Below are 110,014 nucleotides of genomic sequence, written 5' to 3'. Positions count from 1 at the left end.
CACGTCCTGCGTGGCGATCTCGCCGCGCACCTCGACGTCGAGCTTCGTGGCGACCTCGCCCGCCAGCGCGGTGAAGACGCGGCCCAGCTTCTCGGCCAGCGGCAGGCCCGGCTTGACGTCCTCGGCGACCGCGCCGCCCTGGACGTTGACCGCGTCGGGTACGAACTCGCCGGCGAGGGCGAGCTTGACGCTCCGCGCGACCTGGGTGCCGGCCTTCTCCTGGGCCTCGTGGGTGGAGGCGCCCAGGTGCGGCGTGACGACGACCTGGTCGAGCTCGAACAGCGGGCTGTCGGTGCAGGGCTCCTTGGAGAACACGTCGATGCCGGCACCGGCGACGCGCCCCTCCTTGATCGCCGAGTAGAGCGCGCCCTCGTCCACGATGCCGCCGCGGGCCACGTTGACGATCCGCACCGACGGCTTGACCTGGTGCAGCTCCTTGTCACCGATGAGCCCGAGCGTCTCCTTGGACTTGGGCAGGTGCACGGTGATGAAGTCGGCCTGCTTGATGACCTCTTCGAGGCTGAGCAGCTTGACGCCCATCTGGTCGGCGCGGGCCGGCGGCAGGTAGGGGTCGTAGGCGATCAGCTCGACGCCGAACGGCTGCAGGCGCTGCGCCACGAGCTGGCCGATCTTGCCGAGGCCGAGGATGCCGACGACCTTCTCGTCGAGCTCGACACCGGTGTACTTGGACCGCTTCCACTCGCCGTTCTTCAGCGCGGCGTGCGCCTGAGCCGTGTTGCGGGCGCTGGCCAGGATGAGCGCGATGGTCTGCTCGGCGGCACTGGTGATGTTGGAGGTCGGGGCGTTGACCACCATCACACCGGCCTTGGTGGCAGCCTCGACGTCGACGTTGTCGAGACCGACACCGGCCCGGGCGACCACGCGCAGCTTGGGCGCCGCGGCGATGGCCTCGGCGTCGACCTGCGTGGCGGAGCGGACGATGAGCGCGTCCACGTCGGCGAGCGCGGGCAGGAGTTGCGAGCGGTCGGCGCCGTCGGTGTGGCGGACCTCGAAATCGTTGGCGAGTACGGCGAGGCCTGCCTCTGACAGCTCCTCTGCGACCAGTACGACGGGCTTGCTCATGGAAGTGGATCCTTAGGGGCAGGCGGGCGGGTGTTGAGGGACACGTCTCCGGGCCCCTCGGATCGCTCCGAGTCTATCCGCGCTTGTGAATGTGTTCACGAGGGACCCAGGATCTGAGACAGCCGCCGCCATACCCCGCGCCCCGCAAAGTCATCCACACTGCTCTCATCTTTGTCTTGATCGGGGGATTTCTTGGCTATTAGCCTGATAAGCCGTGACCGACTACCTATGGTTCGTCATATGAGCATCGGGAATCCTGCGCTTGCCGACGTGCTCGCCCAGCATGGCAGTCCACATCGCCTGCTGGCGGCGCTCGCTGACGGTGGGGTTCTGGTGGCAGTGCGACCAGACCGTTCAGTCGTCCTGGGTACGACCCAGGCCGGCGACAGAGTGCTGCTCGGATACACGGGCGCGGCTACGTACGCCCGGCACCGCGGCAGTCACTCCCTCTCCGTCTGCGATCCGGACACGATCCTCGATATCCAGCGCGTCACCGGCGTGCGGGAGATCGTGATCGACGCGGCGGGGCCCGCCGCGGCGGCCGTGCCCATCGACGATCTGCAGCGCTTCCTCTCCTCGACACGTTCGGGACCCCATCCAGTGCTGTCGGGAGCCGTCCCCGCCGCGTACGCGACGGGCGCGATGGCCACGGTGTCACGGGGGTCCGCGCTCGCGCAGGTGGCACCGCCTTCGGCGGACGCGCCCGCGCTGCCGTGGATCCCGGCGCCGCGACCGCACCTGTCGGGGCCCATGCAGCAGGTCGACCCCGGCTACCGGCGGTGCACGCACCCGATCCTGCCCGCCCTGCGGCTGGCGATCGGGAACCTGCTGATGGACTACCCGCTCGTGCACCACGTCTGGATCTCCGAGGCGCGCACCGCCTCGGGGGCGCTGGGGATCATGCTGCACGTGAAAGTGCACATGTCAGCCGCCGAGGACGTGGTCCGCGACCTGCACCGCGGGACCCGTGCCCGGCTGCCGCAGTTCGCGGCGAGCGGGGCGCCCATCCTCATGGCCCGGGTGGCGGACTCGCGCAGCGAACGCCGGATGATCGAGATCGGCGCCCACGTGGTCTGCGCGGACGTGGTCGACTAGCGCCACCCGGCACACCCGGACGCGAGCGACCGCGGCCGGCCTCGGGCGGACCGCGGTCGTCGTCGGCTGGGAGACCGGGAGGTACGCCCTCCCGCGGGCCCTACGTCAGGCGGCGGGCCAGTACGAGCCGCGTCCTGGCGGACAGCCCGGCCACCAGCGCGGCCAGCAGCGGCAATCCCACCGCGAACGCGACGAGGAACAGCCAGGGGATGGAGATCGTCGTGGGCCCGGGATCGAACCAGTCCGTCCCCTGGACCCCGTTATGGCGGCTCATCGGCCACGACAACGCGATTCCGCCCACAATCCCGGCCACGACACCGACCAGCGCGCCCAGCCCGGCGATGTAACCCGCCTGACCGGCCACCACCAGCCGCCGGATGCGCCGCGGCGCGCCGACTGCCGACATGGTGTTCAGGTCGTGGCGCATGTCGGCCGCGGCGAGCCCGGTGGCTGCGAACGTGCCGCCGAGCACCAGCACCATGGCGACGCCCAGCAGGATCCAGAACACCTGCGTGAACGCGCCTTCCCTGGGGTTCTCGACATAGAGGTCGACCTGGTTCCCGACCACCGAGAGGTACTGCCTCAGGCGGACCTGATCCGCCGGCTGGTGCATGGCGTACAACCGTCGCTCCTTCATCTGCAGTCCGACGGACCGCAGCACGACCGGTGGAACGACCCCGCCGCTGACCCGCTGGTCGGCGGCGCTCGCCAGCACGGCGGGAACTCTCTTGTCGCTGATCACACCCTCGCTATCCATGGTGTTGACCTTCAGGGTGGCCAGGCCGTCCTTGATCAGCGCCGGATCGAACACCACGATCTTGCCCGCGGCCAGGGCCGCGGCGGCCTGCGGATCCTGACGTCCCTGGATGAAGGCGAGCAACCGCGCGTCGCCGACCGGAAGCTCACCTCCGTAATAGGCGTCCTCGCACTGCCCATCGCAGTTGCGGCCGAGGTCGATCCACGCCTGACGGCCCTGGGAGTCCACCGGACTCGAAGCTGGAAGCAGCTGGGTCTTCGGCAGCTCGCGCTCGGCCGCCGTCCGCAGCCTGGTCCAGCCGCTGTCGTCCAGCTTGACGGCTTCGATCTTGATACTGCCCGTCGGGGCGTAGGGATGGTAGGCGGCGTCGTAGGCCGCGTCGGAGCTGGCGAGTCCGATGCCGAACGCGACCGCCGCCGTGGTGGCCGCCATGACGGCGGCCGTCGCGGAGGCCGTACGGGACCGGTGGCGCGAGGCGTCGCGGACCGACAGGCGCAGCGGGAGCGGCAGCCTGGCGGCGAACCGGCTCGTCCGGCGCACCAGCCACGGCATCAACGCGACCAGCCCCAGCACGACCAGCCCCAGGGCCGCGACGAGCGGCAACTCGTCGCCGCGCGTGCTCAGCCTGACCAGGACCAGCCAGACGAGGACCAGCCCGGCCACCACGAGCAGAAGACCGAGCACCGGACGGCCCGCGCGGTCACGGAGCTCGCCTTCACGGCCCGCCAGCACCTGGGCAGGGCTCTGCCGTGCGGCCTGCACGGCGGGCACCAGGGCGGCGATCAGCCCGCTGACCACGCCGAGCACGGCAACGCCCGCGACACTCGCCCATGGCACCTCCAACGGGCCGAGCGACCTGAACAGGTGCCCGGCCAACGGCACCGCCGCGAAAGCGCCTCCGACGCCGAGAACCGTCCCGGCCAGCGCCGCCGCGCCGCCGAGCACCAGCCCGTCGGCGAGCACGATGGCCCGCAGATGCGCCCCCGAGCCGCCCTGCGCCGCGATCACGGCCAGCTCCCGGCGCCGCCGCCGCAGTCCCACGGCGAACGCGGGTCCGGCCAGCAGCACCGTCTCCATGACGATGAAGACGACGGCGAGCGCGATCGCGATCAGCTGGTCCCCGTTCGGGGCGGCTCGGGAGACCCCGGCGGGCGGATTCTCGATGACGGCTCTCGACTGGACCTGCAGCCCGTGGGCGTTCAGCGCCCGCACCCGCGACCAGTCGAACGGCGCGGCGGTGTCGGCGAGCCAGCCAGTGCCGTTGCCGTCTTTCTTGTCCGCCAGGAGCGCGCCTTGGAGTCCGACGAACTCCGGTACACCCGGCCGGTTCGGAAACTCGATCTCGCCGACCACACGCACCCGCTTGTTCGTCCGGATCACCGCGACTGTGTCGCCGATCTTGACTCCCAGTTCCACAACCGCAGGTGTCACCACAGCCTCGCCGGGAGCGGCCGGGAGCCTGCCCTCCGTCAGGCGCCGCATCCCCCGCGTCATCGGGTCCCGCAGGTCCACCTCACTGGCGTCCGCTATCTGGTAGCCGTCCTTGCCCGTGAACAGCACGGTGCCCTCGTCGCACGGGATGAGCCGGCCGTCGACCAGTGCGGCCACCCTTGCGGTCGTCCACGGCGGGGCATTGAACGGCTTTCCATCGCCAGACCAGCCCCCGCCCGGGCCTTCCTGCTTGATCCAGCGCTGGCCCGTCGTGGAGATCCGCGCGTCAGCGACGCCCAGCTCGGCGGTCAGCCCCTCCCGCATGTCCACGTCGATCGTGGCGGCGCCCGTGAGCACGCCCGTGATGAGCAGCACCGGCAGGCCGATCATCACCATGATCAGCGCCGTCCGCCCCTTGAACCGCAGCGCGTCCCTGCGGGAGATCCGCAGCGCGGCGGCGAACGCGCTCATCGGGCGCTCTCCAGCGGCACGGCCGTCGAGTCGGCGATCTCCCCGTCGCGCAGGAACACCACGCGGTCGGCCCACCCGGCGTAGCGGGGCTCGTGGGTGACCAGCAGCACCGCCGCGCCCTCGTCGCAGCGTTCGCGCAGCAGCCGCAGGATCTCGTCGCCGCTCGCCGTGTCCAGCGCGCCCGTCGGCTCGTCGGCCAGCACCAGGCGCCGCTCGCCGACCAGCGCCCTGGCGATCGCCACGCGCTGCCGCTGCCCGCCGGACAGCTCCTCGGGAAAGCGGTCGGCCATGTGGTCCACCCCCACCGAGGCCAGTACGGCCAGCGCCTCCTCACGGGCCTGCCGGGAGCGGACGCCGTCGAGCTCTCTCGGTAACATCACGTTCTCGGCGGCCGTGAGCGACGGGATCAGGTTCAGGTCCTGGAAGACGTACCCGACGCTGCCGCGCCTGAGCGCCGCCAGGTCCTTCACGCCGGCCAGGTCGGTGCCCTCGATCGTCACGCTGCCCGAGGTCGGCCGGTCGAGGCCGCCCGCGAGGTTGAGCAGGGTCGACTTGCCGGAGCCTGACGGGCCCATGACGGCGACCAGCTCGCCGCTGGAGACCTCGAGGCTCACCCCTTTGAGCGCGTGCACCTGACCATGCACGCGCGTCACCTCGTCCAGTCTCACCACAGTCATGTGTTCTTCTCCTTGAGTACGGCCTCGCAGTGGTCCAGCCAGCGCTGTTCCGCCTCGGCCTGAAAGATCAATGAATCGAGGACGAGCCGCTGCCCGAGCCCCTCGGTGTTCGCCCGTTTCGCCCTGGTCAGCTCCTGCAGCGCACGCATGGTGGCGGTGCGCTGGGCCAGGATCACCGCCGAGACGTCGACGTCCCCTGCGGCGACGGCCATGGCGAGCTTGATGACCAGTTCGTCCCGAGGCCGGTCGGTCTGGTCGACGGGGGTGCTGAACCATCGCTCCAGCTCGGCCCGACCGGCCTCGGTGACCGTGTAGACGGCCCTCCCCTGTTCGTCGGCCCCGCCGGGCTCGACGAGGCCGTCACGTTCCATCCGGGAGAGCGTCGTGTAGACCTGGCCGATGTTGAGCGGCCAGGTCGCCCCCGTCGACGCCTCGAATTCCACCCGGAGTTGGTAGCCGTAACGCGGCCCCCTGCTCAGCAACGCGAGCAGTCCGTGTCTGATCGACATGGATACTGAGTATGCATACTGAGTATGCTCAACGCAAGAGATCCGCATATTCTGGACAGGGGACGCGGTTCAGGCCGATACTCAGGGCATGAGCTCGACGCATCCACCGTTCCGCGCGTCCGACGGGGAACGCGATCGCGCGATCGACGAGCTCCGCGACCGTGCCGTCGAAGGGCGGATCTCCCACGACACCTTCGTCGGCCGGGTGGATCAAGCGCTGCGGGCGCGCAACCGGCACGAGCTCGACGACCTGGTCGCCGACCTGCCCCGCCGCCGGACGTTCCGCCAGCGGCTGACCGACGCGGTGTCGAGCGCCTCCGACTTCACCACCCGCCTCCAGGCGGCCTGGCGCAAGCCGCGCCTGCCCCGGCTGGCCCTGCCCGACGACCACCGCGTCCGTTACGTGGTCGGCCGCGGGTCGGCCTGCGACCTGGTGCTGTCCGACCTGACGGTCTCACGGGTGCACGCCGAGCTGCGGCGCGAGGACGACGGCGGATGGATGCTGGTCGATCTGGGCTCGCTCAACGGCACGCGGCTGAACGGCTGGCGGCTGGTGGGGCCCGCCAAGATCAAGTCGGGTGACGAGATCTCCTTCGGCGACTGCGGCTTCCTGGTGAACGCGGGCCAGCTCACGTAAGCGCGCCGTCTTTTCGTGAGCGGGGCCGCCTGCCAGGCTGACCGTGGGCGGCGCCCGCCGTACAGCTGACCCGAAATATACGGATATTTGCGGATTACAGGGTGCGTGCGCTGCCCCATGATCCCAGGCGAGACCCCCAGTCCTCATTGGAGACCCCATGCGGCGCACCTCAGCATCCCTCGTCGCGGGCGCGCTCGTCGCGGCCCTCGCGTGGGCGTCCAGCCCCTCCTCACCCGCCGTCGCGCTCGACCCCTCGGCGGGCGTCGCGGACCTGACCCAGGACATCAACCAGATACTCGCCGACTCGCGGCTCACCGTCGGCCGGGCCGGCGTGGTCGTCAAGAGCGCGGCCAAGGGCGACGAGCTGTACGCCACCGACGCCGGCAAGGTGATGATGCCGGCGTCCAACACCAAGCTGTTCACCTCCGCCGCCGCCGCCGACACGCTCGGCCTCGACTACCGCTTCCCCACCACCGTGCTGGGCGGCGGGCGCAAGCTCGGCTCCGTACTGACGGGTGACCTGGTCCTGCGCGGCACCGGCGACCCGACGATGCTGGCCGAGGACTACGACGCGCTGGCCGCCAAGGTCGCCGCCGCGGGCATCAAGGTGGTCGCGGGCAAGCTGGTCGCCGACGACACGTGGTTCGACTCCGTACGGCTCGGCAACGACTGGACCTGGGACGACGAGACGGCCTACTACGCGGCGCAGATCTCCGCGCTGACCGCCTCCCCGGACCGGGACTACGACGCCGGTTCGGTGATCGTCTCGGTGGCGGCCTCCGGCAGCGAGGTCAAGGTGTCGACCACGCCGGAGACCGACTACCTGAAGATCGTCAACAAGGCCACCGTGGGCACCACGACCGACGTCCTCATCGAACGGCAGCACTCCACGAACACCGTGGTCATCACCGGCACCGTGGCCGACCCGTACCAGGAGTGGGTGGCCGTCGACGACCCCACCCGCTATGTGGCCTCGCTGTTCCGCAAGGCGCTGGCCAAGCACGGCGTCCGCGTGGCGGGCCCCACCGTCACCGGCGCGGCCCCGTCCGGCGCCGCCACGCTGGCCGAGCACCAGTCGATGCCGCTGAGCGAGTTGCTGGTGCCCTTCCTCAAGCTGAGCAACAACATCCACGCCGAGATCCTGACCAAGGCGATGGGCCGCAAGGTCTCCGGCCAGGGCACCTGGGCGGCCGGGCTCAAGGTGAGCACCGACTTCGCCAAGGCCAACGGCGTGCAGGTGCTCAACATGCGTGACGGCTCCGGCCTCTCGCGCCGCGACGGCTTCACGCCGACCTCGATCGCCCAGTTGCTGAGCGCCGTACGCGCCAAGCCGTGGTTCAAGACCTGGTACGACGCGCTGCCCATCGCGGGCAACGCCGACCGGTTCACCGGCGGCACGCTGCGCAGCCGGATGCGCAACACCGCCGCGGCGAACAACGTGCACGCCAAGACCGGTTCGCTGACCGGTGTCACGGCGCTGTCGGGCTACGTGAACAGCGCGGAGGGCGAGCCGCTGGTGTTCTCCATCATGCTCAACCAGTTCCTGTCGAGCTCGCCGAAGGACATCGAGGACAAGATCGCCATCCGGCTCGCCCAGTTCTCGCGGACCGCGCCGGTGGACGCGGTGTCGCAGCTCCGCTCGACGGGTGAGACCGCGACGGCCGACCTCGAGTGCTCCTGGCTCAAGCCCGCCGAGTGCTGACCGCCCGGGCGACGCCCGGCGAGTGCTGAACCGGCGAGGTCCGTCCATGGCCGTGCGGCTTCACGCCGCACGGCCATATTTTTCGGCATCCGACGCCTATATGGCACGGGAGGTTTACCGAGGTGGGTGGGGCGATCGTTACGATTGGGTCACCTGGTACTCCAGATATAGCGGCGTTTTTCGTGACATGAGCGTTGCGGGCCTACCAGAATGCGGGATCGACGCAGGATCTAGCAGGACCGGAGGGACAGGATGCGCGGGCAACTCCAGGCACTCGTCTGCCTCGGAAGTCTGGCGGCATTGAGCTTCCCCGCGCCCGCCACCGCCCAGGCGGCGAGCACGAAGGCCCCGTGCCGGATCGTGGCCGTCAAACCGTCCCTGTCCAGGGGCATGGTCACCGGCACGGCCGGCCGGATCGGCTGTGACACCAAGGCCACGCTCAGAGTCCGGATCGTCCGAGCCATGGCCGGTCCCGACCGTACGGTGAAGAGCGGATCCAAACTCATGCTGAACGGCCGGATCGCCGCCCGCGTCCGCTGTACCGCCCCCGGCCGCTACTACGTCGTGGCCATGGACTACCAGAGCAAGCCGATCCAGTCGCCGTCCGTGGCGCTGTCCTGCGCGGCACGGACAACGCCGAAGACCGGCACCGCCTCGACCGCCGAGGAACAGGTCGTCAAGCTCACCAACCAGGCGCGCGCCAAGAAGGGCTGCCGCCCCCTCACCCACGACCCCAAGCTCCACGCGGCGGCCGAGCGGCACTCCGCCGACATGGCCGCCCAGGGCTACTTCGACCACGACTCCAAGAACGGCCGGACCCCGGGCAACCGCATCTCGGCGGCCGGCTTCGCGCCGATCAGCACCTGGGGCGAGAACATCGCCATGGGTCAGCCGACGGCCGCCTCGGTCGTACAGGCCTGGCTCGACAGTCCCGGGCACCGCGCCAACATCATGAACTGCTCCTTCACCCATATCGGCGTCGGCCAGTCCACCAATGGCCCCTACTGGACTCAGGACTTCGCCGCGCACTAGACCACAGAACCCCACCCAGCCAGGGAGCGTCGGGCCTCCACCAGGCGCGCCACCGCGCCGATTCCCACCGCAACGCCACGGCGCTCCCATCCGGCGGGCCCGGTCGCGCCTCCCCCCGCACAGCGGACCGCGACCGGGCCCGCACCCCTTTCCAGCGGGTACAAGCCCAGTCGGTGATCGACGGTCCGCCCGCGAAGCACCACAGCGCCAGCACCGGGTCGCAGATGGCACAGCCGAAGGAGGAGTACTCGGCGAAGGGGATGATGGGGCTCCCCTGCAGGTGGTGCCCTATGTCCCAGGCGGTGTGGAGCAGCCAGCCGATGCCGATGAAGGTCCAGTTGTCGAGCCCCTTGTAGGCGACATAGGTCATGACGACCGGCAGGACGAACTCCCAGGGGCCGAATCCGCCGCCACTGAGGTAGGCGGCACCCGCTCCCGCGACCGTCAGGGCGTTGATGCGGCGTCGATGCGGCTCGCGGATCAGGGACATGCCGCAAATGGCGATCAGGCCGATCAGGATCGGCATGAAGACGGACATGGGGCGTGACGACCCTTCGGTTGACGAGATCACCACGCTAGGTCGACCGCGGTGCCCCTGGAGCGGGAGGGCGGGCAGGCGCAGTTCATCGTGACCGCCCAGCCGCCGGTGCCCCAGGGTTCGCTGCTGGAGCCGGTGCTGTCGTGGGTCGAGGACAACCTCGCAGAGGAGGTGACCCTGACGGCGATGGCCGGGCGCAGCGGGCTGAGCGAGCGGACCTTCAGCCGCCGCTTCCGGGAGCGGTTCAAACGCGTGGTCGGCGTCACCCCGCGGTCCTACCGCGCCTCCTTCCGGACCGCCGCCTCCTGACGGCCCAGGCCGCCCCGGTCAGTCGCGGGTGTCCGAGAAGCGGGCCAGGACCAGTGACTCGACGACGCCCACGACCGCGTACGCCAGGATCGACACGGCCGTGACCACCACGATGTCCGCCCACACCTCGTCGTACCGGAACCCGCCGATCGCCCGCAGGATCCCGGCCCCGATCCCCTGCCCGGTCGCCAGCCACTCCGCGATGAGCGCCCCGATGATCGAGGCGGGCACGGAGATCCGCGCCGAGGCGAACACCGAGGGCATCGCCGTCGGCACGGCCACCTTGCGCAGCACGGTCAGCCGCCCGCCCCCGTACGCCATCACCAGGTCAGTGGCCTGCGGCGAGGCCGAGCGCAGCCCGAAGGCGATGTTGACCAGGGCGGGGAAGAACACCACGATGCCGCCGATGACGGCGACGCCGACGAGTTCGCGGCCGAAGACGAGCGTGATCAGCGGCGTCATCACCACGAGCGGCACCGAGCGCAACAGCATCGCGACCGGCATGAACGTCTGCTCGACGGTCCTGAACAGCACGAACGCCATCGCCACGACGACCGCCGCGACCATCCCGGTGGCGAAGCCGATGGCCGCGTCCCTGATCGTGATGCCCAGGGCGGCGAAGACCGCGTCGCGGTGGGCCGCCGACGAGCCGAACAGGTACTCCCAGACCTGCGGGGGACGCTTGCCCACCAGCGGGCTGATGCCGAACGCCTCCAGGGACAGCCACCAGATCGCCACCACGATGACCACGGAGGGCAGCAGCGGGCCGACGACCCGCAGCACGATGCGGCCGATCATCGGGAGGACCTCGCTCTGCCGTACGACCAGGGTGTGACCACGCGCGCGACCAGCGCGACGACCGCGTAGCCGAGGCCCGCGACCAGACCGGCCACGAGTGCCAGCCCCCACGTGCGCGGGACCTGGAACTGCTGCTGGGAGATCATCAAGGAGACGCCGAGTCCCTGGTCATTGCTGCCGAGGTATTCACCGATGATGGCGCCGAGCAGCGCGGAGGGGGCCGAGATCTTCAGCCCGGCGAACGTGCTCGGCAGCGCCGCGATGATCTGGACGTGGCGGAGCTTGGCCAGGCGGCCGCCGCCGTACACCGCGATGAGGTCGAGGCTGGTCCGGTCGGCGGAGCGGAGCCCGAGCAGGGCGCCGATGAGGGTGGTGAAGAAGACGGAGACGGCGGCCAGGAACACCACGGCGGCCTCACCGCCGAAGACAACCAGGATGATCGGGCCGATGGCCAGCAGCGGGATGCAGTAGCTGATCACCGCGAGCTGCGTCGCCACGGCCTCCAGGCGCGGGACGAGCAGGACGAGCAGCGCGACCCCGATGGCCAGGCCGTTGCCCCAGAGGAAGCCCTGGAGCGCGGCGCTGACGGTGGCGGTCGTGTTGGGGCCGTAGAAGCCCCAGCCGTCGTGGCCCATCCCGGCCAGGACCGCCCACGGCGTCGGCACCGCGCCGCCGTCCGCGAAGACCGTCACGGCGAGCAGCCACCACAGGGCGATCAGGACGGCGACGCCGAGCAGGCCGTGGATCCGCTTCACGAGCCGTCCCCCTTCACGAGCCCTGCCCGAAGAGCAGGTCGCTGAGGTGGTCGTGGATGGCGTGGAACTCCGGTGTCCGCATCATCTCCGGCACACGGGGGCGCGGCAGGTCGATCTCCACCAGCTCCACGATCCGGCCCGGGCGCGGGCTCATGACGGCCACCACGTCCGACAGGAAGATCGCCTCACCGATGCCGTGGGTGACCATCAACGTGGTGGCGGGCTTCTCGGTCCAGATGCGCAGCAGCTCCAGGTTGAGCCGCTGGCGGGTCATGTCGTCCAGGGCGCCGAACGGCTCGTCCAGCAGCAGCACGCTGGGCTTGACCACCAGCGCGCGGGCGATCGACACGCGCTGCCGCATGCCGCCCGACAGCTCGGCGGGCCGCGCCTTCTCGAAGCCCTGCAGGCCGACCAGCTTGATCAGGTCGTCGATCACGCCGGGCTCCGGCTTGAGCCCGGCGACCTCCAGCGGCAGCCGGATGTTGGCCGCGACACTGCGCCAGGCCAGCAGCGCCGAGTCCTGGAAGGCGATGCCGAGGTGGTGGCTCCTGCGGAGTTCCTCGGGGGTCTCGCCGTTGACCCGGATCTCGCCGGTGGTGGGCTGTTCGAGCCCGGCCAGGATGCGCAGCACGGTCGACTTGCCGCAGCCCGAGGGGCCGAGCAGCGACAGGAAGGAGCCCTTCGGCGTCTCCAGGTCGATGTGCTCGATCGCGGTCAGCCCTCTGCTGAACGTCTTGCTCAGCCCCGTGATGCCGATGCCGGTCATGAGAGCTTGAGGCTCGCGTCGGCCTTGTAGATCTCGTCCAGGATCGTCAGGTCGAAGAGGCTCTCGGCCTTGACGGTCAGCCCGGCCTTGGCGAGGGAGGCGATGTTCTGCTCGATCAGCTCGGCGGTCATCGTGAACAGGCCGTTGGCCTTGGCGTCGGGGGTGACGACGAGTTCGTTCTGCATCTTGGCCTCCTCGGTCTGCTCGGCGACGTCGAGGTTCTGGTCCTTGCCGTACGTCTTGGCGGCCAGCTCCGCCGCCTTGGCCGGGTCGGCGACGGCGTCCTTCCAGCCCTTGATCTCGGCCGTGAGGAACGCCTTGAGCTTGTCGCGCTCCTTGTCGATCGTCTCCTGCGTCACCGTGAACGTCTCGGCGACCAGCGGCAGCCCGTGGTCGGCGAACAGCATGTGCGCCGCGTCCACGCCCTGCATCTTCAGCCGCACCGGGCCGCTGGTGACGAAGCCGACATAGCCATCGAGCTGGCCGGAGGTCAGCATCGACGGGTCGGACTGGAACGGCACCCGCGTCACGCTCGACGGGTCGAGGTTGTTGGCCTTGAGCAGCGCGTTCCAGACCAGCTCGTTGGAGTCCTGGACGCCGATCTTCTTGCCGGCCAGGTCCTTGGGGTCCTTGATCGGGTTCTTGCCGAGGGAGACGATGGCGAAGGGGTTCTTCTGGAAGGTCGCGCCGACGATCTTCAGGGGCGCGCCCTGGAGCACGGCGGGCGCGGTGATGGTCGGCGTCGACAGGCCGATCCAGCAGCGGCCGGTGGTCAGGCCCGACTCGACCGAGGTGCCGGAGCCACCGCCCGACAGCAGCTCCACCTGCGAGAACCCGGCGGCTTTGTAGTAGCCCTTGCTGTCGGCGAAGTACTCGCCGGCGAACTCGACGTTCTTCTTCCAGGAGAGCTGGATCTTGACCGCGCCGAACCCGCTCCCACTTCCACCGGACGTTCCGCTGTCGCCACAGGCGGCCAGGCCGAGCGCCAGTCCGGCCAGACCTGTCGTCCGCAGGAACGCGCGACGGTCGAGGGTAGCCATAATTCTCCTTGGAACGGCGATGAACATGCAGGTCAGGAAGCTATCCAGTGATTATTACCATCGTGTGACGGAAAACCGGTCACGGCATGGGGTGGGATGATCGGGTGGGGAAAAGCCCAGCCCCGGCGCTTCGGACCCTGTAGGTCCCTACGAGAGCGCCCGGTGAGGTCCGTAGATCCCTCCAGCGGCCGGGGGCGTCCGGTAGCGTCCTTTACGAGATGAGACTTGACGGAATCCCGCTTTGGGACGGTACCGAATACAGGGGCCCGGTCGAGCTGAGCTGGGAACCGGACCGGATCGGCGAAGTACGGCCCGCCACGCAGCGGCACGACGATCTGTGCGCGCTTCCCGGCCTGGTCGACACGCACGTACACCTGATCGGCTACGCCGGCGAGGGCCCGCCGCCGGACTTCGCCACCTGGCCGCTCGTCACCACCCGCGACGAGCAGGTGCTGCACGGCGTCGCCCACGCCCAGCGGGCCATGCGCCACGGCGTGACGACCCTGCGCGACCTGGCCGGGGACGAGGCGCAGATCGCGCTGCGCCGGGCCTTCGACGCCGGCGTGCTGCCCGGCCCACGGGTCCAGGTCCACGGCGTGGTCGGCATGACGGCCGGGCACAACGACCTATTCGTGCCGCCCGCGATCCCGCAGCGCAAGCCCACCGCCGACGGCCCCGACGAGTGCCGCAAGCTCGTACGCACCTGGGCCCGCGCCGGGATGGACGGCATCAAGCTCACCACCAGCGGCGGCGTGCTGTCGATCGGCGACAAGAACGGCTGGCGCAACTACACGCGCGAGGAGATCAGGGCCGTCGTCGACGAGGCGCACGCGCTCGGCATGCTGGTCGCCTCCCACGCCCACTCCGAGGACGGCATCCGCGTCGCCGTCGAGGAGCACGTCGACTCGATCGAGCACGGCACGCTGCTGAGCCGGGACCTGGCCGAGGTGCTCGCGGCCCGCCGCACGCCCGTCGCGCCGACCCTGCTGATCAACGAGGCCATCGCCGAAGGCCGGGTCCCGGTCACCGCGGAGTCCATGGCCAAGGCCGCCGAGCTGGTGGCCACGCGCAACGTGCTGCTCGCCGAGGCGGCGCGGCTGGGCGTCCGTTTCGTGCTGGGCACCGATGCCAACGGGCACCACGTGCAGTTCGGCGATCAGCTCGCCGAGGTGGTCCATATGACCGAGATTCTGGGCATGTCCGCCCCGGAGGCGCTGCGCGCGGCCACCTCCGACGCCGCCGACTCGATCGGCATGCCGGTGGGCCGCATCGCGCCGGGCCTCGGGGCCGACTTCATCGTGCTGCGCGGCCGCCCTTGGGAGCGGATCGCGGACCTGGCCGTGGCGAACATCGTCGCCGTGGTCTCACGTGGCCGGCTCGTCGCGGGCCGGCTGCCCTGACCTGAGCGCGAGGTACAGGTCCGTACGGTCGCGCATCGACGACATCCGCCGCCCGGTCAGCTCCTCGATCCGCTGCATGCGGTAGCGCAACGTGTTGACGTGCACATACAGCTCGTCGGCCGTCCGCTGCCAGGAGCCGCACGTCTCCAGGAAGACGTCCAGCGTGCGCAACAGCTCGGAGCCGTGCCGGGCGTCGTACTCGATGATCGGCCCGAGCAGGTGCTCCCTGAACGAGCGGCGCACGCTCACGGGCAGCTGGGCCAGCAGGAGTTCGTGGCTGTCGACGTCGGCGACCGACATGACGGACACCGGCCCCTCGCCGTAGCGGGCCGACTCCATCCCGCGCCGCGCCGTCTCCAACGCCTCGCCGAGCTGCGACACGCTGGCGGTCGCGTCGCTGATCCCGGCCGCCACCCGCATCCCCGGCCGGTTGGTCACGAGCAGGCGCAGCTCCTCGGTCAGCGCCTGGCGCGACACCTTGCCATTCACCAGCACCATGGCCTCGTCGGGCCGTCCGCCGACGACCAGATGCCGGCCTCTGCGCTCCAGCGCGTACATGATGGCGGGCACGTCGTCCTCGTCGGTGCCGCCCGTCCTGGCCACCACCATGGCCGTGGTCGGCAGCCCCGGATCGGCCCCGAGCAGCCGCAGGTGGGCCGAGACTTCACCGGGCGCGATCCGCTGCGTGCCCAGGAGGTCGAGCAGCGTCTGCGCCCTGGCCTGCTCGTCCTTGCGCCGCTCGGCCGCGAACGCCTCCTCGGTCACCACCTCGGTGATCGCGCCGAACGACTGGTCGGGCGCGGCCAGGAGCAACGGCAACCGGCGGCGTTCGCACGCCTTGACCAGCGCGTCCGGCAGCTCCCCCAGCACGACCAGCCCGACGATCAAGCCGGCGACGTCGCTTGTCCACAGCGCGTCGGCGAACGTCTCGCAGTCGGACGGCTGGTTGTACCAGACCCCGCTGGTCAGCACGAGGTCGCCGGAACGCAGGTAGCGCCGAGGGTCGGGCAGATCCGTCGGATAGGCCCGTTTCACTTCCCTGCCGAGCCCTTCGTGACCGGTGACCGGCACGAGGCCCAGGTCGTCGCGCCCCAGCAGATCCCCCAGCCTCATGAATCTGATGTTATGCCAGGTCAACGAGTGACAGTTCGGAGGTTCGCACGATACCGTGGCCGGCGCGTTGTCGGGTTTACTCGATCACATGCGGCCCAAAGCTGAACTCCACCTGCACATCGAAGGCACCCTCGAACCCGAGCTCGTCGTCGAGCTGGCCAGGCGTAACGGGATCGACCTGCCGACCTTCGACGCGGAGGCCATCAGGGCCCGGTACGACTTCGCCGATCTCCAGTCGTTCCTGGACATCTACTACGAGAACATGGCCGTGCTCCGCACCGACCGGGACTTCTACGATCTCGCCACCGCCTACCTGAGGCGGGCGCGGGCGCAGGGTGTACGGCATGCCGAGATCTTCTTCGACCCGCAGGCGCATCTGAGCAGGGGTGTGTCGCTGGAGGCGGTGTTCGGCGGGCTGTCGGCCGCCCTCAAGGACAGCGACGTGTCGGCGGCCCTGATCATGTGCTTCCTGCGTGACCGGGGTGCCGCGGAGGCCGAGGAGGTGCTGCGGGCCGCGCTGCCGTACCGGGAGCACTTCATCGGCGTCGGGCTGGACTCGGCCGAGGTCGGGCATCCGCCGGCGTTGTTCCGCCGGGTGTTCGACATGGCGGCCGCGGAGGGCCTGCGCCGGGTCGCGCACGCCGGCGAGGAGGGCGGACCCGACTACGTGTGGGAGGCCCTGGACGTCCTCAAGGTGGAGCGGGTGGACCACGGCATCCGCGCCATGGAGGACCCGTCGCTGGTCGCCCGCCTGCGGGAGGAGCGGATCCCGCTGACGGTGTGCCCGCTGTCGAACGTCCGGCTGCGCACGGTGCCGTCGCTGCGGGACCACATCCTGCCCGCGATGCTGGACGAGGGCCTGCTGGTCACGGTCAACTCCGATGATCCGGCGTACTTCGGCGGTTACGTCGAGGACAACTACCAGGCGCTCAGCGACGAGCTGGGCATGACGGAGGCGCAACTGGACCAGATCGCCCGCAACTCCTTCGCGGCGTCGTTCGTCGAGGTTCCTCTGGAGGGACGTCAGTAGGGTGATCGCCCTGCGCGGCATGGACCCGCGCCGGCCGCCGGCCTCATAGGGCGGTGGACGCGGGCAGGGATCGGCGTTCCTCGCGCGCCAATGTCGTCACGAGCAAGAGCACGAGCACCGCGGCGATGACGCTCAGTCCCGCGGCGACGCCGATGCTCGGCGCGACGAACGCGGCGAGCAGCACGAGCACCACCGCGACACCGATCGCCCCCGGCCGCACGACCGTACGGCTCACCAGGGGTGCATGCAGCACCCACAACAGGACGAGCATGATGACGACCGGGATGGCGACCGAGGCGACCACGACCTCCGCCCCCGCCACGATGTGGTGCTCCCCCTCCCCTACCGAAGCCACCGCGACCTCAAGACCGGCGCCGAGCGCGGCAAGCGCCGCGAATATCACATAGTGCCCATAGCCCCAGAAGAACGACCTTTCCCGACGTTCCTTGAGCCCGTCGCCGGCGGGCTCGGAGAAGTAGATCCACCACAGCGCGAAAAGGATGACGAGACCGGCGATCGCGATGACGACGAGGCCGGCGCTCAGCCCGTGCGCGACCGCGCCCTGCACCGCGTTCGTGGCCGCGAGCACGCTCTCGCCCAGCAGGATGATGGTGAACAGCCCGTACCGCTCGGCGATGTGGTGCGGGTGCCAGCTCGTCGATCCCGTACGCTCCGCGATCGGCGGCACCGCGAGGTCGAGGACGGCGCACACGACGAACAGCCAGACCGGCCCGCCGCCCGGCAGCGCGAGCTTGGACACCCAGAGCACCTGGACGAGCGAGATGCCGATCGCGTAGCGGAGCGCCGTCGCGCGTCCTTCGGGGTGCGCGACCGCCGCGCGCAACCACAGGCTCACCAGCCCGGCCCGCATGACCAGGTAGCCGATCGTCACGATGGTGAAGTCACCGTCGAACGCCGTGGGCACCCCGGCCGCGAGCACGAGCACGCCGGCCATCTGCAGGAGCGTCATGACGCGGTACGGCACGTCGTCGGTGTCGTACGCGGAGGCGAACCAGGTGAAGTTCATCCACGCCCACCAGATGGCGAAGAAGACCATGAGAAACGGCCCGATCGCCGCCACGCCATGGCCTTCCTCGGTCGCATGGGCGAGCCGGCTCACGATCTGCGACGCTGCGGCGACGAAGGTGAGATCGAAGAGCAGCTCGAGCGGGCTCGAGACGCGGTGTGGTTCGGCGAGGTCGCGGGCAGCCATACGAGTGCGGAGCGGCGACATATGCCCACCTTATTGGCGCATATGGCCCGACCTGGCCTCGCCGGAGCGGGCCGACCTCGCCATCAGAGAGAACCTGCCCGGCCTTTCTGGACGTGCTCGACGCCTCGGCGCGGGCGGCCGTCCGCGCCGGCGAGTTCACCCCGTACGCCAACGTCCTGCTCAGCGCGGGCGTCGTGTTCTGATCGAATGACCGGTCCCCGGCGAGCCGGGGACCGGCGGCGAGGCTACTTGAGCCAGAGGATCCAGCCGTCGGGATATTCGGTGCACTTGTACGCGTTGAAGTTCTCGCGCACATACTGCTGGCCCGCGTCGACGCACTTCTTCTTAGTTGGGAAATGCCCGTAGGACACCCAGTCGGCCGCCTGAGCGGGCAGACCGAGTCCGACGACGGCCAGAACGGCGATTCCCGCGCCCGCGAGCGCAGTCCGTACACGCATCTTTGACTCACCTTCACCACTTGGGACAATGCACGAAGATCATCGCAGGGCGGGGCGAGCCGGGGACCGGAGAGATTTATCAAGTGATCTGATCAATATCGTCAGCTCTCGCCCTTGCGGACGACCTCTCCCGCATGACAAAAAGGGAGGTCCGACGCGCTCATGCTGGCGGATCGTTCCAATGATCGAAGAGAGCGAGCTCCTCCCGGCCGGGAGCCTCAAAGTCCTCGGCCCATCGCTCGATCATGTTCCTCGTGATGACAGCCGCGTCCGGCGCGCCTGTCCCATTACGGGCCTCCAGGCGCCGCAGCAGCTCGTCGCGCGTCACATCCAGATAGCGCAGTTCGACTGCAGCACCGAGCAGGCGAGCACGCAACCGCAGCTCATCGCGTTCAGCCCGAGCCCAGAAACCGAACTCCAAGATCACAGTCTGGCCGAGACCCAGAAGGCTGTACGCGTGTTGCCGGAAGAGACCCTCCAGCCGGTCACGCGCGTCCGCCTCGTGGAGATCGATGCCCAGCCCAGCCAGCCACTCATCAGGGCACAGGCGAACGGCGGGCAGCTCGTCGGCCAGACGCTTGGACAGCGTCGTCTTTCCCGACCCCGGCAACCCGCACAACAAGATCAATCGCCCTGGCCCGTTCCTTTTCACCCCACAAGTTTCGGCGGGCGCGCGACCGGCCGGAACTAGTCCTGGCTCAATGAGGAGTACGAGGAGTACGCGGCGACGTTTCGGTTCGTATCCGGCAGGGTGCCCAGCTTGTTGACCTCGTTCGCCAGTCCTTCGAGAACCGCGCGCAACTGGACCTGGGTGACCTCCGCGAAAGTACGCAGGTAGGCGATACGGCGTTCCAGTTCCTCGGCTTCGACCGAATGGACCTCACCGCTGGAGCGGTAGACGTTGACCGCCTGGCTGGCGGCCTCCTCCGCGCGCTGCTGCGCCTCCTGGAGCAGCTGCTCGTACTGCTGACGCGCTTGGCCCACCAGTCGGCGGGCGTAGTCCTCCGCCTCGGCTATCTGGGCGTCCGCCGTCTGCTGAGCGCGGGAGAGGAGGTTGACCGCGTCGACGTTGAGCCTGGCCTGCTGAGCGCCGCCCGGGTTGGTGGTGTCGGTGCCGTGGTCCTTGTACCAGTTCTTCAGACGGTCGACTTCCGCGCGCAGTTCGGCCTTCTCCATGTCGCTGGCCGTAATGTCCTCGGCCATGCGATACAGGAAGTTACGTACCTCATCTACGTTGTAGCCGCGGCTTCCGAGCTTGGCGCGTGAGAAGTCCTTGTTCCGCACCCGATCCGGTGTGAGTGGCTGGCGGGCGTTCGACGGGCTCTGTGCCCAGGGCGTCTCTCCCATCACTGCTCCCTACCTACGGCACTGGTGAACTCGTCGAAGCGGATTTGCTGGGGCGGCACGCCGGCGTCCAGCAGCCGGGCGACCGAGCTCTGAACCATCTCTTCGGAGCCGCATACGAAGACATCCTGACCGCGCCAGGCCTTCAACGCGACGTCCACCACATAGCCGTTCTCACCGCTGTAGAAGCTGTCATGGGACACGACGGGCACCACGCTCAGCCATGGGTTCTCGGCGTCCATCTTGGAGAGGGTCTCGAGGTCGTACAACTCGCGGGATGTCCGCGCACCCATGAAGAGCCGGACGTTGCAGCGCGACCCTTCGTAGGCCACCTGCTCCACGAGTGCCTTGAGGGGAGCGAGGCCCGTGCCACCGGCGATCAGGAGGAGGTCTCTGGGCTGGCTCGTGTCGAGCGTCAGCTGATCGCCCATCGGCGCGCCGACCCGCAGGATGTCGCCGCGTTGCGAGCCGTGCACCAGAGCCGTGCTGACCGCGCCCGCGTCGACCACGCGTACGTGCAGGTCGATGGTGTTGTCCCGGCGCGGCGCGTTGCCGAAGGAGTAGAACCGCCACATTCTCTGCCGCTGCGCGAGCGAGATCGACGCGGACTGCCCCGCGCGGAAGGGGTAGGGGTAGTTCAGGCGGGCCCGGATCACCGCGATGCCAGGGGCGCGCACCTCGTGCAGGATGATCTCGCCTTCCCACCAGGGCGGCGACGTGGCTGCCGACTCTTCGGCCGCCTCGATCATCACCTTCGAGACCAGGCCGTACGCCTGCGTCCAGTCATGGGCCAGGGCGGGAGTCCAGCGATCGCCGAGAAAGTGCTGCAGGGTGGCGAGCAGCGCCTGCCCGACAGCGGGATAGTGCTGCGCGACCACGGAGAACTTCCGGTGGTCGCGGCCGAGTTGCTGGAGGAACGGAACCAGGTCGTCCACCTGGTCGACATTGCTGACGACGCGTCCCAACGCGGTGACGAGCCGGTCGCGCTGAGTGGCCATGGACACCGGGAACAGGCCGCGCGTCTCGGGATACATCAGGAAAAGGGCTGAGTAGAAGAACAGCGGCACTTGATCACCCGACCGGGCGACCAGGTGCCAGCTGTCCTTTAAAGCTTGCGTGTCCACTTACTCGGCTGCCTCTGCGGGCTGCTCCACGATGGACCCGCGCACCTGGCCCAGGACCGTGACGACGTGCTGCACGATCTCCTCATCGGCGCCGTACTCGTCCCGGAGCACCGTGACGAGCAGGCCGCCGACCTTCTCGTAGTGCTCCCCGGTGACGCCCATACCCCGGTGCGCGTCGGCTAAGTCATGACCTTCGTACACCTCCGGGCCACCGAGGACGGAGCACAGGAGCATGACCATGTGCCGCTTGAGCCGCGGCATGTCGATGCCGTCGAAATACGGCTTGAGCTCGGGCTCGTCCAGCACGAGCATGTAGAAGCGGTCGACCAGGTCGCGAACGGTCAGAGCGCCACCGACCTTCTCATAGTGCGAAACCATAGGTACTACAAATCCTCCTAAATCGGACACGCAGGAGTGCGCGCACTTCCGGGGCAACAGCTTGTGTCGCGGGGAGTCAATTTTTTGGTTCTACGCGGGTTACGGCGAGCCCGATCCAGCGGGGCGGCCGTCAGTCGTTCGCCTGGGTGTCCCCCTCGATGGAGGTCACGTCCGCCTTGTCCGCCTGCCTGCTCGGGACTCGGCGGGCGTCGGCAGGTCCATCGAAGGCGGCGACGGCCGCAGGCGTCTCGTCCACCCGCGCGGGCCACACGGGACTCTCCATCGCCGATGGATGAACCGACCGGCGGGGAGCAGGCGGAAGCAGGCCGACGAGCACAGGCCGCGGGACGACGCCGTATCCCGTTACCGTCGCCACCACCTCAGCCATCGCCGCAGGCGGTCTGAGCGCCATTCATGCCCCCATAGAGCGGGTCCCCCGTGCAGGCCGTATACCTGTACTGGCCCTAGCCCCTTCAGGCTTCCGAGCACGCGATCATGTCTCAGGCACACTAGGGGGTGATCAAGGCGCTCGCAACTTGTCCCACACGGAAAGTGTTCCGTTTTAGACAATCGGTCCGCATTTAATGTCCGTTTTAGACAGTCGGTGCGTATTAAAGGCCCGTCCGACCTGGTATAACCGATATTTCCGGCGACCTTCTCGCCGCAGCTTGGATCAGGCCAGCGTCAAGTGGCCGGCGATCGACGGCGAAACCTCTACCTCGCGGCTAGCGGCTCTGAAGGGCGGCGACGAAGTCCGACTGGAGGGAGTTCAGGCGGGCGCGGGCCTCGGCCGGATCCATGGGCAGGGGGGCGGCGTGGTCGATGCCCACCGCGCGTACCTGCTCCTCCATCTGCGCGCGGACGGACAGCTGGGCCGCGCGTAGCGCCGCCACGATGGCCTCGGACAGCTCGTCGATGCCCATCGTCCGCAGCACACGCGGGTCGAGCCGGAGGTCGCGAACCAGGCCGTCGGCCTCCACCGTTGCCTTGATCTTCCCGTCCGCCGCCGTGGCCTCACCGGTGACGTCACGGAGCCCGCGCATCGCCTCGCCCAGCTTCACCATGGCCTCGTCGGCCTGCCTACTGATCTTTTCCAGCTCTTCGGGCGTGACGTCGAACATGGCGTCGAGTTGATCAAGGTTGTCTTAACCGGCCGCCAGCGAACGGTGGCATTCCGCCGAACATCGGGTGAACCACGACGATCAAGGTCTGCCGAGTCGCAAAGATGACCTTGACGTACCACATCAAGAGGAGCCGTATGTCTTCCCAGGAAGAAGCACGTTTCATCACCTCGAAAACGATCTACTCGATGAGCGAGCACTACAGCGACATCTGGGATGACTTCCTGCTCAGCAAGAAACGCGTCTGGCTCGAGGCAGACCTCGACGACGCCACCTTCGGCGTGACCCTGTCGAAGATCTTCAAGTCGGCGTACGACAAGGCGTACGAAGGCTGCGTCGACGCGCTGGACGACGGCCGCGAGGCGGCCGGGGACATGTCCAGCGCGCTGTCCACCTGTGCCCGCAACTGGCAGCGGGCCGAGCAGGCGAGCACGGTGACGTACCAGTGATCGCGCCTGGAGCAACCCTTCTGGCGATCCGGCGGCTCAGCGTCTTCGCGGGCATGCCCATGGTGGGACTCTCCTTGCTGGAGAACCTGAACATGGACGTGGACAAGATCGAGAAGGCCGCCAAGCTCTGGAGAAACGCGGCCAGAGCCCTTGACCGCCCCGTCGAGACGCTGGACGGGCTCCCCGCCGCGGCGCGGAGAGGCTGGATCGCCGACGATCAGCGCGAGTTCTCCCGGGTGACGGGCCACATGCACACCTCTACCGAAGAGCTGCGGGATGCGCTCGACAAAATGGGGGAAATCCTCGAGACCACGGTCTTCGCGTTCCGGGTGTTCGGGAAGGCGATGGCCGGTTTGGGCGTCACGATCTCAGCCGCCTCCGTGTACGCGCTCACCATGATGTTGACGTCGCCGTACACCGCTCGCGTGTACCTGAGGTATCTGGCGAGTGCCGCGGACAAGGTGCTGACCGGGATGTGCGCCGTGCTCATCACCTATGTCATGGGGCAGGCGACCGCTCTTGCCATCGTCGCCACCGAGGCCCAGCAAATGGGCGAGATGGCGAAAACGCTCCTCGATCCGAACGGCTTTTCGCGGGCGGAGCTGCGCGAGGTGGACTTCTCCTCGGTGAAGATCAATACCAAGAAGTTCCCCACGTTCACGAACTTGGAGTCCGATCAGAAGGTGCCTGATGACTTCTGGGTGGCTCCCAAGCCCAAGACGTCGCCATAGCCGGTTCCGCACGGACCGGCTTCGTCGCGGGTCGGTCACTAGTGCATCTCTTGGCGGAGTGGGTGATCATGCTGGCAACCGAAAGCCGCAGACATAAGGTAGGAGTTATACTGCCTGCATGGCATGGGAGATCGTGCTGCTTGAACCCGTGGAGTCTTGGTTCCTCAAGCTATGCGAGAGCGACCCAGACTCTGCGAACCTGATCGAGAGGGCGATCGATCGACTCGCGGAGGTCGGTCCTACCTTGGGGCGTCCCCTTGTAGACACCTTGGCCGACGACGATATGAGCAACCTCAAGGAACTACGTCCGGGTTCACGAGGCCGCACCGAGATTAGAATCGTGTTCGTCTTCGACCCGGCCAGAGAAGCGATCTTCCTCGCAGCCGGCGACAAGGCTGGCAGATGGTCACGCTGGTATGAGGAAATGATCCCGCTGGCCAAAGCTAGATACGCCGACTACCTCGCCGAGAAGGCAGCGGTCGAGAGAGACAGAGAGGGTAAGCGATGAGCCCCGCACGCCGTTGGCAGGACATCAAAGCTGAAGCTCACCGGCTGCACCCCGAGATGGCCGAGCCACAGCGCCAGGCCGCCGCAGACGCGCGCCTGGACGCGTACGTCGCTGGATACCACCTCAAGGAGCTGCGTAAGTCTCTGGGCAAGAAGCAGTCCGAGGTGGCAGCCGCCCTGGGCATCTCACAAGCGCGCGTTTCCCAGATCGAGAACGGCGACCTGGAGTCCATGGAGCTGGAGACCATCCGTGCTTATGCGGCCGCACTCGGTGGACATGTCGATGTGACGATCAGCGTCGGACCTCACTCGGTACGTGTCGCCTGACTAGGGGTTATCCCAATCGCGAGGGGCAGCCCTTCGCGACACAGCAGCACATGTGAGGGGCCTCTTGCGGCCTGATCAGAGTGAAGCCCCAACAGCCAATGCCTGGGCGACAGCGCGAGGGCGCAGCCCTCGCCCTCGGGCAGAACGCCCGAGCGTAGCGAGGACCACGCCCTTGTGGGGGTGTGGGGGGCGCTGAGCCCCCCACAGAACACAGCCCGAGCCCTTTGGGCGAAGCCCCCAACGAGGACCTCGCCTGTAGCGTCTGAAGAAAAACAGCCCGAGCGTAGCGAGGGCCTTTGGTTAGGCCTTGAGCCAGCTCATCATCGGGCGGAGCTTGGCGCCGGTCTTCTCGATCGGGTTCTCGGCCAGCTCCTCGCGGTAACGCGTGAACTCCTTCTGGCCGCCGTCGAACTCCTCCACGAGCTGCCGAGCGAACGTCCCGTCCTGGATCTCGCCCAGGATGCGGCGCATCTCCGCGCGCGTCTCCTCCGTGATGATGCGCGGGCCGCGCGTGTAGCCGCCGAACTCGGCGGTGTCCGACACCGACCAGTACATCTTCGAGATGCCGCCCTCGTACATGAGGTCGACGATGAGCTTCATCTCGTGCAGGCACTCGAAGTAGGCGACCTCGGGCTGGTAGCCGGCCTCGATGAGGGTCTCGAAGCCCGCCTTGATGAGCTCCGACACGCCGCCGCACAGCACGGCCTGCTCACCGAAGAGGTCGGTCTCGGTCTCCTCGGTGAAGGTGGTGCGCAGCGCGCCGGCGCGGGTGCCGCCGATGCCCTTGGCGTATGAGAGGGCGAGGTCGAGGGCCTTGCCCGAGGCGTCCTTCTCGACCGCCACGAGGACCGGCACGCCGCGCCCGGCCTCGAACTGCCGCCGCACCAGGTGGCCCGGGCCCTTGGGGGCGACCATGCAGACGTCGACGCCCTCGGGGGCCTCGATGAGGCCGTAGCGGATGTTCAGGCCGTGGCCGAAGAACAGGGCGTCGCCTTCGACGAGGTTCGGGGCGACGTGGTCGGCGTACAGGTGGCGCTGGATGTGGTCCGGCGCCAGGATCATCGTGAGGTTCGCCTCCTCGACCGCTTCCGAGGGCGTGAGGACGCGCAGGCCGTCGTTCTCGGCCTTCTCGCGGCTCTTGGAGCCCTCGGGGAGGCCGACGCGCACGTCGACGCCCGAGTCACGCAGGGAGAGCGCGTGGGCGTGGCCTTGGCTGCCGTACCCCAGCACGGCCACGTGACGCCCCTGGATGATCGAGAGGTCGGCCTGGTCGTCGTAGTAAATCTCGGTCACTTGCATAAACCTTTCAGGCGGTACGGTCCAGTGCCCTGAGGGACCGGTCGGTGATGGAACGGGCGCCGCGGCCGATGGCCACCATGCCCGATTGGACGAGCTCCTTGATCCCGAACGGTTCGAGCACCTTGACGAAGGCCTCGAGCTTGTCGGGGGTGCCGGTGACCTCGATGGTCACGGCGTCGGCCGCCACGTCGATGCAGCGGGCGCGGAAGAGATTGACGAGCTCCAGCACGTGCGAGCGGCTGTCGGCGTCTGCCTTGACCTTGATCAGCATGAGTTCGCGCTGCACGGACTGGGACGGGTCGAGCTCCACGATCTTGAGCACGTTCACCAGCTTGTTGAGCTGCTTGGTGACCTGCTCCAGCGGCAGCTCCTCGACGCTGACGACGATGGTCATGCGCGAGATGTCGTCGTGCTCGGTCGGGCCCACGGCCAGCGAGTCGATGTTGAAGCCGCGCCTGCTGAACAGCGCCGACACACGCGCCAGTACGCCCGGCTTGTTCTCCACAAGCACAGAAAGCGTATGCCTACTCATCTTCGCTCTCCCACTTCGGCGCCATGTCCCGGGCGATCTTGATGCTGTCGTTGCTCGTGCCCGCCGCGACCATCGGCCAGACCATCGCGTCCTGGTGGACCACGAAGTCGACCACGACGGGCACGTCGTTGATTTCCATGGCCTTCTTGATGGTCGCGTCGACGTCTTCCGGTCGCTCGCACCGCAGCCCGACACAACCATAGGCCTCCGCCAGTTTGACGAAGTCGGGGATCCGGCGTGACGTCTGGAGGTCGGTGTTGGAGTAGCGCTGGTCGTAGAAGAGCGTCTGCCATTGGCGGACCATGCCGAGGTTACCGTTGTTGATGATCGCGACCTTGATCGGCACGCCCTCAAGGGCGCAGGTGGCGAGCTCCTGGTTGGTCATCTGGAAGCAGCCGTCGCCGTCGATGGCCCACACGACGCTGTCCGGCCGGCCCATCTTGGCGCCCATCGCGGCCGGCACGGCGAAGCCCATCGTGCCGAGGCCGCCGGAGTTGATGAACGTGCCCGGGTTCTCGTAGTCGATGAACTGCGAGGCCCACATCTGGTGCTGCCCCACGCCCGCCACGTAGTAGGTGTCGGGCCCGGCGATGGCGCTGAGCCGCTCCATGACGTACTGGGGGGCCAGCGACCCGTCCTCGAACTCCTCGTAGCCGAGCGGGTAGGTCTCCTTCATGCCGTTGAGCAGCTTCCACCAGTCGGCGTAGTCGCCCTCCAGCCCGGCGGTCTCGAAGGCGGCGAGCAGGTCGGTGATGACCTCCTTGCAGTCGCCCACGATCGGCACGTCGGCGTGGCGGTTCTTGGAGATCTCCGCCGGGTCGATGTCGGCGTGGACGACCTTCGCGTGCGGCGCGAACGTCGAGAGCTGGCCGGTCACCCGGTCGTCGAAGCGCACGCCCAGGCCGATGAGCAGGTCGGACTTCTGCAGGGCGCCGACGGCCGTGACGCTGCCGTGCATGCCCGGCATGCCCATGTGCTGGGGATGGCTGTCGGGGAACGTGCCGCGTGCCATCAGCGTGGTGACGACCGGGATGTTGGTGAGCTCGGCCAGCCGGAGCAGCTCGGGCGAGGCGCCCGCCTTGTGCACGCCGCCGCCCACGTAGAGCACCGGGCGCCTGGCCTCGGCGATCAGCTTCGCGGCCTCGCGGATCTGCTTGGAGTGCGGCCGGGTCACCGGCCGGTAGCCGGGCAGCTGCATGGTCGGCGGCCAGGTGAACGTGGTGTCGGCCTGCAACGCGTCCTTGGAGATGTCGACCAGCACCGGACCGGGACGGCCCGTGGAGGCGATGTGGAAGGCCTCCACGATCGTCCGGGGGATGTCCAGCGGATTGGTGATCAGGAAGTTGTGCTTGGTGATCGGCATGGTGATGCCGGAGATGTCGGCTTCCTGGAAGGCGTCCGTGCCGATCGCCGCGCTAGCCACCTGGCCGGTGATCGCCACGATCGGCACCGAGTCCATGTAGGCGTCGGCGATGGGCGTGACCAGGTTGGTCGCGCCGGGTCCGCTGGTCGCCATGCACACCCCGACCTTGCCGGTGGCCTGCGCGTACCCCTCGGCCGCGTGACCCGCGCCCTGCTCGTGCCGTACGAGCACGTGCCGGACTTTGGTCGAGTCGTAGAGGGGATCGTAGGCGGGCAGGATGGCGCCGCCGGGGATCCCGAACACAGTGTCGACTCCCACGTGCTCCAACGCCCTGACCAGGGCTTGTGCACCTGTCATCCGTTCGGTCATCGGCTCGTTCCTTGCGTGGCTACACCTTAAGGACATAAAAAATGCCCCATCCACCGGAGGTGGGACTGGGGCGGCGCGCAGGCGGTAGTGCTTCGCTATCGGCCCGCGCGCCGGCGAAGTACTACGAGAATCTCACTGCGAAGCATGGCCACACCTTAGCCCCACCGGAGGGCCTGGTGTCAACTTCGTGGACACATGTCTCAAACCGTGAGACTGGTCCGCATCAGCGAGTCCACTCCGCGAGCCGCCATCGGCCGCGCCACCAGGAAGCCCTGGCCCCTGGTGCAGCCCATTTCCCGCAGGAGTTCGAGCTGCTCCGGGCGCTCGATGCCCTCGGCCACCACGATGAGGCCCAGGTCGTGGCCGAGCCGGACGATCGTGCGGGTGAGCAGGGTCAGCGTCTCGTCCCGGCCCAGCCCGGACACGAACGACGGATCGATCTTGATCATGTCGACCGGGAGCTGCCGGAGGAACGCCAGCGAGGCGTAGCCGGTGCCGAAGTCGTCGATGGCCAGCCGTACGCCCAGGGCGCGCAGCTCCGACAGCCGCTTGACCGTCTCCTCGGCGTCCTCGACGAGCATCTCCTCGATCACTTCGAGGGTGAGGGCGGAGGCGGGCAGCCCGCTCTCGGCGAGCGCCCCCTCGACCGTCTCGACGAAGCGCGGCGCGGTGATCTGGCGGGCCGACAGGTTGAGCGACAGCCCGATGTCCCAGGAGGAGGCCCGCCAGGCGGCCACCTCGCGGCACGCCTCGTGCAGGATCCACTCGCCCAGCGGCACGATCAGGCCGGTGTCCTCGGCCGGACCGAGGAACTGGTCGGGCGGCACGAACTCCGAGCCGCGCCACCACCGCACGAGCGCCTCCACCGCGGTCACCCGGGAGGTGGCCAGGTCGACGACCGGCTGGTATTCGATGGCGAACTGGTGCTCGATCAGCGCCCGCTGCAGGTCGGCCGCCAGCTCCAGCCTGCGTACCACGTCGGCGTGCATCTGCGCGGCGAACACCTCCACCCGGCGCCCGCCCAGCTCCTTGGCCCTGGCCATGGCCACGTCGGCGTTGCGGATGAGGTCGCCGGAGGGCATATCGTCCTCGGCGAAGGCCACGCCCACGCTCGCGGTGAGCGCCACGTCGCGGTCGGCCACCCGGAACGGCTCCTGTGAGACCGCTCTGACCAGCCGTTCGGCCAGGTCGACCGCTATTTGCGCCTCGCCGCCCGTCTCCAGGAGCACCGCGAACTCGTCGCCGCCCCACCGGGCGAGCGTGTCGTCGGGGCGTACGGCCCCGCGCAGCCGGCGCGCGGCCTGCCCGAGCAGGTAGTCGCCGCTGGCGTGGCCGACGGAGTCGTTTACCGAGGTGAACCCGTCGAGGTCGAGGAAGATGACCGCGACGTTGCCAGACATCCTGCCGGACAGCACCTCGCGCGTGCGCTCCTCGAAGTAGGAGCGGTTGGGCAGCCCGGTGACGCCGTCGTGGAAGGTCAGGTGGGCGACCTGGTTGCGCAAGGCCTCCTCGTCGCTCACGTCCCTGATGGTCACCAGTAGCTGGTCCTCGCCGCCCACGTGGCGGGTGGCGACGGACTCGGTGGGCCGCCAGGTGCCGTCGGCCGCGCGTACGCGGCAGGCGATCAGGCAGGCGCCGGAGGTGGCGCCCTCGTCGTCGAGGCCCATCGCGCGCAGCGCGGCCTGGATGCCGGGTACGTCTTCCGGGTGGATGTAGTCGAAGATCGTCCCGCCGACGAGCTCCTCGGGGCGGTAGCCGTACGTCACCTCGACCCCGGCGCCGATCTCGTACACCACGCCCTCGTAGTCGCAGATCAGCACCACATCGCCGGTGCTCTCGGCAAGCTCCCTGAGCTGCCGGTCGCCGAGCGAGACCTGCCTGCGCAGCCGCATGTTGGCCGCGGCGAGCACGAACAACCGGATGACCAGGAGCAGGACCACCGAGGCGATGAGCACGACGACGCCGGTGACCGGGGTCTGCGCCTGCCCGCCCGCCAGGTGCACGAGCAGCGTGCAGGTCGCGACGGCGACCAGCGCCATCGGCACCATCGCGATCAGGTTGCCGATGGCGCTGCGGTCCGGGCGGGCGTCCGGGTCGGCCGGGCGGTGCCCCCAGGGCACGGCGGCCAGGAGCAGGAACGCCACGGGCGCGATCATGATGCTCCACGTCGGCGGAACACCGCCGGCGAGGCGCGCGATCGCGGCGGCCACCCCGGCGACCGTGGTGGTGGCGAGCACGCCGATGCCCGCGAGGCCGAGCGGCCAGGCCGCGCTCCGGCTCGTGATGACGGAGGGGATCACGGCGCAGGTCACCAGCAGGGTGATCATCGGCGGCAGCATGGCGAAGGTGAACATCGCCGGGTCGGCGGCGTCGGCGTAGACCTGCCGCAGCAGCACCACCCAGGCGATCACGAAGAGCGAGGCGGCGCACAGGTAGGCGCCGGTGACGTGCCGCAGCATCACCGTGGCGGGCAGCCTGCGCCGGGCCGCGATGAGCACTCCGCCCGCCGTGAGCACCCCGCCGAGCAGCACGAGCAGGTCCGCGAAACTCACCGCGACGCTGGAACTGTCGACGATCGGGCGGACACCGACCCCGGTGGCCCAGACGATGGCACCGCTGCCCATCCAGCGGGTGCCCATCGCGGTCGAGCGGTGCTCGCCCAGCTTGATCGAGGCGACCAGGAGCGAGGCGGCGGCGAGCAGCGCCGCGAGCAGTCCGGCGATCGCGCCGGTGAGCAGAGCCGGGCCGCCCGCAAGGAGCGCAGCCGCGAACCCCGCCGCACCGAACGCCGCCGCGGCGGCCAGTGGTGCCCGTGGATCACGCCAGCGGATCACAGTCGTTAGCCCATCCCGTCTCGAACACTGTCTCAGTGATCGCCGAAGTCCGGTCGATCACATCGTCAGTGTGTGCGTTTGCGGGTGTGCAGGTGGTGACAACGGCGATGTCGTCACCGATCTGATAACCACACAGACCAATTGCCCCGAAGATTCACTTGACAGCTAGTCAGGAAGTCTCGGTTAGAGGCAACCGTACGCACCGAAGGTCACGGGCCAGCCACGTTCCGGAATCCTCTCAATATGCGTCGGTGATGATGTTGTTCAGCTGCTCACCGGACAGATAGCGGAGGAGCTGCGAGCGCATCAGCCGCAGCATGCGCCGCCCTGAGGCGGGGGTGCTGCCCGCGACGTGCGGGGTGATCAGCAGGCCGGGCGCGCTCCACAGCGGGTGGCCCGCCGGCAGCGGTTCGGGCGCGGTCACGTCGAGCGCGGCGCGCAGTCTGCCGGTCTTCAGCTCCGCGACGAGGGCGTCGGTGTCGACGACACCGCCGCGCGCCGCGTTGACCAGTACCGCGCCGTCCTTCATCCGGGCCAGGAACCCGGCGTCGGCCATCCCGGCCGTCTCCGGCGTGGCGGGCACGAGCAGCACCACGACGTCGGCGTCCGGCAGCAGCGCGGGCAGCTCGTCGAAGGGGTGCACGCCGTCACGCGCGCTCCTGGCCACCCGGACGATCTCGACCTCGAAGCCGTCGAGCCGCCGCTCCAGCGCCGCGCCGATGGAGCCGTAGCCGACGATCAGCACCTTGGAGTCGGCCAGCACGTCCGTGTGGTGGTAGGTCCACTCCCCCTGGCGCTGCGCGTCGACGAAGCCCGGGAACTCCCGCAGCACCGCGATCATCGCGCCGACCGCCCACTCGGCGGTGCCGGCGTCGTGCACGCCGCGCGCGTTGCACAGCACCGCGCCTTCGGGCATGTGCGGCCGGTACGGTTCCACCCCCGCGGTGACGGTCTGTACGAGGCGCAGCGAGGTCATCGCGGCCAGCAGGTCCGGCACATCCGCGACCGTGACCAGCGGCGGGATCCACACCTCCACCTCGCCTATGCCATCAGGAATTGGCCCCGTACCGTCATAAACATCGCATTCCGCCCCGGGCAGATCGGTCAAAACCTCGGCAACGGCATCAGAAGGGACCCAGATCTTCATGCCGAGAACCTTACGGCTAGGGAGGAAGTATGGAACACATCAACTACTGCCGGTTGAAGCCGGGTGGTTTGCTCTCGCGGTCCCTTCTGGGTGAAGGGAGGCCGGTAGCGTGTGGCTGGTTGATGGCGGCCCAGCCCGCTGCGCCGCGTGTGGCGATGTTGCGGGCTGCGATGTGGTCGGCGTGCCCAGCGAGGCCGCACCGGGTGCAGATGAACCGGCCCCGTGCCGGCCGGTTCGCCCTGCTGACGTGCCCGCAGTCCGGGCAGGTCTGCGAGGTGTATGCGGGGTCGACCAGCACGAAGGCGATCCCGGCTCGGTCGGCCTTGTAGCGGGTGAAGGCGATCTGCTGGGCGAAGGCCCAGGTGTGCAGGGTGCGTCGCTGGAGCCGGTGAACCCTGACCCGGCCGCGGATACCCTGCAGATCCTCCAGGACGACGCCACGGCCGGTGCGTTCGGCTTCACGCACCACAAACGTACTGATCTGATGGTTGAGGTCGGTCATCATCCGATGCTCACGCCCGGCCAGCCGGCGCAGCACCCGCCGCGCCGCAGCAGTCTCCTTGGCCTGCAGCCGTCGGCGTTGCCGGTGCCGCCGCTCCCGCAGGGTGCGGACGTGGCCGTTGCCGTCGATCGGCCCGGACAGGGCGGGGCCGGGCAGCACCGCGCCGTCGCAGGTGACCGCCAGGTTCGCCACCCCTTGATCCACCCCAACGAAGCCGTGGTCCGGCTCGCGCACCGCCGGCTTCGGCAAGGTGAGGGCGACCTGCAGCAGCCGGGCGTCGTAGGGGACGGCGCCGTGCGGGCGGAAGATGTGGGCGCGTTTCTTGCTGGCGCGCCGGTTGGCATACGCGCCAGCGACCCGGGCGATCGCCCGCACCGCCGCCTGCGCGCCCAGCCCCGCCACCTGCGCCCGCACCTCGCAATAGGCCAGCCGGTGCAACTCCAGCACGGTAAAGACGCGGTGCTGCCAGGCCAGGCGAGACACGACGGTGGCCGCCTGATTACACAGGAGCACCGCCGCTGCCAGCGCGTCGACTTGGGTTGGGGCGGGCGTGAGCCGCAGTTGCACGGTCGCTGGCAGGCCGTGGCGTTTGGTCGCGGAACGGCGGATCGCCATCCTGCACCTCCTGTCACAACGGCCTCACCCACCGCACATGTTACCGAACGCGACCGAGCCTTTCCATACTGTTTTCGAAAGGAGGGGTGGCGCTTCCTCCCGGCCCTGAAGGACCGGGTCTCCGCGCCACCATTCGAATGAGAAAGCTTATGACCCTGATGCTGCTCGCTGTGCTGTCCGCCTGTTCCAGCGCCGGTGGCGCGGCGGGGCCGAGCGTGACCGTCACTGCCGCGCCACCGCCCGGTGAGCCGAAGACCGTGGCAAGGGATCTGGCCGTGCCGTGGGGGATCGCCTTCCTGCCCGGCGGCGACGCATTGGTGACCGAGCGGGACACGGCCAGGCTGCTCCGCGTGACTCCGGCGGGCAAGGTCACCGAGCTGGGCCGCATCCACGGCGTCAGCCCCCACGGCGAGGGCGGGCTGATGGGCGTGGCGGTCAAGGAGGACCAGCTCTTCGTGTACTTCACCGCGGCCGACGACAACCGGATCGTCCGCTACCGGTTCACCGGCGACACGGTGTCCGACCCGAAGGTGATCTTGAAGGGCATCCCGAAAGGCGCCATTCACAACGGCGGCCGGCTGGCGTTCGGCCCCGACGGCTTCCTGTACGCCACCACGGGCGAGACGGGCGACCGGCAGCTCGCCCAGCGGCGCGACTCCCTCGGCGGCAAGATCCTGCGTATGACGGTGGACGGCGCCCCCGCGCCCGGCAACCCGTTCGGCACGCTCGTCTACAGCCTCGGCCACCGCAACGTGCAGGGCCTGGCCTGGGATCCGGCGGGCCGGCTGTACGCCTCGGAGTTCGGCCAGAACCGACACGACGAGGTCAACCTCATCAAGCCGGGCGCCAACTACGGCTGGCCGGAGGTGGAGGGCAAGGGCGACAACCCGGAGTTCGTCAACCCGATCATCACCTGGCCCCCGTCAGAAGCCTCACCCTCCGGCGCGGCCTACGCCGACGGCTCGCTCTGGGTGGCCGCGCTGCGCGGCGAGCGCCTGTGGCAGATCCCGCTCGGCCAGGACGGCGCGCCCGGCACGCCGGTCGCGCACTTCACTGGCACGTACGGCCGGCTCCGCGGCCTGGCCACGGCCCCCGACGGCACGCTGTGGATGTCCACCAGCAACAAGGACGGCCGGGGCGACCCCAGAGACGGCGACGACCGGATCCTGTCCGTCAGCCCGCGCAGCTCCTAGTTGCTGGTCGCGCAGGTCGTCTGGGCCTGCGGCCGGTACTTCGTGGTCAGCTTCTTGTCCCGCTTGACTTCCTTGCCGTCCTTGAGGAACACGCGGGTGACGTCGATCGTGAAGCCCTGCTCGCCGATCGCGGCCATGCAGCCGGGGGCGGAGCTGGTCTCGCGGCGGAACGGGGTGAAGTTCCGCTTCTCCGACTCGACCGCCTCGATCTTGTCGTAGCGCTTGGTGCTCCACAGCTGCACGGTGACCGAGGTGTCGGTCGACGCCGTCTTGATCAGCACGCCGTAGTCGGAGTCGTTGCGCCACTTGAGGTCCATGTCCGGGTAGAGCAGGGCGGCGTCGCGGCCGGCCGGGTAGCGGGCGGCGTGGTAGTCCATCGGCACGTGGGAGACATCGTCGAACCCGCCGAAGAAGACCGCGTTGTACATCGTGGTGGCGAACTGCGAGACGCCGCCGCCGATCATGGGCACCATCCGGCCGCCGACGATCTGCCCCGCCTGGACGTAGCCACCCTCGACGGTGCGCTCGCCCACGACGTCGTTGATCGAGAACGTCTCCCCCGGCTTCACCAGGTAGCCGTCGAGCTGGGCCGCCATCCGCCGGATGTTCGTCACGCGGGGCAGGCAGCAGTCGAAGGTGGTGGTGAACTCGGCGATGTTCTCCTTGATGCCGAGCCCGCTCACCTCTTCGGTGCCCACCCTCGGGGCGACCACGGCGAGCGACACGGGGATGACACGCGCGCCACCGCCGCTGACCGCCTTGGCCACGTCGCGGGCCAGCTGCTTGGCGTCGATCCCCCTGCCGCGGTGGGCGGGGACCAGCACCGGCTTGCCGTTGACGATCTGGTAGGTGGCGTCACGCGGCGCCTGCGCCGCGTCGACCAGCTTGCTCTCCACCGAGGTGAGCGCCGCTTCGGCGTCGAACTGGGGGGCCAGCCCGCCGCTGTCGTCGGAGACGAAGGTCAGGTTGGCGGCTATCGCGGCCGGGGGCAGCTGGGCCTGCTTGGCGCCGAGCTTCAGCGTGAGAGGAGCGGACACGGCCCGTTTGGCGGCGGTCTCGGCCTGCTTGACGGCGGTGGGTGTGGTGTCGGGCTTGGCGGGCCTGAGCGTGAGGAAGACCGATTCGCGGCCGGTGAGGAAGGCGTCGGTGATCACGCGGACGGCCTCGGGCTTGTCGAGCACCACGCCGTCGCGCGGATCCGAGGTGACGGGCTGCCCGTTCTTGAAGGCCACCCGGCCGTCGCGCGGCTTCTTGTCGTAGGTCTCCGCCAGCCCCTCGATGGTCCTGGCCAGCTGGGAGGAGTCGATCGTCATCTTCGGCTGGAGCTCGGTGGCGCCGGTCAGCCCCCGCCATACCTCGACCGGGCTGGGGAAGCCGCTGGGCGCCTGCCCGATCGTGCTGACCACGTCGAGTTCGAGGCCGGCCTCATCGGCCTGGATGGTCTCCTTGTGGCCGCCGATGTCGGCGACGACGGGCTTGTTCAGCTTGGTGGAGAGCTCGGTACGGAGCTTGTCGGCCGCCTGCGTCACGGTGAGTCCGCCGATGTCCACACCGGCCACCCGCGTGCCACGCAGTACGGACCCCGACATGAGCACGGCCGGCACCAGGTACGCCAGCGCGAGCAGGATCACGACGAGCAGGACCAGCGCGGGCAGGAGGCGACGGCGGCGGGGCGGCTCCGGATCGAGGAAGGCGGGCAGCCGGTCGGAGGCGCCCGGCAGGCCGAACACGGGAGCGGGCGGCACGGGCGGATCCTGCCAGCGCCCCTCGTTCACCGGCCATGGCTGTGGCGGAGGCGCCACCGGAGGCAGAGCGCCGCCGGCCTTCTGGCCGTTCTGGCCATTCGGGGGGCTGGGAGTCGCCGGTCGGGGCTCCGGCTGGCCCGGCGGCCCGAAGATGTCACGGGACACCCCTGGGGGCAGCCCCTCGACCCGAGGCTTCTTGCTGCCGCCTGACATGGGCAGAGGCACTGAAGCGAAAGGGTCGGTCGGCGATTCGATCGGTCCGGCGTTACGCACGCCTCAATCTCCTCCCGCTCCGCAGCCACATCCTCAGGCAACAGTAAGGCACGCGCATTGGGATATGTCACGAGAAATGACTACGGAAGTGTGTCAACCTAGCCACCGGTAGCGATGTTCGGGGCGTCCGGCCGTACCGTACCGGGGCCTGAGTTCGGCGTGCCCGGCGACGCACAGGTATTCGAGGTAGCGGCGGGCGCTGACGCGGGACAGGCCCGCGAGCGAGGCGGCCTCGGCCGCCGACAGGTCGCCGCCCGACTCCCGGAGTGTGTCGGCGACCAGCGCGCACGTCGCCGACGACAGGCCCTTGGGCAGCGGCGCCGCGATGGGCTGCGTGCCGAAGAGCCGGTCGACGTCGTCCTGACGAGCCTCCGCGCCGATGGCGGTGAGCCGCTTGCGGGTGTCGGCGTACTGCTGGAGCCGCTCGGTCAGCGCGGCGGCGGTGAACGGCTTGATCAGGTAGTTGACCGCGCCGCCGCGCATCGCCTCCCTGACCGTGGACACGTCGCGGGCGGCACTGATCATGAGGACGTCCACGTTGTGCAGCGCCTTGAGCACCTCAAGTCCCGACATGTCGGGTAGGTAGATGTCGAGCAGCACGAGGTCCGGCCGGAGCTCGGCGGCCATGGCGAGCGCGGAGGCCCCGGTGTGCGCGGCGGCCACCACCTGGAAGCCGGGCATCCGCGCCACGTAGCCGCTGTGAATGCGCGCCACCATGAAGTCGTCGTCCACGACCAGCACCCGGATCTCGCTCATCGCACCGGTTCCCGGACTGGTGCGGGCAGCAGGGCGGTGAAGACGGCGCCGTCCGCGTTGCCCACCTTCACCCAGCCGCCCCTGCGCAGGCACGCCTGCCGAGTCAACGCCAGGCCGAGCCCGCGCGGCCCCGAATGGGCGGCCTTGGTGGTGAACCCCTCCCTGAACACCTCTTCGACCAGGTCAGGAGCGATACCGGGACCTGAGTCGCCGACCCGTACGTGCAGGCCCTCGGCGTCGGTCAGCACCGACACCTCGATCGTGCCCGTGGCCCCGTCGAGCGCGTCCATCGCGTTGGCCACCAGGTTGCCGACCACCAGGACCGCGTCCTGCGGGTCGCCGAGCGTACCCTCCGCCACCGCGGAGTCCTCGGACAGGACGAGCTGGACGCCGCGCTCGGCCGCCTCCGCCGACTTGGCGAGCAGCAACGCGGCCAGCGTCGGGTCCTGGACGCGATCGCGCAGGCCGGTGGCGTACGTGCCGCGGGTGGTGCGGGTGATGAAGCCGATCGCGGCGTCGTGCTCGCCCAGTTCGAGCAGGCCGACGACGGTGTGCATGCGGTTGGCGAACTCGTGCGCCTGGGCCCTGAGCGCCTCGGTGGCGCTGCTGGTGTCGTCGAGCTCGCGGGCCAGGCGTACGAGCTCGGTGCGGTCTCTGAGGGTGACCACCCAGCCGCGGTGCTGGCCGCGTACGGAGACCGGCGTGCGGTTGAGGACCAGCACCCGCTCACCGTGCAGCACGATCCGGTCCTCCCCCGGGTCGGCGCCGCCGAGCACGTCGCGCATCCGCTCGGAGACCGGCATCTGGGTGAGGTCCTCGCCCACCTCGCCGAGCAGCTCGCGGGCGGAGTCGTTGACGAGCGTCACGCGGCCCGCGAGGTCGAGCGCGAGCACGCCCTCCTTGACCCCGTGCAGCACGCCCTCGCGCTGCTCCAGCAGCCCGGCGATCTCGCGCGGCTCCAGGCCGAACGTCTGCCGGCGCACCCGCGCGGTGATCAGCGCCGCCGCCGCGAGGCCGGACAGCAGCACGGCCAGCGCGGTCCACACCAGCGGCGGCAGCGCGCCCGCGAGCTGACCGGTGACCGTGGTCTGGAGCACGCCGACGGAGACCAGGCCGATGACGTTGCCGTACTCGTCGAAGATCGGCGCCTTGCCCCTGACCGTGGTGCCTATCGTGCCGGTCTCGGTGCCGACCCAGCTCTTGCCGGTGTTCAGCACCGAGGCGCCGTCGGTGGACAGCCGCTTGCCGATCAGCGCGGCGTTGGGGTGGGCGTACCGCGTCTGCTCGCGGTTGGCGATGACCACGTAGTCGGCGCCGGTCGTCTGCTGGACGCTCAGCGCGAGCGGCTGCAGCACGGTCTGCGGATCCTTGACGTCGAACGCGGCCCTGACCTGAGGCAGCCCCGCCACGGACTGGGCGATCGCCAGCGCCCGCTGCTCGTACAGCGAGTCCAGTTGGGCGCGCGTGTGATTGGCCCACACGCCTCCTGTGCCTCCGACGGCCAGCAGCACGATGACCATCTGGAGCACGAACAGCTGGGTTCCGAGGGAGGCGTCACGTACCCGTCTCACCTGGCCCATGGAAACATGCCGAGGTCACAGGGGGGTTGCGACCAATACGACCTATACGACGGCTATCGTAAAAAGGTCGACTCCATCGGCAACGGACTTCACCATCCAGTATCTCGTAACGTGAAATCCCCCCTTTGGAGTGATCATGCGTCTCCGCATACTCGCCGCCGTCGCGGCGCTCTCCGTCGCCGCGGTGTCCGGCTGCGGCGCCGGCTCCGGTTCCGGCTCTGAAGGCGGGGGGACCGGCGCTCTGCGCATCATGGCTCCCGCCTCACCGGGCGGCGGCTGGGACCAGACATCCCGTACGGCCGAGCAAGCGATCAAGGCCGTCGACCCGAAGCGCCGGGTCGAGGTGTACAACGTGCCCGGCGCGGGCGGCACGATCGGCCTGGCCCAGTTGGCCGGCGAGAAGGGCAACGGCAACCTGCTGATGACCATGGGCCTGGTCATGGTCGGCGCGATCGAGCAGAACAAGTCCAAGGTCACCCTGGCCCAGACCACGCCGATCGCCAAGCTGACCGAGGAGTACGAGATCATCGTGGTCCCGGCCGCCTCCCCGTTCAAGTCGGTGGCCGACCTGGTCGCCGCCTGGAAGGCCGACCCGAAGAAGGTGTCCATCTCGGGCGGCTCGGCCGGTGGCACCGACCACATCGCGGCCGGGCTGATGGCCAAGGCCGCCGGCGTGGACCCGAAGCAGGTCAACTACATCGCCCACTCGGGCGGCGGCGAGGCGCTGAACGAGCTGCTCGGCAACAAGGTGAGCGTCGGCATCTCGGGCGTCGGCGAGTTCGCCGAGCACGTGAAGTCCGGCAAGCTGCGCGCGCTGGCCGTGACCTCGGCCCAGCGGCTGCCCGACCTCGACGCGCCCACGCTCAAGGAGGCGGGGCTGGACGTGGAGCTGACCAACTGGCGCGGCTTCGTAGCACCCCCCGGGATCGACGACGCGGCCAAGAAGTCGCTGACCGACCTGGTGACCAAGATGCACGACTCGCAGCCGTGGAAGGACGCGGTGGCCAAGAACGGCTGGATCGACTCCTTCCAGACCGGGCAGCAGTTCGCCGACTACCTCAACTCCGAGCAGGCCAAGGTCAAGACCATCATCGCCGAGCTGGGCGTCGTCTCCTGATGTCCGAGACCACAACCGGTCGTACCGGCCCGGGTGACGGCGAGAAGCGACGCTGGAGATGGCGGCCCGAGCTGGGGCTGGCTCTCATCGTGCTCGTGCTCGGGGTGTTCGTCGTCATCGGGACGCTCGACGTGTCCGCCGCCGCCTCGCAGCTCGGCATCGGGCCGCGGTTCTTCCCGATGCTGGTGGGCGGCTCCATGATCGTCGTCGGCCTGTTCTATGTGGCCGACGTGCTCAGGGGCGGCCGCGGCGACCCCGAGGAGAGCGAGGACGTCGACGTGGACGCCCCCGCCGACTGGCGCAGCGTCGGGCTGGTGAGCGGGATCTTCCTGGCGTTCACCGCGGTGCTGAACGTGCTCGGCTGGATCATCGCCGCGAGCCTGCTGTTCTTCGGCCTGTCGCTGGTGCTCGGCGCGGAGCACCGGCTGCGCGCGGCGGGCGTCGGAGTGATCCTGGGGATCGCCACCTACCTGCTGTTCGTCAAGGGCCTGGGCGTGTCGCTGCCCGGCGGGCTGCTGCGGGGGGTGATCTAGGTGAACTCGTTCCAGCTCCTGCTCGACGGTTTCGCCGGGGCGCTGACGCCGATCAACCTCATGTACGCGCTCATCGGCGTCACCCTCGGCACCCTCGTCGGCGTGCTGCCCGGCATCGGGCCCGCCATGACGGTGGCGCTGCTCCTGCCCATCACCTTCACCGTGCCGCCGACCAGCGCGTTCATCATGTTCGCCGGGATCTACTACGGCGGCATGTACGGCGGCTCGACCACCTCCATCCTGCTCAACACCCCCGGCGAGTCGTCCTCGATGATCACCGCGCTGGAGGGCAACAAGATGGCCAGGCGCGGCCGGGCGGCGCAGGCCCTGGCCACTGCGGCCATCGGCTCGTTCGTGGCGGGCACGATCGCGACCGCGCTGCTGGTCGTGGCGGCGCCCGCGGTGGTGAGCTTCGCCATCGCGTTCGGGCCCGAGGACTACTTCGCGCTGGCGATCCTGGCCTTCACCGCGGTGTCGTCGGTGCTGTCCCGCTCGGTCGTGCGCGGACTGGCCTCGCTCGGGTTCGGCCTGGTGATCGGACTGATCGGCATCGACCAGCAGACCGGGCAGGCACGGCTCACGCTCGGCATGGACCAGCTGCTCGACGGCGTGGACGTGGTGGTCGTGGCCGTCGGGCTGTTCGCGCTGGGCGAGGCCCTGTACGTGGCCTCGCGGCTGCGGCACTCGCTGCCCGAGGTGGTGCCGGTGGGCCGGGCCTGGATGGGCCGTACCGACTGGCGCCGGTCGTGGCTGCCCTGGCTGCGCGGCACCGCGCTCGGCTTCCCGTTCGGCGCGCTGCCCGGCGGCGGCGCCGAGATCCCGACCTTCCTGTCGTACGCGGCCGAGAAGCGGCTGGCCCGCGGCGTCGCCAAGGAGGAGTTCGGCAAGGGCGCCATCGAAGGCGTCGCCGGGCCCGAGGCGGCCAACAACGCCTCGGCCGCCGGGACCCTGGTGCCGCTGCTGACGCTGGGCCTGCCCACGTCCGCGACGGCCGCGATCCTGCTCGCCGCCTTCCAGCAGTACGGCCTGCAGCCCGGGCCGCAGCTGTTCGACCACAACCCGGCCCTGGTGTGGGGCATGATCGCGTCGCTGTTCATCGGCAACACGATGCTCCTCGTGCTGAACCTGCCCCTGGCGCCGCTCTGGGCGCGCGTGCTGCGCATCCCCCGGCCGTACCTGTACGCGGGCATCGTGCTGTTCGCCGCGCTCGGCGTGTACGCCCTGAACGGCTCGGTGGTGGACCTGGTCGCGCTCTTCCTGCTGGGCCTGCTCGGGTACGCGATGCGGCGCTTCGGACTGCCGGTCGCCCCGGCGGTGATCGGCCTGATCCTGGGGCCGATGGCGGAGATCCAGCTACGCCGGGCCCTGGCCATCGGGGCGGGCGACGTGACCGTGCTGGTGAGCAGCCCCATCGCGGTGATCCTGCTGCTGCTCTCTTTGCTGGCGCTGCTCGCGCCGCTGTTCAGGAAGCTGATGGAACGGCGCCACGTCGAACCGGCCCTGCCCACATCGCGGGAGGACTAGGGCCCCGTTTCCTGTCGTAGCGACCGGGCATCATGGCGGCCATGGCCGTGAAAGTACAGGTGACCTTCGACTGCGCCGACCCCGAGAAGCTGGCCAGGTTCTGGGCCGAGGCGCTCCGCTACCGGCTGGAGGAGCCTCCCCAGGGCTTCGCCACCTGGCAGGACTACTGGCGCGCGCGGGGGCTGCCCGAGGAGGAGCTGACCGGCGACGGCGGCTACGACTCGGTCGTCGATCCGGCCGGGGTGGGGCCGCGCCTGTGGTTCCAGAAGGTGCCCGAGGGCAAGGTGGTCAAAAACCGCCTCCACCTCGACCTGTCGATCACGTCAGGCCATGACCGCCCGGTGGAGGTCCGCAAGGCCCAGCTCGACGCCGAGGCCGAACGACTGGTCGGGCTGGGGGCGACGCTGTCGAAGGTGCTCCTGGTGGAGGGCCTGCCCGACTACTACGCGATCACCCTGCTCGACCCGGAGGGCAATGAGTTCTGCATCAGCTGAGCGTTTACCGGCTTTGCGACGGAGGCCCCGCCGGCTCGCTTCGTCAGCGAGTGGCGGGGCCTTCGGCGACGCATTACCCCTCGACGGGCTTACTCGGAGACGCCCAGCTTCTCCAGGATCAGCTCGCGGGCCCGGGCGGCGTCGGCCTTGCCGCGGCTGGCCTTCATCACGCCGCCCACCAGCGCACCGGCCGCGGCGATCTTCCCGGAGCGGACCTTGTCGGCCGCGTCGGCGTTGCCGGCGATGACCTGGTCGACGATCGCCGACAGCTCGCCCTCGTCGTTGACGATCTTCAGCCCGCGCCGCTCGACGACCTCGTCCGGCGAACCCTCCCCGGCCAGCACGCCTTCGAGCACCTCGCGGGCCAGCTTGTCGTTGAGCGCACCGGAGGCCACCAGCTCGGTGACCCGGGCGATCTGCGCGGGCGTGATGGGCAGGGCGGCCAGGGCCACCCCGGACTCGTTGGCCCGCCGCGCCAGCTCGCCCATCCACCACTTGCGCGCGTCGGCGGCCGGCGCGCCCGCCGCGACCGTCGCCTCGACCAGGTCGAACGCGTCGGCGTTGTGCATGGCCTGCATGTCGAGGTCGGACACCCCCCACTCGGCCTGCAGCCGCTTGCGCCTGACCGACGGCAGCTCGGGCAGCGCTTCCTTGAGCGTGGCCACCCAGGCCGGGTCGGGCGCGATCGGCACCAGGTCGGGCTCGGGGAAGTAGCGGTAGTCCTGCGCCTCCTCCTTGGACCTGCCGGGCGTGGTGACGCCGGTGTCCTCGTGGAAGTGCCTGGTCTCCTGGATGATCCGGCCGCCGTCGGCGAGGATCGCCGCCTGCCGCTCGATCTCGCTGCGCACGGCGCGCTCGACGCTGCGCAGCGAGTTGACGTTCTTGGTCTCGGTACGGGTGCCCCACTCGGAGGCGCCACGCGGCATGAGCGAGACGTTGACGTCGCAGCGCAGCGAGCCCTCTTCCATGCGCACGTCGGAGACGCCCAGCGAGCGCATGGTCTCGCGCAGCTCGGTCACGTACGCCTTGGCCACGTCGGGCGCCAGGCTCTCGGTGCCCTCGATCGGCTTGGTGACGATCTCCACCAGCGGGATGCCGGCCCGGTTGTAGTCGACGATCGAGTAGTCGGCGCCCTGGATGCGGCCGGTCGCGCCGCCCACGTGGGTGGACTTGCCGGTGTCCTCCTCCAGGTGCACCCGCTCGATCTCGACCCGCACGGTCCGGCCGTCGACCTCGACATCGAGGTAGCCGTCGAAGCAGAGCGGCTCGTCGTACTGGGAGATCTGGTAGTTCTTCGGCATGTCCGGATAGAAGTAGTTCTTCCGGGCAAAGCGGCACCACTCGGCGATCGAGCAGTTCAGCGCCAGGCCGATGCGGATCGTCGACTCGATCGCGACGGCGTTGGCCGTCGGCAGCGAGCCGGGAAAGGCCAGGCAGGTCGGGCAGACCTGCGTGTTGGGCGGGGCGCCGAAGGTCGTCTTGCACCCACAGAACATCTTCGACGCGGTGCCGAGTTCGACGTGCGTCTCCAGCCCGAGCACCGGCTCGAACCGGGCGAGCGCCTCGTCGTACGGCATGTGCGTATCGACAGTCATGGTGGAGTCCTTAGTTCAGAGAGCCGGAGCCTTGGACAGCAGGCTGCCGCCCCAGCGGCTTTCGAGGGCCTGCTCGACGGCGGCGCCGACGCGGTAGCAGCGGTCGTCGCCCAGCACCGGGGCCATGATCTGCAGGCCGACCGGGAGCCCGTCCTCGTCGGCCAGGCCGCACGGGACCGAGATGGCCGCGTTGCCCGACAGGTTGGACGGGATCGTGCACAGGTCGGCGAGGTACATGGCGATCGGGTCGTCCGCGCGCTCGCCGATCGGGAACGCCGTCGTCGGCGTCGTCGGCGAGACCAGCACGTCCACCTGGTGGAAGGCGGCCTCGAACTCGCGCGAGATGACCGTGCGCACCTTCTGCGCCTGACCGTAGTAGGCGTCGTAGTAGCCGCTCGACAGCGCGTAGGTGCCGAGCATGATGCGCCGCTTGACCTCGGGGCCGAACCCGGCGGCCCTGGTCATCGCCATGACCTCCTCGGCGCTGCGGGTGCCGTCGTCGCCGACGCGCAGGCCGTAGCGCATGGCGTCGAAGCGCGCCAGGTTGGAGGAGCACTCCGACGGCGCGATCAGGTAGTAGGCGGGCAGCGCGGTCAGGAACGACGGGCAGGAGACCTCGACGACCTTGGCGCCGAGCGATTCGAGCAGCTCGACGGCCTCGTGGAAGCGGGCCAGCACGCCGGCCTGGTAGCCCTCGCCACCGAACTCCTTGACCACGCCGACGCGCAGGCCGGAGATGTCGGCGTTGCGAGCGGCCTCGACCACGGAAGGCACGGGCGCGTCGACCGAGGTGGAGTCCATCGGGTCGTGCCCGGAGAACGCCTCGTGCAGCAGCGCCGCGTCGAGCACGTTGCGGGCGAACGGGCCGGGCGTGTCGAGCGAGCTGGCGAACGCGATCAGGCCGTAACGCGACGAACCGCCATAGGTCGGCTTCATGCCCACGATGCCGGTCACCGCGGCGGGCTGCCGGATCGAGCCACCGGTGTCGGTGCCGGTGGACAGCGGCGCCTCGTACGCGGCGACGGCGGCGCTGGAGCCACCGGACGACCCGCCGGGGATCCTGGTCAGGTCCCACGGGTTGTGCGTCGGGCCGTAGGCGGAGTTCTCGGTGGAGGAGCCCATCGCGAACTCGTCGAGGTTCGTCTTGCCGAGGATGACCAGCCCGGCCGCGCGCAGGCGGCTCGTGACGGTCGCGTCGTACGGCGGGCGCCAGCCTTCGAGGATCTTGGACGCGGCCGTCGTCGGCATGTCGGCGGTCGCGAAGATGTCCTTGTGCGCGATCGGCACCCCGGCCAGCGGGCCGAGCCGCTCACCGGCGCCCAGCCGGGCGTCGACGGCCCTCGCCTGCTCGACGGTGGTCTCGCGGTCGATGTGCAGGAACGCGTTGATCTTGGGCTCGACCTCGGCCATGCGGTCGAGATGCGCCTCGGCCACCTCGACGGCGGTCACCTCGCCACCGGCGATCAGCGCGCCCAGCTCGGCGGCGGTCTTGTGGATCAGGCTCATGCCTCCTCCCCCAGGATGCGCGGGACCCGGAAGCGGTTGTCCTCGACGGCCGGCGCGCCGGACAGCGCTTGCTCGGGCGTCAGGGACTGTCGCACCTCGTCGGCGCGGAAGACATTGGTCAGCGGAAGCGCGTGCGACGAAGGCGGAACGTCCTCGGCGGCGACCTCGGCCACCTTCGCGACCGACTCGATGATGGCATCGAGTTGGGTGGCGTAGTGGGCGAGTTCGTCATCGGTGAGGGCCAGCCTGGACAACCGGGCCAGGTGTGCGACCTCGTCGCGGGTTATGGCGGACATGAGTCGTTTAACCCGTTTCGTGGATGGAGTTGGGACACTGTCATCCTAGGGGCCTTGACGGAGCGAGACCGAACCGTTAATCCTCGCCACAGTGGAAGCGTCGGCTCAAGCGGTCTGAGTGACCTCGGAGCGGTAGCCGTACTCGATCCCGGGCGAGCTCTCGAAATGTTCGCGCAGCCAGACCGTGGCCTCGGCGGGCGGCATGGGCTCGTTGAACAGCCAGCCCTGGCCCATCTCGCAGCCCATCTCGGTGAGCCGGATCGCCACGTCGTCCGACTCCACGCCCTCGGCGACCGAGTGCAGGCCGAGGGAGCGGACCAGGTCGACGATGGAGCGCACGATCCGGTAGTCGTCGTCGGACTCGGCGATGCGCTTGACGAACGACGCGTCGATCTTCACCTCGGACACCGCCAGCCGCTGCAGCCTGATCAGCGAGGAGTAGCCGGTGCCGAAGTCGTCGAGGGACAGCGGCACGCCGAGCACGGCCAGCGCCTTGATCGTCTCGTGCGTGTAGGCCTGGTCGCCCATCAGGATGCGCTCGGTGACCTCCAGCTGGATCGCCGAGGGCGGCAGCCGGAGCTTGGCCAGCCCCGCCTCCAGCTGGTCGGGCAGCGCCGAGTCGAGCAGGTCGCGGGCGGAGATGTTGACCGAGACCTGCACCCGCAGGCCGCTGTGCCACCAGCGGGCGGCCTGCTCCAGGGCGGCCTCGATGACGTATTCGGTGAGCTGGCGCATGAGGTAGGACTGCTCGGCCAGCGGGATGAACTCCGACGGCGGGATCTGGCCGTGCACCGGGTGGCGCCAGCGCAGCAGGGCCTCCATGCCGTGCACGGCGCCGGTGCCCAGGCCGACCTTGGGCTGGTAGTGCAGCCTGAGGTCGCGGTTGTCGACGGCGCGCCGCAGGTCGCCGAGGAGGTTGAGGCGTTCGGGCGAGTTGCGGTCCTTGTCCGGCTGGTAGAGCTCCACACCGGTACGCCCCTCCTTGGCAAGGTACATGGCCACGTCGGCGCGCTGGAGCAGCAGCTCGAAGTCGGGGGCGTGGTCGGGATAGAGCGCGATGCCGACGGATCCGTCGAGGTCGAACGACATGCCTTCCAGCCGTACCGGCTCTCTGAGCGCCGCCCGCAGCCTGGCCGCCACCTCGCGGGCCGCGTGGGCGTCCCTGATCGAGGGCAGCAGGACGGCGAACTCGTCACCGCCCAGCCGGGCCACGACGTCGCCGGGCCGTACGGAATGGGTGAGCCGGTGGGCGACCATCTGCAGCAGCCGGTCACCGACCGGGTGGCCCATCGTGTCGTTGACCTCCTTGAACCGGTCGAGGTCGATCAGGAACAGGCCGACCCGCTCGTCCTGGCGGGCCTCGGCGAGCGCCTCCTCGGTGCTCACGATCAGCATCTTGCGGTTGGGCAGGGCGGTCAGCTCGTCGTGCATCGCCTGGTGGTCGCGGCGCATGGACAGCGTGGCGGTGAAGTAGACCGCCGCCAGGGGCGCCACGAACAGCGGCACGAGGGAGGGCGCGTGGGTCATCACCACGACGACCAGGGGTGCCAGGCCGAGCAGCGCGGCGTAGACGAGGCTCTGCGGGCCGAGGCTGGCCCTCAGCACGCGGGTGATCGACCGGCGCTCGTGCAGCGCCACCGCGCCGCTCACCAGCGCGGCCCTGACGGCGAAGTAGGCGATGCCGGCCAGCGTGATCGCCAGCATGTCGGAGCCCGTGGGAACCCACGGCGCGGCCGGGCGCGGCACGATGCCGAACAGGCCGAGCACCACGCCGGCGGCGGTCAGCGCGAGGGTCGACTGGGCGATGTTGAACATCACCCGGTGCCACGCCTTGCGGGTGACGATGCCGTTCATCGTCACGGCCACCGCCTGCATCAGCACCGCCACGGGCAGGCCGAAGTGCAGGAGCACGGCGAAGGTGAACATGGTGGAGGGGTACGTGCCGCCGACGGCGGTCGCCGAGGACACCATGACGGGCCTGAGCTCGCCCAGCACGGCGAGGATGGTCAGCACCCAGAACAAGGGTGTGCGGGCGAGCTCCGCCAGACCGGCCGGGTCGAGCCGGAGCATGGCCACGGCCAGCGCGGTGAAGCCGATCACGGTGATGCCGGCGAGGAACGCCCACAGAGGCGTCCCGACGCGTGGCCCTGTGTCGCGGGTGTCGGTTGGGTCAGCCATCAGTAACAGAACCCCCATTAGGTCACTATGGGAGGGTACGACCTTTACCCCACTTCGCGAAACCAACCGCGTACGTTCCGTCACTTATCCTTCGGACATATACCCCAAAACCACTCTTCGTATGCTACCCGCGACAATCTGTAGATGGCCTATGGCTCCGGAGTGACAGCCGCCTGCGCCGCCGCGTCCGGTCCCTCGGTCAGGAGCACCTCGAAGCCCGCCCCGTCGAGGATCGGCACGCCCAGGCTGACGGCCTTGTCGTACTTGGACCCGGCGTTGTCCCCCGCCACCAGGAACGAGGTCTTCTTCGACACCGAGCTCGCGACCTTGCCGCCCCGATCGCTGAGCGCCTCGGCGGCGGAGTCGCGGGTGAAGCCCGGCAGCGTGCCCGTCACCACGAAGGTCAGCCCCTCCAGCGTCTGCGGCCCCTTCTCGGGAGCGGGCTCGTCCTCCATGCGGACGCCCGCGGCCCGCCAGCGGGTGATGATCTCGCGATGCCAGTCGACCTCGAACCAGGCGCGGATGGTGGCCGCCACCCGCGACCCGATGCCCTTGATCGCGGCGAGCTCCTCCTCCGAGGCGGCCATGACGGCGTCGATCGAGCGCAGGGCGACCGCCAGGTCGCGGGCCGTGGGCGGCCCGACGTGGCGGATGGACAGCGCGACCAGCACGTTGGCCAGCGGCGCCTGCTTCGCCCGCTCGAGCTCCTCGATGAGCTTGTGAGCGTTCTGGCTGGCCTCGCCGTTGATGTTGGAGAAGAACGAGACGACCTTCTCCTCGCCCGTCTTCGGATCGATCTTGGGCAGGCCGCTGTCCTTGTCGCGGACCACTGACCTGATCGGGATCAACCTGTCCAGCGTCAGGTCGAACAGATCGGCCTCGGTACGCACGACCGGCTCCTGCGGCGGCAGCGGCTGGGTGAGCGCGGTCGCCGCGACGTAGCCGAGCCCGTCGATGTCGAACGCGGTGCGCCGGGCCGCGAAGAACAGCCGCTCGCGGATCTGCGCGGGACAGCCGCGGGCGTTGGGGCAGCGCAGGTCGGCGTCGCCCTCCTGCTCGTAGGCCAGCTCCGTGCCGCACTCGGGGCAGTGGGTGGGCATGACGAACGGGCGCTCGGACCCGTCACGCAGGTCGGTGACCGGGCTGAGAATCTCGGGGATGACGTCGCCCGCCTTGCGCAGCACGACGGTGTCGCCGATGAGCACGCCCTTGGCGGCCACCACCGCGGCGTTGTGCAGCGTGGCGCGCTCGACCGTGGAACCGGCCACGCTGATCGGCTCCATCACGGCGAACGGCGTGACGCGGCCGGTGCGGCCGACGCCCACCTGGATGTCGAGCAGCTTGGTGTTGACCTCTTCCGGCGGGTATTTGAAGGCGATCGCCCAGCGCGGCGCCCGCGAGGTGGAGCCGAGCTCACGCTGGGTGCGGAAGTCGTCGACCTTGACCACCACGCCGTCGATCTCGTAGGGCGGGTCGTGGCGGTGCACGCGGTAGTGCTCGATGAAGGCGTCGATCTCGGCGAGGTCGCCGACCACCCGGTAGAGGTCGCTGACCGGCAGGCCGAACTCCCGCAGCCGCTCGTAGACCTCGGACTGCGCCTTGGGCTCGGCCGCGCCCTCCCACACGCCGACACCGTGCACGATCATGCGCAGCGGGCGCTGGGCGGAGATCCGCGGGTCCTTCTGGCGCAGCGAGCCGGCCGACGCGTTGCGCGGGTTGGCGAAGGGCGCGATCCCCTGCTCGACGAGCTGCTCGTTGAGCCGGCCGAACTCCTCGACCGGCATGTAGACCTCGCCCCGGACCTCGATCAGGCTGGGGATGTCGGTGCCCTTCAGCCGGTGGGGCACGCCCTCGATGGTGCGGACATTGGGCGTCACGTCGTCGCCCGTCCGGCCGTCGCCCCTGGTCGCGCCGCGCTCCAGCCGGCCGTCGCGGTAGACGAGCGCGATCGCCAGCCCATCGATCTTGAGCTCGCAGAGGTAGGGCCCGGGATCGCCCTCGGCCAGCCGCTCGGCCCGCGCCTGCCACGCGGCCATCCCGGCCGGGTCGAAGGCGTTGTCGAGGCTCTCCATCGGCGCCAGGTGATCGACCTTGGCGAAGTCACCGGCGACCGGCGCGCCCACCTTCTGCGTCGGCGAATCGGGCGTCACCAGGCCCGGATGCGCCGCCTCCAGCGCGAGCAGTTCGTTGAACCACTCATCGAACTGACCGTCGCTGACCGTGGGCCGGTCGAGCACGTAGTAGCGATAGCGGGCTTCCTCCACCAGCTCGCTCACCTCGGCGTGCCGCTCACGCGCGGCCACAGGCACGCCCTCGACGCTTGGCTCGCTCACCAGGGTCTCCTTCCGTCCAACACCCTGAGCAAACGCTATCGCCGAGCACCGGCAACGGGCACCTTCCGCGGTGCCCGGTCGCGGCGTGAACGGGGTCAGCCGCCCTGGGACCAGACCCCGTCCCAGGACGAGCACTTGCCGGTGACCTTCGTGGCCGTGCCGCGGCAGACCCGGCCTTCGATGGAGAGCATGTAGCCGGTGGGGAAGGAGAACGCCAGCGGCTTGGTCCCCGAGCAGTTGTGGAAGGTCTTGGCGCCCCTGCCGCCGTTGTCCTTGACCCACCGGAACTTCAGCCACGAGCACCCGCTCCGGCCGGGGAAGTCGTAGAGCTTGCCGTTGATCGTGAACCCCGGCCGGTCGAGGACGACCTTGCCCTTGGCCTTGCCCGCCCGGTCGGTCGAGTAGATGGAGCCCCAGTTCCATGTCTCAGGGTTGGCAGCGGCCGCGGCCGGCGCGGCAAGGGACGCGGAGGAGATCAGGAGCGTGACGCCGACCGCCACAGTACGAAAGATCATAAAGTGAGGCTACTCAGCCGGATTGCAACCCGCTTGCCGGATCGTCGCGCAGCACCTGAGCGGCCTTGCGGCAGGCGGCGAGGGCGGCCCGCGCATAGCCGGGCGAGGCTCCGGCGAGCCCGCAGGCCGGGGTCAGCACGACCTGCCCGGCCAGCTTGTCGGGCGGGAAGCCGAGCCGCCGCCACAGGTCCAGCGCGGGCCTGGCGACGACACCGGCATCGGCCAGCCGGGTGTCGGTGCCCGGCACCACCCCGAGGAACAGCAGCAGCCCCGCCTCCAGCGCCTCCCCGAGCGCGTCGTCGTCCCGGCGGCTGAGCAGGGAGGCGTCCAGCGAGACGCCGCGGACACCGGCCGTACGGAGGAGGCGGAGGGGCACCGACGGCGCGCAGCAGTGCACGACCGGGTCGCCGAACAGGCGCAGCGACTCCGCCACCCGCCAGCCCTCCACGGGGGCCAGCCGCCCGAAGCCCGAGGCGGTCGGCACGGTGCCCGCGAGCACGCCGGGCAGGCCCGGCTCGTCGAGTTGCAGGACGATCTCGGTGACCCCGGGCAGGCGCCGCCGCACCTCCGCGACGTGGTCCTCGACGCCCTGGGCGAGCGAGGCGATCAGGTCGCGTACGGCTCCGGCGTCGGAGAGCATCTTGTCGCCGTACTTGAGCTCGATGGTGCCCGCCAGCGTCCACGGCCCGCAGACCTGCAGCTTGAGCGGCCCCGCGTAGTCGTGCCCGACCTCCTCCAGACCGTCGAGATCGCGTCTGAGATGGTCGACGGCCCGCTGGTGGTCGCGTCCCGGCCGGTCGGCCAGCCGCCATCCCGACGGCTGCACCTCCACCGCCAGGTCGACGAGCAGCCCAGCCGTCCGCCCCACCAGGTCGGCGCCTACGCCACGGGCCGGCAACTCAGGTAGGTACGGCAGGCTCGGCAATTCCCCGAACACCATCCGAAGCGCCTCGAAATGATCCTCACCCGGATGCGACCCAACCCCGGTGGCTTCCAACGTCGACATGGCACCAGCGTAGGCTCTGGAAACATGAAGCTGACCAAGCACGGCCACGCGTGCGTACGCCTGGAGAAGGACGGCAACGTCCTCGTCGTCGACCCCGGCACCTTCACCGAGGGCCCCGTGCTCGACGGTGCCGGCGCGGTGCTCATCACCCACGAGCACATGGACCACGTCGACGTCGAGCGGCTCAAGGCCGCCTCTCCCGACCTGGAGATCTGGACCTGCGAGGCGGTCGCCACCCAGTTGACGGAGGTGCCGGCGAAAGTACAGGTCGTACGGCATGGCGACGACTTCACGGCGGCGGGTTTCGCGGTGAAGGCGTTCGGTGAGTGGCATGCGAAGAACCACCCTGACGTGCCGATTGTGCAGAATGTCGGCTTCATGGTCGACGATGAGGTCTTCTACCCGGGTGACGCGCTGACCCTGCCGGGGGTCGAGGTGCCCACCCTCCTGGTGCCCACGAACGCTCCCTGGATGAAGCTGCTGGAGATGGTCGACTACCTGCGCGCGGTCCGGCCGGCCAGGGCGTACTCCACCCATGACGGGCTGCTCAACGACATCGGCCTCAGCCTGGTCGACAACTACCTGAAGCTGGAGTCCGACAAGCAGCACGCCGACATGCGACGACTCAAGGTCAGCGAGTCGGTCGAGCTGTCCTGAGGCGTCAGCCGGCTGCGGCGATGGTGGCCGAGCCGATGACGGTCTCGCCTGAGTACAGCACCGCCGCCTGTCCCGCCGCGACCCCTGTGGCGGGGCGGTCGAGGGTGATCCGCAGCCCCTCGCCGGTCTCCTCGAAGCGGCACCCGTAGACCTCGCCGTGGGCCCGCAACTGCACCTTCAGCTCGCCCAGCGCGACAGGCTCCGCCGGGCCGTTCCAGACCGGCCGACCGCAGGTGATCGAGGTGACCTCCAGCGCCGACCGCGGCCCCACCGTGACCGTGTTGGACACGGGCTCGATCGACAGCACGTAGCGCGGCCTGCCGTCGGCGGCGGGCCGGTCGATGTGCAGCCCCTTGCGCTGGCCGATCGTGAAGCCGTGGGCACCGTGGTGGTTGCCGACGACCTCGCCCTCCTGGTCGACGATCGGCCCTTCGGCCGCGCCGAGCCGCTTGGCCAGGAAGCCCCGGGTGTCGCCGTCGGCGATGAAGCAGATGTCGTGGCTGTCGGGCTTGTCGGCGACCGTCAGGCCCCGCCTGGCGGCCTCCTCGCGTACCTGGGCCTTGGTCGAGTCGCCCAGCGGGAAGATCGCGTGGCCGAGCTGCTCACGAGTGAGCACGCCCAGCACGTAGGACTGGTCCTTGCCCTGGTCGGCGCTCCTCGACAGCACGCCGTCCACCAGCCTGGCGTGGTGGCCGGTGGCGACCGCGTCGAAGCCCAGCGCCAGCGCCCGGTCGAGCACCGCCGAGAACTTGATCTTCTCGTTGCACCGCAGGCACGGATTGGGCGTGCGGCCCGCGGCGTACTCGGCCACGAAGTCCTCGACCACGTCGCGCTGGAAGCGCTCGGCCATGTCCCAGATGTAGAACGGGATGCCGATCACGTCGGCGGCGCGCCGCGCGTCGCGGGAGTCCTCGACCGTGCAGCAGCCCCTGGCCCCCGTGCGGTGGGACTGGGGGTTGGCCGACAGGGCCAGATGCACGCCAGTGACGTCGTGACCGGCCTCGGCGATCCGGGCGGCGGCCACGGCGGAGTCGACGCCGCCCGACATGGCGGCAAGCACACGCAATCCCATGACCATCCCAGCGTACTGTCCCGCCAAGGGTGCCCGGCCATCTGCACAAGCGGGGCCCGCGTCTGGGAGGATTCAGGCCATGCGACTGTTCGGGCGCAAGGACGACGAAGAAGAGCCCACCGAGCCGAGCGACGGCATCGCGCCGTTCTGGGCGTGGTGGGAGGAGACCAGGCTGCGGCTCGACTCGCTGGTGGCCGCCGGTGAGGCCGAGGGGCTGTCGGAATGGATCGCCCCGGCCGTGGCCGCGGTGCATCCCGACCTGGTCTGGGAGGTGGCTCCCGGCCGGAACGCGGCGCACGCGCTGGTCGTGACCGCCGCCGGCGACCCCGAGCTGCGCTCACTGGCGCACCGCTGGGTCAAGGGCGCGCCGCCCGCCGACCTGCTGTGGGAGTTCCATCCGTCACGCCAGGTCAACCCCCAGGCGCTGGAGCTCACGCTCGACGTGGGCGGTTTCGAGTTCGCGCTGGACAAGCTGATGCTGGGACTGCGGGTGCCGCCCAACTCACCGCGCGTGGACGTGGCCGCCTATCACCCGATCTTCGGCCAGCTCGACGAGGACACCCGGCTGGAGGCCACGCTGCTGGCCCTCGACTGGCTGCTCGGCGAGGACGACGTGGCGCGCTGGGTGGGCGAGATCACCCCGGCCACGTTCCAGCCGATCGACTCGGTCGCCGCCGTGCACCTGCCCGCCGTGGTGGCCGACCTGGCCTCCGGCTACGAAGAGGAGCAGTGGGCGCTGCTGGAGGGCCAGACGGCGGCGGGCGCGCCGCTGATCGCCACCGCCCGCTATCCGCTGCGGCCGGTCGACTATCCGCTCTTCGACCAGCACATCGCGATCACGCTGCCGTACGCGCATCGCGACGAGAACGGGCTGCCCGTCGGCGAGTCGCTGGCGGCGCTGCGCGACTTCGAGGAGCGGCTGGCGGCCCGGCTGCTCAAACTCCACGACGACGCGGTGCTGGCCGCGCACCTGAGCGCCGAGAGCCACCGGGTCATCCACATCTACGCCGACCCGACCGGCGACGCGGCGATCCACGCCAAGGAGCTGATCGTGAGCTGGGAGGAAGGCGAACCGCGGGTCGACGTGGCGACCGACCCCGCGTGGACCGCGGTGGTGGCCTTCATCAACTAGCCGCCGCTAGCTGAGTCCGGCGCGGCGGGCGCGTTCGACCGCCGCGGGCAGCACCTCGATCAGGCGGTCGACGTCGTCCTGGGTCGAGGTGTGGCCGAGCGAGAACCTGAGCGACCCCCTGGCCGCCGCCGCGTCGGCGCCCATCGCCAGCAGCACGTGGGAGGGCTGGGCCACCCCGGCCGAGCAGGCCGACCCGGTCGAGCACTCCACGCCCTTGGCGTCGAGCAGCATGAGCAGGGCGTCGCCCTCGCAGCCGGGGAAGGAGAAGTGGGCGTTTCCCGGCAGGCGGTCCACCGGGTCGCCGTTGAGCACCACGTCGGGGACCGCCTGGCGTACGCGCTGGATGAGGTCGTCCCGCAGCTCGGTCAGGCGGCGGCTCAGCTCCTGCTGCTCCTTGACCGCGACGCGGATCGCGGCGGCGAAGCCGGCGATGGCGGGCCCGTCGAGCGTGCCGGAGCGCACGTCGCGCTCTTGGCCGCCGCCGTGCATGACCGAGACCGGCGTCTGCCCTCGGGCCAGCAGCAGCGCGCCGACGCCCAGCGGGCCGCCGACCTTGTGCCCGGTCACCGTCAGCGCGTCGGCGCCCGAGTCGGCGAACGACACCGGCAGCTGCCCGACCGCCTGCACGGCGTCGGTGTGGAACGGGATGCCGCTGTCGTGCGCGATGGCGGCCAGGATGCGCACGGGCTGGACCGTGCCCACCTCGTTGTTGGCCCACATGACGCTGATCATGGCGACGTCGTCGGGGTCGCGGGCGATGGCGGCGCGCAGCGTGTCGGGATGCACCCGGCCGAGCTCGTCGACCTCCAGCAGCTCGACCTGCGCGCCCTGGCTGTCGGCCAGCCAATGGGCCGGGTCGAGCGCCGCGTGGTGCTCGACCGAGCTGATCAGCAGTCGCTTCCGCGGCCGGCGCGCCCAGTAGAGGCCCTTGACGGCAAGGTTGTCGGCTTCGGTGCCGCCCGAGGTGAACACGACCTCGCTCGGTCTGGCGCCCAGCGTGTCGGCGATCGTCTCGCGGGATTCCTCGACCACCCTGCGCACTCGGCGGCCGGTCGCGTGCAGCGATGACGCGTTTCCGACCAGGCCGAGTTGCTCCGTCATGGCCTCGATCGCCTCGGGAAGCATGGGCGTGGTCGCCGCGTGATCAAGGTAGGCCGACGGTCTGCTCACCAGGAAAGCGTATCCCCTTTGCCACTGTACCGTCCGGACGGTACAGTAGAGGCATGAGAAGGGACGAGCTCTTGGATGCGGCAGAGGATCTCCTCTGCGACCAGGGCTCGACCGCGCTGACCCTGTCCGCGGTGGCCGATCGGGCCGGCGTGAGCAAGGGTGGCCTCCTTTACCACTTCTCCTCCAAGGAAGCCCTGATCAAGGGCATGGTCGAGCGGCTGATCGACGATTTCGACGAGTTGATGGCCGCCCAGACCGGCGCCACCTACACCGAGCGCTACCTGGCGGCGACGCTGGAGGCCGTGCGCTCCAACCGGCTGCGACGATGGGCCGTGGTCACCGGGGCCTCGGGCAACATGTTCCTCCTCGCGCCGATACGCGAGGCGATGGCCCGCTGGCACAGCGAAGGCCTGGACGACGAGCCCGACCGGGTGGCGTCCCAGATCGTCCGGCTGGCCTGCGAGGGGCTCTGGGACGTGGCGAGCCACGATCCCGACCTCAACGCCGAGGGCGACCTGCGCGCCCTTGAGGCCCGCTGTCGCGCCCTTCTCAAACCCTAACCCCCTTACCCCCTTACCTTCCTTCGCCGCCCGGGCTCGCGTCATGAGCTCCGGGCCGCGTCGCGTGCCAACTAATGAGTGATTTGCGAGGTATATCCCTATGATCCGCGACTTGAGGATCGCCCGTTATGGGGCGGTTCTTACTTTTGTTCTGGCCGGGCTGCTGGTGGGCACGATGACCGTGCGCATCCCGGCGTTGACCGACAAGCTCGGCCTGTCCGAGTCGGCGGTCGGCGTGCTCCTGCTCGCGTGGGGCGTGGGCGCCTTGGTCACCATGCAGTCCATGCGCCGGATCATGGCCCGCGCGGGCAGCAAGACGATCCTGCGGATCGGCGGCCCGCTCACGGCGCTCGGCCTGGTGGGCGTGGCCTTCGCGCCGAACTTCCCGCTGCTGCTGGCCGCGTCCGTGTTCTTCGGCATGGCGTTCGGCATGGTGGACATCGCGATGAACGCGCAGGGCTCCACCGTGGAGCGGGCCTACGGGCGCCCGCTGCTGAACGGCATGCACGCCGGCTGGTGCGTGGGCGCGATCTCGGCGGGCGCCCTGGGCAGCCTGTCGATCGCCCTGGGCCTGTCGTTCACCGCCAACCTGGCGCTGGTCGGCCTGGTCTCGCTGCCGGTGACGGTCCTGCTGGGCCGCACCTACCTGCCCGAGGCCCCGGCCGCGCGGACCGCCACCAAGGCCGGACGCCGCCTGCCCCCGGTCGTCTACCTGCTCGGCGCCATCATGTTCTTCGCGTTCATGGTGGAGGGCACGGTCGCCGACTGGAACGGGTTGTTCATGCGTGACACCCTCGGCGCGCCGGAGGCGCTGGCCGCGCTCGGCTACCCCGTCTTCGAGGTGGGCATGCTGGTGGCCAGGCTCACCGGCGACCGGCTGGGGTCCAGGTTCGGGGTGCGCGGCATCATGACCGCCTCCGGCGTGGCCACCGCGGGGTTCTTCGCCGTCGTCCTGGTCGCGCCCGCGCCGCTGGTGGCGGTGGTGACGATGTTCTTCGTCGGCCTCGGCGTGGCCACGATCTCGCCGATGACGCTCTCGCTGGCCGGGACCGCCACCGACAACCCCGGTCCGGCGATCGCCCAGGCCGGTGCCATGGGCTACGCGGGACTGCTGCTCGGCCCCGTGGTGATCGGCTTCCTGACGGACGCCACGTCGCTGCGCGCCGCGCTCGGGATCGCCGTCGTGCTGGGTGTGGCGATCGCGGTGGCCGCCCGCTTCCTGCCACGTCAGGAGCCCATGTCGGTCACGGTCTGGCCGGCCGTCGAGGACGCGAGCAGGGAACCCGAGCCGGCCCACGCCTGACCCCGTGACATTTGTCCTAGTTGGGTGGCTTACATTCTGCACTGCCCCGATCCGCAAGTCAGTGAGAGGCTGAGCCCATGGTCAAACCGATCGCCACCGCCTCGGTCCTCGTCGTGACCGCCGTGCCGAGTGTCCTCCAGTTCTTCCTCCCCGGCCTGGAGCCCGCGCTCATGCGTGACCCGGCGGCCATCGACGCCGGGGAATGGTGGCGGCTGGCGACCTCTCTCGTCGTCCAGGACGGCGGCGTGTTGGGCACGCTGTTCAACCTGGTGTTCCTGGCGGTGCTCGGCTACCTCGCCGAGCGCTCTCTCGGGCCAGCCCGCTGGCTCATCCTGTACGGCGCGGGCGCCGTGGCCGGACAGGCGGCCGGATACCTGTTCAACGATCCAGGAGCCGGGAACTCGATCGCCCTGTGCGGCCTGGCGGCGGGCCTGGCCATCGCCTGCGAGGGATCGCTGGAGCGCTCCGTGGGCGCCTTCTACGCGGTGATGCTGGGCGCGTCCGCCCTCGCGCCGTCCGACGGCACCTGGAGCTGGGTGGTGACGGCGGCGCTCGCCGCGGCCGGGTTCCAGCTGGTGGTCCACCGGGAGCGGCTGCCCCTGTGGATCTTCCCCGTCGTCCTCGTGGCCGTCGGCGTCATGCTCGCCGCCCTCGCCGACCTCCATGGCGTGGCCCTGCTGGGTGGCATGATCGCGGCCTGGGCTCTGACCGTAAAGTCCCGTTCGACCTCACGGCCTACGTCGCTCGCGTAAAGAACGGGCCCGGCACCCCCTACGGGGAGCAGCAGTTTCACGCGCTCATGTCCGAGAACGGGGTGATCCCGTGGTCACTCGGCCAGGCCCGGGAGCTGGCGATGCGGATCCGGGAGGCGCTCGCCGGGGCGTGAGCTGGAAGTTCTCTGTGGATCTCGGCCGAGCCTCGTGGCAATCCGCTGCTCGGGGGCTCGGGCTCACAGAAACCTCACAGATCTCCTCAGAAGCCCTCCATCCCGGCGTACGACGCTGGCCGCATGATCCAGCTCAACGGACTGACGAAACGCTACGGCGAGGTGCTCGCCGTGGACGACCTCACCTTCACCGTACGACCGGGCCTGGTCACCGGCTTCCTCGGCCCGAACGGCGCGGGCAAATCCACCACGATGCGGATGATCATCGGCCTCGACCGGCCCACCTCGGGCTCGGTCACCGTCAACGGGCGGGCCTACCGCGACCTGCCCCAGCCACTGCGGGAGGTGGGGGCGCTGCTGGAGGCGCAGGCCGTGCACCCGCACCGCAGCGCCTACAACCACCTGCGCTACCTGGCGCAGACCAACGGGATCCACGACCGGCGCGTGGCCGAGGTGCTCGACCTGGTCGGGCTCACGGACGCGGCCGGGCGGCGGGCGGGGGTGTTCTCCCTGGGCATGAGCCAGCGGCTCGGCATCGCCGCCGCCCTGCTCGGCGACCCGCCGGTGCTGCTGTTCGACGAGCCGGTGAACGGGCTGGACCCCGAGGGCGTCCTGTGGATCCGCACGCTGATGCGCGGGCTGGCCGCCGAAGGGCGCACGGTGCTGGTCTCCAGCCACCTGATGGGCGAGATGGCGCTGACGGCCGACCGGCTGGTGGTCATCGGCAAGGGCAGGCTCATCGCCGACGCGGAGACCGCGACCTTCACTGACACCGGCGAGGGAGTGCTCGTCCGTACACCTGAGGACGTCATGTTCACCCGGCTGCTGCTGCTGGCCGGAGCCCGGGTGCGGGCGGGCCTCGACGGCGAGCTGATCGTGACCGGCCTGACCGCGCCCGACATCGGGCGGCTGGCCGCCACCGAGGGCGTGCCCCTGTTCGAGCTCGCCCCGCGCCGCACCAGCCTGGAGGAGGCCTTCATGGAGCTCACCCGTGACAGCGTCGAGTACGGAGCGGCCCGATGACCGCCGCGGGCGTGCTGCGCGCCGAATGGACCAAGTTCGCCACCATCCGCTCGACGACGGTCCTCTCCGCGGCGATCGTCGCGATCTCGACCATGTTCGGCTGGCTGTTCGGCACCGCGAGCGCCAACCAGTACGCCGCCGCCTCGGCACAGGACCGGCTGGACTTCGACCCGATGTCCCCGGCCACGCGGGGCCTGTTCATCGTGCAGTTGCTGGTCGCGGGGCTGGGCGCGCTGGTGGCCTCGTCCGAGTACGGCTCGCGCACGATCCGGGCGAGCGCCGCGGCCGTGGGCCGGCGGCGCCTGCTGACCGCCAAGGCCGGGATGACCCTGCTGGCCGCACTGCCGGTGAGCGTGGCGGCCGTGTGGCTGATGGTCCTGACCTGCATGGCGACGCTTTCCGCTCGCGGGGCGCCGGCCATCTGGTTCGGCGACGCCGCCGTCGTCCGCGTCCTGACGCTCGGCCCGCTCGTGCTCACGCTGCTGGCGCTCTTCGGCCTGGCGCTCGGCTTCCTGATGCGGGCCACAGCCGCCGCGGTGAACGTCAGCACCGCCTTCCTGCTGCTCCCGATCTTCGCCGGGTCCTCTCCCGGCTGGCTGCGCGAGCTCCTCGGCATCTACTGGCCGAACGTGGCGGCCTTCTCGGCCGCCTCGGGTCAGGCGGACGCCGGTCTTCCCCCCTGGGCCGGGTTCGGGATCCTCATCGGGTTCACGGCGGTGATGCTGGGCGTCGCGTTCGTGAAGTTCGAGTCCCGTGATCTCTGAGCGCACGGCTCGTACGGACTCATAAGCTCAAAACGGTCAGGACAGGGAGGGCGTCAGTTGCGTGACGGCGAACGGCTGCTCGTAGTCGACGACGAACCCACCGTCAGGGAGCTGCTCTCGGCCACCCTGCGCTTCGCGGGCTTCACCGTGAGCTCGGCCGAGAGCGGCGTGCAGGCGCTGGAGTCGGCCGGACTCGACCCGCCCGATCTGGTCCTGCTCGATGTGATGCTGCCTGATCTCGATGGGTTCGAGGTCATCCGCCAGCTCAGGATGCTGCCCCGGGGCGAGGGCCGGCCGGGGCCGGTGCCGGTGCTGTTCCTGACGGCCCGCGACGCCACGGCCGACAAGATCAACGGGTTGCGCCTGGGCGGCGACGACTACGTGACCAAGCCGTTCGACCTGGAGGAGCTCCTGGCCCGCATCAGGGCCATACTCCGGCGCACCGGCGCGGCCCCCGGCGCCGGCACGCTGCGTGTGGCCGACCTCGAAGTCGATCCCGAGGGCCACCAGGTGACCAGGGCGGGCCAGGCCGTACGGCTGTCACCGACGGAGTTCAGGCTGCTGCTCCACCTGGTGCTCAACGCCGGGCGGGTGCTGTCCAAGGCGCAGATCCTCGAACACGTCTGGCGCTACGACTTCGCCGGGGACTCCAGCATCGTCGACACCTATGTCAGCTACCTGCGCCGCAAGGTGGACACCGGGGACACGAAGCTGATCCACACCGTCCACGGCGTCGGATACGTGCTGCGCAGGCCCAAACAGTGATCGGGCGCCTGTCCCTGCGGCTCAGGCTGCTGGCCATCACGGTGGCGCTGCTGGTCGCCGGGCTGGTGGTGATCAGTTCCGTGGTCGTGCAACAGCTGGAATCCCAGCTTCTGACCAGGATCGACGAGAAGCTGGCGCCCATGGGCGCCGCCCTGTCCGTGATCCCGCCCGAGCTGGCCGAACGGCTGCGACAGGGGTCGGCCGGCAACCCCGCGGCGCAGTTGGACCTCTTCGGGCAGGGCTACGCGGCCTACCTGTCCGCCGACGGCACGATCCTGCGGGAGCTGAGCACCGTACCCGGCCCCCGGCTGCCTCGGCTGGACTCCGCGGCCGTCGCCGCCCACGCGAAGCGGCCGTTCACCGTGAGTGGTGCCGATGGCGTGGATTGGCGGGCGGTCGCGCTGCCCAAGGCGAAACCGGACGGCTCCGGTCACGCCAGTGTGGTCGTGACGGTCTCGCTCGACGCCATGGACGCGACGATCGGCCGGGTGCGGTTCGCCTGTCTCGTCGCGGGATCGGTGCTGCTGGCCGTACTGGCGCTCATCGGAAGTGTGGCGATCCGGGCGGGGCTCGCGCCGCTGCGGCGCGTGGAGGAGACCGCGGCGGCGATCGCCGGCGGTGACCTGACCAGGCGGGTGCCGTACCTGGCCATGCCGGGGACGGAAATCGGGCGGCTCGCGCACGCGCTGAACGGCATGCTCGCCCAGATCGAGCAGGGGTTCGCCGCCCGCGCGGAGTCCGAGGCCCGCATGCGCGGGTTCGTCGCCGATGTCAGTCACGAGCTGCGCACGCCGCTGTTCGGCATCAAGGGGTTCTCGGAGCTGTACCGGATGGGCGGCACGGACGCCGAGGCGGCGCTGGCCCGCATCGAGAGCGAGTCCGGGCGCCTGGCCCGGCTGGTGGACGACCTGCTGCTGCTCGCCTACGTCGATGAACCCGAGAGGCTCGATCTGACCCCCATGGACCTGCGTACGCTGGCCGCCGACGCGCGGCACGACTTCGCCGCGCTGGACCCGGCCAGGCCGATCGCGTTCACCGGGCCCGGCGACGGACCCGCGGCGAGCGCTCCGGTGCTGGGCGACGAGGCCAGGCTGCGGCAGGTGGTCAGCAACCTCGTCGGCAACGCCGTCACCCACACGCCCGCGGGCTCCCCGGTCAGGATCGGCGTCGGCACCGTGGGCGAACAGGCGGTGCTGGTCATCGAGGACGAGGGGCCGGGGCTCAGCGCCGAGGAGTCGGCCCGCGTCTTCGACCGCTTCTACCGCGCCGACGGCTCCAGGGCCAGGTCCACCGGCGGGGCGGGACTCGGCCTGGCCATCGTGCGCTCCATCGTCGCCGCCCACGGGGGTCGCGTGGAGGTCCGCTCCGCGCCGGGGCGGGGAGCGGCCTTCCACGTCCTGCTCCCCGCCATCGACCCGTGAACCTACTTGCGCTTGGTGACCTCTTCGGTGAGCTGTGGCACGACCTGGTGCAGGTCGCCCACGACGCCGTAGTCGGCGAGCTCGAAGATCGGCGCCTCCGGGTCCTTGTTGATCGCGACGATGGTCTTCGCGGTCTGCATCCCGGCCCGGTGCTGGATCGCACCGGAGATGCCGGCCGCGATGTAGAGCTGCGGCGACACCGTCTTGCCCGTCTGGCCCACCTGGAACTGGTGCGGGTACCAGCCGGCGTCCGTGGCGGCGCGCGAGGCGCCCACGGCCGCGCCCAGGGCGTCGGCCAGGCCCTCGATGACCGAGAAGTTCTCGGCCGAGCCGACACCACGGCCACCGGAGACCACGATCGCGGCCTCGGTCAGCTCAGGGCGCGCGCCCTTCTCCTGCTTCACCCGGTCGAGGACGCGGGCGGCCCTGGCGGACTCGGTCAGCGTGATCGACACCTGCTCCTCGGTGCCCGCCCCCGCGGCAGCCTCGGGGGCCGTCGAGTTCGGGCGGACGGCGATGATCGGCGTGCCCTTGCTCACCTTCGAGCGGACGTTGACGCCGCCGCCGAAGATGGACTGGTCGGCCACGAAGCCCTCGCCCAGGCCCACGGCGTCGGTGATGACGCCCGAGCCGGTCTTGACCGCGAGCCGGCCGGCGACCTCCTTGCCCTCGGTCGTGGCGGCCACCAGCACCGCGGCGGGCGACTTGTCCGCCACCAGGTGGGCGAGCAGCTCGGCCTTAGGCGCGACGACATAGTCCACGATCTCGTCGGCACCGGCGACGTAGATCTTGTCAGCACCGTATTCGGCGAGCCTGGCCTTGGCGCCGTCGGTGATGCCGGGGCCGGCCCAGACGGCGGCCGGCGTGCCGAGCGAGCGGGCCAGAGTCAGCAGTTCGAGCGTGACCTTCTTGACCTCTCCGTCGACGTGCTCGACGAGAACGAGAATCTCCGACATATCAGCTGTTCTCTCCCGGGCTCAGATGAACTTCTTGGACGCGAGGAAGTCGGCGGCCTTGGAGCCCCCGTCGCCCTCGTCCTTGACGATCGTGCCGGCCGCGCGCGGCGGGGCCGCGGCGAAGTCGACGACCTCGGACCAGGCCGCGCCCAGGCCGACCTGGTCGGCCGCGATCTCCGCGTCGGCGATGGCCAGCGTCTCGACCGGCTTCTTCTTGGCCGCCATGATGCCCTTGAAGGAGGGGTAGCGCGGGTCGTTGATCTTCTCCACCACGGACACGACGGCGGGCAGCTCGGCCGCGACCTTGTCGAACCCGTAGTCGGTGATCCGCTCGATCACGATCTGCGAGCCCTCGACCTCGACCTTCTTGGCCAGCGTGAGCTGCGGCGCGTCCAGGCGCTCGGCCAGCATCGCGGCCAGCACGCCCGTACGCGCGTCGGTCGACTCCGAGCCCAGGATGACCAGGTCGAACCCGATCTTCTTGAGCACCTGCGCCATCGCGTAGGAGGTCGACAGGGCGTCGGAGCCGTGCAGCGCGTCGTCCGTCAGGTGGACGGCCTTGTCGGCGCCCATGGCCAGGGCCTTACGGATGGTCTCGGTGGCCCGGCTCGGCCCCATGGTGAGAACGGTCACCTCACCGCCGTGGGCTTCCTTGAGCTTCAGGGCCTCCTCGACCGCATACTCGTCAAGCTCGTTCACCACGCCGTCGACGGCGTCACGGTCGAGCGTCTTGTCATCGGACCGGAGCTTGCGCTCGGTCGCCGTGTCGGGGACCTGCTTCACGCAGACGACGATGTTCATGGCCGGTGGACGACCTCCCGTGTTCGCGTACGCCGTCGCTCGGTGCGACTGGCGCCTGATGCATGCTGACAGACTGCCAGGTGCCCTATGAGGGCGGTGACAGGGGGTGGACTCCCTCTGCCTTGCCGCCATGTTACCCATGAGTAGCTTAGCTGCAAGCGCGAGGCTTGCGACAAAGCATCCACCACCCTACCGAACTTTATTCCGTTACCTGAGTTCAGGCCGACAGCAGGAAGACGATCCCGACCACCAGCGCCGTCCCGGCGAACAGCGCGAGCGTGAACGTACTGAAGAACGTGCTCAGCCCCAGGCAGAGCCCCGCGGCCCCGAGCATCGTCGCGAAATCGTAAATGATCCGGCTCGTCCTGAAGAGGCCGCGCGATAACAGCGCCACCCCCGCGTCGACCACGGCCACCAGCGCGTACGCGGCCAGCAGGAACAGCGCCACCTCCGGCAGCGGCTCCCGCGCGGCGGCGGCCAGCAGCGCCACGAACAGCCCGGAGCCGATCAGCCAGCGCCTGCGTACCGTCTCCCGGTGCCGGGCCCTGGACTCCTCGACCGGTGGACGGAGCCGCTCCTGGCCCGGCCGCCATTCGCGGGTCTCCAGGTCCTTCGTGTCGCCCTGCCGGGAGCGCAGGGCGGTAGCCGCGGGCGGGCGGGCGTGGTGGGCGCGAGGGATCTCGACGCCCAGCCGGGCGCAGATCTGCGCGGCCGTCGGCCGCGCGGCCGGGTCGATGGCCAGGCACTCGTGCAGCAGCGGGGCCAGCCAGTCCGGCGCCCCCTCCAGGTCGGCGTCGTGGTGCACGACGCGGTAGGCGACCGCCGACGCCGGCCCCTGCCCGTACGGCTGGCGTCCCGTGGCCGCGTAGGCCAGCGTGGCCCCGAAGGAGAACACGTCGGCCGCCATCCCCGACTCTTTGCCCTCCAGCACCTCGGGCGCCAGATAGCCGGGCGTGCCCACCACGGCTCCCGAGGCCGTCACCGAGAGCGAGTCGAGCGCGCTGGCGATGCCGAAGTCGATGACGACCGGCTCGCCCTCGGCCATCATCACGTTGGCCGGCTTCAGATCCCGGTGCACGACCCCCGCCTCGTGCATGGCCAGCAGCGCGTCGGCCAGCCCGGAGGCCAGCAGCCGCAGCTCGGCCACCGGCGTGGGGACCGCGCTGAGCGGCCTGCCCTGGACGTAGCGGGTCACCAGATAGGGCTCGGCCACGTCGAGAGAGGCGTCGAGCACCTCGGCCACGTGCGGCCCGCCCACCAGCCGCATGGTCTCCACCTCGCGGGCCAGCCGGGCCAGCGCGCCGCTGTCGGCCGTCACGTGCGGGTGCAGAACCTTGACCGCGACCGTACGGCCCTCGGGGTCGAGTGCCAGGTGCACCACGCCGAACCCGCCCGCTCCGAGCCGGGAGAGTAACTGATACGGGCCCAGCTTCTGGCTCATACCCCTGTTCTCCCCCCGGAGCGGGCCAAGACACTTACGACCAGGGTGACAGGAATCCCATTCCCATGCCGTTGAGCAGACTGTCGATCAGGCCGGTGATCAACCCCATCGTGCTGTGCCGCGCCTGGCTGGTCAGCTCGTCGATCACCGTCTCCGGAGCCCGCCAGGGCACCCACGACGGGTTCTGGCCCATCGCGAACATCACCGCGAGCAGCGCGGCCGTACCGACGACCAGGGCGGCGACCAGGGCCGCGCCGGGAGTGCGCAGAATGCCGGTGAGCGAGCGCGTGACCGCCTTGCGCGGCGCGCCGCCGCCCGGCAGCACGAACAGCCCGGCCGAGAAGGCGCCCGCGCCGTACGCGGCGGCGTCGTTGACGCTCATCCCACCGCCCCAGCGCAGCACGCCCCAGACGCAGACACCGAACATCAGCGCCAGCGGCACGTGGACCAGCGTCACGAGCGCGGCCTTGACCAGCGCCCACGGTGTGCCGACCAGGACGAGCAGCGGGTCGGCCGCACTGCTCCCGCGCACCTGCCGGCGCTTGACCATGTCGCCGAAGAGGTATTCGCCGACCCGCAGCACCAGCGCCAGCGCGACGGCCACCGCGCTCACCGCGACGGGCAACATGACCGCCAGCGCGGTCAGCGTGACCAGCAGCAGCAGGCCGACGAACTGGCTGCCGACCAGATAGCGCTTGCGCTCGGCCGGCGGCGCGGGCGAGTAAGGGGGCGGCTGCTGGGGCGGCCGCGCCCGCTGACCCGCCTGGGTGGGCTGGTAGGCGGGCGGATGGGTGGGCGGCGCCGGGTAGCCGGCGACCCGCTGGTCGACGCGCGGGGCCGGGTGCCTGTCCGGCATCGGCGCCGGGACGTAGGGCGGCGGCTTCTCCTCGCGCGGCGGCGCGGGCGCCGGCGCGGGCGGGCTGCCGTACGTGACCGGCGGCAGCACGTCGGCGTAGTTGTCCATGACCCGCGTCCGGTTGCCCATCCGCTTGGTGCCGGTCGGCCCGTCGGACGGCGTCTCGTGGAAGGAGGTCACCGTCGGGTCCAGCGACCTGGCCATCCGCAGGAGTTCCTGGGCGCTGGGCCGGGCGCCGGGCTCGACGCGCAGTGCGCGGCTCAGCCAGCCGCGCAGCCAGGCGGGCGCCTTGTCGATCTGCGCGCGCCCTTCCATGATGTTGAAGCAGACCGCCTCGAAGGTGCCCGTGCCGAACGGCGGCGCGCCCGTCGCGGCGAAGAACACCGTGGAGGCCAGCGCGTGCACGTCGGCCGCCTGGGTGATCTCCGAGTCGCGGATGATCTCGGGCGCCAGGTAGCCGGGCGTGCCGACGAACATCCCCGTCTGGGTCAGCCTGGTGGCGTTGACCAGGTGCGCGATGCCGAAGTCGATGACCAGCGGCTCGCCGTTGACCAGCATGACGTTGGACGGCTTGAAGTCGCGGTGGATCACCTCGGCCGCGTGGATGGCCACCAGCGCCTGGCACAGGCCCTGGGTCAGCCTGATGATCTGCCGCGCCTCCAGCGCGCCCTCCGCCAGCACGGTCTCCTCGAGCGTGCGGCCGGGCGCGAAGCGGGTCACGACGTACGGCTGGCCGCCGACGAGCTCGGCGTCGACCACTTCGGCCACGTACGGGCTGCGTACCCGGCGCATGGTCTCGACCTCGCGCGTCAGCCGGTCACGAGCCTTCAGGTCGGCCGCCACGTGCGGGTGCAGCACCTTGATGGCCACCTCGCGGCCCTCGGAGTCGAGGCCCAGGTGGACCACGCCCATGCCGCCCTCGCCGATCTTCCTGACCAGCCGATAGGGGCCAAGACGTTCCGGTGCCTGGGTGCTCATCGCCACCGTCCCAGCATCATCCCCCGGGGTTCCCCTTCAGTCCGTTGAGCTGGGTCACCACAGGTCCGACGTTCAGCGGAGCCCATACGGCCCTCCTCGCGTTGTCGAACGTGCCGTAGGCGAGGATCAGGGAGAGCGCGGCCCCCGCCGCAAGAACTCCCACCATCACCATCGCCGCTGTTCTCGAGGGTACGAGCGATGAGAGGGTTCTGCGCATCTGCCTTCCAGGTCCCTCTACTCCCGGGCCCGAGCAGACGGTCCACAGGGCGATCGCCGCTCCCCAGGCCAGCGCGTTGTAAGGGTTCATCTTGACGACCACGGCGAGCAGCAACGTCACCGGGAGTCCCAGGATAAGCGCGTAGAAGGTCAGCGCGAAGGTGATGCCCACCGACTTGACCAGCGCTTTGGGGAAGGCGAACACCCGCACCACGTCGAGCGCCGCCGATCCGGTGGACCTGCGCGCGGTGAGCTCCGGCTGGGCCAGGTCGGCCGCGCGCAGCAGCACCACGACCGGGATCGCCACCAGGGCCACCAGCACGGGCGCCAGCACGGCCGCCACGATCATCAGGATCAGCAGCATCGCGCTGGCCAGGCCATAGGCCCTGGACCGCTGGAGCGCCTGCCCCGGGCGGGCGCCCGGGATGAACGGCTCGCGCTTGGTCCGCAGGTCGGGCTGCTGGTAGGAGTCGCGCGGGCCCTGCTGGTCCGGCGGGAGGTACGGGTCGCGCTTCGCCTGGGGATCGGGCGGGAACTGGCCCTGGACCGGGATGTAGGGCGGCGGCTGGACCGGGTTGCCCCTGCCGTAGTCGGGCGCGTCGGGGCGCACCCGGCGGGTGGGGATGTCGGGCGGGTCCGTCGGGCGTACGCGCCGGGTCGGCACGTCGGCCTCGGCCGGCGGCGTGTGGCTGTTGTGCTGGGCGGAGACCTGCCACGGCTGCGGGGTGGCCTCGCGCTGCATCTTGCGCAGCTCCTCAGGAGTCACCCTGCGGGTCGGCCACGGGTCGCCCTGCTGCTCGGGGAGCAGCGAGACGTACTGCTGGTCCGGCGGCGGCTGCTGGGGCGGCTGGCCCTGGGGCGGACGGTTCTGGCCGGGCCCCTGCTGTGGCTGTCCCGGTTGCTGGCGCAGCTGGCCGTCGACGAGCTTCCGCGGCGTCATAGGCGGCGTCGAGACGTCGTACGACGGCTTGTCGGCCAGCGGCTGCGGCGTCGGCAGCTCGATCGACGGGCTGGAGCGGTCGGACCGCGGCACGGTCGAGATCTCGTCGGCCACACCGCTCGGCGGCCTGGGCAGCATCCGTGCGGTCTGCTCGGCCAGCTCTGCGGCCTTGGGCCGCTTGGCGGGGTTGCGCTGGAAGGCGGCCTTGAGCAGCGGCTGCAGCTCGGCCGGGGCCGCGCTCACGTCGGCCTTGCCCGCGGTGATGTTGTAGAAGATCATCTCCAGCGTGCCCTTGCCGAAGGGCGGCTGCCCGGTGCCCGCGTACAGCAGCGTGCCCGCCCAGGCGTGGACGTCGACCTCGGGGCCGGCCTCCTGCCCCTCGATGATCTCGGGGGCGAGGTATCCGGGCGTGCCGATGAACATCCCCGTCTGCGTCAGCCGGGTCGCGTCGACCGCCTGGGCGATGCCGAAGTCGATGAGGACCGGCTCGCCGTCGATGATCAGCACGTTGCCCGGCTTGAGGTCGCGGTGGATCACCCCGACCGCGTGCACGGCGGCCAGCGCGGTGGCGACCCCGTGCGCGATCCTGACCAGCGCGGGCAGATCGAGCGGGCCGTCGTCCTTGACGATCTCGTCGAGCGGTCGTCCGGGGACGTAACGCGTGACGATGTACGGCCGATGACCGGTCACATCGGCGTCGAGCACCTCGGCGATGTACTTGCTGCGCGCCCGGCGCATGGTCTCGACCTCGCGCGAGAGCCGCCGCCTGGCGACCTCGTCGCCGGCGACTTCGGCGCGTAGGACCTTGACCGCCACCTGTCTCCCCTGTGGGTCGACAGCGAGGTGGACAACGCCCATTCCGCCTTCACCGAGCCGCCTGAGCAGCCGGTAAGGGCCGAGTCGGTCATCGTTCATGGCATGAAGCACCATACCGGCTTAATCCCCGCCCACGAGATGAACCATGAGGCCACATTCCCACTCGTACAACGTTCCGATGGGGCCCATCGGTTTCCAGTTCAACGGTCTCGAATTGGCGTCAGTTCGCCAGAGGGAGGACCTCTGCACCCTTAAGTCCGGCAAGTGTGGATCCGGCGATGGCCAACTTGGACCGCCGCACCCCGCTTCCGATCACCACTCTGTGGTGCTCCGCCACCTTCGTGTCCACCAGGATCGGCCAGTCGGCGGGCAGGCCCAGCGGGGTGATGCCGCCGTACTCCATCCCGGTGAGCTCGACCGCCTCCGCCATCGGGGCGAAGCTCGCCTTGCGCGCGTCGAGATGCCTGCGTACGACGCCGTTCACGTCGACCCGCATCGTCGCGAGCACCATGCACGCCGCGTAACGCGTCTCGCCGCCGCGCTTGGCCGCGACGACCACGCAGTTGGCCGACTCGTCGAGTGTCACGCCGTAGCGCTCGCAGAACGCCGCCGTATCGGCCAGCTCGGGGTCGATCTCGGCCACGTCGACGCCGCCGAGTCCCTGCACGGCACGTGCCACCGGCTCGGCCAGCAGGTCGATCCGGTCGGTCGCGGGCACCCAGTCCAACGTCATCCCATCTCCTCGATCGCTTTCTCTGAGGACCTTACGCCGGTCCCCGGAGTCGCGTGCGACGTCACGGTGACTGCAATACCCGTTGGTGCAGCTGGGTGACGGCGCCGCGGGCCGACTCCATGGCACCCGCCTGCCACGCGATCAGGTAGGTGAGCCAGTCACCCGCGAAGTAGACCCTTCCGCTGGGGCGTTGCAGAAGAGTGAACGACGAATCAATGGCGGGCCAGCGCACCCAGCCGCCCTGGATGTGCTCCTGACGGTCCCAGGCGATGGAGACGCTGGAGAGCAGGTCCTTGCCGTACTTGTCGCCGTGGATCTTCCTGCCCTGGGTGAGGGCGCGGCGCCTGCGGTCCTCCGGGGTGAGCGCGCCGTAGAGCTCGGCGTTCCGCTCGGTGTTGTAGTAGCCGACGAGCACACCGCGCTCGGAGTGGAAGCCGGCCGACGGGTACCAGATGTGGGTGATGTCCAGGTCCGTCTCGGTCACGCCGCCGTAGATACGGTCCTCCAGCTCCCACCAGCGTCGGCCGTACTCCAGCCCGATCTTGCCGCTCGCGACCGGGATGGGCGTCTTGAGGGCGGTAGTGACGGGGGCGCCGAGGTTGTGCGGGATCTTCGCGAGCAGGTGGGGCGGGAGGGTGGCGATGCAGTAGTCGGCCTTGAGCGAGCCGCCGTCCCAGGTGACCTCGACGCCGTCGGCCAGGTTGGTGATCTTGTTGACCTTGACGCCGGTCCTGATCCGGTCCTCGCCGACCGCCGCCGTGAGCTTGGTGACGATCGCGTCCATGCCGCCGACCGGCTGCAACATGGGGGTGGACTGCTCGTAGCCGAAGTCGTTGGTGATCGAACGGCCGGTGCCGGCGGCGAGGACGGCGTGCAGGGTGCCGGGGGCCGGGATGGGGGTGCCACCGTCCAGCGCCGGATATTTGACGAAACCGCGGCGGTCGGAGCCTTCGTAGCCGAGCTTGGCACCCAGGTCGCCGAACCTGCGGAGGAACTCCAGCAGGCGTTCCTGGTCGTCCTTGCTGACCTGCTTGTCGAGCGCGCCGACATTTGTCGCTTTAGCCAGAAGCTCCGCGACATATCCGTACATATCAGCACGCGCGGCTCTTGCCCGGATCGTCTGACCATTCGTGTGGACGAGGGCCTGTCCGTTGTTGTTGATGAACGTCTCGATCGGGATGCCCAGCTCGCGGCAGTAGTCGAGGGTGACCATCCACGGCGCGATCCGCCCCGGGCCCGCGTTGAAGTAGACGCCCTCGCCGAACTTCACGTCCTGGGCGGGGCCGTTCAGCTCGGCCAGCCGATCGCCGCCGCGCAGCGTGAGGTTCCGGCCGCCGGCCCGGTCCCTGGCCTCCAGCAGTGTGCAGTCGTAACCGGCCTTGCCCAGCTCGTACGCGGCGGTCAGCCCCGCGACGCCGGCTCCGATGATCACCACCTTGGCCGCCGCCTTGCCGCGCAGCGAGAAGTCACCCTGCCGGGGGGAGGCGAAGTCCTTGTCCTGCCCGGACGGCGCCAGACCCAGCGCGCCCATGGCGGCGTACATCGCTCCCGCGCCACCCACCGCCCCGATGCCGACGAGCAAGCTCCGCCGGGTCAGCGCCGCGCCCTCCATGCCCCTGCTCCCCACTGTGCGGGCCTACCGTCCGCGAGCTCACCTTTGCGCGCCCGCCCTTGCGGGCCCGCTGTCGCGCACCCTTTTCGCTTTTCGCGGCCCATCTTCGCGGGTCCGACGGCCGCGCGTCTCGTCTATCGAACGGCGCCGTCGTACGACCTCACTCGCCTTGCGAGCGCTCAGCCGTACGGACCGCTGCCACAGGCGACCTGGCCACCGATCGTGGCGAAGATACCGAACAACGCCATGATCTGTGCGAAGTCATCGGTGGTGAACTCGGTGTGCCGCGCCCCGACCGACTTCACGCCGGGCACGAGCCCCACAGCGGCCGCGATGGCAGTGGAGTTCCACTCCACGCCCAGCGTGTACGGCGCCGCCACCCGGTAAGGCGTGAAGTCGCTCAACCGCCCCAACGCCCTTGCCGTCGCCTCACGGATCCGCGCCTGGGCGACGCTTGGCGGCAGCAGTTCGGCCGAGAACTTGTCGATCCCCTTCTTGACCGCCACCGTCTCCACATCGCCGAGCAACTCGCGCGCCTCTTCACCGACGGCCTCGTCCCCGGTCACCACCACGACCGGAACACCATGAGCCCCGGCGCACGCCGCCACCAGCCGCGTCTCGCCGCACACCTCGCCGTTGAGGTAGACGTTCTGGATCTCCTTGCCCATCCAGGTGTGGTTGAGCACGCCGTGGGGCACCCCCGCGCGAGCGTGGTAGCCCACGAAACAGGCGGCCTGGAACGACCCGTCGACCCCCTGCGCCATCCGCTGCGCCTTACCCGGTCCGCGGATGAGGGTGGCACGCGGATCCAGCAGGTCGATCCGCAGATTCTTGGTGGACCCGTGCGCGTCGTTCACCAGCACCGTGGTCGCCCCCGCCTCGAACGCCCCCTCGACGGCGGCATTGGCGTCGGCGGTCATGAGCTCGCATCCCCGCTCGTAACCACGCTTACCGGCGTGCATCTCCTCGGGGTCGGTGAGCCCGGTCACGCCCTCCATGTCGACCGACAGATACACCTTCACAGCCCTACTCCTCACCTGTCCCAGCAAGCCTCATGTGGCCTATCACGTGCCCCATGTCTCCACCCGGCGGACCTCGGCCTCGGTCATGAGCCCGACCTCGGACGTCATGAACTCGGCCGCCTGGTAACGCCACGGGGCGGGGATCTCGGCGAGCGCCGGCGGATAGCAGTGGTCGAGCCAGCTCGTCGACTCCTCGGTGGCGTCGAAGTAGTCGAGCGCCTTGCCGAACAGCGTGTCCCCGATGCCGGGCACCCGCGCCAGGCCGTACTCGACCATCTCCTGCCCCCCGTACGGTGGCGGCTGGAGCCACTTGCGCACCCGGGGATCGTCGGCGGTGAAGGGTGTGTCGAGCGGCCGACGCTCGACGGCGGCCTGGATGAGCTCCTTGTACAGGCACTTGCCGCACGTACGGCACGGGCCGTCGGTGCCCTGCAGGCACCATCGGACGTGTTCCTTGAGCTCCGAGGTCAGCGCCAGCCGCATGGTGACCGCCTCACTCACGCCGCCCACGGGAAGCACGATGTGCACCCCCGCCGCCGCGAACAACCGCCCCCACGCCCCGTGCGGCGCCCACATCAGGTTGTCGGGCGTGTAACGCAGCAGATAGCGATCCCCGCCGAGCCACCGTGAACCCAGTTCATACCCGAACGCCAGTCCCCCGAGATCCATCCGGTCGGCGTGCAGCAGTGCCCCAACGGCGACCGCGTGGTGCTCCGGGTATCCGGGCCGGGGCTCGGACAGTGTGAACTCCAGATCGGAGTCCACGATGGTGAGCTCCCGTCCGGTCCGCCGGGCCAGCCTGGCCAGAACGTCGGAGCGGTAGTGCGGCCACCGATTCGGCACACGGGGATGCGACACCCGCCGGAAGTGCACGAACGGCGCCTCGGGATAGATGGCCGCCGCCGCCACGGAGTCCGCGCCACCGCTGTAGGAGATCGCTAAGTTCGTCCCGGTACGACGGGCCTCCGCGCCTACCGGCCCCGCTTCGACGCCCCACCCGTCGTGCAGCGCGGCGGCCACCTCCGGGGAGATGGCCCGGTCGAACACGATCTCCTTACGCGTCCACGGCGCCACCACGGTCCACGCGGCGACGGCGAAGAGATCGGGGTGCGCGTCCTCGGGGACGCGGGCGACCGTGCAGGAGTTGGTGGCCAGCTTGACCGGGTGCTCGTCGGCGGCCTTGCCGGTGATCTCGTCAGCGGCCCCGAGCCGGAACGTCAGCTCGCCTCCGGCCCAGCTCACGCGCATGACTGATCCTCCACCCGAACGCCGTCACCAGGGCCCGGCGTCCGCGACTTGAGGTCGTCGATCGCCTGCCAGAGGAGAACCTCGTTCTGCAGCACGCCGTCCAGCGCCTTGGCCGTCTCCTGAGCCAGGCGATGGGTGTCGTCGAGCCTGGCCTTGTCGCCGGTGGCCGCGGTGGCGGGCCTGGCATTCCTGAGGCGCTCGACCTCGTCCTGCAAGCTCGCCATCTCCCGGCGCAGGGTCTGGACCTCCCACAGGGCGTCCCTGATGTCCTGGCGGTGATCGCCGATGGAGATATAGCGGGAATCAAACCACGTGCGCACGGCTTTGCGCAGGCGGGCGGGGACCAGGACGCGCATCATGAAACGCCACGATAGTGGCAAATCTTCGGCCTTCAGGACGCTGTTTCCGAATGGCAACCAAGTCACATAACTGGTGTCAACATCACTTGTCGTGACGGGTCCCAGCGGGATTACCGACCCCCACTTGTCGCGCGCCTTTCATGATCATGACGCTGGGAGAAGTCCTGGGCGTGGTCGGACGCGCCCTTACCGCAAGCGTCCGGGCCGGCGTTCCACCTGAGCGGTCCATACTCGATGGTGTGAACCTCGTCCCCCCAGATCTTCACGGTGCTCACCCGCCGGTCGTCCTGCCGTCCCCGGGAGTCTGACCGTGGTCGAGGAGCTGATCGCGTACGTGCGGGAAGCGTTCGGGTGGGATGAGGACGTCACGGCGTCTCCGGGGCCCCGGGGCGCACTGGGTCAGATCTGGCGGCTGGACGTCGGCCCGGCACGCTACGCGCTCAAGGAGATCTTCGCCGAGCCGCCGTCGGAGGCGTTGATCGAGGCGGAGCTGGCGTTCGCGCGGCAGGCGGCCGAGGCGGGCGTACGGCTGCCCGCGAGCCACCCCGACCGCGAAGGGCGCCACCTGCTCACGCCGCCCGGCGGGACCTGGCTGCGCCTGTACGACTGGCTCGACCTGCGGCCGCTCGACCTGACGGCCCGAGCCACACCGCGCGAGGTCGGCGCACTGCTCGCCCGCCTGCACCGATGCGCCCCGGCCACGACGGCCGAGCCGGGCGGCGGACCGCCCGATCCCTGGTACGACCGCGTCCCCGCCGCCCATGAGTGGGCGAAAGCGTCCGCCGAGTGGGCGGAAGCTTCCGCGTCCGGCGTGGTGTGGGCCGCACGACTGGCCGACCTGCTGACCACGCTGCCCGAGCTGTGCACGGCCGTCGCGCCCGCCGACCCCGCCAGGCTGATCGTCTGCCATCGCGACCTGCACCCGGAGAACGTCCTCGCCGAATCCACCGGCGATCTGGTGGTCGTCGACTGGGACAACCTCGGTCCGGCCGAGCCGGGCCGAGAGCTGGCCCGGGCGCTGTTCGACTGGTTCTGCGACAACTCGATCGCCGACCTCGACGCCATGCGGGGCATGTACGAGGCGTACGTGCGCGCGGGCGGCCCTGGTCGCATCACCGATCCGGCGGACTTCTCCATGCTCCTCGCCTCCCGCCTGAATTTCCTGCGCGTCCAGGCGCGCGCCGCGCTCGACCCGCGCGCCGAGCGGCGGCACCGCGAGTGGGCGGAACGCGAGATCGACGAGGGACTGCGCATCCTGCCCACCCCGCGGCAGTTGGCCGACGTGCTGGAGCTCGCCCGCGCGCGCTAGACCTGCTTCAGCATGCCGCCGTCGATGACCAGTTCCGAGCCGCTGATGTTCGGCGCTTTGCCGGAGGCGAGAAAGACCACCAGGGCGGCGACCTCGGCAGGTTCGGTCATGTGCCCGGTCGACAGGTTGGTCGCGGCCGGGATGCCCTCGACGAATTCCTCGAGCGACACGCCCGCCTGGCGGGCCAGCGTCGCTCCGTTGCTGCCGGGTGCGGTCCAGACCGGGGTACGCACCGGTCCGGGGGCGATCGTGTTCACCCGCACGCCCTGGGGGCCGAACTCTTCAGCGAGAGCCTTGCCGAGGTTGGCCAGTGCCGCCTTGGCGGCCGAGTAGTCCACCAGGTAGGGGAGCGCCAGGCGCGAGTTGACCGAGCCGATGTTCACCACCTGGCCGCGCCGCCGCAGGATGCTCGGCAGTGCCGCCCTGGTGGCCCGCACGGCACTCCACAGGGTCAGATCGAAGGTGCGCTGCCAGTCCTCGTCGGTGGCCGACAGAAAGCCGTCGAGTCGTGGCGCGGCACCGCCGACGTTGTTCACCAGCAGGTCGATCCCGCCGAACTCGCCGAGCGCCGCGTCGATGAGCCGTCCGGGCCCTTCGGGCGTGGCCAGATCGACTTCGATGGGGAGTGCCGCGAGCTCCTTTAGTTCCGTACTGATCGTCCGCGCCCCCGCGGCCACCCGGTAGCCGTCCTCCACCAGCGCCCGTACCACGGCGAGGCCGATGCCCTTGCTGGCTCCGGTGACCACCGCGATCTTCTCATTTTCCGACATGAGTTACCTTTCTCTCGTTGATCTTTCCGGGCAGGCGAAGGGCGAGCAGCGAGCCGAGCACGCAGATCGCCAGAGCCCACCAGAACGTGCTTTCGAACAACCGGATGTCGATCAGCGCGCCGGGCCCTCGCCGGAGAGCGTGCGCCGCGTAGCCGAGCAGGAGCGCCGTTCCGCCGAGCACCGGCGCGAGGACCGCGACCGAGCCGGCGCCGAAACCGTCACCGGCACGGGTGAGGCCGTAGAGCAGCACCGCGAGGCCGAGCGAGAGCAGCAGGAGGCCGAGGACGTCCAGTCGTGTCGTGCCGGTTTCCGGGCGGTCGCGAGGCAGCACCCTCAGTGACAGGACCACCGCCAGCAGTCCCAGCGGCAGGTTCATCGCGAACAACCAGCGCCAGGACAGATGGTCGATGATCACCCTTGCCCCGACGAGCACCGTCAGAGAGTCGGCGACAGTGGTCAGCGCGCTACCCGCAAGGTAGACGCCCAGCGCTCCGGAGAGCCGATCGATCCCCACGACCACGACCGTGCTGTTGAGCAGGGCGAGGAACGCGCCGAAGCCAAGGACGCCGCCCAGCGCCGGCAGCCCCGGAGTTGATCGTGTCTGGAATGCCATCGCCCCTCGTCGACACTAGTAAACGGCTTTGATAGTGTTCGACTATACTTAAACCGTTAGGTGGTGTCGACATGGGGTGGGACAGGGACGAGCCGGCCGCGGAATTTCACCGCGTACCGGCCCGGTTGGTCGCGGTGTTCGATTTCCTCAACACCTGCGATCTGCGGACCTTCGGCGGGCACGAGCCCGACGACGAGCTCGCCGGGTGGCTCGGCGATTGCGATCCGGCCGAGCGCGAGCGCGCCTTCACGCTGCGCCGGGCACTCCGCGCCATGGCGCGGGCCAACCGGACAGGCGAGCTCGACCCGGCCGCGGCCGGAGAGCTCGACGAAGTGGGCGCGACGCTGCCTCTACGGGCGCTGTCCGACGGCGGCGGCCTGCTCGGCGTCACCGCGGCGGACGGCGGCGTTCCGGGTACGCTCGCGAACCTGCTGGCCGACGTCATCGTCGCGTCGGCGGACGGGTCCTGGGCCCGGATGAAGGAATGTGCCGCACCGGACTGCCGCTGGATCTTCTACGACCACGCCAAACCACGCAACGGGCGCTGGTGCTCCACCGCGGGCTGCGGCAACCGGATGAAAACCCGCGCGTACCGCAACCGCACCTCGTGAGCCCTCGTGGCTGGGGAAATGACTGGAGGCAGTCCTGGCGCCGCCGGTAGACTCACCGCGCATGATCGAACTGGACGAGCAGGGACGCCCGGAACCTCCTCTCGCGGGCGACGAGACCGCCACACTCCTGGGGTTCCTGGAGTACCAGCGCGCGACCCTGGCGTGGAAGTGCGCGGGACTGGACGCCGCCGGGCTGAACGCGACCGTCGCCGCCTCCACGATGACCCTCGGCGGGATGCTCAAGCACCTGGCCTACGTCGAGAGCGACTGGATCTCGCGGTGGCTGCACGGGAGAGACCCGGAGTCCCCATGGAACACGGTGGACTGGAAGGCCGACCCCGACTGGGATTGGCACTCGGCCACCGAGGACACCCCGGAACAGCTCCACGCGCTCTGGCAGGACACCGTGGCCCGCTCCCGCGTTCTGGTCGCGGAGGCGATGGCCGACGGCGGCCTGGAGCGGTTGGCCCAGCGTTCCTGGCCCGATGGCCATACGCCCAGCCTGCGATGGATCCTGTTCCATCTGATCGAGGAGTACGCGCGGCACAACGGACATGCCGACCTCATCCGGGAGTCGGTGGACGGGCAAACCGGCGAGTAACCGCGATCAGGACGCCTTGTCCTCACCCTTCAGGTGCTCGGGCAGACCGGTATTGGGGATGCCGAACTTCCGCGCGTACAGATCGTTGAGCTCGGACCAGCCGAAGTCGACGGCCGCCGCGCCGCGGATCGGCGGGATCGGCCGCCCTTCGAGCAATTTCTCGGCCACGTCGAGGCAGATGTGCCAGCCGGCCGCGACCTTCGGGAGCCAGTCGCGGTCCTGGACGGTGTGCCGCAGGGTCAGCCGGGCACCGGTGTCGGTGGCCACCAGTTCCCAGCGCAGCAGGTCGGTGCCGAGGGTGTACTCCAGCAGCGTCGGTGGTTCGGCGCGCAGGACCTCGGCCGCCAGGTCCTGGGGATGCTCGTCGTCGATCATCGTGATCGTGGCGTCGCCCGCCTTGGACAGATCGCGATCGGCGGTGTACGGCGCCCACGCGGCGAGTTGGTCGGGCTCGGTCAGCGCGGCCCACACTTTCTCGGGCGGATGGCGCAGGTCGCGGGTGAAGACCAGCGTCCAGCGGTCTTCCGCCGCCTCGCAGTCGACCTGGGCCAGAGGGCTCGGGCGGTATGCGTCGGACGTCATGACTACTCCAGATTGTCGAGGTGGCGCTCGAGAGCGGCGAGATGCCGGTCCCACAGGGTGCGATACGGCTGAAGCCAGTCGTCGAGCGCCTGGAAGGGACCCGCCTGAATGCGGTAGATCCGCCGCTGCGCCTCCGTACGACAGGTGACGAAACCCGCTTCCCTGAGCACCTTCAGCTGCTTGGAGACCGTGGGCTGGCTGACGTCGAGCGCGTCGACCAGCTCGTTCACGCTGCTCTCGGCCTCCAGGAGCCGGTCGAGAATCCGGCGCCGGGTCGGTTCGGAGAGCACGGAGAACGTATCGACGGACATGCCTCCTATATTCTCCGCCAAGCATATGCCTGTCAAGGTATACACATGTCTTACGCGCTGTGGATTATCACCTTTTGTGGTGCTTTGGGCGCTTTCGGTATCGTGGTGAGAGAGATCCCGGAAGAACCGAGGCGGGCACATGTCCGACCGTGCATCGAAGGAACCCCGTCAGTACCGATACCGGAGTGAGCGCGAACAGCCGGACGGGCAGCGCGGAAACGACGCCCAGGAGCCGGAGTACGACGAGATGGCGCTGGGCGGGGAGTCGCTGAGCGACGAGCCGGATGTCTTCCTCGATGTTCCCCTGCTCAAGGTGGACGAGATTCACCTCGAGGTGGACGATCTCCGGGCACGGGTGTCACTGAGCGCCGAAGTCCTCGACCTGGTCCGGCTCAGTGTGGGAGCGGATGTGGCGCTCGGCCGGGTGGCGCTGGACATCAAGGGCGTCGAGGCCGAGGCGCTGCTCAAGGTACGACTCGACAACGTCGCGCTGATCCTCGACAGGGTGCTGCGCACCATCGACCACAATCCGCAGATTCTCGAGAACCTGACTCGCGGCCTGGAGTCGACTCTTCGTGACGTCGGAACGGGCGCCGGCCATGCCGTCGGCGAACTCGGCCGGGGAGCAGGAAGAGCCGTGGAAGACGTCGGCCGCGGAGCTGGGGAAGCCGTAGAAGAAGTCGGCCGCGGAACCGGCGGGGCCGTCCATGAGGTCGGCCGTGGGACCGCGGAAGCCGTAGAAGGAGTCGGCCGAGGCACCGGCGCAGCCGTCGAGGAAGTCGGCCGGGGAGCCGGTAAGACGGCCGAATCCGTGGGCGGCACGGTCAAAGGCGGGGGCGAGGGGGACGACGAGCCCGTACGCGACCGTGATCGGGTGCCGAAGCGGACCGCGAAGCGCGCCGTACGAGAAGGCAAACCCGTCCGACGTCGCCCCCCGGAGGAGACCGAGCGCGAGCACCCCAGGCCGGTCCGGCGACCGGAGCGGCCCTCATGAACGATGACGGCGGGCAGCCGATCCTCCATGAGCCGGCGGACATCGTTCTCACCGCCACGGTGAAGGCGGACGAGCTCCGCTTCGACGAGGCGCCGCAGACGCACGTCGAGTTCTCCGGCCGCCCCGGTCACGAGTCAGGCTCCGGCAGCGACCGGACCAACCTGCCGGATCGCGTGGAGGAGAACATCACCTACCGGCACGTCCAGGTTGATTACGTCCTCGCCTCCACGCTCACCATTCGCAGCTAAGCGACAGAACCGTACGAGGGTTTACCCGCCCACTCGTAGGTGGTGTACACGACGCCGGCGTCGGTGACAGTCGACCCGGTGACCTTCAGCCCAGCCGGAGTGGTCCCCTCGGCGAAGAGCCGCTTTCCCTGGCCAAGGATGACGGGGAAGACCAGCAGGCGGTACTCGTCGATCAGTTCGGCCTGCTGGAGCGTACGCATGAGATCGCTGCTCCCCTGGACGAGGATCTCGCCGTCGGTGCGCTGCTTGAGCTCGGCGACCGTCTGAGCGGCCTCGCCCACCAGGACCTGGGTATTGCGCCACTCCGCGTTCATCGGCGTCCGCGTGGCGACGTACTTCGCCATGCCGTTGATCTTGGCGCCGCCTTCCTCGTCGGGCACGTCGGGCCAGTACGAGGCGAGGATCTCGTACGACTTGCGACCCAGAAGCATGCCGTCCGCGCGCTCGAGCTGCTCGCCCATGATGCGGCCGAACCCCTCATCCACGTGCGGGGGCAGCCATCCGCCGTGCGGGAAATCGTTGGAGTCGTCCTCGCCGGCCCCGCCGGGACCCTGCATGACACCGTCCAGCGACACGAAGGTCGAAACCACCAGCCTGCTCGCCATCTGCCCACTCTTTCGCTCGTGGTGCGGAAAGCGGGTCCGTCCGGCCCGCCGTTTTCCTGTGCCTTCAGCTTGGCGGAACCCATTTACGGAATCCTTAAGGCCTCCCTACGGCGACCGGCGTCCACACGCCGTCCGGAAGTGGGTGGCGATACCGAACGCCTCGCGCAGCTGGGCCATGTCGTGACGGTCACGGTCGCTGGGTTCGTAGCCCTGGTGGAAGGCCACCTGCTGGGCGGCTGACAGACAACCCACCGCAACGCTCTCGATCATGCCCGTGGTGAAGGCGTCCGCCGGATAGAGAAAGACGCCTCCGTGACCGTCGGCTTGCTGGACGGCGGAGCCGTCCGCCTCGAACCGCAGCGGATGCAGATCCAGCTCATGACCGCGCTGGTCCTTCATGACGAAGCGGACGGGCCGGCCCGGTGAGGCATCGGACTGCTCGGCGAACCCGGCGGCCTCCAGCGTCTTGATCAGCAGCGGCTCCTGCTCGACGCGGTGCAGCAGGTCAAGGTCGCGGTGCTCGCGAGTGACCTTGCCCACCAGGGCGTCGATGCCCCATCCACCGGCAACCCACACCTCGCACCCCACGTCACGCAGCAGCGCCAACACCCGCAGCAGCACACTCGCATCCATCATGCGGGGCATTCTGCCCTGCCTCGGGCGACACGAAAATGATCACGGATGGCAACTCGCCGATACGCTGAGTGATCCGTGTTACTACGGACCTTGCTGATCTTTCGAGAGCGTCTCAGGAGGTTCGATGACACTCATTCATGCTGGTCAGGCCGTAGCTATCGCGGCCGCTCTGCTCGCCGGCCCGTTCACCACGGCGTCAGCGGCGGACGCCGTCACCGCCGGCGCGCCGGCGCGGCTGCTGCCCAAGTTCTCGGCGACCCTGGTCGCCCGTCACAGTGGCAAGTGCCTGGACGTGGCGGCTGTCAGCACGGCCGACGGAGCCAACGTCCACCAGTGGACCTGCATCAACGGTCAGGCCAACCAGGAGTGGAACTTCGTGGCGACCAGCGATGGTTACTACACCCTCCGCGCCACGCACAGCGGCAAGTGCCTGGACGTCGCGGGCGTCAGCACCGCCGACGGAGCCAACGTCCACCAGTGGACCTGCCTGTTCGCCCAGCGCAACCAGGAATGGCGGCTCGTCCAGAAGGACAACGGCTACTTCACCGTCGTCGCCCGTCACAGCGGCAAGTGCCTGGACGTGGCGGGTGTCAGCACGGAGGAGGGGGCCAACGTTCACCAGTGGACCTGCCTGCCCGCCCAGCGCAACCAGGAATGGCGACTCGCCTGAACGATCCGCGCATGACGGGTCATGTGTCGTCGCCGTCGTTGAGGCGGCGCAGGAGGTCGAGCAGGGTCGCGCGGTCCCCCGCCGACAGGGTCGCGTAGCAGGTGGCCAGGACCTCGTCGGCGATCCGGTGCCCCGCGTCGAGCACCTGTTCGCCGGCGGGCGTCAGATGGTGCTCGACGCGTCGCCCATGACCTGGCCTCCGCTCGATCAGGCCCTGCGCCACCAACCGGCCGGCGAGTGTGCCGAACGCCTGCTCACTCTGGAACGTCGCCGAAGCCAGAGCACGGGCTGATGCCCCAGGTGTACGGCTGATCGCGCGCAGGGCATCCCACTGGGCCAGCGTGGTGCCGACAGTGGCGAGCCGACTGTCCAGCGCCCGGTGCTGCCGGTATTGGGCTTGCTTGACCGCTCTTCCAAGGACCTGCAGTTCACCGGGCATGGACCCAGTCTAGCGCTTACTCAACTAGCTTATATCAACAAGTTTAGTTATGGTGTGGCCATGCCTACCTCCCGCACCATCGCGCTCTACCCGGACCTGCCGCTCACCCTGACCGAATCGGGAACCGGCCGTCCCGTCCTGGTCCTGCACGGCGGTGGCGGCCCCGCCACCGTCGCCGGGCTCGCCGGCCATCTCGCGCGGACCACCCACACCATCACCCCCACCCACCCCGGCTGGGACGGCACGCCCCGCCCCGACTGGTTCACCGGCATCGACGACCTCGCCCTTGCCTACCTGCACTACCTGCACGACCATCAACTGTCCGACGTGCTGGTCATCGGCTCCTCACTCGGCGGCTGGACCGCCGCCGAGATGGCCGTACGCGACAACGCGGGCATCATCACCGGACTCGTCCTGATCGACCCCGTGGGCGTACACGTGCCCGCCGAACCGATCAGGGACTTCTTCGCCCTCGACGCCCGCAGCGCCGCCGAGTACTCCTGGCACGACTCGGACCGCTTCTACGTCGATCCCGCCGACGTTCCCGCCGAGCAACTCGCCCTCCGGCAGGCGAACATGGCCACCATGCGCATCCTGGCGGGCGACCCCTACATGCACGACCCCAAACTCGCGCACCGCCTGGCCCGCGTCGATCTGCCTGCCCTGCTGCTCTGGGGTGAGAGCGACCGCATCGCCACCCCCGCCTACGGCACGGCGTACGCGGCCGCCTTCGGCAACGCCCGGCTTGAGATCATCCCCGAGGCCGGCCACCTGCCACAGATCGAACAACCGCACGCCACCCATGCGTTGATCGACGCCTACCTGAGCCGCTTCAGTGATCCTCAGGCGATCTTGGGTGCGGCTCGCATGCCCACCCAGCAGTACTGAGTCCCGCCCGTGGTGGTGAAGATGACGGGCATCTCCTCGGAGATGCCGGATCCGGCGAAGTACGCGGCGAAAATGGTGTCCGTCACCGGCTTGAGCTCCGATTCGAGGGGCGGGGAGACGCCGGCCGCGTCGTCGACGAATTCGTACCGTACGTGCGGCTTGCCGTCCTGTTCGCTGACCGTGATGATGACGCCCGTACGCCGGTAGGTGCCGAAGAACGGGGTCGCGTCGACCGTGATGGGCGGACTCGCGGGGGCGAAGGGTTCGGGCATGGTGATGCCGAGCGCGCCGAGGAGTTCGGTGAACAGCTCCACGTACAGGGCGCGCGCGTTCCCGCTGTTGGTCATCAAGGCGATCGCGACGCCGCTGCCGGGGAAGATCCGCAGGAGGGCGTGCTGGGAGACGGCGGAGCCGTCGTGGCCGAACCCGCGGAAGCCCTCCTGGTCGTACAGGCACCAGCCCAGACCCCACCCGTCGGCGGAGACGGTCCATCGGTCGGGGGAATCGACCTCCCGATGCCGCATCGCGGCGACGGATTCGGCGGACAGGACGCGGGTGCCGTCGGGCGCCACGCCGCCGTCCAGGTGCATGCGCGCGAAGCGGACCATGTCACCGGCCGAGACGAGGACCCGCGCGGCCGGGCCTGTCGAGCGAGGCTGGATGTCCCAGACCGGGGCCGGGTCGGGGTCCTGTCCCGGCGCGCCGAGGTGGCCCATCGCGGCCCGGAACCGCAGCACCTCCTCCGGCAGGGTCATCGAGCGCTCAAGTCCCAGCGGGGTGAACAGCATGTCCTTCATCGCCTGATCCCACGTCTTGCCGGTGAGCACCTCGATGATGCGGCCCAGCACGACGAACCCGAGGCCGGCGTAGGACGCCGCGGTGCCCGGTGGGAGGGCCAGCGGCACCTCCCGGGCGGCCGCGACGTACTTGGCGAGGCAGTCGTCGCCCCGGCCGGTGTCGTGGTGGAAGTCATTGGTGAGTCCGCCGCTGTGGGACAGCAACTGCCGGACCGTGATGACCTTGGTGGCCTCGGGGTCCGGGGTGCCGAACTCTGGCAGCACGTCCACGACCAGCGCGTCCAGGTCGAGCTTTCCCTCGTCGACCAGCCGCATGATCACGGTGGCGGTGTAGACCTTGGCGATCGATCCGGACTGGAACACCGAATCGGGCGTCACCTCCACACCCGTCGCCCGGTTCAGCACCCCCGAGGCCAGCTCGTGGATCTCACCGTCCACCAGCACCGCCAGAGCGGCTCCCGGCACGTGATGCTTGGCGCGCAGGAAATCCAGCCGCTCCTGCCAGTGCGACGCGAAGTCCCCGGCCGTAGCGCGTTCGTTGGACATTTCGGCTCCTTCAGCAATGCCGTGCGGTCTTGTGTGCACCCGACGATGCCCACCACCGCTGTCAGCGAGCTGATGCCGCGCTGTTACGGGGTTTCGAAGCAGGTCATCACGACTTGGCCAGCGGGATGATCCTTCGGTACTTGCCACCGGGCGCCTGCTGCGGCGGCTCCTCGGCGTGTTCGAGTGTGACGTCACCGACCTTGTGCTCGGTGAGCAGGTGGGCGATCTCGCCGCGCACCGCCTGCCACACGCGGTCGGCGTCGGCGCCCTCCTCCGGCTGCAGGCGCACGCGCAGCGTGGTGGGCGCCGTCTGGACGATCTGGAACTGTTCGATGCCGGAGGCACGGTCCAGCAGGGTGCCGAAGGCCATGGGCGAGATGCTGACGTTCTCGCCGCGACCGGTGGGGAAGGTGAGCATGTCGGCGGCGCGCCCCCGCACCTGGATGGCGGGCAGCGGGCTGCCGCACGGGCAGGGATCGGGGCGGAGCAGAACGCTGTCACCGAGGTCGTAGCGCAGGATTGGCTGGACGCGGTTGACGAGGTTGCTGAGCAGGACTGTGTGCGACAACTCGCCCGGCGCGACCGGCCGGTGGTCGGCGTCGACGGGTTCGAGCACGGCCCAGTCGCTGTTGACGTGGTACCAGCCATGCCGGCAGCCGACGCTGAGGAAGCCGCACTCGGTGGCGGCGTAGGCGACACGCACCTTGGCACCGAACGCGGTGGCGAGCCGTTCCAGATCAGCCGCCGTCGACGTCTCACCGCCGACGATGATCAGCACCGGATGGATGCGCAGGCGACCGGCTTCCTGCTCGCCGGCCAGCAGCGTGATCATGCTCAGGAAGCCGACCAGGATCGCGGGGTTGTACCGGTTGAGCTCGGCCGTGAGCTCCGGCAGCGGCTGGTGTATCGAGAAGGTCCGCATCGCCCGGCCGAGCAGCGGGCTGTCCCGCTGGAACCGGGCTGTCCCGGCGGCACTGAGAAAATGGCCGCCGGGTGCGGACATGACGGCGCTACGGCCGGCGCGGGCGAGGGTGCGGATGACGTCGCCGACTCCCACACCGGCGCTGGCGCGCGACCCGAGGGAGGTCTCCACGGCCATGCTCCGCTGATCTATCAGGAAGATGCCGCGCACCCCGCTGGTGCCGGTGGTCGTGGCCACCAGGTATTTGCCACAGAACCGCTCCCCCACCAGGGCGGGGTCGGCCACGAACTCCTGAACTCGCTCCAGGGTCACCTCGCGGTCGGTGACCCAGTCGTCGAAGCGGCCCATCAGCAGCTTCTTGTTGGTGACCGGCAGCAGCGTGGGGTCGTCGACCTGCTCCGGCAGGTCTCGGTACAGCTCGCGGTAGTAGGGCGAGTTGGCGCGGGCGTAGGCCACCATCTCGACCAGGTGGGCCCGCTGCCGCCGCGCGATCGCCGCGGGGCCTTCGCGCATGGCGCGTCGTGCGTCGCGGGCGAGTTGTCGAGCGCTTTCTTGCATTATGGGGTATTCCTTTCTCCGGTGAGCGGGATGTCGCTCTCCTCAGGAAGCTCGGAGACCATAGGCGCGGGTCGCACCGAGAGCAGGCCGGACATGGCGATGTCGAGGCCACGCTGGGTGGCCTCCCACAGCTCCTCCTGCGACCGGCCGAGCTGGACACTCGCCAGGCCCGTCTGCTGAATGGCGCCCAGCAGGGATCCGGTCATCGCCGCCGCCGTGATCGGGTCCAGTTGGCCGGGGAACACCTTCACCAGCTCGTCGGCGATCCGTCGCTGCAGCTCCATCAGCATGTACAGGCCCTTCGCCTGGAGCGATGGCGTGGTCAGGACCAGCCGGGCCGCCGCCGACAGCTCCTCGGGCTCCCGGCGGGGAATCTTGGGCCGTCGGTGGGCTCTGTACTCCTGGACCATCCTGCCCAGCACCTCGCCCGGGCTCTCTTGCGGCCGGCGTTTCGCGATCGCCTCGAACATCACGTCGTAGTCCTGCTCGACGTCTACGAACAGCACCTCGTCCTTGCTGCGGAAGTAGTTGGAGAACGTCTTGGGGTCGACATCCGCCGCCGCGGCGATCTGCGCCATCGTGGTCTGCTCATACCCCTGCTCCTCGAACAGCCCGATGGCCGCCATGACGATCCGCTGTCGAGTCAGCCGCTTCTTCCGCTCGCGCCGCGTCTCCTGCATACCCCAAATATATGCATAAAAGAATTTTCCCAGCAACTGGAATATTGCGCGTCACGCAGGTTAGTCGCGGAAGGCGAGCGCGTGCTCGGCCGCCCACGAGCGGAACGTACGCGCCGCACCCGCGGTGACCTCCTCCACCGTGGCGGTGACCGGGGCCGGGCCGTTGGTCATGTCGGCCTGGGCGCGCAGGATGCCGTCCACGGCCTCGGGTGGCCAGCCGCGGGCCAGCATCTCCCGCCGGGCATCCTGCGGGGAGGTCTCCTCCCAGTGCACCGGGCGGCCGATCGCCTCGCCGATGACGCGGGCCTGCTCGGCCTGGGTCAGTGAGTGCGGCCCGGTCAGCTCGTACACGGCGCCGTCGTGTCCGCCCCGGGTCAGTGCCCGCACCGCGACCGCCGCGATGTCCCGCTCGTGCACCAGGGACATCGCGGCCTGGCCGTACGGCGCGCGCACCACGCCCTCCGCGCGGATCTGCTCGGCCCAGCGCAGGGTGTTGGCCGCGAAGGCGTGCGGGCGCAGGATCGTCCACTCCAGCCCGGACCGCTCGATCAGCCGCTCGGCCCGCCGTTCATGCTCACGCACGGCCGCCGATGACAGATAGACCACCCGGCGGGCATGCTCGGCCGCGACCGCCAGCACCGCCTCCAGCCCCTCAGCCGAGGCGAAGGGCCAGACCAGGAACACCGCCTCGACGCCCTCGACGGCGGCGTTCAGGGAGTCGAGCACCGACAGATCACCGCGCACGCTCTCGGCGGCGGGCGGGAGCTCGGCCGGTCCTCGGGTCAGCGCGCGAACCTCGGCCCCTGCCTCCAGCAGTTGCGCTGTCACGTGGCGGCCGACCGTGCCGGTCGCTCCGGTGACCAGAATCCGTTGTGGCATCTGATACCTCCTGTCGAAGGAACAACTGATGCTCCAACGTAGGAGGGCCGGAGAGGATGACCAATGCTTTAACGTGCGGGATTCATACGCGATCGTCTAAGTGGCGATCGTCAGGCCGCCCTTTCCAGGTCGTCATAGGTGACTCGGTGCGCCAGCGGCAGCCCGGCGGCCAGCCGTTCCAACTCGTCCAGCACGGCGGCGCCCATCCGGGACAACTCATTGCCATGCGAGCCGGCGAGGTGCGGGGTGAGGAAGACGTTGGGCAGGTCGAACAGCTGGGAGTGCGGCGGGAGCGGCTCGGGCTCGGTGACGTCGAGGATCGCCGACAGCCGCCCCGACTTCAACTCGGCCACCAGCGCGTCGGTGTCCACCAGGCTGCCCCTGGCCGTGTTGATCAGCACCGCGCCGTCCGGCATCAGCTTCAGGCGCTCGCGGTCCAGCATGTGCCTGGTCTCCGAGGTGGCCGGGGCATGCAGGCTGACGATGTCGCTGCGGCTGAGCAGCTCTTCGAGTGAGGCCTGCCGGATCCCCTCGACGCTGGTGTAGGGGTCGTACAGGCACAGCTCCAGGTCGTACGGCGCGAGCAGGTCGATCACCTTGCGGCCGATCCGGGAGGCGCCGACGATGCCCACCCGCCTGCCGTTGTTACCGACCGTGGCCTGGATCTGGGCGAGGGTGAAGGTGCGCTCGCGCCGGTAACGCTCGCCCAGGGTGAAGATGCCCTTGCCGGCCAGCAGGATCGCGCCGACGGTGTATTCGGCCACCGGCACCGCGTTGGCGTCGGCCGCCGAGGAGATCAGCAGATCGCGCTCCCAGCAGGCCGGGGAGACCAGGCTCTTCACCGAGCCGGCCGCGTGCAGCACGGCACGCAGCCTGGGGGCGGCGGCCAGCAGTTCCGCGTCCAGCGGGGGGCAGCCCCAGCCGGTGATCAGGATCTCGGTCTCGGCGAGGGACAGGCGGGGATCGTCGAACCGCTCGGCGACCAGCGTCACGTCGATGTCCGCGATCGTGTCCAGACGTCGCAGCAGGGGCGCGGGGAAGAGCAGCGCGAGGTGTTCCTCGTGCATGGCGAACAGCGCCTTCGGGCGGGTGGACACGGAGAAGCCCTCCACTTCGTAGATAACGGTTTCTACGGTAGGACCACGGCCGCCAAATGGTCAACGCTTGCCTTGGAAGCCAACATTCGCGCAGGTAGCTGCAGCCATCTTGATCAAAGAGTGGTCAATTGTAACGTATCCGTAACGCATTCTTGTGGGATGAGCTGTGCAGTCGTAGCGTTCGCAGAGACCGGTTTCTATCGCCGGGCAGCTCCGCCAACCATCGCGGCGGATGTCAGCGCGCAGAACTGCCGTGATGCCCAATCTGGAGGAATGTCATGAACGGCACCCGATGCCACCGGCCGAGTGCGGCGAGAGAGCGGTCCTGGCGATGAGCCGGGTGGAGACCAGGCGGGAAACACAGGCGAGACCGCCGTCAGAACCGCCCGAGAGCAAGCGTCGCACCCGGCCCAGGAGGGCGCGGGTGAGCCTGGCGGCCGGGCTGCTCGCGCTGCCGGCGGTCGTCTACTTCGTGGTCTTCAACTACCTGCCCATGGCCGGTCTGGTGGTCGCGTTCAAGTCCTTCGACGTCTCTCAGGGCATCTTCGACAGCCCCTGGAACGGCCTGGAGAACTTCAGGTACTTCCTGGACTCCGGGGACGCGGCACGGATCCTGTTCAACACGATCTTCCTCAACGCGCTGTTCCTGGCCACGACCCTCGCCGCGGGGATCACTCTGGCGATCATGCTGAACGAGATCCGGAGCACGCTGTTCAAACGGGTCTCCCAGTCCGTGGTCTTCTTCCCCTACTTCGTCTCCCCCGTGGTGATCAGCATCATGTTGCAGGTCTTCCTCGCGGGCGCCTCCGGCGGAGGCGGGGCCGTCAACGACATGCTGAACCTGTTCTCCCTGCCCACGCTGGACTGGTACACCGAGCCGGGACCGTGGCCGTGGATCCTCACCGTGGTGAAGGTCTGGCAGCTGGGCGGGTACATGAGCGTCATCTTCCTGGCCGCGATCACCGGGATCCCCGAAGAGGTCTACGAGGCCGGGATGATCGACGGCGCGTCGAGGGCGCAGATGGCCTGGCGGATCACCCTTCCGCTGCTGCGGCCGACCGCGGGAGTCCTGACCGTGCTGGGTGTCGGCCGCATCTTCTACGGCGACTTCGGCACCATCTACGCGATCGTCGGGGACAACGGCACCCTGTTCGACACGACGGACGTCATCGACACGTACGTGTTCCGCGCCCTGCGTCAGCTCGGCGACTTCGGCACCACCGCCGCGGTGGGCCTGTTCCAGTCGGTGGTCGGGTTCGTCCTCGTGGTGATCGCGGTCATGATCCAGCGCAAGTACGCCAAGGAGACCAGCGTCCTATGAGCCGTAGAAAGCTGGAGCCCTTCACGATCATCAGCATCATCGGCGTCGGATTCGCCGTGCTGGCCTGCGCGGTCCCGTTCTGGCTGATCATCTCGGGGTCCTTCACCAGCGAGGTGGACCTGGCGGTGACCGGGTACAGCTTCTTCCCCTCGGCCTTCGACCTCACCGCGTACAAGATGATCTTCACTGGTCCGGCGGTGCTCGACGCCTACATCGCCAGCGTCTTCATCACCGTGGTCGGCACCGCCCTGTCCCTGGCCGTGACCTCGGGAGTGAGCTGGGTCATCGCCCGGCGCCTGCCGTACATCAGCCGGCCGCTGACCATCTTCGCCTACCTGCCGATGCTGTTCACCGGAGGGCTCGTACCGCTGTACCTGCTGGTCACGCAGTATCTGCACCTGCAGAACACCTACTTCGCGGTGATCCTGCCGCTGCTGGTCGCCCCGTTCCTGGTCTTCATCCAGGTGAGCGCCTTCCGCCAGCTCCCCGCGTCGATCTTCGAGTCGGCCAAGGTGGACGGCGCGGGCGAGCTGCGGATCTTCTTCCAGATCGCGCTACCGCTGTCCAAACCGATCCTCGCCGTCGTGGGCCTGTTCTACGCCGTGCACTACTGGAACGAGTGGTTCACCGCGCTGCTGTTCATCGACGACGTCCACAAGTTCCCGCTCCCCCTGGTCCTGCAGAACCTGATCTCCAACATCTCGTTCACCCAGATGCTGCCGCAGCTCGCCGAGCAGGCGACGCCGGTCTACCAGCTCCGGCTGGCCCTCACGGCCGTCACCATCGGCCCGATCCTGCTGGCCTACCCCTTCGCCCAGCGCTACTTCGTCAAAGGCATCACCCTTGGCGCCACCAAGGGCTGAGCTCGCTCCCCCCATCAAGGAGACACCGTGTCTGATCAGAACCTGTCTCGGCGCGGCCTGCTGAGCGTCGGAGGTGGCCTCGGCCTCGCCGCCCTCTTCGCCGGTGCCGGCTGCTCCTCATCGCAGCAGCCGACGGGAAGCCAGAGCAGCGCGCCCGGCAAGGCGCTCACGCTCAGCCTGCTGCTCCCCGGCGACGTACCGGCCGGCTGGGACGCCGTCCTGGCCGAGGTCAACAAGAAGCTCCAGGCCGAACAGGGCTTCACCATCAAGCCGCAGTTCATCCCCTGGGCCAACTACGGCCAGCAGGCGCTGCTGAAGTTCACCGCCGGGGAGAGCTTCGACACCGCGCTGCAGGCCCGCTGGCTCAACATGACCCAGCTCGCCGCCAGCGGCTCGATCGTGGAGCTGAGCTCCCTGCTCAGCAGCGGCAAGTACCCCAACCTGACCGCCACCATAGACCCCAAGATCATCGAGCTGAACCGGTGGAGCGGCAAGCTGTACGGCCTGCCGCAGATCAACTCCGTCGCCCGCTTCCACCACTTCGCCATCCGCCAGGATCTGGCCGACAAGTACGGCATGAGCGAGATCACCGACTTCGCCGGCCTGGAGAAGTTCTGGTACGACGTCAAGCAGAAGGAAAAGGGCGTCACCCCGATCGCGGTCAACTCCCGCATGCCCAAACTGCTGGTCGCGTGGAACCCGGTCGGCTGGCTCAACCCCTCCATGTGGGAGAACCCCCGCGTGAGCATCTCGTCCTTCACCGGCGAATCGCTCGCCTTCGTCCTCGCCGCCGACGGCAAGCAGACCGGCTCCGCCAACCCGGTGCCGTTCTGGGAGGCGCCGGGCATGCTTGACGCACTCCGCCTGGTACGCAAGTACTACCAGGACGGCCTGATCAACAAGAACGCGCTCACCGTTGACTCCAAGGCGCTCGAATCCCAGTTCAAGGCCGGCCGCTTCGCCACGGGCTGGGCCATGACCGATGGCCTGACCTCGCAGATGCTGCCCGAGCTGACCAAGAACGTCCCCGGTGCGATGCTGTCCAACGTGGTCCCGCTCAAGGGCGGCAAGGACGCCAAGCCGTACCAGACCTTCCAGGCCGACAACTTCCTCGTGCTCAACGCCAAGGGGCAGAGCAACGAGAAGGCCCTGCAACTGGAGGACTGGCTGTCGATCAAGGAGAACCACGACCTGATCACGTACGGCATCCAGGGCAAGGACTGGAACCCCGTCGGCGACGACAAGTACGAGATGCTGTCCACCTACTCCTTCCCGGGCTTCGCGCTCTCCTGGCGGGCCAAGCTGGAGCGCCGGATCAAGGACATGACCGCGTCCGAGTCGGCCTGGTTCGACTGGGCGCAGAAGGCCGACAACTTCACCATCGACCCGTACGCCAGCTTCACCCCCGACCCCGAACCGGTGAAGCGGGAGAACACCCAGGTCACCGCTGCCATGACGCAGTTCGCCAACCCGCTGTTCATCGGAGCGGTCGACGTCGACCAGGGGCTGGACAAGCTGAAGAAGGCCCTCGACCGGGCCGGCCTGCCCAAGCTGCAGGCCGAGCTGGCCAAGCAGGCCGACGCTTACCTCAAGGGGCAGTGACCACCACACGGCACATCAGGCCCTCCTGGATCTTCCGGGAGGGCCTGCTACCTGACCTTGTCGAAAACGTCGGGCCGGGAGAACAGATAGCCCCGGGACAGCGGCCAGTACCGCACCACGGCCTTGCCGATCACCGCGTCCTCCGAGATGAAGCCACCGCCAGGCTCCTGCATGTGCCCCCGGGAGTCCAGTGAGGCGCTGCGATGATCCCCCATCAGCCACAACTTCCCGGCCGGCACCGTGACGTCGAACTTCCTGCCGGATGCGTAATCGCCGGGGTAGAGATAGGACGTCTCCTCCAGCGGCGTGCCGTTGACCGTGAGGCGCTTCTTGGCGTCGCAGCACACCACCTTGTCGCCGCCGACGCCGATGACCCGCTTGATGGTGTCCACGCCGCCCCAGCCCTTGAACACCACGATGTCGCCGCGATCTGGCTTGCCCGCGAGCTTGTTCACGAACACGCGATCATCGATCTGCAACGTGTTCTCCATCGATCCTGACGGGATGTAGAACGAGCCGACCACGAACGCCTGCAGCAGCAGGGCGATGCCCACGGTCAGGACGAGCAGCAACAGCGTCTCGCGGAAGCCGCCCTTCTTTTTCTCTTTCCCCACGCCCTCCGCCTTCTTGGTGACGGGACCTTGGCGAGCCACCGAACGCGGCAACCCTATGCCATATCGATCTTTGTCCGTCATAAAGCCGGCGTTCTGCTGTGCCTGTCCGGGAGGCTCGCGAGGAGGTCAGCGTCGCCATCGACCCGCTAGGGCCGGCCGCGCGCCGCGTCGTCGGTGCTTACACTCTTGTAGATCCCGAACAGGGTCTCCAACCCCCCAATGACCATCAAGACCACGCCGACCTTGGACGGCGTGAAGATGAAGATCTCCACATCGAGTCCGAACAGCCATAGCGCCAGCCCCGCCACAAAGGTGATCGAACCAGTGAGGAGAGTCTTGCGGGCAGAGGCCATGAGCGGTCCTTTCGACTGAGGGGACAGACGCACCGAATCTTCAACAGACCCTAGACAGACCCGGCCTGTACGGCCTCCTGCCAGTTGAGGAGATCGAATTACATCCTTCGGCTGACACCGCCCCGCCCCCACGAACACCGACATGGACGGCTCCCATAGCGGACTACCTCACCGCCCGGTTCGCCTCCGCCCTGGCATACCCCGAGTACGGGCCGCCCCTGCGCCGACTCGCCCGCGACGCACCGTTCGATGACGGGTGCAGCCGCCCGGGGTCCGCGGACTCGTGGCGGAACCTCTCTATCTCTCGTGCTGACGGCGCACCATCTCGGCGATCCAGACGGGGGCGAACGGAGACGTGCAGTTCGGGGGAGTCGGGTAATCCTTGAGCACTTCCAGGCGCTCGCCGATGTCGATCGCGCGGGCGCGGTGCTCGGCGTGCTGAATCCCGATCTGAGCGAGGCAGTGGTTCATCGACCACTGCAGACGATCCGGGGCGTCCTTCATCTCCGCCTCGATGACATCGAGCAGCCCTGCGAGGTCGAGGCCCTCGGGCGTCTTCGCCACCCGCTCGGCGGTCAGCGCCCAGCCGGCACTCGCGACCACTGGATCCGGATCCGTGCGCCAGGCGAGGCGCAGCTCTTCGGAGTACGGGTTCTTCTTCACCACGTAGTTCACGAACCAGTCATGCACCTTGGGGGCGCGCGTCTCGCGCAGCATGGTGTCCAGCTCGTCGCGCTCGAATGCCTTCGGACGGCAGATCAGGATCGCCAGGAGCCTCGCCCCGGTGTCATCTGTCTCCCAGAGTTCGCGCGCGAGATCCTGCTGCGTCTTGAGCCGTTTCGCGAGCGCGCGTAGCTTGCCGAGGTTCACACCGTGATCGTCACCGTGCTTCTCATTCACCTTGCGCACCTTCGGGTCCTCAAGCACGGCCAACTCAGCCATGACCTGCGCCACCGTCGTCTCGGTCACCCCAGCCTCCTGTCCGTCGCGCAAGAAACCTAGCCCACGGCCGATGGTGACCGGTATGCCTTGGCGACCCCGAGCCCGGATCGTCCGCGAGGGTCAGCGCCAGGGCGCATCGGGAAAAGTTCGCGTACGGTCTGTCGAATTCGCGTCGTCCGTCCGACGTAGAGGCGTACCGACCAGACGCACAGCCAAGGAGACCCACTCATGGCCCAGTACGCGATCCTCATCTTCGATAACCCCGAAGCCGGCGACTACACCCCCGAGCAGCAGGCGGCGAGCCAGCGGCACGCCGACGACCTCGTCGACTCCGGCGCCATGATCGCAGCGTACGCGCTGCAGTCCGCCGACACCGCCACCTCGTTGCGCGGCGACCTGGTCACTGACGGGCCCTTCATCGACTCCAAGGAAGTCATCGCCGGCGTCTGCGTCATCGAGGCTCCCGACCTCGACGCCGCCCTGGACCTGGCGCGTCGTAACCCCGCCGTCCAGTGGGGTCGTGGCGGTGTGGAGGTGCGTCCCGTCGCGGGCGGCATCGCGCCCATCGCGCGATGACGGCCGCGCCGGACGCGGGCCAGGCGGTCGCCGACGCGCATCGGCACGAGTGGGCTTTCGTGCTCGCCTCGACGGTCCGCGTCGCGCAGGATCTGGACCTGGCCGAGGAGTGCGTTCAGGAGGCGTATGCCGTGGCGCTCTCGGCCTGGGAACGCGATGGGATCCCCACCAACCCCGTGGCATGGCTCACCACCACGGCCAAGCGCCGGGCGATGGACGCGATCCGCCGCGAACGGACCTTCCGCTCGAAGCTGCCGCTGCTGGTGGAACCCGAAGTGACTGTCGACGAGCCCGCTCTAGGCAGGGTGACCGCAGTGGAACTGGAGGATGCCGTACCCGACGAACGGCTGCGGCTCATCTTCACCTGCTGCCATCCCGCACTCGCGCAGGAGGCGCAGCTCGCGCTCACACTGCGGCTGGTGTGCGGACTGCCGACGTCGGACGTCGCCCGGGCGCTACTGGTGTCGGAACAGACCATGGCCGCCCGGATCACCCGAGCGAAGAAGAAGATCACCGTTGCCCGCATCCCCTATCGGCTCCCGCGCCCAGCGGACCTGCCGGACCGGCTGGCAGCCGTACTGAGCGTGCTCCACCTGCTGTTCACCGCCGGGCACACGGCACCCTCCGGCCCTGCGCTCATGCGCACCGACCTGGCCGACCGCGCGCTGCACCTGGTCCGCGCGCTGCGGGAGCTCATGCCCGACGAACCCGAGGTACGAGGGCTGCTGGCGCTGCTCGTGGTCACGGACGCCCGGCGTACGACCCGGACCAGCTCTGACGGCCGGCTGCTGCGGCTTCAGGAGCAGGACCGTTCGCGGTGGGACCGTACCGCGCTGGCCGAGGCGCACGAGCTGATCGTGGCCGGGCTGCGCGGCGGTCGCGCGGGGCGCTACATGCTGCAGGCGGCGATCGCCTCGCTGTACGCCGAGGCGCCGTCGTACGAGCAGACGGACTGGCCACAGATCGTGGCCCTCTACGACAGGCTGCTGGTGCTGTGGCCCTCACCGGTCGTCGCGCTGAACAGGACCGTGCCGGTGTCGATGGTCCATGGACCGGCGGTCGCCCTGGCGCTGGTCGAGGCGTTGGAGCAGGATGAGCGGCTTTCCCGGTACCAGTATCTGCCGACGATCAAGGCAGACCTGCTTCAGCGACTGGGGCGTACGGACGAGGCGGCGGCCGCGTACCGGGTGGCGCTCAAGCTGACTGACAACGAGGTTGAGCGGGCGTTCCTCGCCGGGCGGCTAACTGATCAGGGGAACAGTGTCGGCACGATGCCTCGGCAGGCCGCGTCCAGCGGTCGGGCACCTTCCGAGTAGACACCAGTGAGCGTCGATGGCCTCCACGGCAGCCCGACGCACCTCCCCGTCTTCGTCGTTGACAGCGCGGTCCTTGAGCCAAGGCAGGGTGCCGGGGTCATCGGCCCAGCCTGAGGCAGTGGCCTGCGCGGCGCCCCGACGCACATCCCAGCGTTCGTCGTTGACGGCGCGCTCCTTGAGGAGGGGCAGGGTGGCGGGGTTATCGGCCCCGGTGTCATTCACGCCGTCTAGGGTCGCAGCGCGTATCCATCGTGATCAATCGGAATACGAGGAATGACCCCATCGAACAGCGGCACCAGGCGGGGGATGAAAGGCATCCCACGCCTGGGACGAGGCAAGTCGTCTCAGACAGGGCACTAAAGGGCTGCCTACCCAGGATCTCTTGAGCAGCCGATCGTCCCAGCCGTGTGCGGCGAGTACCGAAGTCAGCGATCGCAACGGTCCAGACCACTCTCAGGCCAAGGCCCCTGCCCGGAGAACCTCTTCGCGCAGGATCTGATCGATTTCATTGGCATCAGCGTTGTGACTCGTCTGCCGTCGGAGTTCCTTCCGTACAGCATCAATGACTGAGCCCTTTTCATCCTGAGAACGGCCGTCTTCGATGAGCTGGAAGACGAGGATGGCCTGCACGAGCGCGGTCGCGCGATGCAGGCAGCAACGCGCCGGACAGCCCAGGCTGGCGCATCAGCCGGGCCACCGTGCAGCGGGCGGATGATCTCGGCCGACAGTCGCGGGCTCAGCCGCTGATCTTGCTCGCCCGCGAACAGCCACCGCACGCCGTATCGCTGATGCAGGAGTTCGACGGCGGCGCGGCTGGCCCGCGCAGGCCACGATGGAAGCTGCCGCGCAGCAGGTGGAGCACGCACGGTGTCGGCCATCTGGCGTCTCCTTGATCGTCGGATCCGCCGTGCATGAGATACTCCCGCTCGCCTAGGATGTGTTGTTCATGACCTCCACGCGAACGCGCAAGCCCCGGAAGGATGCGGCGGAGAACACTGAGCGGCTGATTGCCGCAGCTGTGCGTGCGGGGCTGGCCGAGGGTAAGTTCGTTCCGCTGGAGCAGATCGCCGCTGAGGCGGGAGTCGGGATCGGGACGCTCTACCGTCGCTACCCGAACCGGGAGGCGCTGCTTGAGGCGATGGCGGTCCGCGCCTATCGTCTGATCCTGGCCGAGGCCGAGGACGCGCTGACGTCCGGCGATACCGGTCATGACTCGATCAGCCGGTTCCTCCATCAAACCTTCGCTCATCGCGACGAACTGGTGCTTCCGCTCCACGGAGCGCCCATGACCGAGGGCACCGAGTCCGCGGAGCTGCGCGCGCGCATGCAGCAGACCATGGGCGCCATCCTTGAGCGCGGCCACCAGGACGGTTCGGTCCGCACGGATGTGAATGCGGGGACCGTGGTGCGTTTCGGGGCGATGCTCGCGCAGCCGATGTCGAACGTGCCCGGCTGGGCCGAGGCGGCCGCCGAGCTGCGCGCGGTGTTCCTGCGCGGCATCGCACCCGATCGCGGTTAGTTCGACGCGTCAGTTCCGGCGCGCGCGGGACCCTGGTCCGATACCCATGCTGCGAAGTCGCGCACGTCGGGGACGAGGTGGCGCGTGACGTCGAAGTCGGCCTGGTAGGCGGGGACGGTGGTGAACCACTGGAACATCGCTCGCATGTCCTCGTCATTACGGAGCACCTCGATCGGCAGCCCTTCGTACCGCGTCGGTCGGCCGAGCTTGGCTGCGATCCGGTCGGCCACCTGAGCCATGGTGAGCTCATCGCCGGCGAGTTCGACCGCATCACCATCGATGACATCAGGGACGATCAAGAGACGCGCGGCGGCGGCGCCGATGTCGCGAACGGCGATCATCTGGAGCGGAACGTCACCCGCAACCGGCAGGCGAAGCACCAGCTCCCCACTCCCGCCGTCGGCGAGCTGCGGCGCCAGGTTTTCCATGAAGAACGTCGGGCGGACGAACTTCGCCGGCACCACCTTGCTAAGCCGCTGTTCGACCTGGTGCTTGCTCTCGAAGTGCGGGATCCCTGTCGCTCGCTCCGCCCCGCCGACCGACGAGTACACGACGTGCGGCACGCCCGCGCGTGCCGCGGCATCCGCGACGGTCACACCGCGGCGCGCCTCGCCCTCCGTGCCGTCCGCTCCCTCGAACGTCGTCATGAAGAACAGTGCCGCGACCTCGGTGAGTGCTTGCTGGAGCGATTCACTGTTCTCCTGGTCGGCGGCGACGACCTCCACGCCGCGGGCTCGGAGAGCACGTGCGCCCGCGGCTTCGGTGTCGCGAACCAGGGCGCGAACCGCTTGCTTCTGCGCGAGCAGAGCATCCACCACGCTGCCGCCCTGCTGTCCGGTCGCACCGATCACGGCGATGGGCTGCTGAAGATGAGTCATGAGTCATCCAATCTGAGGAGATGACAGATAAAGCGGAGGAAATCCTCCGTTATTCCCGTACGATGAGCGCATGCTCGCTGACGCGGACTCAGACGGTTACGCCGCCGCCACCCGACCCCATAACTCGTCCATCAAGCAGCGACCTGCGCGGGTCGCAGTCGTCTCGCGTCCGGAGGACATCGCGCCCACGCTCGATGAGGTGGCTGCGCTTGCGCGGTCGTCGGGCACGCCACTCGAGATCGTGCCGCAGGCAACCGGCCACGGAGCCGGCGCGCCGGTGGGCAAGGGGGCGGTCCTCCTCGACACGTCGAGGCTCGCCGACGTGTCGATCGACCCCGAGTCGCGCGTCGCCATGGTTGTGGCCGGAGCAACCTGGTCTGCGGTGAACGCCGCCGCCGAACAGCATGGCTTGCTCGGATTAGCCGGCTCAGCCCCGAGTGTGTCCGTGTCCGGTTACACCTTCGGCGGCGGCATCGGTTGGCTTGTGCGACGGGATGGACTTGCCAGTGGAGCACTTCGTGCCGTCCACTCCGTCGACGGCAGCGGTCGTTCCCGCACCGCTGCGGACGATGCCACCGACGAGGTCGATCGAGCGGCGATGTGGGCCTTCCGCGGAGCGGGGGGAGTCGGATCGCTCACACGCTGAGGTTCGACCTCGTCCCAGCGGCGGACCGGACTTGCTCGGATCCACCTCGATCCACCTACGGCAACCCCGGCCATCGGCGACGCGCGGTGGCTCGACGCATCGACCCCTGTCATCGCCGAAGCGCTCCTCTCGACAGCCGCGGCAGACGACGCCCCGATCGTGATGATGGAGATCCGCCACGTGGCGGGCGCACCGGTCAGGCGCATCGGGGCCGTTGTGGCCCTGCCGGGCGACTTCATCTACCACGCGGTCGCGCCGCTCAGCCTGTTCCTCCGTAAACGGATCGAAGCAGGGTTCGCTCGGGCACGATCTGTCTGGTCGATTGCCGACGCCGACTCGACGCCGGGCTCGTGGGTCAAGGGCGCGGCTGGCGTGCCGGATGCGCTGCCAGCGGATGTCCGGAAGCGGTCCGCGGCGATCGCCGACGCTGTAGACCCGGACGCCCGAATCCGCCGCTCGCGCCTGCTCGGATGATTCCGTGGCGCTCGTCGACCCAGCGATGGGGCCGGGGCTCGATCAGGCTCCGCCGCCAGTGGGGTTCTGGTGTGCGGCGCGCTTCTGGCGCGGCTTCGCCGACCGGGGCGGGATGGAGCGCATGTGATCGCGGACGACGGTGAGGACACGAGCGAGGCTGTCGATGTCCGCGCGCGTGAGCGGTTCGAGGAAGAGTTGCCGCAGGACGTCGATGTGACCGGGGAACACCCTGGCGAGCACGTCCCGTCCCGCCTCGGTGATGGTCACCGTCACGCCCCGGTCGTCCTCCGCCGACGGGCTGCGGGCGACGAGTCCGGTCTTCTCCAGCAGGCCCACCTGGTAAGTCAGGCCGCTGCGGCTGTACACAACCCCGTCTGCCAGCTCGGTCATGCGCTGGCTGCCGTCTGCCGCGTCCCCGAGTCTGGCCAAGAGCTGGAACTGGACGTAGCTGAGGTCGCCGGCGTCGCGCAGCTGCTGCTCCACCGTGTGGCGCAGGAGGCTGCTCACCTCGATCAGCGCGAAGTACGCGCCGAGTTCGGCGGGATCGAGCGGCGGAGGGGACGCTTCTTCGGTCATGCCGCGATCGTACTTGCTTCGAGTTCGAAGCAGTGCTAGCTTCATTTACCGGAAGTGCTTCGAATTCGAAGCATATTGCCCCTCGAAGAAAGAAGTTCGTCATGAAGGCAGTGCGATTCCACGAGTACGGCGATGCTGATGTCCTGCGCTACGAGGACGTGGCGCTGCCCGTCCCCAGCGCTGGTGAGGTTCGCATCCGGGTCGCGGCGACGTCGTTCAACCCGGTCGACGCCGGTATCCGCAGCGGTGGCCTCCAGGGCCCATTCCCGGTGACGCTCCCGCACACGCCCGGCATCGACGTCGCCGGTACGGTCGACGCGCTCGGTGACGGCGTCGATGCGGTGGCGGTCGGTGACGAGGTCGTCGGATTCCTCCCGATGATCGGCGACGGCGCAGCCGCTGAGTACGTCATCGCGCCCGCCGAGGTCCTGGCGGCCGCGCCTTCGAGCGTGCCGCTCGCTGACGCGGCGGCCCTGCCACTGGTGGGCCTGACCGCATGGCAGGCACTGTTCGAACTCGGCGAGCTCACCGCCGGGCAACGCGTGCTCATCACCGGCGCCGGAGGCGCTGTCGGTGCCTACGCGGTGCAGCTGGCAAAGAACGCCGGCGCGCACGTCATCGCCACGGCGAGCCCGCGCAGCGCGGACCGGGTCCGGGCCGCCGGTGCCGACGAGGTCCTCGACCACACCGCGACCGACGTGGTGGATGCGGTGACCCAGCCGGTCGACCTCATGCTCAACCTCGCACCGATCGAGCCCTCGCAGCTCGCCGACCAGGCCGCTCTCGTGCGATCCGGCGGGGCCGTGGTCAACACCACGGTGTGGATGCAGGCGCCGAGCGATGAAACGCGCCATGTGCGCGGGATCAACGTCTTCGTCCGGAGCGACACCAAGCAGCTCGCCGGCCTCGTGGCGGCGATCGACCGAGGCGAACTTCACATCGACATCAGCCGCCGTATCCAGCTCAAGGACCTCCCGGCCTTCCACGCGGAAGTCGCCGCCGGTGCCGTGTCCGGCAAGGTCGTCGTCCTTGCGCCGACCGCCTGACCCTCTCATCCCTCACTGGACCTGAATCGAACGGAACCGAACATGCCCCTCATCCTGGATCCCGAAGTCGCCGAAGCCATGGCCCCCATGGGCGAAGCGATGGCCGGCATGATCCCGCCGGCCGTCGGCGACGTCGCCGGACGACGTGCCATGTGGGAACCGATTCTTGACGCGTCAGGGAAGGCCCAGCCGATCCCGGAGGACGTCACCACACACGACTACGTCGCCGCCACGGACGACGGCGCCCAGATCACGATGCGCTGGTACGCCAAGCATGAGAGCATCCCCGGCTCGGCCGTGCTGTTCCTCCACGGCGGCGGCTACCTTTTCGGCCATATCGAGCACTTCGACGGCCCCGTCACCCGGTACGTCTCAGCGAGCGGCGTGCCCATGCTCTCCGTCGAGTACCGCCGAGCACCCGAACACCCCTATCCCACCCCACTCGAAGACGCCTACACCGCCCTGAAGTGGCTCAACGGGCACGCCGCCGAGCTCGGCGTCGACCCCGACCGGATAGGCGTCATGGGCGACAGCGCCGGTGGGGGTATGGCGGCCGCGCACTCGATCCTCAGCCGCGACCGCCGTGGCCCGCAGATCGCCCGGCAGATCCTCCTGATGCCGATGCTCGACGACCGGAACACCACCCCGGACCCGCACATCGCACCCCTCGCCGTGTGGACCTACGACGACAGCCGCACCGCCTGGCCCGCACTCCTCGGCGACGCGGCCGGCGGGCCTGACGTCCCGGCCACCGCCGCCCCCGCTCGCCTCGAGAACGCGACCGACCTGCCGCCGGCCTACCTCGAAATCGGGCAGATCGACGCCTTCCGCGACGAAGCCAGCGCCTACGCCATCACGCTCAGCCGCGCCGGCGTCCCGGTCGAGTTTCACCTCCACCCCGGGGTCCCGCACGAATTCGACTCCATCGCCTTCAACGCGGACGTCTCCCGACGCGCGATCGCCGACCGCATCCGCGTCCTGAAGTCAATCTGAACCCCTTCGGACCACACTCTCCCTCGCCCCGCGAGCGTGCTCCGAAGGGTTCCTGTTCTACCCTTGTCGCACAAATTGCCTGTTCGACAGGGGATCGGCTCGCCCGCTCCCTGCAGGGCTACCTGCGCTTTTGCTGCTGACGCAGGCTGCCGATGTGGCGAGACGGTCCCTGGGCATCTCGATCGTGATGGTGGCACATCGCGGATCGGCAGGGATGAAGCGGCCCTGCGCCGCGGTGGACCTTATCCGTTGTCCCTCCCGTCCCCCGTCGGCAGAGGAGGATGGCGCTCATGGGCCGGCCAACCCGGGAGCAGTGGGCGGCGGCGCTGCATCGGCTCCGGCGGCCGGCCGAGCAGGGCGGTGCGCTGAGCGCTGAGGTCGCCGCGACGGCGGCGGCTCTGGGGGTGGCCGAGCGTACGGTGTGGCGCTGGATGGCGTTAAGCACGGGTCAAGTGCTCGTTGTCACATCCGTCACAAGTCACCGGCTGACCGGAGCTACCCGTGGCGAAGCGAGTGCGGGCGGAGCGAGGCCCTTCAGGGGTCGGACCCTTGGCCCGACTGGAAGAAACGCCTGAGTCCCGAGCGCGAAGCGCCCATCGCGGAGCCCGTTGCGCCGGAGGTGCTTCCAGGAGAACGGCCGGAGCGGAGCGGAGGGCCCTTGCAGTGCGCGTGAGCGCCTAAGGAAAAGCGCCGAGCTTCCAGATGCTCTCGAATGAGAGCACGCCACGGGGCGTCCGACGCTAATGCTCGGGCGTCCTCTATGATCGCTCTCTGGCGAAAGTTGATCTACAGGTCTTCAACCTCTTGACGCCTAGCCCAGCGATCTAACGTAACAGCATTGATCTTGTCTATGGAACATCCGATCAAGCTTTTGATCGGAGGGCCAGAACTAGTTGCCAAACATTAGTTGAAGGGTTACTTAGAAAGTCTTCCCCAGTCGGATCGAGTTGGCGAGCTCTAAGGCAGGCCGCATCCAACCCATGGAGGAAATCAGAAAATCGAGTATTCCCTTCGCTCCAGCCTGGTGCCACAGATTTCAGCCTGCGTTTTGCCTCGTTCGCCGACAGAAACGGTCGGGTGCAGTCTGCGTGATGCATAATCAACCAGACCTCGAAACATGGCGTCGACAGGCAAAGGTCGATCGAACCACGCTTTGCCTCACTTATCAGCGCCGACGTAGGACCTCATCCAACTCCGTGTCCAATACGCACCAGACGGCATCGTACTCGTCCGATCGTCTAGCGACAGCTTCGCGGACTATGGAAAGATGATCGACTTTAGGGGTGTCAACATCAATATGAGGACCCTGTCGCGACCGCATCCCTACGAAGTAGTCCTTTTCAGTCTTTCCTTCGCAGAGGATCAGGAAGCTCGCACGCTCTTGCCGCGTCCCCTTCTTCTTGTGCTCAAGGTCGGTATCTGTCCGAATGCCTCCCTTTCTCGTCCTAGATGTTCGAGGGGACATCGTCCGCCTCTCGACGTTCAGCTAGCGCGGCAGCGAAGAGTTCGTCACTGACAATCGGAACGGCACCGTAGCGACCAGCCAGGTATCGGCGTTCACGGTTGTCTTCACGACGCGGCTTGAAGTCTGAAAGCGAAAACAGCTCGGTAACGCCACATTCATTCTTTTCGGTGAACCAGACGTGGTCGCGTTGTAGCACTTCTTCGCCTTGGATCCGTCCGAGGAGAGTAGCGTCATGGCTGCTAAAAATCAGCTGAGCCCCGTGTATATTGACATCTTGATCGCGGAACAATCTTACAAGCTGTGCCGTCAAGTAGGGATGCAGGCTTGAATCTAGCTCGTCAACGATGAGCACCGATCCAGTGTCTAGCGATCTGAAAACGCCAAGCCCAAGATCATACAGCGTTTGCGTCCCCAAAGACTGGTCTCTCAGATTTAGCGGAAACGTGCCGCTTTCACCTCGATGCCTAAAGAGCACATCCTTGCGCCGTGTTGGCGAATGGCTGCCAAGTCCTTTAATGCGTGCGGACCTTTGGGCTAGCTCTGCATCACTTTCCTCCACGATCTCCGCGGATTCAATACCGGTATCTGCGGCCTGAAGTAGGGATGTCATTCTTTCCAGGTAGCCGAAACGCTCCAGAGATTCGACAAGTGTTCCCAGGCGCGAAAATCGAAGAATTTGAGGGTTGCGATAAATTACCTCGGCAAACCAATCGTAGACTGGCCGAACCAAATCCTGCTTTGAGCGCGCCGCGACGGAGAGAAACAGCACGTTCGATTCTGTTATCGCTGCCACCTGGTGCATAGAAGCGGGAGACTGGTCGCCGATTGAATAATCGTCGCCACGTCTATGAAAGATCTCCCTCTTCTTCTTTTTTGGATAGCTGAACATCCACTCTTCGACCACTTGTGAGTCGTCAACCGCGAAGCCGTAAGTGTATCGAACCCCTTCAAGGAGAATATCGGCAACATACGTGGATGGTTCATCACGCGTGGCTGGATCCAATGCGAATGAATGGCGCGAAATCCCGGTTCCAGGTTCGCTCTCTCGAAGAGAACCGCGCACCATGTTACGCATATATGCCAAAGCGTCCAGCACATTTGACTTGCCGGAAGCGTTGGCGCCGAAAAGCGCCACGACAGGGACCGCTTCCCAGCCGTCTCTAGGATCATCTTCCCCGTATGCAGGGGTTAGTAGTAGCTGTTGCTCGTCACGGAGCGAGCGGTGATTACTGACGCGAAAACTCAGCAGCATTACCCGGCTGCCCTCCTCATCACGGGGCGCAGACCCCCTCTCGTGCGGAAGAACCGCACGCCAAGATGGGAGCAACTCTACGTGACCAAGGGGCTTGGTGTCTTGTTGGGTCCTGCATGAGTGGCTCGACCAGCCTACGAAACTGCGATGCAGATGCCCATTCCATACGAATACGTAGACAAGATGTTCAAGGCAGATCAGGCCGAGGATCACCTTGGCGGAGATGACATCTGGCTGCGGCCTTGACGTGGCAGGACGAGGAAGCGCGCCAGCAAGCTCCCATGCATCTGCACAACACGGCGTTACATCGAGGGTTCGAGTCGGCAGTCGTGCCTGCCTCTCGGTTAGCGGATCGCGCTACCGTCACGATGGACAGGCGTCTCATGGGGAGCGCGTTGCTCTCCCCGGTGCGGGCCACGCGCTTACCACCGCAGTGCCCAGCCAGCGATCAAGCTCGGTTGCTGCCACTACGCCCCTACGATGATCCGATGCGCCAGGCCGACCCGAAGCCCTACTGGAACACCAATGTCGCCCGGCACCCGGGCATCCTCCGCGCCGTCCCCGAGGGATGCGGCAATGCGCTGGACGTCGGCTGCGGGGACGGCCTCCTCGCGCGGAAGCTGACCGAGCGGGCAAAGCGCGTCACCGGCATCGACAACTCGCCACAGATGATCGCCCGCGCCCGTGAACTCGCTTCCGGCCACCCGGATCTCACCTTCTTCGAGGGTGACTTCCTTACCGCCGACCTCCCCGCTGCAGGCTACGACTTCATCTGCTCGGTATCTGCGATCCATCACATGGACTTCGAGTCGGCCCTGACCCGCATGCGCCAGATGCTGCGCCCCGGCGGCACGCTGGTGGTAGTCGGCCTGGCCCGCGAGACGACCCCGGCGGAGTGGGCAGTGACGATCGCGGCTGCTCCCGTCGTGCGGATCACCAAGGTACTGCGCCGCGCGCACGGCCCGGAGGGAATGCCGGCCACCGACCCACAGATGAGCTACGGACAAGTGCGGGCCGCGGCGCGACTACTACTGCCTGGCATGCGCTATCGCCGGCACGTGCTCCGCCGGTACTCGCTGACCTGGGAAAAACCCGGCCGCTAGCTGTGCTGTTTGGAAACGCATCGGCACCCTACGACAAACAAGATTGAGCAAGATCCACTGGCGAAACTCTCGGCTTCTTGGGCAGCCCAACGCCTCTGGGCTCCATCAGTTCGCCATTCAAGATTCCTCACACCAGGTCAGAGCCCAGCCCTGAGGACGATCTCCTGTCACAGGACATCTTCTCGGCAGACCCAGCTAACCAGTGGCGAAGCGTGCGCGGGCGGAGCCCGCGCTCAGGTGGGCGTCCGAGCGGAGCGAGGGCCTTCAGGGGTCGGGCCCTTGGCCCGACTGGAAGAAACGTCTGAGTCCCGAGCGCGAAGCGCCCATGGCGAAGCCCATTGTGCGCCGGAGGCGCCCCCAGAAGAACGTCCGGAGCGGAGCGGAGGGCCTTGCGGTGCGCGTGAGCGCCTAAAGAAGGGCGCCGAGCTTCCAGGGCGCGAAGCGCCGATGGCGAGCCCTTAGTGGGTGGGCGGGTGGTTGACGAAGGGCTCGTACGTGTTTACGTTTCCGGGAGCGAAATTATCGCGGTGGTTCCGAAAGTTTCGGAGGCGGTATGTTACGAGGCGTTGTCGCGGTCACCCTGCTCGGTCTGCCTACCCTGCAGGCCCCGTACCAGGTGGATCCTCCCGCGATCACCGTGCACGACCGTGTCCGGCACCAGGGGATCGACGGGTTCGGGATCTCCCAGGCGTTCCGGCGCAACGAGCTGGTCCGGGCGCTCAGCGAGGAACAGCAGCGCGAGATTCTCGACCTGTGGTTCAACCGCGACAAGGGTGCCGGGCTCAGCATTCTGCGGCTCGGCATCGGCTCCGCTCCTGTAGGCAGCCCGTACGACCAGATGGTCTCGATCCAGCCCGAGGACCCGGGCGGGCCGGACGCACCGCCCAAGTACGTCTGGGACGGCGAGGACAACAGCCAGGTCTGGGTGGCGAAGGCGGCCAAGGGGTACGGCGTCCAGCGGTTCTTCGCCGACGCCTGGAGCGCGCCCGCGTACATGAAGGACAACGGCGACGACAAGAACGGCGGCACGCTGAAGCCGGAGTGGCAGCAGGCCTACGCCCGTTACCTGGTGCAATACGCGAAGTTCTATGCCCGGGAGGGCATCAGGATCACGGACCTCGGGTTCACCAACGAGCCCGACTGGACGGCGACGTACGCCTCGATGCGGTTCACCCCGCAGCAGGCCGCCGAGTTCGTCAAGGTGCTCGGCCCGATCGCCAAGGACGTCAAGGGGCTCAAGGTGGCCTGCTGCGACTCGTTCGGCTGGACCGAGGCGAAGGCGTACACCGCCGCGATCGAGGCCGACCCACAGGCTCGCCGCTGGGTGAAGACGCACACCGGCCACACGTACGCCAGCCCAGTGGACGGACCGCTGCCGACCAGCGGAAATGCCTGGATGTCTGAGTGGAACCCCAACGGCTCCACCTGGAACGAGAGCTGGGACGACGGCAGCGATTACGACGGGTTCACGATCGCGCAGGCGGTTCATGACGCGCTCACGCTCGGCAACGTCAGCGGCTACGTCTACTGGCTGGGCGCCTCGCGCGGCGCCACCCGGGCGCTGCTCCAGATCGACGAGGCCGCGGGTACGTATCACGTGTCCAAGCGGCTGTGGGCGTTGGCGGCTTACAGCCGGTTCATTCGGCCGGGCGCGGTGCGGGTGGATGCGGTGGCGGGCGATCCGGCGCTGAAAGTTTCAGCGTTTCGCAACGCCGACGGCTCTCAGGTGGTCGAGGTGCTCAACACCGGCACCGCCGCCGTGACGTGGAAGGGTGTGTACGGGCGGGTCACCGCGTACGTGACGGACAACGCCAACTCCCTCGCCGCGAGCCCGGTCACCGGCGGGACCGTTACCCTCCAGCCCCGAGCGCTCACGACCGTCGTCATTGGGGGGCACCGGTGACGGCGCCGGACATCCCGAGCCGCGAGTGAAGGTAGCGGCCACCCCCAGCGCCGAGTGAAGGCAGCCGTCATCTCGGGCGCCGGGCGAAAGCGACGGTCACTCTCAGCGCCGAATAAAAGCGCCGGTCACCCCGAGCACGGGGCGACCGACACCGACCTTCGATCGCGGGCCCGCAGGAAGATCGCGGGGCCCGCAGTGAGTTCGGGCGTCGCCGGCCGACACTCGTGGAGGCGAGCCTGCCCGTCAGCGCCCGGCCGACACTCGTGTTGGCGAGCCCGCCCGTCAGCGTCCCGTGAACTTCGGCTGGGCCTTGTCCGCGAACGCCGTCATCCCGATCTTCGCGTCATCCGTGGCGAAAAGCCCGGAGAACTGCAGCCGCTCGATCTCCAACCCCGTATCCAGATCAACCTCCAACCCCTGATCCACCGCCTGCTTGGCAGCCCGCAGCGCCACAGCCGGCCCACCCGTGAAGGTCCCCGCCCAGGCCAGCGCCGCCGCATACACCTCGGCGTCAGGCACCACCCGATCCACCAGCCCGATCGCCAGCGCCTCCGCGGCCGCCACGTGCCGACCGGAGTAGATCAGGTCCTTGGCCCGGGCGGGCCCGATCAGGCGGGGAAGGCGCTGGCTGCCGCCCGCACCGGGGATGAGGCCGAGCTGGATCTCCGGCTGCCCCAGCTTGGCCGACTCCCCCGCCACCCGGAAGTCCGCGCACAGGGCCAGCTCGCAGCCGCCGCCCAGGGCGTAACCGGTGACGGCGGCGATGACGGGCTTGCCGATGGCGGCGACCGCGGTGAAGCAGCCCTGGAGCGCGCGGGAGTGGGCAGCCATGTCGGCATAGGACATGACGACCATCTCTTTGATGTCGACCCCGGCCGCGAAGACCCGCTCGCCGCCGTAGACGACGACGGCGTGCGCTTCGGGGTCGGCGTCGACGGCTCGGGCCGCTTCGCCGAGCTCTCGCTGCATCTGGCTGTTGAGGGCG

114 protein-coding genes (2 of these 114 cut by a window edge) are annotated in these 110,014 nt (G+C 69.0%); 45 read left to right on the top strand and 69 right to left on the bottom strand.

What is annotated here, in order from left to right; translation table 11 throughout:
* On the bottom strand, nt 1–1,083 hold the 5' portion of the coding sequence (gene serA / locus ACGFNP_RS40985; protein ID WP_358323263.1) for a phosphoglycerate dehydrogenase. It extends 507 nt beyond the left edge of the window; 1,083 of the gene's 1,590 nt are visible here — the first part of the coding sequence; its start codon is at nt 1,081–1,083; its stop codon lies off the left edge, out of view.
* 240 nt (nt 1,084–1,323) lie between these two features.
* Here serA and ACGFNP_RS40980 point away from each other — a divergent pair, with 240 nt between their 5' ends.
* Nucleotides 1,324–2,178: a hypothetical protein gene (locus ACGFNP_RS40980; RefSeq protein WP_358323266.1), complete on the top strand. Its 855-nt coding sequence runs from the start codon at nt 1,324–1,326 to the stop codon at nt 2,176–2,178.
* Between the two features lie 100 nt (nt 2,179–2,278).
* Here the strand turns inward: ACGFNP_RS40980 and ACGFNP_RS40975 are convergent, their stop codons facing one another.
* Genes ACGFNP_RS40975 through ACGFNP_RS40965 form a run of 3 tightly spaced genes read right to left on the bottom strand, consistent with a single transcriptional unit; the run spans nt 2,279 to nt 6,023 of the window.
* Nucleotides 2,279–4,837 carry an FtsX-like permease family protein gene (locus ACGFNP_RS40975; RefSeq protein WP_393328110.1) on the bottom strand — a complete coding sequence of 853 codons (2,559 nt, stop codon included), beginning with the start codon at nt 4,835–4,837 and terminating at the stop codon, nt 2,279–2,281.
* Complete coding sequence (locus ACGFNP_RS40970; RefSeq protein WP_393328107.1) at nt 4,834–5,514, bottom strand: ABC transporter ATP-binding protein; 681 nt, start codon at nt 5,512–5,514, stop codon at nt 4,834–4,836. Before ACGFNP_RS40970 ends, ACGFNP_RS40975 begins: the two co-directional genes overlap by 4 nt.
* Nucleotides 5,511–6,023 (bottom strand): PadR family transcriptional regulator, encoded by a 513-nt coding sequence (locus ACGFNP_RS40965; RefSeq protein ID WP_393328104.1) that lies wholly within the window; start codon nt 6,021–6,023, stop codon nt 5,511–5,513. Before ACGFNP_RS40965 ends, ACGFNP_RS40970 begins: the two co-directional genes overlap by 4 nt.
* An 88-nt stretch (nt 6,024–6,111) precedes the next feature.
* Between ACGFNP_RS40965 and ACGFNP_RS40960 the strand changes: the two genes are divergently transcribed.
* From ACGFNP_RS40960 to ACGFNP_RS40950, 3 genes are all read left to right on the top strand, one after another.
* Complete coding sequence (locus tag ACGFNP_RS40960) at nt 6,112–6,660, top strand: DUF1707 and FHA domain-containing protein (RefSeq protein ID WP_219531613.1); 549 nt, start codon at nt 6,112–6,114, stop codon at nt 6,658–6,660.
* A 157-nt stretch (nt 6,661–6,817) separates the two neighbouring features.
* Nucleotides 6,818–8,362, top strand: coding sequence for a D-alanyl-D-alanine carboxypeptidase/D-alanyl-D-alanine-endopeptidase (dacB, locus tag ACGFNP_RS40955; RefSeq protein WP_393328102.1), 1,545 nt, complete (start codon nt 6,818–6,820; stop codon nt 8,360–8,362).
* A gap of 252 nt (nt 8,363–8,614) precedes the next feature.
* A complete protein-coding gene (locus ACGFNP_RS40950) occupies nt 8,615–9,394 on the top strand; it encodes a CAP domain-containing protein (RefSeq protein WP_393328099.1) in 780 nt (259 codons plus the stop codon).
* Here the strand turns inward: ACGFNP_RS40950 and ACGFNP_RS40945 are convergent.
* Nucleotides 9,327–9,932, bottom strand: a complete 606-nt coding sequence (locus ACGFNP_RS40945) for a DUF6010 family protein (RefSeq protein ID WP_393328097.1) — start codon at nt 9,930–9,932, stop codon at nt 9,327–9,329. The genes ACGFNP_RS40950 and ACGFNP_RS40945 overlap by 68 nt on opposite strands.
* A 51-nt stretch (nt 9,933–9,983) precedes the next feature.
* Between ACGFNP_RS40945 and ACGFNP_RS40940 the strand changes: the two genes are divergently transcribed.
* Nucleotides 9,984–10,241 carry a hypothetical protein gene (locus tag ACGFNP_RS40940; protein ID WP_393328094.1) on the top strand — a complete coding sequence of 86 codons (258 nt, stop codon included), beginning with the start codon at nt 9,984–9,986 and terminating at the stop codon, nt 10,239–10,241.
* Between the two features lie 18 nt (nt 10,242–10,259).
* Here ACGFNP_RS40940 and ACGFNP_RS40935 read toward each other — a convergent pair whose 3' ends face one another.
* From ACGFNP_RS40935 to ACGFNP_RS40920, 4 genes are read right to left on the bottom strand one after another with little or no spacing between them, the layout of a single operon-like run.
* Nucleotides 10,260–11,039, bottom strand: coding sequence for an ABC transporter permease (locus tag ACGFNP_RS40935; protein WP_219531607.1), 780 nt, complete (start codon nt 11,037–11,039; stop codon nt 10,260–10,262).
* Entirely contained in the window at nt 11,036–11,794 is a 759-nt protein-coding gene (locus ACGFNP_RS40930) for an ABC transporter permease subunit (RefSeq protein ID WP_358323290.1), read from the bottom strand. Before ACGFNP_RS40930 ends, ACGFNP_RS40935 begins: the two co-directional genes overlap by 4 nt.
* Before the next feature lie 13 nt (nt 11,795–11,807).
* Nucleotides 11,808–12,560 (bottom strand): ABC transporter ATP-binding protein, encoded by a 753-nt coding sequence (locus ACGFNP_RS40925; protein ID WP_358323292.1) that lies wholly within the window; start codon nt 12,558–12,560, stop codon nt 11,808–11,810.
* A complete protein-coding gene (locus ACGFNP_RS40920; protein ID WP_358323294.1) occupies nt 12,557–13,600 on the bottom strand; it encodes an ABC transporter substrate-binding protein in 1,044 nt (347 codons plus the stop codon). Before ACGFNP_RS40920 ends, ACGFNP_RS40925 begins: the two co-directional genes overlap by 4 nt.
* A gap of 218 nt (nt 13,601–13,818) precedes the next feature.
* On the opposite strand from ACGFNP_RS40920, the gene ACGFNP_RS40915 reads away from it, so the two are divergent.
* A complete protein-coding gene (locus ACGFNP_RS40915; protein ID WP_393328090.1) occupies nt 13,819–15,000 on the top strand; it encodes an amidohydrolase family protein in 1,182 nt (393 codons plus the stop codon).
* Here the strand turns inward: ACGFNP_RS40915 and ACGFNP_RS40910 are convergent.
* On the bottom strand, nt 14,965–16,113 hold the full coding sequence (locus tag ACGFNP_RS40910) for a PucR family transcriptional regulator (protein ID WP_393328087.1): 1,149 nt from the start codon (nt 16,111–16,113) through the stop codon (nt 14,965–14,967). The two genes, ACGFNP_RS40915 and ACGFNP_RS40910, sit on opposite strands and share 36 nt — an antisense overlap.
* An 88-nt stretch (nt 16,114–16,201) precedes the next feature.
* On the opposite strand from ACGFNP_RS40910, the gene ACGFNP_RS40905 reads away from it, so the two are divergent.
* Nucleotides 16,202–17,143, top strand: a complete 942-nt coding sequence (locus ACGFNP_RS40905) for an adenosine deaminase (RefSeq protein ID WP_393328084.1) — start codon at nt 16,202–16,204, stop codon at nt 17,141–17,143.
* Nucleotides 17,144–17,186: 43 nt separating this feature from the next.
* Here ACGFNP_RS40905 and ACGFNP_RS40900 read toward each other — a convergent pair whose 3' ends face one another.
* Nucleotides 17,187–18,377, bottom strand: a complete 1,191-nt coding sequence (locus ACGFNP_RS40900; protein WP_393328081.1) for a low temperature requirement protein A — start codon at nt 18,375–18,377, stop codon at nt 17,187–17,189.
* Nucleotides 18,378–18,469: 92 nt separating this feature from the next.
* Between ACGFNP_RS40900 and ACGFNP_RS40895 the strand changes: the two genes are divergently transcribed.
* Nucleotides 18,470–18,559 (top strand): RbsD/FucU domain-containing protein, encoded by a 90-nt coding sequence (locus ACGFNP_RS40895; RefSeq protein ID WP_393328078.1) that lies wholly within the window; start codon nt 18,470–18,472, stop codon nt 18,557–18,559.
* Nucleotides 18,560–18,601: 42 nt separating this feature from the next.
* On the opposite strand, the gene ACGFNP_RS40890 is transcribed toward ACGFNP_RS40895, so the two are convergent.
* The 7 genes from ACGFNP_RS40890 to ACGFNP_RS40860 form a co-directional block, all read right to left on the bottom strand.
* Nucleotides 18,602–18,814, bottom strand: a complete 213-nt coding sequence (locus tag ACGFNP_RS40890; RefSeq protein ID WP_393328075.1) for a hypothetical protein — start codon at nt 18,812–18,814, stop codon at nt 18,602–18,604.
* Nucleotides 18,815–18,974: 160 nt separating this feature from the next.
* Nucleotides 18,975–19,466, bottom strand: coding sequence for an AAA family ATPase (locus ACGFNP_RS40885; protein ID WP_393328073.1), 492 nt, complete (start codon nt 19,464–19,466; stop codon nt 18,975–18,977).
* A 35-nt stretch (nt 19,467–19,501) separates the two neighbouring features.
* Nucleotides 19,502–20,161: a DivIVA domain-containing protein gene (locus ACGFNP_RS40880; RefSeq protein ID WP_358323307.1), complete on the bottom strand. Its 660-nt coding sequence runs from the start codon at nt 20,159–20,161 to the stop codon at nt 19,502–19,504.
* The gene (locus tag ACGFNP_RS40875; RefSeq protein ID WP_358323309.1) at nt 20,161–21,282 is read right to left on the bottom strand and encodes a globin domain-containing protein; all 1,122 of its coding nucleotides are present in this window, start codon (nt 21,280–21,282) and stop codon (nt 20,161–20,163) included. Before ACGFNP_RS40875 ends, ACGFNP_RS40880 begins: the two co-directional genes overlap by 1 nt.
* The gene (locus tag ACGFNP_RS40870) at nt 21,283–21,660 is read right to left on the bottom strand and encodes a group 1 truncated hemoglobin (protein WP_393328069.1); all 378 of its coding nucleotides are present in this window, start codon (nt 21,658–21,660) and stop codon (nt 21,283–21,285) included.
* Between the two features lie 130 nt (nt 21,661–21,790).
* Entirely contained in the window at nt 21,791–21,943 is a 153-nt protein-coding gene (locus ACGFNP_RS40865) for a hypothetical protein (protein WP_358323315.1), read from the bottom strand.
* A 442-nt stretch (nt 21,944–22,385) separates the two neighbouring features.
* A complete protein-coding gene (locus ACGFNP_RS40860) occupies nt 22,386–22,781 on the bottom strand; it encodes a YbaB/EbfC family nucleoid-associated protein (RefSeq protein ID WP_393328066.1) in 396 nt (131 codons plus the stop codon).
* 137 nt (nt 22,782–22,918) lie between these two features.
* Here ACGFNP_RS40860 and ACGFNP_RS40855 point away from each other — a divergent pair, with 137 nt between their 5' ends.
* From ACGFNP_RS40855 to ACGFNP_RS40840, 4 genes are all read left to right on the top strand, one after another.
* Entirely contained in the window at nt 22,919–23,230 is a 312-nt protein-coding gene (locus ACGFNP_RS40855; RefSeq protein WP_393328064.1) for a hypothetical protein, read from the top strand.
* Nucleotides 23,227–23,961 carry a WXG100 family type VII secretion target gene (locus ACGFNP_RS40850; RefSeq protein ID WP_393328062.1) on the top strand — a complete coding sequence of 245 codons (735 nt, stop codon included), beginning with the start codon at nt 23,227–23,229 and terminating at the stop codon, nt 23,959–23,961. Before ACGFNP_RS40855 ends, ACGFNP_RS40850 begins: the two co-directional genes overlap by 4 nt.
* A 118-nt stretch (nt 23,962–24,079) precedes the next feature.
* A complete protein-coding gene (locus ACGFNP_RS40845; protein WP_393328059.1) occupies nt 24,080–24,469 on the top strand; it encodes a type II toxin-antitoxin system RelE/ParE family toxin in 390 nt (129 codons plus the stop codon).
* Nucleotides 24,466–24,795, top strand: coding sequence for a helix-turn-helix transcriptional regulator (locus tag ACGFNP_RS40840; RefSeq protein ID WP_358323329.1), 330 nt, complete (start codon nt 24,466–24,468; stop codon nt 24,793–24,795). Before ACGFNP_RS40845 ends, ACGFNP_RS40840 begins: the two co-directional genes overlap by 4 nt.
* Nucleotides 24,796–25,095: 300 nt before the next feature.
* Here ACGFNP_RS40840 and ilvC read toward each other — a convergent pair whose 3' ends face one another.
* The 6 genes from ilvC to ACGFNP_RS40810 all read right to left on the bottom strand — a co-directional run bounded on the left by ilvC (nt 25,096) and on the right by ACGFNP_RS40810 (nt 33,456).
* On the bottom strand, nt 25,096–26,079 hold the full coding sequence (ilvC, locus tag ACGFNP_RS40835) for a ketol-acid reductoisomerase (protein ID WP_358323597.1): 984 nt from the start codon (nt 26,077–26,079) through the stop codon (nt 25,096–25,098).
* 22 nt (nt 26,080–26,101) lie between these two features.
* Nucleotides 26,102–26,626 (bottom strand): acetolactate synthase small subunit, encoded by a 525-nt coding sequence (gene ilvN / locus ACGFNP_RS40830; RefSeq protein ID WP_358323331.1) that lies wholly within the window; start codon nt 26,624–26,626, stop codon nt 26,102–26,104.
* Complete coding sequence (locus ACGFNP_RS40825) at nt 26,619–28,358, bottom strand: acetolactate synthase large subunit (protein ID WP_358323334.1); 1,740 nt, start codon at nt 28,356–28,358, stop codon at nt 26,619–26,621. The genes ilvN and ACGFNP_RS40825 overlap by 8 nt, the downstream gene beginning before the upstream one ends.
* Nucleotides 28,359–28,558: 200 nt before the next feature.
* Nucleotides 28,559–31,192 carry a putative bifunctional diguanylate cyclase/phosphodiesterase gene (locus tag ACGFNP_RS40820; protein WP_393328054.1) on the bottom strand — a complete coding sequence of 878 codons (2,634 nt, stop codon included), beginning with the start codon at nt 31,190–31,192 and terminating at the stop codon, nt 28,559–28,561.
* A gap of 238 nt (nt 31,193–31,430) precedes the next feature.
* Nucleotides 31,431–32,228: a 2-hydroxyacid dehydrogenase gene (locus ACGFNP_RS40815; RefSeq protein ID WP_393328051.1), complete on the bottom strand. Its 798-nt coding sequence runs from the start codon at nt 32,226–32,228 to the stop codon at nt 31,431–31,433.
* Between the two features lie 154 nt (nt 32,229–32,382).
* Nucleotides 32,383–33,456, bottom strand: a complete 1,074-nt coding sequence (locus ACGFNP_RS40810; RefSeq protein ID WP_393328048.1) for an RNA-guided endonuclease InsQ/TnpB family protein — start codon at nt 33,454–33,456, stop codon at nt 32,383–32,385.
* A 149-nt stretch (nt 33,457–33,605) separates the two neighbouring features.
* Here ACGFNP_RS40810 and ACGFNP_RS40805 point away from each other — a divergent pair, with 149 nt between their 5' ends.
* On the top strand, nt 33,606–34,649 hold the full coding sequence (locus ACGFNP_RS40805; RefSeq protein ID WP_393328046.1) for a PQQ-dependent sugar dehydrogenase: 1,044 nt from the start codon (nt 33,606–33,608) through the stop codon (nt 34,647–34,649).
* On the opposite strand, the gene ACGFNP_RS40800 is transcribed toward ACGFNP_RS40805, so the two are convergent.
* The 3 genes from ACGFNP_RS40800 to ACGFNP_RS40790 all read right to left on the bottom strand — a co-directional run bounded on the left by ACGFNP_RS40800 (nt 34,646) and on the right by ACGFNP_RS40790 (nt 39,003).
* On the bottom strand, nt 34,646–36,424 hold the full coding sequence (locus ACGFNP_RS40800; protein ID WP_393328043.1) for a VanW family protein: 1,779 nt from the start codon (nt 36,422–36,424) through the stop codon (nt 34,646–34,648). The two genes, ACGFNP_RS40805 and ACGFNP_RS40800, sit on opposite strands and share 4 nt — an antisense overlap.
* A gap of 336 nt (nt 36,425–36,760) precedes the next feature.
* On the bottom strand, nt 36,761–37,423 hold the full coding sequence (locus tag ACGFNP_RS40795) for a response regulator (RefSeq protein WP_358323350.1): 663 nt from the start codon (nt 37,421–37,423) through the stop codon (nt 36,761–36,763).
* On the bottom strand, nt 37,420–39,003 hold the full coding sequence (locus tag ACGFNP_RS40790; protein ID WP_358323353.1) for a sensor histidine kinase: 1,584 nt from the start codon (nt 39,001–39,003) through the stop codon (nt 37,420–37,422). The genes ACGFNP_RS40795 and ACGFNP_RS40790 overlap by 4 nt, the downstream gene beginning before the upstream one ends.
* 136 nt (nt 39,004–39,139) lie before the next feature.
* On the opposite strand from ACGFNP_RS40790, the gene ACGFNP_RS40785 reads away from it, so the two are divergent.
* Genes ACGFNP_RS40785 through ACGFNP_RS40770 form a run of 4 tightly spaced genes read left to right on the top strand, consistent with a single transcriptional unit; the run spans nt 39,140 to nt 42,671 of the window.
* Entirely contained in the window at nt 39,140–40,120 is a 981-nt protein-coding gene (locus ACGFNP_RS40785; RefSeq protein ID WP_358323356.1) for a tripartite tricarboxylate transporter substrate binding protein, read from the top strand.
* A complete protein-coding gene (locus ACGFNP_RS40780; RefSeq protein ID WP_393328039.1) occupies nt 40,120–40,653 on the top strand; it encodes a tripartite tricarboxylate transporter TctB family protein in 534 nt (177 codons plus the stop codon). Before ACGFNP_RS40785 ends, ACGFNP_RS40780 begins: the two co-directional genes overlap by 1 nt.
* A complete protein-coding gene (locus tag ACGFNP_RS40775) occupies nt 40,654–42,177 on the top strand; it encodes a tripartite tricarboxylate transporter permease (RefSeq protein WP_358323362.1) in 1,524 nt (507 codons plus the stop codon).
* Between the two features lie 41 nt (nt 42,178–42,218).
* Nucleotides 42,219–42,671: a VOC family protein gene (locus tag ACGFNP_RS40770; protein WP_393328036.1), complete on the top strand. Its 453-nt coding sequence runs from the start codon at nt 42,219–42,221 to the stop codon at nt 42,669–42,671.
* A gap of 89 nt (nt 42,672–42,760) precedes the next feature.
* Here the strand turns inward: ACGFNP_RS40770 and gatB are convergent, their stop codons facing one another.
* The 7 genes from gatB to ACGFNP_RS40735 form a co-directional block, all read right to left on the bottom strand.
* Nucleotides 42,761–44,266: an Asp-tRNA(Asn)/Glu-tRNA(Gln) amidotransferase subunit GatB gene (gene gatB / locus ACGFNP_RS40765; protein ID WP_358323367.1), complete on the bottom strand. Its 1,506-nt coding sequence runs from the start codon at nt 44,264–44,266 to the stop codon at nt 42,761–42,763.
* 15 nt (nt 44,267–44,281) lie between these two features.
* Nucleotides 44,282–45,772, bottom strand: a complete 1,491-nt coding sequence (gene gatA, locus ACGFNP_RS40760; RefSeq protein WP_358323370.1) for an Asp-tRNA(Asn)/Glu-tRNA(Gln) amidotransferase subunit GatA — start codon at nt 45,770–45,772, stop codon at nt 44,282–44,284.
* A complete protein-coding gene (gatC, locus tag ACGFNP_RS40755; RefSeq protein ID WP_358323373.1) occupies nt 45,769–46,068 on the bottom strand; it encodes an Asp-tRNA(Asn)/Glu-tRNA(Gln) amidotransferase subunit GatC in 300 nt (99 codons plus the stop codon). The genes gatA and gatC overlap by 4 nt, the downstream gene beginning before the upstream one ends.
* 105 nt (nt 46,069–46,173) lie before the next feature.
* A complete protein-coding gene (locus ACGFNP_RS40750) occupies nt 46,174–48,246 on the bottom strand; it encodes an EAL domain-containing protein (RefSeq protein ID WP_358323376.1) in 2,073 nt (690 codons plus the stop codon).
* 149 nt (nt 48,247–48,395) lie between these two features.
* Entirely contained in the window at nt 48,396–50,579 is a 2,184-nt protein-coding gene (gene ligA, locus ACGFNP_RS40745; RefSeq protein ID WP_358323378.1) for an NAD-dependent DNA ligase LigA, read from the bottom strand.
* 95 nt (nt 50,580–50,674) lie between these two features.
* Complete coding sequence (locus ACGFNP_RS40740) at nt 50,675–51,094, bottom strand: hypothetical protein (protein WP_393328031.1); 420 nt, start codon at nt 51,092–51,094, stop codon at nt 50,675–50,677.
* 13 nt (nt 51,095–51,107) lie between these two features.
* Complete coding sequence (locus tag ACGFNP_RS40735; RefSeq protein ID WP_358323384.1) at nt 51,108–52,100, bottom strand: methionine synthase; 993 nt, start codon at nt 52,098–52,100, stop codon at nt 51,108–51,110.
* Nucleotides 52,101–52,124: 24 nt separating this feature from the next.
* Here ACGFNP_RS40735 and ACGFNP_RS40730 point away from each other — a divergent pair, with 24 nt between their 5' ends.
* Entirely contained in the window at nt 52,125–52,757 is a 633-nt protein-coding gene (locus ACGFNP_RS40730) for an MBL fold metallo-hydrolase (protein WP_393328028.1), read from the top strand.
* Between the two features lie 4 nt (nt 52,758–52,761).
* Here ACGFNP_RS40730 and mnmA read toward each other — a convergent pair whose 3' ends face one another.
* Nucleotides 52,762–53,829: a tRNA 2-thiouridine(34) synthase MnmA gene (gene mnmA, locus ACGFNP_RS40725; protein WP_393328026.1), complete on the bottom strand. Its 1,068-nt coding sequence runs from the start codon at nt 53,827–53,829 to the stop codon at nt 52,762–52,764.
* Nucleotides 53,830–53,908: 79 nt separating this feature from the next.
* Between mnmA and ACGFNP_RS40720 the strand changes: the two genes are divergently transcribed.
* Nucleotides 53,909–54,961, top strand: coding sequence for a DUF695 domain-containing protein (locus tag ACGFNP_RS40720; protein WP_393328023.1), 1,053 nt, complete (start codon nt 53,909–53,911; stop codon nt 54,959–54,961).
* Between the two features lie 6 nt (nt 54,962–54,967).
* Here ACGFNP_RS40720 and ACGFNP_RS40715 read toward each other — a convergent pair whose 3' ends face one another.
* Complete coding sequence (locus tag ACGFNP_RS40715) at nt 54,968–56,131, bottom strand: cysteine desulfurase family protein (protein WP_393328020.1); 1,164 nt, start codon at nt 56,129–56,131, stop codon at nt 54,968–54,970.
* A gap of 53 nt (nt 56,132–56,184) precedes the next feature.
* Between ACGFNP_RS40715 and ACGFNP_RS40710 the strand changes: the two genes are divergently transcribed.
* The 7 genes from ACGFNP_RS40710 (at nt 56,185) to ACGFNP_RS40680 (ending at nt 62,853) form a co-directional block, all read left to right on the top strand.
* The gene (locus ACGFNP_RS40710; protein WP_358323399.1) at nt 56,185–56,691 is read left to right on the top strand and encodes a TetR/AcrR family transcriptional regulator; all 507 of its coding nucleotides are present in this window, start codon (nt 56,185–56,187) and stop codon (nt 56,689–56,691) included.
* Between the two features lie 112 nt (nt 56,692–56,803).
* Nucleotides 56,804–57,994, top strand: coding sequence for an MFS transporter (locus tag ACGFNP_RS40705; RefSeq protein WP_393328017.1), 1,191 nt, complete (start codon nt 56,804–56,806; stop codon nt 57,992–57,994).
* A gap of 77 nt (nt 57,995–58,071) precedes the next feature.
* A complete protein-coding gene (locus ACGFNP_RS40700; RefSeq protein WP_393328015.1) occupies nt 58,072–58,746 on the top strand; it encodes a rhomboid family intramembrane serine protease in 675 nt (224 codons plus the stop codon).
* 257 nt (nt 58,747–59,003) lie between these two features.
* Nucleotides 59,004–59,903, top strand: a complete 900-nt coding sequence (locus tag ACGFNP_RS40695) for an ABC transporter ATP-binding protein (protein WP_393328012.1) — start codon at nt 59,004–59,006, stop codon at nt 59,901–59,903.
* Nucleotides 59,900–60,667: a hypothetical protein gene (locus ACGFNP_RS40690; RefSeq protein ID WP_358323410.1), complete on the top strand. Its 768-nt coding sequence runs from the start codon at nt 59,900–59,902 to the stop codon at nt 60,665–60,667. Before ACGFNP_RS40695 ends, ACGFNP_RS40690 begins: the two co-directional genes overlap by 4 nt.
* Before the next feature lie 57 nt (nt 60,668–60,724).
* Nucleotides 60,725–61,432, top strand: a complete 708-nt coding sequence (locus ACGFNP_RS40685) for a response regulator transcription factor (protein ID WP_393328009.1) — start codon at nt 60,725–60,727, stop codon at nt 61,430–61,432.
* Nucleotides 61,433–61,572: 140 nt separating this feature from the next.
* Nucleotides 61,573–62,853, top strand: a complete 1,281-nt coding sequence (locus ACGFNP_RS40680) for an ATP-binding protein (protein ID WP_393328715.1) — start codon at nt 61,573–61,575, stop codon at nt 62,851–62,853.
* Nucleotides 62,854–62,855: 2 nt separating this feature from the next.
* Here the strand turns inward: ACGFNP_RS40680 and ACGFNP_RS40675 are convergent, their stop codons facing one another.
* The 10 genes from ACGFNP_RS40675 to ACGFNP_RS40630 form a co-directional block, all read right to left on the bottom strand.
* Complete coding sequence (locus ACGFNP_RS40675) at nt 62,856–63,809, bottom strand: electron transfer flavoprotein subunit alpha/FixB family protein (RefSeq protein ID WP_393328007.1); 954 nt, start codon at nt 63,807–63,809, stop codon at nt 62,856–62,858.
* 21 nt (nt 63,810–63,830) lie between these two features.
* Complete coding sequence (locus tag ACGFNP_RS40670; protein WP_219531516.1) at nt 63,831–64,610, bottom strand: electron transfer flavoprotein subunit beta/FixA family protein; 780 nt, start codon at nt 64,608–64,610, stop codon at nt 63,831–63,833.
* A 217-nt stretch (nt 64,611–64,827) separates the two neighbouring features.
* Entirely contained in the window at nt 64,828–66,051 is a 1,224-nt protein-coding gene (locus ACGFNP_RS40665) for a serine/threonine-protein kinase (protein ID WP_393328005.1), read from the bottom strand.
* Between the two features lie 34 nt (nt 66,052–66,085).
* Nucleotides 66,086–67,885: a serine/threonine-protein kinase gene (locus tag ACGFNP_RS40660; RefSeq protein ID WP_393328003.1), complete on the bottom strand. Its 1,800-nt coding sequence runs from the start codon at nt 67,883–67,885 to the stop codon at nt 66,086–66,088.
* Nucleotides 67,886–67,901: 16 nt separating this feature from the next.
* Nucleotides 67,902–69,956: a protein kinase gene (locus ACGFNP_RS40655; RefSeq protein WP_358323428.1), complete on the bottom strand. Its 2,055-nt coding sequence runs from the start codon at nt 69,954–69,956 to the stop codon at nt 67,902–67,904.
* Between the two features lie 121 nt (nt 69,957–70,077).
* The gene (locus tag ACGFNP_RS40650; RefSeq protein WP_358323431.1) at nt 70,078–70,590 is read right to left on the bottom strand and encodes a YbaK/EbsC family protein; all 513 of its coding nucleotides are present in this window, start codon (nt 70,588–70,590) and stop codon (nt 70,078–70,080) included.
* A gap of 61 nt (nt 70,591–70,651) precedes the next feature.
* Nucleotides 70,652–72,202, bottom strand: coding sequence for a flavin monoamine oxidase family protein (locus ACGFNP_RS40645; protein ID WP_393328000.1), 1,551 nt, complete (start codon nt 72,200–72,202; stop codon nt 70,652–70,654).
* Nucleotides 72,203–72,381: 179 nt separating this feature from the next.
* The gene (locus ACGFNP_RS40640; protein ID WP_358323437.1) at nt 72,382–73,224 is read right to left on the bottom strand and encodes a M55 family metallopeptidase; all 843 of its coding nucleotides are present in this window, start codon (nt 73,222–73,224) and stop codon (nt 72,382–72,384) included.
* A gap of 42 nt (nt 73,225–73,266) precedes the next feature.
* Entirely contained in the window at nt 73,267–74,472 is a 1,206-nt protein-coding gene (locus ACGFNP_RS40635; protein ID WP_393327997.1) for a DUF6395 domain-containing protein, read from the bottom strand.
* Entirely contained in the window at nt 74,463–74,831 is a 369-nt protein-coding gene (locus ACGFNP_RS40630; protein WP_393327995.1) for a hypothetical protein, read from the bottom strand. Before ACGFNP_RS40630 ends, ACGFNP_RS40635 begins: the two co-directional genes overlap by 10 nt.
* Before the next feature lie 310 nt (nt 74,832–75,141).
* Here ACGFNP_RS40630 and ACGFNP_RS40625 point away from each other — a divergent pair, with 310 nt between their 5' ends.
* Complete coding sequence (locus ACGFNP_RS40625) at nt 75,142–76,140, top strand: aminoglycoside phosphotransferase family protein (RefSeq protein ID WP_358323445.1); 999 nt, start codon at nt 75,142–75,144, stop codon at nt 76,138–76,140.
* On the opposite strand, the gene ACGFNP_RS40620 is transcribed toward ACGFNP_RS40625, so the two are convergent.
* On the bottom strand, nt 76,137–76,910 hold the full coding sequence (locus tag ACGFNP_RS40620) for an SDR family NAD(P)-dependent oxidoreductase (RefSeq protein WP_393327992.1): 774 nt from the start codon (nt 76,908–76,910) through the stop codon (nt 76,137–76,139). The genes ACGFNP_RS40625 and ACGFNP_RS40620 overlap by 4 nt on opposite strands.
* Nucleotides 76,897–77,523 (bottom strand): hypothetical protein, encoded by a 627-nt coding sequence (locus ACGFNP_RS40615; protein ID WP_393327989.1) that lies wholly within the window; start codon nt 77,521–77,523, stop codon nt 76,897–76,899. Before ACGFNP_RS40615 ends, ACGFNP_RS40620 begins: the two co-directional genes overlap by 14 nt.
* A 71-nt stretch (nt 77,524–77,594) precedes the next feature.
* On the opposite strand from ACGFNP_RS40615, the gene ACGFNP_RS40610 reads away from it, so the two are divergent.
* The gene (locus ACGFNP_RS40610) at nt 77,595–78,134 is read left to right on the top strand and encodes a CGNR zinc finger domain-containing protein (RefSeq protein WP_358323454.1); all 540 of its coding nucleotides are present in this window, start codon (nt 77,595–77,597) and stop codon (nt 78,132–78,134) included.
* Between the two features lie 61 nt (nt 78,135–78,195).
* Complete coding sequence (locus ACGFNP_RS40605) at nt 78,196–78,735, top strand: DinB family protein (protein WP_358323457.1); 540 nt, start codon at nt 78,196–78,198, stop codon at nt 78,733–78,735.
* 6 nt (nt 78,736–78,741) lie between these two features.
* Here ACGFNP_RS40605 and ACGFNP_RS40600 read toward each other — a convergent pair whose 3' ends face one another.
* Both ACGFNP_RS40600 and ACGFNP_RS40595 read right to left on the bottom strand, forming a co-directional pair.
* Nucleotides 78,742–79,317, bottom strand: coding sequence for an SRPBCC family protein (locus ACGFNP_RS40600; RefSeq protein WP_393327986.1), 576 nt, complete (start codon nt 79,315–79,317; stop codon nt 78,742–78,744).
* A 2-nt stretch (nt 79,318–79,319) separates the two neighbouring features.
* Nucleotides 79,320–79,628, bottom strand: a complete 309-nt coding sequence (locus tag ACGFNP_RS40595) for a metalloregulator ArsR/SmtB family transcription factor (RefSeq protein WP_358323463.1) — start codon at nt 79,626–79,628, stop codon at nt 79,320–79,322.
* A gap of 139 nt (nt 79,629–79,767) precedes the next feature.
* Between ACGFNP_RS40595 and ACGFNP_RS40590 the strand changes: the two genes are divergently transcribed.
* Both ACGFNP_RS40590 and ACGFNP_RS40585 read left to right on the top strand, forming a co-directional pair.
* On the top strand, nt 79,768–80,622 hold the full coding sequence (locus ACGFNP_RS40590; RefSeq protein ID WP_393327984.1) for a hypothetical protein: 855 nt from the start codon (nt 79,768–79,770) through the stop codon (nt 80,620–80,622).
* Nucleotides 80,619–80,870: a hypothetical protein gene (locus tag ACGFNP_RS40585; RefSeq protein WP_393327981.1), complete on the top strand. Its 252-nt coding sequence runs from the start codon at nt 80,619–80,621 to the stop codon at nt 80,868–80,870. The genes ACGFNP_RS40590 and ACGFNP_RS40585 overlap by 4 nt, the downstream gene beginning before the upstream one ends.
* Here ACGFNP_RS40585 and ACGFNP_RS40580 read toward each other — a convergent pair.
* Both ACGFNP_RS40580 and ACGFNP_RS40575 read right to left on the bottom strand, forming a co-directional pair.
* On the bottom strand, nt 80,867–81,475 hold the full coding sequence (locus ACGFNP_RS40580) for a dihydrofolate reductase family protein (RefSeq protein ID WP_358323473.1): 609 nt from the start codon (nt 81,473–81,475) through the stop codon (nt 80,867–80,869). The genes ACGFNP_RS40585 and ACGFNP_RS40580 overlap by 4 nt on opposite strands.
* 105 nt (nt 81,476–81,580) lie before the next feature.
* On the bottom strand, nt 81,581–82,111 hold the full coding sequence (locus tag ACGFNP_RS40575; RefSeq protein ID WP_358323476.1) for a nucleotidyltransferase domain-containing protein: 531 nt from the start codon (nt 82,109–82,111) through the stop codon (nt 81,581–81,583).
* A gap of 124 nt (nt 82,112–82,235) precedes the next feature.
* Between ACGFNP_RS40575 and ACGFNP_RS40570 the strand changes: the two genes are divergently transcribed.
* A complete protein-coding gene (locus tag ACGFNP_RS40570; protein WP_393327978.1) occupies nt 82,236–82,781 on the top strand; it encodes an RICIN domain-containing protein in 546 nt (181 codons plus the stop codon).
* 19 nt (nt 82,782–82,800) lie between these two features.
* On the opposite strand, the gene ACGFNP_RS40565 is transcribed toward ACGFNP_RS40570, so the two are convergent.
* Nucleotides 82,801–83,220, bottom strand: coding sequence for a MarR family winged helix-turn-helix transcriptional regulator (locus tag ACGFNP_RS40565; RefSeq protein ID WP_393327975.1), 420 nt, complete (start codon nt 83,218–83,220; stop codon nt 82,801–82,803).
* 60 nt (nt 83,221–83,280) lie between these two features.
* Here ACGFNP_RS40565 and ACGFNP_RS40560 point away from each other — a divergent pair, with 60 nt between their 5' ends.
* Entirely contained in the window at nt 83,281–84,108 is an 828-nt protein-coding gene (locus ACGFNP_RS40560; RefSeq protein WP_393327972.1) for an alpha/beta fold hydrolase, read from the top strand.
* On the opposite strand, the gene ACGFNP_RS40555 is transcribed toward ACGFNP_RS40560, so the two are convergent.
* The 5 genes from ACGFNP_RS40555 to ACGFNP_RS40535 form a co-directional block, all read right to left on the bottom strand.
* Nucleotides 84,063–85,451: a serine hydrolase domain-containing protein gene (locus tag ACGFNP_RS40555; protein ID WP_393327969.1), complete on the bottom strand. Its 1,389-nt coding sequence runs from the start codon at nt 85,449–85,451 to the stop codon at nt 84,063–84,065. The two genes, ACGFNP_RS40560 and ACGFNP_RS40555, sit on opposite strands and share 46 nt — an antisense overlap.
* A gap of 106 nt (nt 85,452–85,557) precedes the next feature.
* Entirely contained in the window at nt 85,558–86,886 is a 1,329-nt protein-coding gene (locus ACGFNP_RS40550) for a phenylacetate--CoA ligase family protein (protein ID WP_393327967.1), read from the bottom strand.
* Between the two features lie 44 nt (nt 86,887–86,930).
* On the bottom strand, nt 86,931–87,611 hold the full coding sequence (locus ACGFNP_RS40545) for a TetR/AcrR family transcriptional regulator (protein WP_393327964.1): 681 nt from the start codon (nt 87,609–87,611) through the stop codon (nt 86,931–86,933).
* Between the two features lie 60 nt (nt 87,612–87,671).
* Entirely contained in the window at nt 87,672–88,490 is an 819-nt protein-coding gene (locus ACGFNP_RS40540; RefSeq protein WP_393327963.1) for an NAD(P)H-binding protein, read from the bottom strand.
* Between the two features lie 110 nt (nt 88,491–88,600).
* Nucleotides 88,601–89,587, bottom strand: coding sequence for a hydroxyacid dehydrogenase (locus tag ACGFNP_RS40535; RefSeq protein ID WP_393327960.1), 987 nt, complete (start codon nt 89,585–89,587; stop codon nt 88,601–88,603).
* A 424-nt stretch (nt 89,588–90,011) separates the two neighbouring features.
* On the opposite strand from ACGFNP_RS40535, the gene ACGFNP_RS40530 reads away from it, so the two are divergent.
* Genes ACGFNP_RS40530 through ACGFNP_RS40520 form a run of 3 tightly spaced genes read left to right on the top strand, consistent with a single transcriptional unit; the run spans nt 90,012 to nt 93,373 of the window.
* Nucleotides 90,012–90,908: an ABC transporter permease subunit gene (locus ACGFNP_RS40530; protein WP_358323500.1), complete on the top strand. Its 897-nt coding sequence runs from the start codon at nt 90,012–90,014 to the stop codon at nt 90,906–90,908.
* The gene (locus ACGFNP_RS40525) at nt 90,905–91,771 is read left to right on the top strand and encodes a carbohydrate ABC transporter permease (protein ID WP_358323501.1); all 867 of its coding nucleotides are present in this window, start codon (nt 90,905–90,907) and stop codon (nt 91,769–91,771) included. Before ACGFNP_RS40530 ends, ACGFNP_RS40525 begins: the two co-directional genes overlap by 4 nt.
* Before the next feature lie 27 nt (nt 91,772–91,798).
* On the top strand, nt 91,799–93,373 hold the full coding sequence (locus ACGFNP_RS40520; RefSeq protein WP_358323504.1) for an ABC transporter substrate-binding protein: 1,575 nt from the start codon (nt 91,799–91,801) through the stop codon (nt 93,371–93,373).
* A 47-nt stretch (nt 93,374–93,420) separates the two neighbouring features.
* Here ACGFNP_RS40520 and lepB read toward each other — a convergent pair whose 3' ends face one another.
* From lepB to ACGFNP_RS40505, 3 genes are all read right to left on the bottom strand, one after another.
* Nucleotides 93,421–93,987 (bottom strand): signal peptidase I, encoded by a 567-nt coding sequence (gene lepB / locus ACGFNP_RS40515; protein WP_358323507.1) that lies wholly within the window; start codon nt 93,985–93,987, stop codon nt 93,421–93,423.
* A gap of 146 nt (nt 93,988–94,133) precedes the next feature.
* Nucleotides 94,134–94,340, bottom strand: coding sequence for a DUF5708 family protein (locus ACGFNP_RS40510; protein ID WP_358323510.1), 207 nt, complete (start codon nt 94,338–94,340; stop codon nt 94,134–94,136).
* A 297-nt stretch (nt 94,341–94,637) separates the two neighbouring features.
* Nucleotides 94,638–95,282, bottom strand: a complete 645-nt coding sequence (locus tag ACGFNP_RS40505; RefSeq protein ID WP_393328713.1) for a DNA alkylation repair protein — start codon at nt 95,280–95,282, stop codon at nt 94,638–94,640.
* Between the two features lie 228 nt (nt 95,283–95,510).
* On the opposite strand from ACGFNP_RS40505, the gene ACGFNP_RS40500 reads away from it, so the two are divergent.
* Both ACGFNP_RS40500 and ACGFNP_RS40495 read left to right on the top strand, forming a co-directional pair.
* Nucleotides 95,511–95,858: a YciI family protein gene (locus ACGFNP_RS40500; RefSeq protein WP_358323514.1), complete on the top strand. Its 348-nt coding sequence runs from the start codon at nt 95,511–95,513 to the stop codon at nt 95,856–95,858.
* The gene (locus ACGFNP_RS40495) at nt 95,855–97,174 is read left to right on the top strand and encodes an RNA polymerase sigma factor (RefSeq protein WP_393327955.1); all 1,320 of its coding nucleotides are present in this window, start codon (nt 95,855–95,857) and stop codon (nt 97,172–97,174) included. The genes ACGFNP_RS40500 and ACGFNP_RS40495 overlap by 4 nt, the downstream gene beginning before the upstream one ends.
* Here ACGFNP_RS40495 and ACGFNP_RS40490 read toward each other — a convergent pair.
* Both ACGFNP_RS40490 and ACGFNP_RS40485 read right to left on the bottom strand, forming a co-directional pair.
* Nucleotides 97,100–97,420, bottom strand: coding sequence for a HEAT repeat domain-containing protein (locus tag ACGFNP_RS40490; protein WP_358323603.1), 321 nt, complete (start codon nt 97,418–97,420; stop codon nt 97,100–97,102). The two genes, ACGFNP_RS40495 and ACGFNP_RS40490, sit on opposite strands and share 75 nt — an antisense overlap.
* A gap of 207 nt (nt 97,421–97,627) precedes the next feature.
* On the bottom strand, nt 97,628–97,804 hold the full coding sequence (locus ACGFNP_RS40485) for a hypothetical protein (RefSeq protein WP_393327952.1): 177 nt from the start codon (nt 97,802–97,804) through the stop codon (nt 97,628–97,630).
* A gap of 316 nt (nt 97,805–98,120) precedes the next feature.
* On the opposite strand from ACGFNP_RS40485, the gene ACGFNP_RS40480 reads away from it, so the two are divergent.
* Nucleotides 98,121–98,693 carry a TetR/AcrR family transcriptional regulator gene (locus tag ACGFNP_RS40480; RefSeq protein ID WP_214639983.1) on the top strand — a complete coding sequence of 191 codons (573 nt, stop codon included), beginning with the start codon at nt 98,121–98,123 and terminating at the stop codon, nt 98,691–98,693.
* Here ACGFNP_RS40480 and ACGFNP_RS40475 read toward each other — a convergent pair.
* A complete protein-coding gene (locus ACGFNP_RS40475) occupies nt 98,690–99,571 on the bottom strand; it encodes an NmrA/HSCARG family protein (RefSeq protein ID WP_358323523.1) in 882 nt (293 codons plus the stop codon). The genes ACGFNP_RS40480 and ACGFNP_RS40475 overlap by 4 nt on opposite strands.
* Before the next feature lie 70 nt (nt 99,572–99,641).
* Between ACGFNP_RS40475 and ACGFNP_RS40470 the strand changes: the two genes are divergently transcribed.
* Together ACGFNP_RS40470 and ACGFNP_RS40465 are read left to right on the top strand one after the other, a co-directional pair.
* Nucleotides 99,642–100,217, top strand: coding sequence for an FAD-binding oxidoreductase (locus ACGFNP_RS40470; protein ID WP_393327949.1), 576 nt, complete (start codon nt 99,642–99,644; stop codon nt 100,215–100,217).
* Between the two features lie 159 nt (nt 100,218–100,376).
* Nucleotides 100,377–100,691: a hypothetical protein gene (locus ACGFNP_RS40465; RefSeq protein ID WP_393327946.1), complete on the top strand. Its 315-nt coding sequence runs from the start codon at nt 100,377–100,379 to the stop codon at nt 100,689–100,691.
* A gap of 42 nt (nt 100,692–100,733) precedes the next feature.
* Here ACGFNP_RS40465 and ACGFNP_RS40460 read toward each other — a convergent pair whose 3' ends face one another.
* Complete coding sequence (locus tag ACGFNP_RS40460) at nt 100,734–101,267, bottom strand: MarR family winged helix-turn-helix transcriptional regulator (protein WP_393327944.1); 534 nt, start codon at nt 101,265–101,267, stop codon at nt 100,734–100,736.
* Nucleotides 101,268–101,368: 101 nt separating this feature from the next.
* Between ACGFNP_RS40460 and ACGFNP_RS40455 the strand changes: the two genes are divergently transcribed.
* Nucleotides 101,369–102,313, top strand: coding sequence for an NADP-dependent oxidoreductase (locus tag ACGFNP_RS40455; protein ID WP_393327941.1), 945 nt, complete (start codon nt 101,369–101,371; stop codon nt 102,311–102,313).
* Between the two features lie 42 nt (nt 102,314–102,355).
* Entirely contained in the window at nt 102,356–103,306 is a 951-nt protein-coding gene (locus ACGFNP_RS40450; RefSeq protein WP_393327938.1) for an alpha/beta hydrolase, read from the top strand.
* 863 nt (nt 103,307–104,169) lie between these two features.
* Here the strand turns inward: ACGFNP_RS40450 and ACGFNP_RS40445 are convergent.
* Genes ACGFNP_RS40445 through ACGFNP_RS40435 form a run of 3 tightly spaced genes read right to left on the bottom strand, consistent with a single transcriptional unit; the run spans nt 104,170 to nt 106,023 of the window.
* The gene (locus tag ACGFNP_RS40445; RefSeq protein WP_393328712.1) at nt 104,170–104,472 is read right to left on the bottom strand and encodes an RloB domain-containing protein; all 303 of its coding nucleotides are present in this window, start codon (nt 104,470–104,472) and stop codon (nt 104,170–104,172) included.
* Nucleotides 104,472–104,771 (bottom strand): RloB domain-containing protein, encoded by a 300-nt coding sequence (locus tag ACGFNP_RS40440; RefSeq protein ID WP_393327936.1) that lies wholly within the window; start codon nt 104,769–104,771, stop codon nt 104,472–104,474. The genes ACGFNP_RS40445 and ACGFNP_RS40440 overlap by 1 nt, the downstream gene beginning before the upstream one ends.
* On the bottom strand, nt 104,752–106,023 hold the full coding sequence (locus ACGFNP_RS40435; protein ID WP_393327935.1) for an ATP/GTP-binding protein: 1,272 nt from the start codon (nt 106,021–106,023) through the stop codon (nt 104,752–104,754). Before ACGFNP_RS40435 ends, ACGFNP_RS40440 begins: the two co-directional genes overlap by 20 nt.
* Nucleotides 106,024–106,511: 488 nt before the next feature.
* On the opposite strand from ACGFNP_RS40435, the gene ACGFNP_RS40430 reads away from it, so the two are divergent.
* Both ACGFNP_RS40430 and ACGFNP_RS40425 read left to right on the top strand, forming a co-directional pair.
* Nucleotides 106,512–107,126 (top strand): class I SAM-dependent methyltransferase, encoded by a 615-nt coding sequence (locus tag ACGFNP_RS40430; protein WP_393327932.1) that lies wholly within the window; start codon nt 106,512–106,514, stop codon nt 107,124–107,126.
* A gap of 553 nt (nt 107,127–107,679) precedes the next feature.
* Nucleotides 107,680–109,029, top strand: a complete 1,350-nt coding sequence (locus ACGFNP_RS40425; protein ID WP_393327929.1) for a glycoside hydrolase — start codon at nt 107,680–107,682, stop codon at nt 109,027–109,029.
* A 282-nt stretch (nt 109,030–109,311) separates the two neighbouring features.
* Here the strand turns inward: ACGFNP_RS40425 and ACGFNP_RS40420 are convergent, their stop codons facing one another.
* Nucleotides 109,312–110,014, bottom strand: the 3' portion of a protein-coding gene (locus ACGFNP_RS40420) for an enoyl-CoA hydratase/isomerase family protein (protein WP_393327927.1). Its footprint extends 71 nt past the window's final position; 703 of the gene's 774 nt are visible here — the last part of the coding sequence; its start codon lies beyond the right edge, outside the window; it ends in the stop codon at nt 109,312–109,314.

It is taken from the genome of Nonomuraea sp. NPDC049269 (genome assembly GCF_043197155.1).
Taxonomy (GTDB): domain Bacteria; phylum Actinomycetota; class Actinomycetes; order Streptosporangiales; family Streptosporangiaceae; genus Nonomuraea.
Note: the sequence above shows the minus strand (reverse complement) of the source record. Positions and strands in the feature narration are given on the sequence as shown.

Excerpts from the sequence above, each read along its gene's own strand:
- ACGFNP_RS40980 (WP_358323266.1), top strand. The coding sequence starts at position 1,324 with ATGAGCATCGGGAATCCTGCGCTTGCCGACGTGCTCGCCCAGCATGGC.
- ACGFNP_RS40975 (WP_393328110.1), bottom strand. The coding sequence starts at position 4,837 with ATGAGCGCGTTCGCCGCCGCGCTGCGGATCTCCCGCAGGGACGCGCTG.
- ACGFNP_RS40970 (WP_393328107.1), bottom strand. The coding sequence starts at position 5,514 with ATGACTGTGGTGAGACTGGACGAGGTGACGCGCGTGCATGGTCAGGTG.
- ACGFNP_RS40965 (WP_393328104.1), bottom strand. The coding sequence starts at position 6,023 with ATGTCGATCAGACACGGACTGCTCGCGTTGCTGAGCAGGGGGCCGCGT.
- ACGFNP_RS40960 (WP_219531613.1), top strand. The coding sequence starts at position 6,112 with ATGAGCTCGACGCATCCACCGTTCCGCGCGTCCGACGGGGAACGCGAT.
- dacB (WP_393328102.1), top strand. The coding sequence starts at position 6,818 with ATGCGGCGCACCTCAGCATCCCTCGTCGCGGGCGCGCTCGTCGCGGCC.
- ACGFNP_RS40950 (WP_393328099.1), top strand. The coding sequence starts at position 8,615 with ATGCGCGGGCAACTCCAGGCACTCGTCTGCCTCGGAAGTCTGGCGGCA.
- ACGFNP_RS40945 (WP_393328097.1), bottom strand. The coding sequence starts at position 9,932 with ATGTCCGTCTTCATGCCGATCCTGATCGGCCTGATCGCCATTTGCGGC.
- ACGFNP_RS40935 (WP_219531607.1), bottom strand. The coding sequence starts at position 11,039 with ATGATCGGCCGCATCGTGCTGCGGGTCGTCGGCCCGCTGCTGCCCTCC.
- ACGFNP_RS40925 (WP_358323292.1), bottom strand. The coding sequence starts at position 12,560 with ATGACCGGCATCGGCATCACGGGGCTGAGCAAGACGTTCAGCAGAGGG.
- ACGFNP_RS40920 (WP_358323294.1), bottom strand. The coding sequence starts at position 13,600 with ATGGCTACCCTCGACCGTCGCGCGTTCCTGCGGACGACAGGTCTGGCC.
- ACGFNP_RS40915 (WP_393328090.1), top strand. The coding sequence starts at position 13,819 with ATGAGACTTGACGGAATCCCGCTTTGGGACGGTACCGAATACAGGGGC.
- ACGFNP_RS40910 (WP_393328087.1), bottom strand. The coding sequence starts at position 16,113 with ATGAGGCTGGGGGATCTGCTGGGGCGCGACGACCTGGGCCTCGTGCCG.
- ACGFNP_RS40905 (WP_393328084.1), top strand. The coding sequence starts at position 16,202 with ATGCGGCCCAAAGCTGAACTCCACCTGCACATCGAAGGCACCCTCGAA.
- ACGFNP_RS40900 (WP_393328081.1), bottom strand. The coding sequence starts at position 18,377 with ATGTCGCCGCTCCGCACTCGTATGGCTGCCCGCGACCTCGCCGAACCA.
- ACGFNP_RS40890 (WP_393328075.1), bottom strand. The coding sequence starts at position 18,814 with ATGCGTGTACGGACTGCGCTCGCGGGCGCGGGAATCGCCGTTCTGGCC.
- ACGFNP_RS40880 (WP_358323307.1), bottom strand. The coding sequence starts at position 20,161 with ATGGGAGAGACGCCCTGGGCACAGAGCCCGTCGAACGCCCGCCAGCCA.
- ACGFNP_RS40870 (WP_393328069.1), bottom strand. The coding sequence starts at position 21,660 with ATGGTTTCGCACTATGAGAAGGTCGGTGGCGCTCTGACCGTTCGCGAC.
- ACGFNP_RS40865 (WP_358323315.1), bottom strand. The coding sequence starts at position 21,943 with ATGGAGAGTCCCGTGTGGCCCGCGCGGGTGGACGAGACGCCTGCGGCC.
- ACGFNP_RS40860 (WP_393328066.1), bottom strand. The coding sequence starts at position 22,781 with ATGTTCGACGTCACGCCCGAAGAGCTGGAAAAGATCAGTAGGCAGGCC.
- ACGFNP_RS40855 (WP_393328064.1), top strand. The coding sequence starts at position 22,919 with ATGTCTTCCCAGGAAGAAGCACGTTTCATCACCTCGAAAACGATCTAC.
- ACGFNP_RS40845 (WP_393328059.1), top strand. The coding sequence starts at position 24,080 with ATGGCATGGGAGATCGTGCTGCTTGAACCCGTGGAGTCTTGGTTCCTC.
- ACGFNP_RS40840 (WP_358323329.1), top strand. The coding sequence starts at position 24,466 with ATGAGCCCCGCACGCCGTTGGCAGGACATCAAAGCTGAAGCTCACCGG.
- ilvN (WP_358323331.1), bottom strand. The coding sequence starts at position 26,626 with ATGAGTAGGCATACGCTTTCTGTGCTTGTGGAGAACAAGCCGGGCGTA.
- ACGFNP_RS40825 (WP_358323334.1), bottom strand. The coding sequence starts at position 28,358 with ATGACCGAACGGATGACAGGTGCACAAGCCCTGGTCAGGGCGTTGGAG.
- ACGFNP_RS40810 (WP_393328048.1), bottom strand. The coding sequence starts at position 33,456 with ATGGCGATCCGCCGTTCCGCGACCAAACGCCACGGCCTGCCAGCGACC.
- ACGFNP_RS40805 (WP_393328046.1), top strand. The coding sequence starts at position 33,606 with ATGACCCTGATGCTGCTCGCTGTGCTGTCCGCCTGTTCCAGCGCCGGT.
- ACGFNP_RS40795 (WP_358323350.1), bottom strand. The coding sequence starts at position 37,423 with ATGAGCGAGATCCGGGTGCTGGTCGTGGACGACGACTTCATGGTGGCG.
- ACGFNP_RS40790 (WP_358323353.1), bottom strand. The coding sequence starts at position 39,003 with ATGGGCCAGGTGAGACGGGTACGTGACGCCTCCCTCGGAACCCAGCTG.
- ACGFNP_RS40785 (WP_358323356.1), top strand. The coding sequence starts at position 39,140 with ATGCGTCTCCGCATACTCGCCGCCGTCGCGGCGCTCTCCGTCGCCGCG.
- ACGFNP_RS40780 (WP_393328039.1), top strand. The coding sequence starts at position 40,120 with ATGTCCGAGACCACAACCGGTCGTACCGGCCCGGGTGACGGCGAGAAG.
- ACGFNP_RS40770 (WP_393328036.1), top strand. The coding sequence starts at position 42,219 with ATGGCCGTGAAAGTACAGGTGACCTTCGACTGCGCCGACCCCGAGAAG.
- gatB (WP_358323367.1), bottom strand. The coding sequence starts at position 44,266 with ATGACTGTCGATACGCACATGCCGTACGACGAGGCGCTCGCCCGGTTC.
- gatA (WP_358323370.1), bottom strand. The coding sequence starts at position 45,772 with ATGAGCCTGATCCACAAGACCGCCGCCGAGCTGGGCGCGCTGATCGCC.
- gatC (WP_358323373.1), bottom strand. The coding sequence starts at position 46,068 with ATGTCCGCCATAACCCGCGACGAGGTCGCACACCTGGCCCGGTTGTCC.
- ACGFNP_RS40750 (WP_358323376.1), bottom strand. The coding sequence starts at position 48,246 with ATGGCTGACCCAACCGACACCCGCGACACAGGGCCACGCGTCGGGACG.
- ACGFNP_RS40740 (WP_393328031.1), bottom strand. The coding sequence starts at position 51,094 with ATGATCTTTCGTACTGTGGCGGTCGGCGTCACGCTCCTGATCTCCTCC.
- ACGFNP_RS40735 (WP_358323384.1), bottom strand. The coding sequence starts at position 52,100 with ATGTCGACGTTGGAAGCCACCGGGGTTGGGTCGCATCCGGGTGAGGAT.
- ACGFNP_RS40730 (WP_393328028.1), top strand. The coding sequence starts at position 52,125 with ATGAAGCTGACCAAGCACGGCCACGCGTGCGTACGCCTGGAGAAGGAC.
- mnmA (WP_393328026.1), bottom strand. The coding sequence starts at position 53,829 with ATGGGATTGCGTGTGCTTGCCGCCATGTCGGGCGGCGTCGACTCCGCC.
- ACGFNP_RS40720 (WP_393328023.1), top strand. The coding sequence starts at position 53,909 with ATGCGACTGTTCGGGCGCAAGGACGACGAAGAAGAGCCCACCGAGCCG.
- ACGFNP_RS40710 (WP_358323399.1), top strand. The coding sequence starts at position 56,185 with ATGAGAAGGGACGAGCTCTTGGATGCGGCAGAGGATCTCCTCTGCGAC.
- ACGFNP_RS40700 (WP_393328015.1), top strand. The coding sequence starts at position 58,072 with ATGGTCAAACCGATCGCCACCGCCTCGGTCCTCGTCGTGACCGCCGTG.
- ACGFNP_RS40695 (WP_393328012.1), top strand. The coding sequence starts at position 59,004 with ATGATCCAGCTCAACGGACTGACGAAACGCTACGGCGAGGTGCTCGCC.
- ACGFNP_RS40690 (WP_358323410.1), top strand. The coding sequence starts at position 59,900 with ATGACCGCCGCGGGCGTGCTGCGCGCCGAATGGACCAAGTTCGCCACC.
- ACGFNP_RS40680 (WP_393328715.1), top strand. The coding sequence starts at position 61,573 with ATGGGCGCCGCCCTGTCCGTGATCCCGCCCGAGCTGGCCGAACGGCTG.
- ACGFNP_RS40675 (WP_393328007.1), bottom strand. The coding sequence starts at position 63,809 with ATGTCGGAGATTCTCGTTCTCGTCGAGCACGTCGACGGAGAGGTCAAG.
- ACGFNP_RS40670 (WP_219531516.1), bottom strand. The coding sequence starts at position 64,610 with ATGAACATCGTCGTCTGCGTGAAGCAGGTCCCCGACACGGCGACCGAG.
- ACGFNP_RS40665 (WP_393328005.1), bottom strand. The coding sequence starts at position 66,051 with ATGAGCCAGAAGCTGGGCCCGTATCAGTTACTCTCCCGGCTCGGAGCG.
- ACGFNP_RS40660 (WP_393328003.1), bottom strand. The coding sequence starts at position 67,885 with ATGAGCACCCAGGCACCGGAACGTCTTGGCCCCTATCGGCTGGTCAGG.
- ACGFNP_RS40655 (WP_358323428.1), bottom strand. The coding sequence starts at position 69,956 with ATGAACGATGACCGACTCGGCCCTTACCGGCTGCTCAGGCGGCTCGGT.
- ACGFNP_RS40650 (WP_358323431.1), bottom strand. The coding sequence starts at position 70,590 with ATGACGTTGGACTGGGTGCCCGCGACCGACCGGATCGACCTGCTGGCC.
- ACGFNP_RS40645 (WP_393328000.1), bottom strand. The coding sequence starts at position 72,202 with ATGGAGGGCGCGGCGCTGACCCGGCGGAGCTTGCTCGTCGGCATCGGG.
- ACGFNP_RS40635 (WP_393327997.1), bottom strand. The coding sequence starts at position 74,472 with ATGCGCGTGAGCTGGGCCGGAGGCGAGCTGACGTTCCGGCTCGGGGCC.
- ACGFNP_RS40630 (WP_393327995.1), bottom strand. The coding sequence starts at position 74,831 with ATGATGCGCGTCCTGGTCCCCGCCCGCCTGCGCAAAGCCGTGCGCACG.
- ACGFNP_RS40620 (WP_393327992.1), bottom strand. The coding sequence starts at position 76,910 with ATGTCGGAAAATGAGAAGATCGCGGTGGTCACCGGAGCCAGCAAGGGC.
- ACGFNP_RS40615 (WP_393327989.1), bottom strand. The coding sequence starts at position 77,523 with ATGGCATTCCAGACACGATCAACTCCGGGGCTGCCGGCGCTGGGCGGC.
- ACGFNP_RS40610 (WP_358323454.1), top strand. The coding sequence starts at position 77,595 with ATGGGGTGGGACAGGGACGAGCCGGCCGCGGAATTTCACCGCGTACCG.
- ACGFNP_RS40605 (WP_358323457.1), top strand. The coding sequence starts at position 78,196 with ATGATCGAACTGGACGAGCAGGGACGCCCGGAACCTCCTCTCGCGGGC.
- ACGFNP_RS40600 (WP_393327986.1), bottom strand. The coding sequence starts at position 79,317 with ATGACGTCCGACGCATACCGCCCGAGCCCTCTGGCCCAGGTCGACTGC.
- ACGFNP_RS40595 (WP_358323463.1), bottom strand. The coding sequence starts at position 79,628 with ATGTCCGTCGATACGTTCTCCGTGCTCTCCGAACCGACCCGGCGCCGG.
- ACGFNP_RS40590 (WP_393327984.1), top strand. The coding sequence starts at position 79,768 with ATGTCCGACCGTGCATCGAAGGAACCCCGTCAGTACCGATACCGGAGT.
- ACGFNP_RS40585 (WP_393327981.1), top strand. The coding sequence starts at position 80,619 with ATGAACGATGACGGCGGGCAGCCGATCCTCCATGAGCCGGCGGACATC.
- ACGFNP_RS40580 (WP_358323473.1), bottom strand. The coding sequence starts at position 81,475 with ATGGCGAGCAGGCTGGTGGTTTCGACCTTCGTGTCGCTGGACGGTGTC.
- ACGFNP_RS40575 (WP_358323476.1), bottom strand. The coding sequence starts at position 82,111 with ATGATGGATGCGAGTGTGCTGCTGCGGGTGTTGGCGCTGCTGCGTGAC.
- ACGFNP_RS40570 (WP_393327978.1), top strand. The coding sequence starts at position 82,236 with ATGACACTCATTCATGCTGGTCAGGCCGTAGCTATCGCGGCCGCTCTG.
- ACGFNP_RS40565 (WP_393327975.1), bottom strand. The coding sequence starts at position 83,220 with ATGCCCGGTGAACTGCAGGTCCTTGGAAGAGCGGTCAAGCAAGCCCAA.
- ACGFNP_RS40560 (WP_393327972.1), top strand. The coding sequence starts at position 83,281 with ATGCCTACCTCCCGCACCATCGCGCTCTACCCGGACCTGCCGCTCACC.
- ACGFNP_RS40555 (WP_393327969.1), bottom strand. The coding sequence starts at position 85,451 with ATGTCCAACGAACGCGCTACGGCCGGGGACTTCGCGTCGCACTGGCAG.
- ACGFNP_RS40550 (WP_393327967.1), bottom strand. The coding sequence starts at position 86,886 with ATGCGCGAAGGCCCCGCGGCGATCGCGCGGCGGCAGCGGGCCCACCTG.
- ACGFNP_RS40545 (WP_393327964.1), bottom strand. The coding sequence starts at position 87,611 with ATGCAGGAGACGCGGCGCGAGCGGAAGAAGCGGCTGACTCGACAGCGG.
- ACGFNP_RS40540 (WP_393327963.1), bottom strand. The coding sequence starts at position 88,490 with ATGCCACAACGGATTCTGGTCACCGGAGCGACCGGCACGGTCGGCCGC.
- ACGFNP_RS40525 (WP_358323501.1), top strand. The coding sequence starts at position 90,905 with ATGAGCCGTAGAAAGCTGGAGCCCTTCACGATCATCAGCATCATCGGC.
- ACGFNP_RS40510 (WP_358323510.1), bottom strand. The coding sequence starts at position 94,340 with ATGGCCTCTGCCCGCAAGACTCTCCTCACTGGTTCGATCACCTTTGTG.
- ACGFNP_RS40505 (WP_393328713.1), bottom strand. The coding sequence starts at position 95,282 with ATGGCTGAGTTGGCCGTGCTTGAGGACCCGAAGGTGCGCAAGGTGAAT.
- ACGFNP_RS40500 (WP_358323514.1), top strand. The coding sequence starts at position 95,511 with ATGGCCCAGTACGCGATCCTCATCTTCGATAACCCCGAAGCCGGCGAC.
- ACGFNP_RS40495 (WP_393327955.1), top strand. The coding sequence starts at position 95,855 with ATGACGGCCGCGCCGGACGCGGGCCAGGCGGTCGCCGACGCGCATCGG.
- ACGFNP_RS40480 (WP_214639983.1), top strand. The coding sequence starts at position 98,121 with ATGACCTCCACGCGAACGCGCAAGCCCCGGAAGGATGCGGCGGAGAAC.
- ACGFNP_RS40475 (WP_358323523.1), bottom strand. The coding sequence starts at position 99,571 with ATGACTCATCTTCAGCAGCCCATCGCCGTGATCGGTGCGACCGGACAG.
- ACGFNP_RS40470 (WP_393327949.1), top strand. The coding sequence starts at position 99,642 with ATGCTCGCTGACGCGGACTCAGACGGTTACGCCGCCGCCACCCGACCC.
- ACGFNP_RS40460 (WP_393327944.1), bottom strand. The coding sequence starts at position 101,267 with ATGACCGAAGAAGCGTCCCCTCCGCCGCTCGATCCCGCCGAACTCGGC.
- ACGFNP_RS40455 (WP_393327941.1), top strand. The coding sequence starts at position 101,369 with ATGAAGGCAGTGCGATTCCACGAGTACGGCGATGCTGATGTCCTGCGC.
- ACGFNP_RS40450 (WP_393327938.1), top strand. The coding sequence starts at position 102,356 with ATGCCCCTCATCCTGGATCCCGAAGTCGCCGAAGCCATGGCCCCCATG.
- ACGFNP_RS40440 (WP_393327936.1), bottom strand. The coding sequence starts at position 104,771 with ATGTCCCCTCGAACATCTAGGACGAGAAAGGGAGGCATTCGGACAGAT.
- ACGFNP_RS40435 (WP_393327935.1), bottom strand. The coding sequence starts at position 106,023 with ATGCTGCTGAGTTTTCGCGTCAGTAATCACCGCTCGCTCCGTGACGAG.
- ACGFNP_RS40430 (WP_393327932.1), top strand. The coding sequence starts at position 106,512 with ATGCGCCAGGCCGACCCGAAGCCCTACTGGAACACCAATGTCGCCCGG.
- ACGFNP_RS40425 (WP_393327929.1), top strand. The coding sequence starts at position 107,680 with ATGTTACGAGGCGTTGTCGCGGTCACCCTGCTCGGTCTGCCTACCCTG.